The organism is Embleya sp. NPDC059237, from assembly GCF_042754105.1.
Lineage (GTDB): Bacteria > Actinomycetota > Actinomycetes > Streptomycetales > Streptomycetaceae > Embleya.
Genome location: NZ_JBHZAE010000001.1, coordinates 405,193 through 520,535 on the forward strand (window position 1 = coordinate 405,193; position 115,343 = coordinate 520,535).

Annotated in this window: 102 protein-coding genes, 3 tRNA genes and 1 pseudogene (2 of these 106 only partly in view); 70 read left to right on the forward strand and 36 right to left on the reverse strand. The window is 70.6% G+C overall.

The features are described from left to right. On the forward strand, window positions 1–22 hold the 3' end of the coding sequence (ftsY, locus tag ACFXKZ_RS01755; protein WP_379995255.1) for a signal recognition particle-docking protein FtsY. Its footprint begins 1,163 nt before the window's first position; 22 of the gene's 1,185 nt are visible here — the last part of the coding sequence; the start codon falls outside the window, past its left edge; it ends in the stop codon at window positions 20–22. A gap of 461 nt (window positions 23–483) precedes the next feature. Here the strand turns inward: ftsY and ACFXKZ_RS01760 are convergent, their stop codons facing one another. Then, complete coding sequence (locus ACFXKZ_RS01760; protein WP_379995257.1) at window positions 484–1,176, reverse strand: bifunctional DNA primase/polymerase; 693 nt, start codon at window positions 1,174–1,176, stop codon at window positions 484–486. Window positions 1,177–1,468: 292 nt separating this feature from the next. Between ACFXKZ_RS01760 and ACFXKZ_RS01765 the strand changes: the two genes are divergently transcribed. Further along, window positions 1,469–2,974, forward strand: coding sequence for a hypothetical protein (locus ACFXKZ_RS01765; protein ID WP_379995259.1), 1,506 nt, complete (start codon window positions 1,469–1,471; stop codon window positions 2,972–2,974). 58 nt (window positions 2,975–3,032) lie between these two features. On the opposite strand, the gene ACFXKZ_RS01770 is transcribed toward ACFXKZ_RS01765, so the two are convergent. The 9 genes from ACFXKZ_RS01770 to ACFXKZ_RS01810 form a co-directional block, all read right to left on the reverse strand. Then, a complete protein-coding gene (locus tag ACFXKZ_RS01770) occupies window positions 3,033–4,574 on the reverse strand; it encodes an ABC transporter substrate-binding protein (protein WP_379995261.1) in 1,542 nt (513 codons plus the stop codon). A 362-nt stretch (window positions 4,575–4,936) separates the two neighbouring features. Next, window positions 4,937–6,523: an ABC transporter substrate-binding protein gene (locus ACFXKZ_RS01775; RefSeq protein WP_379995263.1), complete on the reverse strand. Its 1,587-nt coding sequence runs from the start codon at window positions 6,521–6,523 to the stop codon at window positions 4,937–4,939. Window positions 6,524–6,669: 146 nt separating this feature from the next. Continuing rightward, window positions 6,670–8,277 (reverse strand): ABC transporter substrate-binding protein, encoded by a 1,608-nt coding sequence (locus tag ACFXKZ_RS01780; RefSeq protein WP_379995265.1) that lies wholly within the window; start codon window positions 8,275–8,277, stop codon window positions 6,670–6,672. A 215-nt stretch (window positions 8,278–8,492) separates the two neighbouring features. Beyond that, window positions 8,493–10,109 (reverse strand): ABC transporter substrate-binding protein, encoded by a 1,617-nt coding sequence (locus tag ACFXKZ_RS01785; protein ID WP_379995267.1) that lies wholly within the window; start codon window positions 10,107–10,109, stop codon window positions 8,493–8,495. A 339-nt stretch (window positions 10,110–10,448) separates the two neighbouring features. Continuing rightward, entirely contained in the window at window positions 10,449–12,050 is a 1,602-nt protein-coding gene (locus tag ACFXKZ_RS01790) for an ABC transporter substrate-binding protein (protein WP_379995269.1), read from the reverse strand. Window positions 12,051–12,261: 211 nt separating this feature from the next. Beyond that, complete coding sequence (locus ACFXKZ_RS01795; protein WP_379995271.1) at window positions 12,262–13,404, reverse strand: ABC transporter ATP-binding protein; 1,143 nt, start codon at window positions 13,402–13,404, stop codon at window positions 12,262–12,264. Next, window positions 13,401–14,480, reverse strand: a complete 1,080-nt coding sequence (locus ACFXKZ_RS01800) for an ABC transporter ATP-binding protein (RefSeq protein WP_379997264.1) — start codon at window positions 14,478–14,480, stop codon at window positions 13,401–13,403. Before ACFXKZ_RS01800 ends, ACFXKZ_RS01795 begins: the two co-directional genes overlap by 4 nt. Before the next feature lie 127 nt (window positions 14,481–14,607). After that, on the reverse strand, window positions 14,608–15,510 hold the full coding sequence (locus tag ACFXKZ_RS01805) for an ABC transporter permease (RefSeq protein WP_379995273.1): 903 nt from the start codon (window positions 15,508–15,510) through the stop codon (window positions 14,608–14,610). After that, entirely contained in the window at window positions 15,507–16,457 is a 951-nt protein-coding gene (locus ACFXKZ_RS01810) for an ABC transporter permease (protein WP_078975246.1), read from the reverse strand. The genes ACFXKZ_RS01805 and ACFXKZ_RS01810 overlap by 4 nt, the downstream gene beginning before the upstream one ends. A 644-nt stretch (window positions 16,458–17,101) precedes the next feature. Between ACFXKZ_RS01810 and ACFXKZ_RS01815 the strand changes: the two genes are divergently transcribed. The 6 genes from ACFXKZ_RS01815 (at window position 17,102) to ACFXKZ_RS01840 (ending at window position 25,300) form a co-directional block, all read left to right on the forward strand. Next, window positions 17,102–18,415, forward strand: coding sequence for an ammonium transporter (locus ACFXKZ_RS01815; RefSeq protein WP_379995275.1), 1,314 nt, complete (start codon window positions 17,102–17,104; stop codon window positions 18,413–18,415). After that, window positions 18,412–18,750, forward strand: a complete 339-nt coding sequence (locus ACFXKZ_RS01820; protein WP_078975244.1) for a P-II family nitrogen regulator — start codon at window positions 18,412–18,414, stop codon at window positions 18,748–18,750. Before ACFXKZ_RS01815 ends, ACFXKZ_RS01820 begins: the two co-directional genes overlap by 4 nt. A gap of 113 nt (window positions 18,751–18,863) precedes the next feature. Beyond that, complete coding sequence (locus tag ACFXKZ_RS01825) at window positions 18,864–21,206, forward strand: [protein-PII] uridylyltransferase (RefSeq protein ID WP_379995277.1); 2,343 nt, start codon at window positions 18,864–18,866, stop codon at window positions 21,204–21,206. A 113-nt stretch (window positions 21,207–21,319) separates the two neighbouring features. After that, complete coding sequence (gene ffh / locus ACFXKZ_RS01830) at window positions 21,320–22,888, forward strand: signal recognition particle protein (RefSeq protein ID WP_379995279.1); 1,569 nt, start codon at window positions 21,320–21,322, stop codon at window positions 22,886–22,888. A gap of 103 nt (window positions 22,889–22,991) precedes the next feature. Next, window positions 22,992–23,555 carry a GNAT family N-acetyltransferase gene (locus tag ACFXKZ_RS01835; RefSeq protein WP_379995281.1) on the forward strand — a complete coding sequence of 188 codons (564 nt, stop codon included), beginning with the start codon at window positions 22,992–22,994 and terminating at the stop codon, window positions 23,553–23,555. Window positions 23,556–23,581: 26 nt separating this feature from the next. Then, window positions 23,582–25,300, forward strand: a complete 1,719-nt coding sequence (locus tag ACFXKZ_RS01840) for an alkyl sulfatase dimerization domain-containing protein (protein WP_379995283.1) — start codon at window positions 23,582–23,584, stop codon at window positions 25,298–25,300. 66 nt (window positions 25,301–25,366) lie between these two features. Here the strand turns inward: ACFXKZ_RS01840 and ACFXKZ_RS01845 are convergent, their stop codons facing one another. Beyond that, entirely contained in the window at window positions 25,367–27,073 is a 1,707-nt protein-coding gene (locus ACFXKZ_RS01845; RefSeq protein WP_379995285.1) for a proline--tRNA ligase, read from the reverse strand. A 267-nt stretch (window positions 27,074–27,340) separates the two neighbouring features. On the opposite strand from ACFXKZ_RS01845, the gene rpsP reads away from it, so the two are divergent. The 18 genes from rpsP (at window position 27,341) to ACFXKZ_RS01935 (ending at window position 46,254) form a co-directional block, all read left to right on the forward strand. After that, the gene (rpsP, locus tag ACFXKZ_RS01850; RefSeq protein ID WP_078975239.1) at window positions 27,341–27,808 is read left to right on the forward strand and encodes a 30S ribosomal protein S16; all 468 of its coding nucleotides are present in this window, start codon (window positions 27,341–27,343) and stop codon (window positions 27,806–27,808) included. 2 nt (window positions 27,809–27,810) lie between these two features. Further along, on the forward strand, window positions 27,811–28,050 hold the full coding sequence (locus ACFXKZ_RS01855; RefSeq protein WP_020553237.1) for an RNA-binding protein: 240 nt from the start codon (window positions 27,811–27,813) through the stop codon (window positions 28,048–28,050). Window positions 28,051–28,195: 145 nt separating this feature from the next. After that, window positions 28,196–28,765, forward strand: a complete 570-nt coding sequence (rimM, locus tag ACFXKZ_RS01860; RefSeq protein ID WP_379995288.1) for a ribosome maturation factor RimM — start codon at window positions 28,196–28,198, stop codon at window positions 28,763–28,765. After that, a complete protein-coding gene (gene trmD / locus ACFXKZ_RS01865; RefSeq protein WP_379995290.1) occupies window positions 28,762–29,580 on the forward strand; it encodes a tRNA (guanosine(37)-N1)-methyltransferase TrmD in 819 nt (272 codons plus the stop codon). Before rimM ends, trmD begins: the two co-directional genes overlap by 4 nt. Window positions 29,581–29,734: 154 nt before the next feature. After that, entirely contained in the window at window positions 29,735–30,094 is a 360-nt protein-coding gene (gene rplS / locus ACFXKZ_RS01870) for a 50S ribosomal protein L19 (protein WP_078975236.1), read from the forward strand. A 65-nt stretch (window positions 30,095–30,159) separates the two neighbouring features. Continuing rightward, on the forward strand, window positions 30,160–31,395 hold the full coding sequence (gene lepB, locus ACFXKZ_RS01875) for a signal peptidase I (RefSeq protein ID WP_379995292.1): 1,236 nt from the start codon (window positions 30,160–30,162) through the stop codon (window positions 31,393–31,395). Further along, window positions 31,388–32,518 carry a signal peptidase I gene (lepB, locus tag ACFXKZ_RS01880; protein ID WP_379995294.1) on the forward strand — a complete coding sequence of 377 codons (1,131 nt, stop codon included), beginning with the start codon at window positions 31,388–31,390 and terminating at the stop codon, window positions 32,516–32,518. Before lepB (ACFXKZ_RS01875) ends, lepB (ACFXKZ_RS01880) begins: the two co-directional genes overlap by 8 nt. A gap of 140 nt (window positions 32,519–32,658) precedes the next feature. Beyond that, entirely contained in the window at window positions 32,659–33,684 is a 1,026-nt protein-coding gene (lepB, locus tag ACFXKZ_RS01885) for a signal peptidase I (protein ID WP_379995296.1), read from the forward strand. Window positions 33,685–33,769: 85 nt separating this feature from the next. Then, window positions 33,770–34,339, forward strand: coding sequence for an NUDIX hydrolase (locus ACFXKZ_RS01890; protein ID WP_379995298.1), 570 nt, complete (start codon window positions 33,770–33,772; stop codon window positions 34,337–34,339). Window positions 34,340–34,487: 148 nt separating this feature from the next. Further along, complete coding sequence (locus ACFXKZ_RS01895) at window positions 34,488–34,814, forward strand: DUF2469 domain-containing protein (RefSeq protein WP_078979196.1); 327 nt, start codon at window positions 34,488–34,490, stop codon at window positions 34,812–34,814. A 118-nt stretch (window positions 34,815–34,932) separates the two neighbouring features. Then, a complete protein-coding gene (locus ACFXKZ_RS01900) occupies window positions 34,933–35,346 on the forward strand; it encodes a YraN family protein (protein WP_379995301.1) in 414 nt (137 codons plus the stop codon). Between the two features lie 2 nt (window positions 35,347–35,348). Beyond that, a complete protein-coding gene (locus ACFXKZ_RS01905) occupies window positions 35,349–36,956 on the forward strand; it encodes a YifB family Mg chelatase-like AAA ATPase (RefSeq protein WP_379995303.1) in 1,608 nt (535 codons plus the stop codon). Window positions 36,957–37,482: 526 nt separating this feature from the next. Next, on the forward strand, window positions 37,483–38,652 hold the full coding sequence (gene dprA, locus ACFXKZ_RS01910; protein ID WP_379995305.1) for a DNA-processing protein DprA: 1,170 nt from the start codon (window positions 37,483–37,485) through the stop codon (window positions 38,650–38,652). 646 nt (window positions 38,653–39,298) lie between these two features. After that, window positions 39,299–40,147 carry an RNA polymerase sigma factor WhiG gene (gene whiG, locus ACFXKZ_RS01915; protein WP_379995307.1) on the forward strand — a complete coding sequence of 283 codons (849 nt, stop codon included), beginning with the start codon at window positions 39,299–39,301 and terminating at the stop codon, window positions 40,145–40,147. 66 nt (window positions 40,148–40,213) lie between these two features. Continuing rightward, entirely contained in the window at window positions 40,214–41,494 is a 1,281-nt protein-coding gene (locus ACFXKZ_RS01920; protein WP_379995309.1) for a deoxyguanosinetriphosphate triphosphohydrolase, read from the forward strand. A 57-nt stretch (window positions 41,495–41,551) separates the two neighbouring features. Next, window positions 41,552–43,492: a DNA primase gene (gene dnaG / locus ACFXKZ_RS01925; RefSeq protein ID WP_379995311.1), complete on the forward strand. Its 1,941-nt coding sequence runs from the start codon at window positions 41,552–41,554 to the stop codon at window positions 43,490–43,492. Window positions 43,493–43,621: 129 nt separating this feature from the next. Next, the gene (locus tag ACFXKZ_RS01930) at window positions 43,622–44,740 is read left to right on the forward strand and encodes an RNA polymerase sigma factor (RefSeq protein ID WP_379995313.1); all 1,119 of its coding nucleotides are present in this window, start codon (window positions 43,622–43,624) and stop codon (window positions 44,738–44,740) included. A gap of 41 nt (window positions 44,741–44,781) precedes the next feature. After that, a complete protein-coding gene (locus ACFXKZ_RS01935; RefSeq protein ID WP_379995315.1) occupies window positions 44,782–46,254 on the forward strand; it encodes an FGGY-family carbohydrate kinase in 1,473 nt (490 codons plus the stop codon). A 247-nt stretch (window positions 46,255–46,501) separates the two neighbouring features. Here the strand turns inward: ACFXKZ_RS01935 and ACFXKZ_RS01940 are convergent, their stop codons facing one another. Next, window positions 46,502–46,801 (reverse strand): YtxH domain-containing protein, encoded by a 300-nt coding sequence (locus ACFXKZ_RS01940; RefSeq protein WP_379995317.1) that lies wholly within the window; start codon window positions 46,799–46,801, stop codon window positions 46,502–46,504. Between the two features lie 162 nt (window positions 46,802–46,963). On the opposite strand from ACFXKZ_RS01940, the gene ACFXKZ_RS01945 reads away from it, so the two are divergent. Beyond that, a tRNA-Asn gene (locus ACFXKZ_RS01945) sits at window positions 46,964–47,039 on the forward strand. Window positions 47,040–47,096: 57 nt separating this feature from the next. Here the strand turns inward: ACFXKZ_RS01945 and ACFXKZ_RS01950 are convergent. Further along, window positions 47,097–47,633, reverse strand: a complete 537-nt coding sequence (locus tag ACFXKZ_RS01950; RefSeq protein ID WP_379995319.1) for a nuclear transport factor 2 family protein — start codon at window positions 47,631–47,633, stop codon at window positions 47,097–47,099. 108 nt (window positions 47,634–47,741) lie between these two features. Between ACFXKZ_RS01950 and ACFXKZ_RS01955 the strand changes: the two genes are divergently transcribed. Further along, window positions 47,742–48,716: an LLM class flavin-dependent oxidoreductase gene (locus ACFXKZ_RS01955; protein ID WP_379995321.1), complete on the forward strand. Its 975-nt coding sequence runs from the start codon at window positions 47,742–47,744 to the stop codon at window positions 48,714–48,716. A 235-nt stretch (window positions 48,717–48,951) separates the two neighbouring features. Beyond that, window positions 48,952–49,025 (forward strand) — tRNA-Ile (locus ACFXKZ_RS01960). Window positions 49,026–49,220: 195 nt separating this feature from the next. Here the strand turns inward: ACFXKZ_RS01960 and ACFXKZ_RS01965 are convergent. Next, window positions 49,221–50,192 (reverse strand): SGNH/GDSL hydrolase family protein, encoded by a 972-nt coding sequence (locus ACFXKZ_RS01965; protein WP_379995323.1) that lies wholly within the window; start codon window positions 50,190–50,192, stop codon window positions 49,221–49,223. Between the two features lie 328 nt (window positions 50,193–50,520). Between ACFXKZ_RS01965 and ACFXKZ_RS01970 the strand changes: the two genes are divergently transcribed. After that, window positions 50,521–51,015 (forward strand): DUF3145 domain-containing protein, encoded by a 495-nt coding sequence (locus ACFXKZ_RS01970; protein ID WP_379995325.1) that lies wholly within the window; start codon window positions 50,521–50,523, stop codon window positions 51,013–51,015. A 347-nt stretch (window positions 51,016–51,362) separates the two neighbouring features. Here the strand turns inward: ACFXKZ_RS01970 and fabF are convergent, their stop codons facing one another. The 9 genes from fabF to ACFXKZ_RS02015 form a co-directional block, all read right to left on the reverse strand. Further along, a complete protein-coding gene (gene fabF, locus ACFXKZ_RS01975) occupies window positions 51,363–52,664 on the reverse strand; it encodes a beta-ketoacyl-ACP synthase II (RefSeq protein WP_379995327.1) in 1,302 nt (433 codons plus the stop codon). A 144-nt stretch (window positions 52,665–52,808) separates the two neighbouring features. Beyond that, entirely contained in the window at window positions 52,809–53,054 is a 246-nt protein-coding gene (locus ACFXKZ_RS01980) for an acyl carrier protein (RefSeq protein ID WP_371863166.1), read from the reverse strand. 81 nt (window positions 53,055–53,135) lie between these two features. Continuing rightward, window positions 53,136–54,146: a beta-ketoacyl-ACP synthase III gene (locus ACFXKZ_RS01985; protein ID WP_379995329.1), complete on the reverse strand. Its 1,011-nt coding sequence runs from the start codon at window positions 54,144–54,146 to the stop codon at window positions 53,136–53,138. A 73-nt stretch (window positions 54,147–54,219) separates the two neighbouring features. Continuing rightward, a complete protein-coding gene (locus tag ACFXKZ_RS01990) occupies window positions 54,220–55,173 on the reverse strand; it encodes an ACP S-malonyltransferase (RefSeq protein WP_379995332.1) in 954 nt (317 codons plus the stop codon). A gap of 97 nt (window positions 55,174–55,270) precedes the next feature. After that, window positions 55,271–56,437, reverse strand: coding sequence for a CdaR family transcriptional regulator (locus ACFXKZ_RS01995; protein ID WP_078975217.1), 1,167 nt, complete (start codon window positions 56,435–56,437; stop codon window positions 55,271–55,273). Between the two features lie 342 nt (window positions 56,438–56,779). Then, window positions 56,780–57,490: an adenosylcobinamide amidohydrolase gene (locus ACFXKZ_RS02000; RefSeq protein ID WP_379995334.1), complete on the reverse strand. Its 711-nt coding sequence runs from the start codon at window positions 57,488–57,490 to the stop codon at window positions 56,780–56,782. Then, window positions 57,487–58,299, reverse strand: a complete 813-nt coding sequence (locus tag ACFXKZ_RS02005; RefSeq protein WP_379995337.1) for an ABC transporter ATP-binding protein — start codon at window positions 58,297–58,299, stop codon at window positions 57,487–57,489. Before ACFXKZ_RS02005 ends, ACFXKZ_RS02000 begins: the two co-directional genes overlap by 4 nt. Further along, window positions 58,296–59,348 carry a FecCD family ABC transporter permease gene (locus ACFXKZ_RS02010; protein WP_379995339.1) on the reverse strand — a complete coding sequence of 351 codons (1,053 nt, stop codon included), beginning with the start codon at window positions 59,346–59,348 and terminating at the stop codon, window positions 58,296–58,298. Before ACFXKZ_RS02010 ends, ACFXKZ_RS02005 begins: the two co-directional genes overlap by 4 nt. A gap of 10 nt (window positions 59,349–59,358) precedes the next feature. Continuing rightward, on the reverse strand, window positions 59,359–60,345 hold the full coding sequence (locus ACFXKZ_RS02015) for an ABC transporter substrate-binding protein (RefSeq protein WP_379995341.1): 987 nt from the start codon (window positions 60,343–60,345) through the stop codon (window positions 59,359–59,361). A 406-nt stretch (window positions 60,346–60,751) separates the two neighbouring features. Here ACFXKZ_RS02015 and ACFXKZ_RS02020 point away from each other — a divergent pair, with 406 nt between their 5' ends. After that, window positions 60,752–61,213 (forward strand): MerR family transcriptional regulator, encoded by a 462-nt coding sequence (locus ACFXKZ_RS02020; protein WP_379995343.1) that lies wholly within the window; start codon window positions 60,752–60,754, stop codon window positions 61,211–61,213. Continuing rightward, a complete protein-coding gene (locus ACFXKZ_RS02025; RefSeq protein ID WP_379995345.1) occupies window positions 61,191–62,189 on the forward strand; it encodes an aldo/keto reductase in 999 nt (332 codons plus the stop codon). The genes ACFXKZ_RS02020 and ACFXKZ_RS02025 overlap by 23 nt, the downstream gene beginning before the upstream one ends. Before the next feature lie 33 nt (window positions 62,190–62,222). Here ACFXKZ_RS02025 and ACFXKZ_RS02030 read toward each other — a convergent pair whose 3' ends face one another. The 3 genes from ACFXKZ_RS02030 to aceE all read right to left on the reverse strand — a co-directional run bounded on the left by ACFXKZ_RS02030 (window position 62,223) and on the right by aceE (window position 67,767). Beyond that, on the reverse strand, window positions 62,223–63,380 hold the full coding sequence (locus ACFXKZ_RS02030; protein WP_379995348.1) for a hypothetical protein: 1,158 nt from the start codon (window positions 63,378–63,380) through the stop codon (window positions 62,223–62,225). Beyond that, entirely contained in the window at window positions 63,377–64,807 is a 1,431-nt protein-coding gene (locus tag ACFXKZ_RS02035; protein WP_379995351.1) for a hypothetical protein, read from the reverse strand. The genes ACFXKZ_RS02030 and ACFXKZ_RS02035 overlap by 4 nt, the downstream gene beginning before the upstream one ends. A 224-nt stretch (window positions 64,808–65,031) precedes the next feature. Continuing rightward, window positions 65,032–67,767, reverse strand: coding sequence for a pyruvate dehydrogenase (acetyl-transferring), homodimeric type (aceE, locus tag ACFXKZ_RS02040; protein ID WP_379995354.1), 2,736 nt, complete (start codon window positions 67,765–67,767; stop codon window positions 65,032–65,034). A gap of 391 nt (window positions 67,768–68,158) precedes the next feature. Between aceE and ACFXKZ_RS02045 the strand changes: the two genes are divergently transcribed. Further along, a complete protein-coding gene (locus ACFXKZ_RS02045) occupies window positions 68,159–68,383 on the forward strand; it encodes a DUF1918 domain-containing protein (protein ID WP_379995357.1) in 225 nt (74 codons plus the stop codon). A 191-nt stretch (window positions 68,384–68,574) separates the two neighbouring features. Beyond that, window positions 68,575–69,018 (forward strand): DUF3052 domain-containing protein, encoded by a 444-nt coding sequence (locus ACFXKZ_RS02050; RefSeq protein ID WP_379995360.1) that lies wholly within the window; start codon window positions 68,575–68,577, stop codon window positions 69,016–69,018. Window positions 69,019–69,119: 101 nt separating this feature from the next. Here ACFXKZ_RS02050 and ACFXKZ_RS02055 read toward each other — a convergent pair whose 3' ends face one another. Further along, the gene (locus ACFXKZ_RS02055) at window positions 69,120–70,067 is read right to left on the reverse strand and encodes a maleylpyruvate isomerase family mycothiol-dependent enzyme (protein WP_379995362.1); all 948 of its coding nucleotides are present in this window, start codon (window positions 70,065–70,067) and stop codon (window positions 69,120–69,122) included. A gap of 164 nt (window positions 70,068–70,231) precedes the next feature. Here ACFXKZ_RS02055 and ACFXKZ_RS02060 point away from each other — a divergent pair, with 164 nt between their 5' ends. The 5 genes from ACFXKZ_RS02060 (at window position 70,232) to ACFXKZ_RS02080 (ending at window position 74,349) form a co-directional block, all read left to right on the forward strand. Then, on the forward strand, window positions 70,232–70,690 hold the full coding sequence (locus ACFXKZ_RS02060) for a peroxiredoxin (protein WP_379995364.1): 459 nt from the start codon (window positions 70,232–70,234) through the stop codon (window positions 70,688–70,690). Window positions 70,691–70,856: 166 nt separating this feature from the next. After that, window positions 70,857–71,432 carry a TerD family protein gene (locus ACFXKZ_RS02065; RefSeq protein WP_126642884.1) on the forward strand — a complete coding sequence of 192 codons (576 nt, stop codon included), beginning with the start codon at window positions 70,857–70,859 and terminating at the stop codon, window positions 71,430–71,432. A gap of 197 nt (window positions 71,433–71,629) precedes the next feature. Next, on the forward strand, window positions 71,630–72,208 hold the full coding sequence (locus ACFXKZ_RS02070; protein ID WP_126642955.1) for a TerD family protein: 579 nt from the start codon (window positions 71,630–71,632) through the stop codon (window positions 72,206–72,208). Window positions 72,209–72,354: 146 nt separating this feature from the next. Further along, entirely contained in the window at window positions 72,355–73,512 is a 1,158-nt protein-coding gene (locus ACFXKZ_RS02075; protein ID WP_379995366.1) for a DUF475 domain-containing protein, read from the forward strand. Window positions 73,513–73,656: 144 nt separating this feature from the next. Continuing rightward, window positions 73,657–74,349 carry a Tellurium resistance gene (locus ACFXKZ_RS02080; protein ID WP_078975205.1) on the forward strand — a complete coding sequence of 231 codons (693 nt, stop codon included), beginning with the start codon at window positions 73,657–73,659 and terminating at the stop codon, window positions 74,347–74,349. Window positions 74,350–74,425: 76 nt separating this feature from the next. Here ACFXKZ_RS02080 and ACFXKZ_RS02085 read toward each other — a convergent pair whose 3' ends face one another. Then, the gene (locus tag ACFXKZ_RS02085) at window positions 74,426–75,709 is read right to left on the reverse strand and encodes a TerD family protein (protein WP_379995368.1); all 1,284 of its coding nucleotides are present in this window, start codon (window positions 75,707–75,709) and stop codon (window positions 74,426–74,428) included. A gap of 250 nt (window positions 75,710–75,959) precedes the next feature. Here ACFXKZ_RS02085 and ACFXKZ_RS02090 point away from each other — a divergent pair, with 250 nt between their 5' ends. From ACFXKZ_RS02090 to ACFXKZ_RS02110, 5 genes and pseudogenes are all read left to right on the forward strand, one after another. Beyond that, window positions 75,960–77,132, forward strand: coding sequence for an HpcH/HpaI aldolase/citrate lyase family protein (locus ACFXKZ_RS02090; protein WP_379995370.1), 1,173 nt, complete (start codon window positions 75,960–75,962; stop codon window positions 77,130–77,132). Window positions 77,133–77,217: 85 nt separating this feature from the next. Beyond that, window positions 77,218–79,712 (forward strand): annotated as a pseudogene (locus tag ACFXKZ_RS02095) (phosphoribosyltransferase). Further along, window positions 79,709–80,542, forward strand: coding sequence for an HAD family hydrolase (locus ACFXKZ_RS02100; RefSeq protein WP_379995373.1), 834 nt, complete (start codon window positions 79,709–79,711; stop codon window positions 80,540–80,542). The pseudogene ACFXKZ_RS02095 and the gene ACFXKZ_RS02100 overlap by 4 nt, the downstream one beginning before the upstream one ends. 300 nt (window positions 80,543–80,842) lie before the next feature. Next, on the forward strand, window positions 80,843–80,986 hold the full coding sequence (locus ACFXKZ_RS02105; RefSeq protein WP_379995375.1) for a hypothetical protein: 144 nt from the start codon (window positions 80,843–80,845) through the stop codon (window positions 80,984–80,986). Window positions 80,987–81,189: 203 nt separating this feature from the next. Then, window positions 81,190–81,405, forward strand: coding sequence for a hypothetical protein (locus ACFXKZ_RS02110; RefSeq protein WP_379995377.1), 216 nt, complete (start codon window positions 81,190–81,192; stop codon window positions 81,403–81,405). Here the strand turns inward: ACFXKZ_RS02110 and ACFXKZ_RS02115 are convergent. The 5 genes from ACFXKZ_RS02115 to ACFXKZ_RS02135 all read right to left on the reverse strand — a co-directional run bounded on the left by ACFXKZ_RS02115 (window position 81,376) and on the right by ACFXKZ_RS02135 (window position 86,832). Beyond that, window positions 81,376–81,855: a hypothetical protein gene (locus tag ACFXKZ_RS02115; protein ID WP_379995379.1), complete on the reverse strand. Its 480-nt coding sequence runs from the start codon at window positions 81,853–81,855 to the stop codon at window positions 81,376–81,378. The two genes, ACFXKZ_RS02110 and ACFXKZ_RS02115, sit on opposite strands and share 30 nt — an antisense overlap. Before the next feature lie 267 nt (window positions 81,856–82,122). Continuing rightward, window positions 82,123–83,481 (reverse strand): hypothetical protein, encoded by a 1,359-nt coding sequence (locus ACFXKZ_RS02120; protein ID WP_379995381.1) that lies wholly within the window; start codon window positions 83,479–83,481, stop codon window positions 82,123–82,125. 260 nt (window positions 83,482–83,741) lie between these two features. Further along, complete coding sequence (locus ACFXKZ_RS02125) at window positions 83,742–84,335, reverse strand: lytic polysaccharide monooxygenase (RefSeq protein WP_379995384.1); 594 nt, start codon at window positions 84,333–84,335, stop codon at window positions 83,742–83,744. Window positions 84,336–84,671: 336 nt separating this feature from the next. Continuing rightward, complete coding sequence (locus tag ACFXKZ_RS02130; protein WP_379995386.1) at window positions 84,672–85,607, reverse strand: PhzF family phenazine biosynthesis protein; 936 nt, start codon at window positions 85,605–85,607, stop codon at window positions 84,672–84,674. A 61-nt stretch (window positions 85,608–85,668) separates the two neighbouring features. Continuing rightward, window positions 85,669–86,832 carry a serine hydrolase domain-containing protein gene (locus ACFXKZ_RS02135; protein WP_379995387.1) on the reverse strand — a complete coding sequence of 388 codons (1,164 nt, stop codon included), beginning with the start codon at window positions 86,830–86,832 and terminating at the stop codon, window positions 85,669–85,671. A gap of 493 nt (window positions 86,833–87,325) precedes the next feature. Here ACFXKZ_RS02135 and ACFXKZ_RS02140 point away from each other — a divergent pair, with 493 nt between their 5' ends. Then, on the forward strand, window positions 87,326–88,336 hold the full coding sequence (locus tag ACFXKZ_RS02140) for a hypothetical protein (RefSeq protein ID WP_379995390.1): 1,011 nt from the start codon (window positions 87,326–87,328) through the stop codon (window positions 88,334–88,336). Between the two features lie 20 nt (window positions 88,337–88,356). Here ACFXKZ_RS02140 and ACFXKZ_RS02145 read toward each other — a convergent pair whose 3' ends face one another. Next, window positions 88,357–90,309 carry a glycoside hydrolase family 5 protein gene (locus tag ACFXKZ_RS02145; RefSeq protein ID WP_379995392.1) on the reverse strand — a complete coding sequence of 651 codons (1,953 nt, stop codon included), beginning with the start codon at window positions 90,307–90,309 and terminating at the stop codon, window positions 88,357–88,359. 340 nt (window positions 90,310–90,649) lie between these two features. Here ACFXKZ_RS02145 and ACFXKZ_RS02150 point away from each other — a divergent pair. Beyond that, window positions 90,650–90,723, forward strand: a tRNA-Val gene (locus tag ACFXKZ_RS02150). A gap of 108 nt (window positions 90,724–90,831) precedes the next feature. Here ACFXKZ_RS02150 and ACFXKZ_RS02155 read toward each other — a convergent pair. Then, window positions 90,832–92,424 carry a tyrosine-type recombinase/integrase gene (locus ACFXKZ_RS02155; RefSeq protein WP_379995394.1) on the reverse strand — a complete coding sequence of 531 codons (1,593 nt, stop codon included), beginning with the start codon at window positions 92,422–92,424 and terminating at the stop codon, window positions 90,832–90,834. A gap of 66 nt (window positions 92,425–92,490) precedes the next feature. On the opposite strand from ACFXKZ_RS02155, the gene ACFXKZ_RS02160 reads away from it, so the two are divergent. The 18 genes from ACFXKZ_RS02160 to ACFXKZ_RS02245 all read left to right on the forward strand — a co-directional run bounded on the left by ACFXKZ_RS02160 (window position 92,491) and on the right by ACFXKZ_RS02245 (window position 106,386). Then, on the forward strand, window positions 92,491–92,763 hold the full coding sequence (locus ACFXKZ_RS02160; RefSeq protein WP_379995396.1) for a DNA-binding protein: 273 nt from the start codon (window positions 92,491–92,493) through the stop codon (window positions 92,761–92,763). A gap of 214 nt (window positions 92,764–92,977) precedes the next feature. Beyond that, on the forward strand, window positions 92,978–93,913 hold the full coding sequence (locus ACFXKZ_RS02165) for a recombinase family protein (RefSeq protein WP_379995398.1): 936 nt from the start codon (window positions 92,978–92,980) through the stop codon (window positions 93,911–93,913). Window positions 93,914–94,199: 286 nt separating this feature from the next. Then, the gene (locus tag ACFXKZ_RS02170) at window positions 94,200–94,583 is read left to right on the forward strand and encodes a hypothetical protein (RefSeq protein WP_379995400.1); all 384 of its coding nucleotides are present in this window, start codon (window positions 94,200–94,202) and stop codon (window positions 94,581–94,583) included. Window positions 94,584–94,694: 111 nt separating this feature from the next. Continuing rightward, window positions 94,695–95,813 (forward strand): ParB/RepB/Spo0J family partition protein, encoded by a 1,119-nt coding sequence (locus ACFXKZ_RS02175; RefSeq protein WP_379995402.1) that lies wholly within the window; start codon window positions 94,695–94,697, stop codon window positions 95,811–95,813. 185 nt (window positions 95,814–95,998) lie between these two features. After that, the gene (locus ACFXKZ_RS02180) at window positions 95,999–96,457 is read left to right on the forward strand and encodes a hypothetical protein (RefSeq protein WP_379995404.1); all 459 of its coding nucleotides are present in this window, start codon (window positions 95,999–96,001) and stop codon (window positions 96,455–96,457) included. Between the two features lie 542 nt (window positions 96,458–96,999). Then, window positions 97,000–97,404, forward strand: coding sequence for a VRR-NUC domain-containing protein (locus ACFXKZ_RS02185; protein WP_379995406.1), 405 nt, complete (start codon window positions 97,000–97,002; stop codon window positions 97,402–97,404). Between the two features lie 525 nt (window positions 97,405–97,929). Continuing rightward, window positions 97,930–98,565: a hypothetical protein gene (locus ACFXKZ_RS02190; RefSeq protein ID WP_379995408.1), complete on the forward strand. Its 636-nt coding sequence runs from the start codon at window positions 97,930–97,932 to the stop codon at window positions 98,563–98,565. A 59-nt stretch (window positions 98,566–98,624) separates the two neighbouring features. Next, complete coding sequence (locus ACFXKZ_RS02195; protein WP_379995410.1) at window positions 98,625–99,398, forward strand: hypothetical protein; 774 nt, start codon at window positions 98,625–98,627, stop codon at window positions 99,396–99,398. Between the two features lie 145 nt (window positions 99,399–99,543). Continuing rightward, entirely contained in the window at window positions 99,544–100,101 is a 558-nt protein-coding gene (locus ACFXKZ_RS02200; RefSeq protein WP_379995412.1) for a hypothetical protein, read from the forward strand. Further along, window positions 100,098–100,706, forward strand: coding sequence for a hypothetical protein (locus tag ACFXKZ_RS02205; RefSeq protein WP_379995414.1), 609 nt, complete (start codon window positions 100,098–100,100; stop codon window positions 100,704–100,706). Before ACFXKZ_RS02200 ends, ACFXKZ_RS02205 begins: the two co-directional genes overlap by 4 nt. Window positions 100,707–100,784: 78 nt before the next feature. Then, the gene (locus tag ACFXKZ_RS02210; RefSeq protein ID WP_379995416.1) at window positions 100,785–101,081 is read left to right on the forward strand and encodes a hypothetical protein; all 297 of its coding nucleotides are present in this window, start codon (window positions 100,785–100,787) and stop codon (window positions 101,079–101,081) included. Continuing rightward, window positions 101,078–101,770 (forward strand): hypothetical protein, encoded by a 693-nt coding sequence (locus tag ACFXKZ_RS02215; RefSeq protein WP_379995418.1) that lies wholly within the window; start codon window positions 101,078–101,080, stop codon window positions 101,768–101,770. The genes ACFXKZ_RS02210 and ACFXKZ_RS02215 overlap by 4 nt, the downstream gene beginning before the upstream one ends. A gap of 107 nt (window positions 101,771–101,877) precedes the next feature. Continuing rightward, a complete protein-coding gene (locus ACFXKZ_RS02220) occupies window positions 101,878–102,390 on the forward strand; it encodes a hypothetical protein (protein ID WP_379995420.1) in 513 nt (170 codons plus the stop codon). A gap of 199 nt (window positions 102,391–102,589) precedes the next feature. Beyond that, window positions 102,590–102,991, forward strand: a complete 402-nt coding sequence (locus tag ACFXKZ_RS02225; protein ID WP_379995422.1) for a hypothetical protein — start codon at window positions 102,590–102,592, stop codon at window positions 102,989–102,991. A 120-nt stretch (window positions 102,992–103,111) separates the two neighbouring features. Next, entirely contained in the window at window positions 103,112–103,606 is a 495-nt protein-coding gene (locus ACFXKZ_RS02230; protein WP_379995424.1) for a hypothetical protein, read from the forward strand. Between the two features lie 103 nt (window positions 103,607–103,709). Continuing rightward, a complete protein-coding gene (locus ACFXKZ_RS02235) occupies window positions 103,710–104,414 on the forward strand; it encodes a ParB N-terminal domain-containing protein (RefSeq protein WP_379995426.1) in 705 nt (234 codons plus the stop codon). Beyond that, window positions 104,411–105,862: a ParB N-terminal domain-containing protein gene (locus ACFXKZ_RS02240; RefSeq protein ID WP_379995428.1), complete on the forward strand. Its 1,452-nt coding sequence runs from the start codon at window positions 104,411–104,413 to the stop codon at window positions 105,860–105,862. The genes ACFXKZ_RS02235 and ACFXKZ_RS02240 overlap by 4 nt, the downstream gene beginning before the upstream one ends. A 17-nt stretch (window positions 105,863–105,879) precedes the next feature. Beyond that, the gene (locus tag ACFXKZ_RS02245) at window positions 105,880–106,386 is read left to right on the forward strand and encodes a hypothetical protein (RefSeq protein ID WP_379995430.1); all 507 of its coding nucleotides are present in this window, start codon (window positions 105,880–105,882) and stop codon (window positions 106,384–106,386) included. A 67-nt stretch (window positions 106,387–106,453) separates the two neighbouring features. Here ACFXKZ_RS02245 and ACFXKZ_RS02250 read toward each other — a convergent pair whose 3' ends face one another. Then, on the reverse strand, window positions 106,454–109,303 hold the full coding sequence (locus tag ACFXKZ_RS02250) for a hypothetical protein (protein ID WP_379995432.1): 2,850 nt from the start codon (window positions 109,301–109,303) through the stop codon (window positions 106,454–106,456). A 123-nt stretch (window positions 109,304–109,426) separates the two neighbouring features. Between ACFXKZ_RS02250 and ACFXKZ_RS02255 the strand changes: the two genes are divergently transcribed. The 6 genes from ACFXKZ_RS02255 to ACFXKZ_RS02280 all read left to right on the forward strand — a co-directional run. After that, a complete protein-coding gene (locus ACFXKZ_RS02255) occupies window positions 109,427–109,630 on the forward strand; it encodes a hypothetical protein (protein WP_379995434.1) in 204 nt (67 codons plus the stop codon). Between the two features lie 205 nt (window positions 109,631–109,835). Next, window positions 109,836–110,405 carry a hypothetical protein gene (locus ACFXKZ_RS02260; protein WP_379995437.1) on the forward strand — a complete coding sequence of 190 codons (570 nt, stop codon included), beginning with the start codon at window positions 109,836–109,838 and terminating at the stop codon, window positions 110,403–110,405. 244 nt (window positions 110,406–110,649) lie between these two features. Beyond that, window positions 110,650–111,924 (forward strand): terminase large subunit domain-containing protein, encoded by a 1,275-nt coding sequence (locus ACFXKZ_RS02265; RefSeq protein WP_379997266.1) that lies wholly within the window; start codon window positions 110,650–110,652, stop codon window positions 111,922–111,924. 503 nt (window positions 111,925–112,427) lie between these two features. Then, window positions 112,428–112,793 carry a hypothetical protein gene (locus tag ACFXKZ_RS02270; RefSeq protein ID WP_379995440.1) on the forward strand — a complete coding sequence of 122 codons (366 nt, stop codon included), beginning with the start codon at window positions 112,428–112,430 and terminating at the stop codon, window positions 112,791–112,793. Window positions 112,794–112,982: 189 nt separating this feature from the next. After that, window positions 112,983–114,683 (forward strand): hypothetical protein, encoded by a 1,701-nt coding sequence (locus ACFXKZ_RS02275; RefSeq protein WP_379995442.1) that lies wholly within the window; start codon window positions 112,983–112,985, stop codon window positions 114,681–114,683. A gap of 107 nt (window positions 114,684–114,790) precedes the next feature. Next, on the forward strand, window positions 114,791–115,343 hold the 5' portion of the coding sequence (locus ACFXKZ_RS02280; protein ID WP_379995444.1) for a hypothetical protein. The gene runs 152 nt beyond the window's last position; only the first 553 of its 705 coding nucleotides appear in the window; the start codon lies at window positions 114,791–114,793; its stop codon lies off the right edge, out of view.

A 115,343-nucleotide genomic window follows, 5' to 3' on the forward strand; every position in this document is an offset into this window, starting at 1 on the left:
GGACGCGCTCATTGGGGAGTAGGCGCGGTTTGGCGCGGAGCGCGCGGGTCTTCGGGCTGCGGTTGGGCTTCGCCCGCGCCGGGGTGTCCTCGAACGCCGGACGGGCTGGATGGTTCGGGTGCCGTTTGCGCCGGAGGCGGCGGTTGGGTGGTGGCCTCCGGCCTGGTGTCCTCAAGCGCCGGACGGGCTGGGTTTGTTTGGCTGGGGCCGCGTCGCCGGCTGTTTCGGGTGTCCTCAAGCGCCGGACGGGCTGAGGGGCTGGGTGCCGTTTGCGCCGGAGGCCGTGGTTGGGTGGTGGCCTCCGGCCCGGTGTCCTCAAGCGCCGGACGGGCTGAGGGGCCGGGTGTTTTGGGTGTCGGAGGCTGCTGTTTGTGGTGGTCTCCGGCCGGGTGTTCTCAAGTGCCGCGCGGGCTGGGTTTGGTTGGGTCGGGCTGCGTCGCCGGTTGTTTCGGGCGTTCTCAGGTGCCGGGTGGGCTGGATTGGTTAGGAGGCCAGCCACAGGGATCGGCCTGTGGGGGGCGTGTCCTGGCGGTGGCAGGTGTAGGCGAGGGTGCCCAGGAGCAGGCGGGCTTCGGGGAGGACTGGGGTGCCTGGGGATGGGGGGCGGATCCATTCGACCGGGCCGAGCAGGCCCATGGGGGATGGTGGGGCGAAGACGTAGTCGCCCGTGCCGTGGCAGCGTAGGTCGAGGTCGGCGTCGTCCCAGCCCATTTGGTAGAGCAGATGCGGGAGTTCGGCGGCGGCTCCGGGGGCGACCAGGAACGCCAGCCGGCCGGTCGGGGTGGCCAGGACCGGGCCCAGCGGGGTGCCCATACGTTCCAGGCGGACCAGCGCCCTCGCGCCCGCCGCGCGCGGCACGCTGATCGCGTCGAAGGCCCGACCCGTGGGGACCACCACGGTGCTGTCCGGCCACTGCGACCACAGGTAGCGCACCGCCGCCGGTGACGCGGTGGCCCGTTCGGACCAGCGCGGGTCGGCCGGGTGCATGCCCGGCGCGGCACACGTACGGCGGCCGCACGAACAGTGGGTGCCGCGTCCGTCGCGGACCAGATGTGCCCCCTGGGCCACCGGCCAGCCGCGTTCCTCCGCGAACTCGGCCACCGCCTGCCACAGTGCGGCCCGCGTGCGCCGGCGCGATCCGAGCATGATGTCCATGTCCTCCCCAACGGCACTCATTACTTTTGGTTACGCTGTGATCGCATAAGGTCACCTCGACGATCGTGGTGTCCGCGCGATATGAACGGCGGCAACGGGCAGCCGTCGGTGACACCGCGTCGCCGATCAGTCAAACGCGGCCTCCCCCGTAGCGCGTCCCGGGCGCGCGGGGTGGCGAAGCGTGGCGTTTGCGGTATCGACCGACACCTGCGCGCGAGTCGGAATACGTTCGGCGAACGGGCCTGCGCGTACGGTTTCCCATCGGGGCCCGACGCCTGACCGGCCGGACCGCTGAGGGCATGGGGGCGATGCGGTGGCGACGACGCGAGCGCGGGACGGCGGGTGCGCCGACGAACCCGAGCCGGACGGCGGGCGGCAGCCCAACGATCGGCTCGCGGCCTGGTTCGCGCGCAGCGGCTGGTCGAAGGGCGAACTGGCGCGCCAGGTCAACCGCCACGCGAAGGCGATCTCCGCCCCGCACGTCAGCACCGACACCTCGCGGGTGCGCCGCTGGCTGGACGGCGAGCAGCCGCGCGAGCCGATACCGCAGATCCTGGCCGAGCTGTTCACCCGGCGTTTCGGGCGCGTGGTCAGCATCGACGAACTAGGGCTGCGCGAGCCGGACGAGCCGCACGGCGACTTCGGCGTGGACCTGCCGTGGACCTTCGAGACGGTGGTGGACATCCTCGGCGAGTACACGCGCGGCGATCTGCTGCTGGGCCGCCAGGAGTTCGTCGGCCCCGCGCTGCGGCTGGCCGCGGGCCGGGACCTGGTCGAGCCGCTGCAGCGCTGGTCGGCACCGCTGCCGGTATCGCTCCCCGCCGTGGTCCCGGGCCGCCCGGGGAGCGCGCGGGGCGCGAGGCCGAGGCGCTTCGCGCGGCTGCCGGCCGGTGCGACCGAGCACTTGGACGAGACGGTGCGGCTGTTTCGGCGCTGGGACATGCAGGGCGGCGGCGGACTGCGGCGCAAGGCGGTGATCGGGCAGCTCAACGGGCTCACCGACCTGCTGCGCGACGAACATCCGCCCGCCGTGCGCGCCCGGCTGCTCGGGCTGACCGCCGAACTCGCGCTGCTGGCCGGGTGGATGTCCTACGACACCGGCCTGCAGCCGGGCGCGCAGAAGTACATGGTGCTCGCGCTGCACGCCGCGAAGGAGTGCGACGACGCGCCGTTCGGGGCCAATGTGCTCGGGGTGATGTCGCGGCAGATGATCCACTACGAACTGTCCGAGGACGCACTGGAGTTGATCCATCTGGCGCAGTACGGCAGCCGGGACACCGGCGGCACCGCGCTCCAGGCGATGTTGTACGCGCTGGAGGGCCGGGCGTATGCCGCGCTCGGCGACGCGGACCGATGTCGGCGCGCGCTGGGGCTGGCCGAGCAGGCATTGGCCGATACCAGGGCGGAGTTCGAGCCGGACTGGATCCGCTACTTCGACCGGGCCGAACTGCTCGCCGAGAGCGGTCACGCGTTCCGGGATCTCGCCTACACCAGGCCGGAGTTCGTGGCCCCGGCGAAGGAGCGGCTGGGCGAGGCGGTGCGGCTGCTCATGGGCACCGACGAGTACGTGCGCAGCCTGGCGCTCGCCCGGGTGGGGTTGGCCACCGTGTTCCTGATCGAGCGCAACCCGGGGGCCGCGGTGGAACAGGCCGCGGCGGCCCTGGAGATCGCCTTCCAAGTGCGCTCGGAGCGACTGATCGTGCGGTTGCGGCGCACCGTCGAGGCATTGGTGGGCGCCTTCCCGGCGGACGCGGCGGTGCGCGCGCTGGCCGCCCGGGTGGCGCGCGAGCTGCCCGAGGCGCCGTTTCCCACCGCGTGACGCGCGTCGGCCCCCTCCCGTACCCGGGAGGGGGCCGACGCGCGCGAGGGTTCGGCGACTACTTGAACCCGATCCGGTCCATGAAGAAGACGCCGGTGTTGAACTGCACGACGCCGGTGATCTTCTTGTTGGAGATCACCGCGATCGAGGACTCCGCGTAGGTCCACGCCGGCAGGTCGGCGACCATCGCCTTGCTCAGGTCCGAGGCGGCCTTCTTGCGCACGGCCGGGTCGGTGGAGTTGCGGCCGGTCAGCAGCGCGGTGTCCACCGCGTCGCTCTTCCAGCCGACGAAGTTGGTCGGGCTCTTGGAGAACCAGTTGTTGAACGTCACCGGTTCGGGGTCGGCCAGCCACTGCTGGAAGAGCATCGCCTGGAAGTCCTTGCGGAACGCGTACTTCTCGACATACGCGCCGATCTCCAGCGGCTCCAGCTTCATCGACACGTTCTTGTAGTCGGCCAGCTGGGTCTGCATCCACTCGGCGACCTTGATCGACGACGGGTTCTGCGGCAGCAGGTAGCTGAACTCGACCTTCTTGCCCTCCCGCTCCAGCTCGTCGAAGAGCTGCTTGGCCTTGGCCTTGTCCGGTGCGGCCTGCACGGCGGCCGGGTCGTAGAACGGCGACTTCTGGGCGAAGAAGCCCTTCGCCGGCACGTAGCCGTTGGCGAGCGTCTTGGGGATGCCGGCCGGGTCCAGGGCCAGCGTGATCGCCTGGCGTGCCCGCAGGTCGTCGAACGGGGGCCGGGTCATGTTGAACTGGATCATCTGGCCGCCGTCGACCGTGCGCTGGACGACGCCGATCTCCTTCTCCGCCTGCGCGATGGTGGCGTTGTCGGAGCTGACGAACACGTCGGCGCCACCGCTGGTGACCGTGCTGTACTGCTGCTTGATGTCCGGCACGTTCTTGATCGTCAGCTTGTCCAGCTTGGGCAGACCCTTGTCCTTCTGCCAGTACTTGTCGTTCTTGACGAAGACCTGTTGGCTGCCGCGCGTCCAGCTCTCCAGCTTGAACGGCCCCGCGCCCACGGGCCGGTTGCGGTACTCGTCCGGACCCTTGGCCAGCGAGGCGGGCGAGGCGATGTAGGTCAGGTCGATCGCGATCGCCCGGTCGAGGTTGGCGTTCGGCATGCCGAGCGGGGTGATCTCGATGGTGTTCGGGTCGACCACCTTGGTGGTCAGCCCGGCGGCGATCTGGCGGTGCAGGGACTGTACGTCGGCCTTGGCGTGCATGTCCCAGTTGGTTTTGACCGCCTCGGCGTTCAGCGGCGTGCCGTCGGAGAATACGACTCCGGGACGGAGCTTGAGCAGCCACGTCTTGCCGTTGTCCGCGGTGGTCAGCGCCTCACCCAGGTGCGGCTTGACCGAGTTGTCCTTGTCTATGTAGAAAAGCGGGTCGTACAGCGCGGCCAGGCGCGGCTCGTCCGCCACCGCGACCGAGGAAGCCTTGAACGGGTCGAGCGAGGCGGAGTCCTGGACGGCCAGCATGGTCATGCCGCCGCCGGACTTGGCCTCGCCCTGGACCGCGGACTGATTGCCGCCCGAGGACTTCGAGTCGTCCGAACCGCCACACGCGGTGGCCGTGATGCCGAGAGCCAGCGTCATCGAGACCAGAGCAGTGCGACGTGCGGTCGTGCGTCGTGCAGACAACGTTCTTGCCACCTCCGCCGGGGAACAACACAAGTGGTGCCGGGAGCCTTGAGCGTGGAGCGTGGAGCGTGGAGCGGGGACTGCCGAATCGGTACTGCGTGCGGCACACCGTAGATCCACTCGGCGCAACATGCACGACCTGTACGCCGATCTGTTACATCGTTACAGGCAGTCGTTGAATCGTGTCGGAACCTTGCCCCGCACAGCCCTGCGGAACCGGCCGGGAAGCCCGTCCGCGATGTGCGAACGGGCCTCCCGGACACCGTCGGTGACGATGCGTCGGATCCGGCCGGGGTCGATCCGGCGCGCGGGATCGGCTACTTCAGCCCGACCCGGTCCATCAGCATGCCACCGTCCTGGACGCCGACCACACCCACGGCCCGGGGGCCGGAGATGATGTTGGTGACCGCCTCCTGGTAGGCGAGCATCGGCAGGTCCTTGACCAGCGCCTTCTGCAGATCCGCGTAGGCGGCCTTGCGCACCGTCTCGTCGGTGGTGGAGCGGCCCTTGATCAGCGCCGCGTCCGCCTCGGGGCTCTTGTAGCCGGTGAAGTTCAGCGGGGTCTGTGAGAACAGGCTGTTGAACAGGATCGGTTCCGGGTCGCTCGACCAGATCTGGTAGAGCGCCGCGGTGTAGTTCTTCTGCACCGTCAGTCGCAGGTAGTAACTGCCGACCTCGGCCTTGTCGAGCTTGACCTCGACGTTCTTGAAGGCGTTCAGCGCCGTCATGGTGTATTCGGAGGTCGCGTTGGAGGTCGGGTTCTCCGGGACCAGGTAGTTGAACTTGACCGGCTTGCCCTCGCCCGCCAGCTCGTCGAAGAGCTTTTGCGCCTCGACCTTGTTCGGGCTCGGCTGCACGGCGGTGGAGTCGGTGAAGTTCTTGCCGCTGTGGAAGATGCTCTTGGCCGGGGTCGCCGTGCCCGCGAACATCTTCTGGTTCAGGTCGGCCGGGTCGAGCGCGAGCGCGACCGCACGGCGGGCGCGCGGGTCGTCGAACGGCGCCTGCGAGGTGTTGAACACGATCATCTGGCCGCCGTCGAGGGTGAACGGCGTGACGCCCAGGCCCGCTTCCTGGGCGGCCTTGGTCTTTTGCGCGTCGATCGTGAAGGTGATGTCGGCGCCGCCGGCCTTGATCGTGTCGACCTGCTGCTTGACGTCGTTGACCACCTTGATGGTCAGCGTGTCCAGATACGGTTTGTCGGCGCCCTGCCAATAGTTGGGGTTCTTCTCGAACACCATCTGACTGTCCCGGTTCCAGGTCTTGAGGATGAACGGGCCCGCGCCGACCGGCCGTTCGCCCTTCGGGTCGATCCCGTACTGCTTGGGCGACTCGATGTAGGACAACTCCGTGGCCACGGTGCGGTCGAAGTTGGCGTTCGGCATCGGCAGGGTGACCTTGAGCGTCAGCGGGTCGGCCACCTCCAACCCCAGGCCGGACGCCGCCGGGCGGTGCTGGCTGAGTACCTCCGGCTTGGCGTGCATCTCCCAGTTGAACTTGACCGCCGCCGCGTCCAGCGGGGTGCCGTCGCTGAACTTGACGTTCGGCTTGACCTTCAGCTCCCAGGTCTTGCCGCCGTCGTCGCTCTTCAGGCTCTCGCCGATCTGCGGGACGACCTTGTTCTGCGTGTTGTCCACGTAGAACAGCGCGTCGTAGACCGCGAGCATGCGGTTGAGGTCGGTGACCGCCGCGTAGGACGCGTTGAACGGCGTCATGCTGCGGGCGTCGGACACGGTCAGCAGGGTGAGGTTGCCGCCCTTCTTCGCGCCCGCCGAGGCGTTCGGGTCCGCCTTTCCGCCCGGGGCGTCGTCACCACCGCCGCACGCGGCGAGGGTCAGGGCCAGGACCGAGGCGCCGGCGAGGGTCGCCGTACGCCGTCGTGCGATGGTGCCGTGGTGCTTGCTCATGTGACTCCTCCGTTGTCACAAGGCACACCGGTCCCCGTTCGGACCGGATGTGGTGGTGCGGTGGTGCACGACCGGGTGGTGCCCGCGGCGCCCGAAACGCGGCGTCGTGGCGGCCACCCGGCCGGGTTTGTGGGGTCAGCCGTCCATCAGCGCCGCCCGATGGCGTCGAAGTGGATCAGCCCGTCGTTGTACAGCTGGATCCCGACCACGTCGGAGCGGTGCACCGCTCCGATCACCGCCGACGAGTAGACCCAGAACGGCAGATCACGATTGACCTGGTTCTGCAGCCGGGTGTAGGCGTCGCGTCGCGAGGCGGCGTCGGTGGAGCGTCGGCCGTCCTCGAGGGCGGCGTCCACGACGTCGTTGGCGTAGCCGGTGATATTGCTCAACCCGGCCTTGCTGTACAGGAATTGATAGATCGTCGGTTCCACGTCGTCGGCCCACAGCTGACACACCGTGGCGTCGAAGTCGTTGCCGGCCAGTCGGGTCACCAGCGAGGCCATGTCGGTGACCTCGACGATCACGGTCACGCCCGGATAGCCCTCCAGGGTCTGCCGGATGTATTCGGCGGTGTCCCGCATCTTGCCCGCGTCGGGCACCAGATAGCGGAAGACGAACGGCTTCTTCCCGTTCGCGGTGATCTGCGCGAACAGCGCCCTGGCCTCCTCCGGCCGGTTCTCCGGCGCGGCCAGGTTGACGTTCGCCAGCGGCGAGGAGGCGTCGAAGATGCCCCGCGCCGAGTCGTCCCGGCCGCCGTAGAAGCGCCGGTTGATCTCCGTACTGCTCAGCGCGAGCGCCACCGCCCGGCGGGCGTTCGGGTCCTGGAAGGGGCCCTTGCGCACGTTGAAGGCGACCATCAGGCCGCCGTTGAGCCGGGCGTCCTCCACGACGAGCCCGTCCGCGCGGGCCTGGGCGATGCTCTGCGGATCGGTGCTCAGCGTGAGGTCGGCCCGCTTCGCGCGGATCGTCTTGTTGCCCGACTCCGCGTCCTTGTCGACCCGGAAGACCACCTCGTCCAGATAGGGGCGATCGTGTTGCCAGTACTGGGGGTTGCGCTCCAGACGCAGTTCCCTGCCCGGCTCCCAGCTCTTGAGCTTGAACGGGCCCGCGCCGACCGGCGCGTGCTTGAGCTCGAAGCGGCCCTCCGGGGTGGCGGCGAGCCGCCGGGGCGCCACGAACGACAGGTTGCGGGCGACCGTGTGGTCGAAGTTCGCGTTGGGAGAAGGGAGTTCGATCTTGAGCTGGAGCGCCGACACCTCGGTCAGCTGCACCTTCTGCAGCGGGCCGCCGACCAGCGAACGCACCGAAGGATCACGATGCGCCTCCCAGTTGGCCTTGACCGTGCCGGCGTCGAGCAGGCTGCCGTCGGTGAAGCGCACGTCCGGGCGCAGCGTCAGCGTCCAGATCCGCGAGGTCTGGTCCGACACCAGCGACTCGGCCAGTTTCGGGCGCACCCCGCCGGTGGTCGGATCGGTCCACACGAGGACGTCGTACAGCGCTGAGAGTCGGTTCGAGTCGGCGATGCTGGAGTAGGACGCGGTGAACGGATCGAGCCCGCGTTCCTCTCCCGGCATCAGGATCGTCACCGAACCGCCGTGTGGAGGCTCGCCGGACGAGCCCTTGGAGCCGGACGAGCCCAGCCCGCAGCCCGCCGTGGCCAGCACCGTCGTCGCCGCGAGCGCGAGGGCGAGCGAGAGCCGGCGGCGCGGGCCCCGGCGTCCTGGTGGTAAGGGTGTCTTCTTATCGGGTACCACTGCCGGCCTACCTACCTATCACTGTGGGGTTCGAACGTGCGTCGTGCGTCGGTGCAGTCGTGCAGTCGTTCCAAAAGTGCGGTAGCGCTGTGGTGCGAGGGCGCGGATCGGCGGAGGGATCGGGCCCGTCCGCGGTTCGGGGGAGGGGCGGACCCGGATGCGCCGGGGGCGTCCCGCCCGGGTTCACGGATTCCGGGCGGGACGAGGTGGAACGACTAGCCGGTGGTTCCGATCCGGTCCCACAGGACGATGCCGTCGTTCATCAGCTGGACGCCGGTGATCCTGGGGGCGTAGATCGCGGCGGTGACCGCTTCCTGGTACACCCAGAACGGCATGTCCTTGTTCACCTGCAGCTGTACACGCGTGTAAGCGTCACGTCGGGCCGCGGGGTCGGTCGTCCTGCGCGCGTCCTCGAGCGCGGTGTCGACCGAGGCGTTCTCGTAACCGCTGTTGTTCGTCATGCTCTTGCCGTGCAGGAGATCGTAGATGCCCGGCTCCGGGTCGTCGATCCACTGCTGTCCGAGGGCGGCCTGCCACTCGGTGCTGCCGCCGCCGCGGACGGTTTTGACGTAGGTCGCGATGTCGACGACCTTGACCTCCATCTCGACGCCGGAATACGTGCCGAGCACCTGCTTCATGTACTCCGCGACCCGGATCGAGGCCGGCGCCTGCGGCACCCAGTACGTGAACTTGATCGGCTTGGTGCCGTTCGCGGTGACGTCGTCGAAGAGTTCCTTCGCCCGCTGCTTGTCGTTCTCCGACGCGGCCAGTTGGATGTTGGCGACGGGGGAGGACGCCGCGAAGATGCCCTTGGCGGGGATGCCCTTGGCGCCGAAGAACTTCTGGTTGATCTCGGCGCCGCTGAACGCGAAGACGAACGCGCGGCGGGCGCGCAGGTCCTTGAACGGCGCGACGTTCATGTTGAACACGACCATCTGGCCGCCGTTGAGGCCGATCCGCAACACGCCGAGCTTCTTGTCCTCGCCCTGCGCGACGGCGAGGGGGTCCACCGCGACGGTGAGATCGGTCTTGCCGTCGTCGACCGCCGCCACCGAGTGGGTGACGTCGGTGTCGACGGTGATGGTCAGGTTGTCCAGGTGCGGCAGCCCCTTCTCGCGCTGCCAGTAGTCGGGGTTGCGGGTGAAGGTCTGCTTGACCCCGCGCTCCCACGTCACCAGCTTGTAGGGGCCCGCGCCGACCGGCTTGTCGGCGATTCCGGTCGGGCTGGCCCGCAGCGCGGTGGGCGAGGCGATGAACGCGAGCGAACGGGTCACCAGGTGGTCGAAGTTCGCGTTCTCGGAGATCAGTTTCACGTCGAGCGTGAGCGGGTCGCTGACGGTGAGCGAGAGGATGTTGCTCGCCGCGCCCCGCTGGAAGGAACCGACCTTGGGGTCCTTGTGCCGGTCCCAGTTGAAGCGGACCGCCTCGGCGTCCAACACCGTGCCGTCGCTGAACTTCACGTTGGGGCGGAGCTTGAGTCGCCACGTGTCGGCTTTGCTGCCGAGGACGGCCAGCGACTCGGCGAGCTGCGGGCGCACGCTGCCGGTGGTGGGATCGGTCCACACCAGCGAGTCGTACAGCGCGGACATCCGACTTCCGTCGGCGACGTTCACGTACGAGGTGGAGAAGGGGTCCAGGCTCGTGGAGTCGCCCGGGAGGCTCATCGTGAGCGAGCCACCCTGCTTGGGCGTGCCCGCGGCCGACGGTTTGGTGTCGTCGTCGTTCCCGCAGCCGGCGAGGCCGCCGGCCAGCGCGGTCGCCGCGATCAGCGCGACTATTCGGCGGCGGGTACGACACGAGGATCGAAGGGACAACAGGGAAGTACGAGTCACTGCAAGGCCAACCTTCACCTGACGGACCGTCCGGGCAACCGGGCCCGGGCGGCGGACGTGCTTGGTGCCGGGGGCGCCGGCCGACTCGGGGGGAGAGGGCGACGGTGCCCCGGGTGGAGCATGGTGGTGCGTCCGTGCGGTTGTGCTGTCGTGCGGTGGTACGGGGTGTACGGGAGTACTCGACTGTCTGCGACCTGGAGACGAGATGCGTGAAGGCCGGGAATCGAGGAATGATTCCCGGCCTCCACGAACCGACTGGTAAGGGCGCCGTCCCTTTCTACTGCCTTCCGGCGAACGGGTCCATCAAGATCGGGTCACCGTTGTACTTCTGATGACCAGTCAGCCCTTTTTGCCGAGCCGGTCGAACAGGAAGATGCCGTCGTTGCACAGCTGCACGCCGGTGACCCCGGAGTGGAACGCGCCCGCGACCACCGCCTCCTGGTAGACCCACAGCGGCATGTCGCGGTCCAACTGCAGCTGGAGCTGGGTGTAGGCGGCGCGCCGGCGGGAGGGGTCGGTGGTGTTGCGCGCCTCGTCCAGCGCCCGGTCCACCGCGTCGTCGCCGTAGAAGCAGCAGTTGCCCGGGCTGCCGCGGTGCAGGTACTGGTAGACCACCGGCTCCGGGTCGTCGGCGAGGAGTTGGCTGACCTTGACGTCGAACGCATCGGCCAGATTCGATCGTTTGACGAACTCGGAGAGGTCGGCGGTCTCCACGTCGAGGGTGACGCCGGGGAACTTCTCCAGCGTCTCCTTCATGTAGCGGCCGAGTTCGTCGATCGCGGGGCTCTTGGGCGCGATGAACTTGATCCGCATCGGCTTGGCGCCCTTGTCGGTCACCTTGGCGAACAGCTCGGCCGCCTGTTGCGGCTTGTTCTCGGGCGCCGACAACTGCGGATTGGCCAGCGCGGTGGACTGGTTGAAGATGCCGCGGGCGGGGGTGCCGGCGCCGCCGAAGACGCGCCGGTTGATCTCCTCGCTGCTCAGCGCCAGCACGATCGCGCGCCGCACCTCCGGGTTGGCGGTCGGGCCGCCGGAGGTGTCGAAGCTGAGCAACTGGCCGCCGGACAGCGCCAGTGACTCGACACCGATCCCGAGCGCGCGCGCGGCCTTGAGGGTGAACGCGTCGCTGATGTTCGCGACGTCGGCCTTGCCCTTCTTCACCCGGTTGATCGCCGTGAGGCCGTCCGACTCGTAGCGGAACGTGAGGGAGTCCAGATACGGCTTGGCCGGACCCTGCCAGTAGGTCGGGTTCTTCACCAGGGTCAGGTGGTCGCCCTTGACCCAGCCGCCCGGGGCCAGCATGAACGGTCCTGCGCCGACCGGGTGTTCGGCGAGCTTGTCGATGCCCTCGGCGATCGCCTTGGGCGAGGCGATGAAGGACAGGCTGCGCGCGACCAGGCGGTCGAAGTTGCCGTTCGGCTTGTCCAGGATGATCCGCAGCTCCAGCGCGTCCGCGCCGATCTGGCTCTTCACCCCCACGGTGGCGTCGCGCTGGCGGGAGTTGGTGGTGGGGATCGCGTGCGTGTCCCAGTTGATCTTGACCGCCGCGGCGTCGAAGACGGTGCCGTCGGTGAACTTCAGATTGGGCCGCATCCGCAGGCTCCAGATCTTGTTCCCGCCGCCCTCCACCGGGCTCAGGCTCTCCGCCAACTGCGGCTGTACGGAGCCGGTGACCGGGTTCGTCCACAGCAGGCTGTCGTACAGCGCCGCCATCCGGTTGCCGTCGGCCTGCGCGGCGTAGGAGGGCAGGAAGGGGTCCAGGCTGCGCGCGTCGGAGGTGGCCAGGATCTCCAGCGAGCCGCCGGCCCGGGGCTTGCCCGCCGCGCTGGGCGGCTCACCGGAGTCGGAGCCGCAGCCGGCCGCGGCCAGCAGGCCGATCACGGCGACGACGGCGGCGGCGCGGCGGCGGGCCCGAAGGGCGAAAGGTCGTGCGTGTGCCACAGAAAACGTCCTCAAGCATGGAGCAGGCCGGCCGGAGGCCGGTTGCCGCGCGAACAGCGCGGTCAGCGCCGTGAGGCTATAGCTCGACACGTGCCGCATCGAGGGCGGGAGGCCCGATTCGGGCCCCGATCGGCCGGCCCGGACACGGCCGTGTACGCACAGCGACGCGGTACGGCCGGTCGTGGGCCGTACCGCGTCGGACGAGGGTGCGTCAGTCCTGCTTCGGGGCCTCGGAACCGGGCTCCGCGGCCGGTTCGGCGGTTGTGGGCTCCGCGGCGGCGGGCGCGGCCTCGGCCTTCGGCGTGCCGGCGGTCGCCTCGCCGGCGAACACCGCCGCCTCGCCCACCAGCGGGAAGTGACACGCGACCCGGTGCCCCGGCGCGATCTCGCGCAGCGTGGGCACATGCGCGGCGCACTCCGCGCGCGCGATCGGGCAGCGGGTGCGGAACCGGCACCCGCTGGGCGGGTTCATCGGCGAGGGAATCTCGCCGCCGAGCGCGGGACCGGACGGGGCGGCCGCCGGGTCGGGCGCGGGCACCGCGTCCAGCAGGGCCCGGGTATACGGGTGCGCGGGCGTGTCGTAGATCGCCGCCGTGTCCCCGGTCTCGGCGATGGTGCCCAGGTACATCACCGCGACGTCGTCGCTGATGTTGCGCACCACCGCGAGGTCGTGCGCGACGAAGATCATCGACACGCCGGTGCGGTGCTTCATCTCGTCGAGCAGGTCCAGCACCTGCGCCTGTACCGACACGTCGAGCGACGCCACCGGTTCGTCGCAGATCAGCAGGTCGGGGTCGACGACCATGGCCCGGGCGATGGCGATCCGCTGGCACTGGCCGCCGGAGAACTGGTGCGGCCGGCGATCGGAGACCAGCTCCGGGTCCAGTCCCACCTGGCGCAGCACCGCCTCCACGCGCGGGCGGATCTGCTCGGCGGGCAGGCCGGAGATGACCAGGCCCTCGGCGACGATGTCGAAGATCTTCCGGCGCGGGTTCAGCGCCGAGATGGGGTCCTGGAACACCATCTGGATGCGCCGGCGCATGGTGCGCAGGCCCGCCTTGGGCAGCGTGGTCAACTCCTGCCCGTCGAACCGCACCGAGCCCTCGGACGGCTTGGTCAGCTGCAGGATCGCGCGGGCGAGGGTGGACTTGCCGCAGCCGGATTCGCCGACCAGGCCGAGGGTGCGGCCGCGGCCGAGTTCGAAGCTGACCCCGGCGACCGCGTTCATCATCCCGCCGGGCACCCGGAAACGCTGGACCAGGTCGGTGACCGTGAGCAGCGGGTCGGTGCCCGTGGCGGCCGCGGGCTTGTCGTCGAGGGCGAGCGCGCCCGGCGCGGTGTCGTCGGCCGTCATGCGGGGGTCTCCTTCATCAGGGACGGCTTCTCGTCGGCGCCGGTGCCCGAGGCGGCGCCGTCGGCCGGCGCGTCGGTGCCGACCGGGTGGTGGCAGGCGAACCGATGCGTGCCCAAGTCCTCGCCCAGCTCGGGGCGTTGCGCGCGGCACAGGTCGTCGGCCGCGCCGCAGCGGGCCGCGAACGCGCAGCCGGAGGCGAGCGTGATCAGGTCGGGCGGGCTGCCCGGGATCGCGCGCGGCCGCTGGTCCCGCGGTACGTCCAGGCGCGGCACGGCGCCGAGCAGGGCCTCGGTGTAGCGGTGCCGGCGATGCGCGAACAGGTCGGCGGTGGGCGAGTGTTCGACCATCCGACCGGCGTACATCACGGCGATCTGGTCGGTACGTCCGGCCACCACGCCCAGGTCGTGGCTGACCAGGATCATGCCCATGCCGCGTTCGGCCTGGATCTCCTGGAGCAGGTCGAGGATCTGCCGCTGCACGGTCACGTCAAGCGCGGTGGTGGCCTCGTCCGCGATCAGCACGTCGGGGTCGCAGGCGAGCGCCATCGCGATGGTCACCCGCTGGCGCATGCCGCCGGAGAGCTGGTGCGGGTATTGCCGGGAGCGCTTGAGCGGTTCGGGGATGCCGACCAGCGTGAGCAGTTCGATCGCCCGCTCGCCGGCCTCCTTCTTGCCCAGGCCCAGGTGCAGCCGCATCGACTCGGTGAGCTGGCGGTCGATCCGCAACACCGGGTTGAGCGAGGTCATCGGGTCCTGGAAGACCATCGCGATCCGGTTGCCCCAGATCTTCCGGGCCTCCTTGCGCGGCACCCCGACCAGTTCGCGTCCGTCCAGGCGCACGCTGCCCCGGATGTTGGCGATCGAGGGGCAGATGCCCATCAGCGAGCGCACCAGCATCGACTTGCCCGAGCCGGACTCGCCGACCAGACCGAGGGTTTCGCCGCGTTCGATGGCGAAGGACACACCGTCCACGGCCTTGAGCAGGCCGCGCGGGGTGTCCAGGTGCACCCGCAGGTCCTCGGCCCGCAGCAGGGGCTCGTCCGGCGTGGGCGAGCCGGTCGTGGTCGGCTCCGCCATGGTCACCACGCCACCTTCGTGCCGCGCGGCCGTTGGATCCCATTCATGAGAGCGGTCCCGTCTGTGTGATGGGGTCGAAGCAGGGCACCGGCGACGGCTGTTCGGGGGGCCGTCGCCGGTGCCGCGGCTACAGCTTGGTGTCGCGGACGTCGAACTTCGCGCGCAGCCGGTCGCCGATGACGTTGAGCGAGAAGACGGTCAGGAACAGCACGGCGCAGGGCACGAACACCTGGGACGGATACAGCGACAGATCGTCCTTCGCGGAGTTGATCATGCCGCCCCAACTGGGCATCGGCGGCGGGATGCTGAGCCCGAGGAAGGACAGCGAGCCCTCCGCGACGATCAGCACGGCCATCACGATCACCGAGTAGGACATCACCGCGGGAAAGGTGTTGGGCAACAGTTCCTTGAAGATGATCCGGCCCGGACCCGCGCCCATCGCCTTGGCCACCGTGACGTATTCGCGGTTGGACTGGGCGATCGCGCTCGCCTTGGTCAACCGGGTGAAGCCGGGAATGGTGAGCACGGCGAGGCCCGCGGTGATGCTGGTCTGCGACGGCTCGTACACCGAGGACAGCGCGAGCAGCAGGATCAGCGGCGGGAAGGCGAGCAGCGCGTCGGAGAACAGGTCGATGACCATCTCGGTGACGCCGCGGAAGTAGGCCGCGACCAGGCCGAGCAGGCCGCCGACGAGCACGCCGACCACGACCGACACCAGCGCGACGATCATCGACACGCGCGCGCCGAAGGCGAGCCGGGTCAGGTGGCTGCGGCCGAGGCCGTCGGTGCCGAGGAATTCCGGCCAGCTGGAGAACGGTGCCTGCTTGGCCTCGCCGAACGCCTTGTCGTACCCGTGCGGGAAGACGCCGGAGGCGACCAGGCTGAGCAGCGCGCCGAGCAGGACGACGGCCATCCACGCGATGGCGAACCAGAGCAGGAAGCTGGGCCGCTTGCGAGCCTTGCCGCTCTTGGCGGCGGCCACCGTCGCGGGGGTCTCGCCGACGGCGGGGGCGGTTTCGAGTGTGCTCATCGGGCCCTCACTCTCGGGTCGATGAGGGAGTAGCCGATGTCCACGAGCGTATTGAGCAGCACGTAGATCAGCGCGATGACCACGACCGTGCCCTGCACGACGGGGATGTCCTTGCCGTTGATCGCCTGGTACATGCCCTGTCCGAGGCCGGGGATGGCGAAGTAGGACTCGACGATGACGGTACCGCCGATCAACCGGCCCAGGGTCAGCCCGGAGACGGTCAGCAGCGAGAACGACGAGGGCCGCAACGCGTGCCGGAAGAGCACGTACGGTGTGGACAGGCCCTTGGAGCGCGCGGTGAGGATGAAGTCCTCCTGCAGCGTGGCCAGCATGTCGCTGCGCAACAGGCGCTGGAACTGCGGGATCTCGGCGAGCGCGAGGGCGAGCGCGGGCAGGAATGCGAACTCGATGTTCTTGGCGAAGTCGACCGAGATGTACTCCCATCCGGTCGGCTTGAACGCGAGCATCATCTTCGGGTTCGCGAAGAAGTAGACGAGGATGAACACGCTCACGAAGGTGGGGATGGACAGCAGCCCGGAGGAGACGCCGCCGATCACACGGTCCACTCGGCCGCCGGCCTTGGCGGCCGTCCACACGCCCAGCGGCACGGCCACGATCAGGGCCATGAGCAGGGCGAAGACGGCGAGTTCCAGGGTCACCGGGAAACGTTCGGCGATGCCGTCCATCACGGAGGTCCGGGTCTTCAGGGACTCCCCGAGGTCGCCGGTGAGCGCATCGCCCACCCAGGTCACGTATCGGACGGGCAGCGACTTGTCGTACCCGAACTCGTGCTCCAGGTCCTTCAGGTCCTGCGGCGTGGAACCGGGGCCGAGCATCTGGGCGACCGGTGAACCGTCCACCAGGTCGGGCAGGGCCGTGGTCGCGAAGGTGACCAGGAACAGCACCGGAATCAGGGCCAGCAACTTGCGACCGAGCAGGCGCAACACGACGGTGTCACCCCCTCTCGCTGGTCTGGTCGGTTGACGAGGTCTGTTGAACATTCCGTGCGGTGGTACACCCGCGCCGAGGCGACGAGGCCCGGGTCGGCCGGATCACCGGTGGTGACACGTGCCTTGACGGGTCGTCAGTTAAGCGCGGTGATTAATTACGGCAGTGGGCGCGATCAATGTCAATGGATTCATCGCAACCGTTAGCGGGTCGAAAACGTCCGTCGCGAGCCGGCGCGCCGCCGGCCGTCGGCACGTGTCGACCTGCGGGAACAAGGTGTGGAGAGCAGCTAACTGACGGTGCGTCAGATGTCGTCGACGGGCCGTGTGCGGGACGCGTTCCGCTCACCTCGCGGACATCCCTCGGACACTCCCTGCGACCGGCCGAGACGGTCTCGGTGACCGGCTCGGCGGGTGCGGGTCGGCGCCGTGGATGCTCCCGGTGACCACCCCGGATGCGTCCGGTGACCGGCGGGATCCGGCCGTCCGGGGGCGTGAGCGGACGTTCATCCGCCGGAAACACTCGTGCGGCAAGCGTCACGTCGGCGAAACACGGGGCGCCACGGCGTGAAACCTCACACCCCGAAGCTCCTTCCCATGAGCTCCCGGAGGTCGGCCGGGGCCACGGAGAAGAGAGGCAGAGTATGGACACGGGTAACACCGCATTCGTACTCCTGAGCGCCGCACTGGTGATGCTCATGACGCCCGGGCTGGCGTTCTTCTACGGCGGCATGGTCCGCGTGAAGAGCGTCCTGAACATGTTGATGATGAGCTTCATCTGCCTGGCTGTCGTGACGGTGCTGTGGGTGCTCTACGGGTTTTCCATGACGTTCTCCACGGACGCCTTCGGCGGAGTGGTGGGCAATCTCGACTGGTACGGCATGCGCGACATCGGAGTCGCGGAACTGTGGGACGGCTACACGATCCCGGTCACGGTGTTCGCGGCCTTCCAGTTGATGTTCGCGATCATCACCCCCGCGCTGATCAGCGGCGCCGTCGCGGACCGTACCAAGTTCACCGCCTGGGCCCTGTTCGTCGCGTTCTGGGTCACCCTGGTCTACTTCCCCGTCGCGCACTGGGTCTGGGCCGCGGACGGCTGGTTGTTCGAGAAGGGTGTGATCGACTTCGCCGGCGGCACCGCCGTACACATCAACGCGGGCATCGCGGCACTGGCCCTGGTCCTGGTGATCGGCAAGCGGGTCGGCTTCAAGCGCGACCCGATGCGCCCGCACAACCTGCCGCTGGTGATGATCGGCGCCGGGCTGCTGTGGTTCGGCTGGTTCGGCTTCAACGCCGGCTCCTGGCTGGCCGCCGACGGCGTCACCGGACGGGCCCTGATCAACACCCAGATCGCCACCGCGGCGGCGATGCTCGGCTGGCTGTTCCTGGAGAAGATCCGCGACGGACACCTGACCACCCTCGGCGCCGCGTCCGGCGCGGTGGCCGGCCTGGTCGCGATCACCCCCGCGTGCGGCGCGCTCAGCCCGCTCGGCTCGATCGCGCTCGGCGTGGTCGCGGGCGCGGTCTGCGCGTGGGCGGTGGGCCTGAAGTACCGGCTCGGCTACGACGATTCGCTCGACGTGGTCGGCGTGCACCTGGTCGGCGGCATCATCGGCTCGCTCGCCCCCGGCCTGCTGGCCACCGGCCACGTCCAGAGCGACGCGAAGGGCCTGTTCTACGGTGGGGGCTTCGACCAGCTGGGCAAGCAGCTGATCGGCGTCGGTGCCGTCCTCGGTTACTCCTTCGTGGTCACGTACATCCTGGGCACGGTCATTCACAAGACCATCGGCTTCCGGGTGTCCGAGGACGACGAGGTGGCCGGCATCGACCGGGTCGAGCACGCCGAGACCGGGTACGACTTCGCCGCTCTCGGCGGTTCCACCCGACCGACGGCGGGCATCGGCACCGCTACCGGCGCGGGTGCCGCGGCACCCGCCGACACGAAGGTGGATGCGTGAAGCTCATCACGGCGGTGATCAAGCCGCACCGGCTCGACGACGTCAAGAACGCCCTCCAGGCGTTCGGCGTGCACGGCCTCACCGTGACCGAGGCGAGCGGCTACGGCCGGCAGCGCGGCCACACCGAGGTCTACCGGGGCGCCGAGTACCAGGTCGACCTCGTGCCCAAGGTGCGCATCGAGGTGCTCGCCGACGACGAGGACGCCGAGGAACTGCTCGAAGTCCTGGTCAAGGCCGCCCGCACCGGCAAGATCGGCGACGGCAAGGCATGGATCGTCCCCGTGGACAGCGTGGTCCGGGTCCGCACCGGCGAACGCGGCCCGGAAGCCCTGTAGGACCCGATGGCCGGTCCCGCCCCGAAGCGCGTGTTCGGGGACGGGTCCGGCCATCGGCCTTTTCGGGTCGAGCGCGGCGCGCGCCGATGCCCGTGAACGAGGGAGCAGTCACCATGGAACCGACCGCCGGCTCGCGCTACACCCGAGCCCGGGACGATCTCCTGGCCGATCCGGCCGGGCCCGCCGGCGCCGCCCGCCGGCAGGCGCTCTGCGCACTGACCGACCGCTGGCTGACCGAATTGTTCACCACCGCCGGCGCCCCGTCGCAAGGCGTGGCCTTGGTCGCCGTCGGCGGCTACGGCCGCCGGGAGTTGTCCCCGGGCAGTGACCTCGACGTGGTCCTGCTGCACGACGGCCGCGCCGGCGTCGCCGAACTCGCCGAGGCGATCTGGTACCCGGTCTGGGACGCGGGCATCGCCCTCGACCACTCGGTGCGCACCCCCGACGAGGCCCGCCGGGCCGCCGCCGACGACCTGCGGGTACAGACCGGCCTGCTCGACATCCGGCACATCGCCGGCGACCCCGAACCCACCGCCGCGCTGCGCACGTCGATGTTCACCGCGTGGCGCGCCGCAGCGGTCAAGCGGCTGCCCGAACTGCAGCGGGCCGGCCGCGAGCGCGCGGAACGCCACGGCGAGGTCGCCTTCCTGCTCGAACCCGACCTCAAGGAGGCCCGCGGCGGGCTGCGCGACGCCACCGCGCTGCGCGCGATCTCCGCCTCCTGGATCGCGGACGCCCCGCACGAGGAGGTGGACGCCGCCCGCGCCACGCTGCTCGACGTGCGCGACGCGCTGCACCTGGTCACCGGGCGCGGCGCGGACCGACTGCTGCTCCAGGAACAGGACGCGGTGGCCCGCCGGCTCGGCCTGCTCGACGCGGATACCCTCCTGCGCCGGGTCTCCGAGGCGGCCCGGGCGCTGGCCTACGCCGGCGACGTGACCTGGCGCGAGGTCTCCCGAGTGCTGGCCGCGCGCGAGGCGGGCGCGGGGCTGCGCCGGTTGCGCCGGGCGCGCACCGGGGTGTCCGCCCGTACGCCGCTGGCCGAGGGCGTGGTCGAGCACGCCGGCGAGGTGGTGCTCGCCCAGGCCGCCCGGCCCGCCCGGGACCCGGTCCTGCTGCTGCGCGCCGCGGCCGCCGCGGCCCGGGCCGGGTTGCCGCTGTCCCGGCACACCGTGGACCGGCTGGCGAACGAGTGCCCGCCGCCGAGCGATCCGTGGCCGGCCGACGCGCGCGAGGCGTTCGTGGCGCTGATCGGCGCCGGGCGCGACGCGCTGCCGGTCTGGGAGGCGCTGGAGTCGCGGCGGCTGATCACCCGGTTGTTGCCGGACTGGGAGCGGGTGCGCTGCCGGCCGCAGCGCAACGCCGTCCACCGCTTCACCGTCGACCGGCACCTGATCGAGACCGCGGTCGAGGCCGCCGCGCACACCCGCCGGGTGGCCCGGCCCGACCTGCTCCTGGTGGCCGCGCTGCTGCACGACATCGGCAAGGGCTGGCCCGGCGACCACAGCGTCAGCGGCGAGGTGATCGCGCGCGAGGCGGCCACGCGGATGGGCTTCGCCAAGGACGACGTGGACGTGATCGGCACACTGGTGCGCCGACACCTGCTCCTGGTGGACACCGCGACCCGGCGTGACCTGGACGACCCGACCACCGTGGCGGCGTTCGCCGAGGCGGTGGGCAGCGTGGAAACCCTCGAACTGCTCCACGCGCTCACCGAGGCCGACGCCGCCGCCACCGGACCCGCCGCGTGGAGCGACTGGCGGGACGCCCTGGTCCGGGACCTCGTCGCCCGGACCAGGGCGGTGTTCGCCGGCCGCCCGGCACCGGAGGCGCTCGCGCTGCCGGCCGAGCGCATCGTGCTCGCCGAGGTCTCCGGCGACCTGCCGGTGGTGCGCCTGGAGCCGCTGCCGTTCGGCGCCGAGGTGACCATCGCCGCCGCCGACCGGGTCGGCCTGCTGGCGCTGGCGGCGGGCGTGCTCGCGCTGCACCGGCTCACCGTGCGTTCGGCCGCGATCGACGTGGTCGACGCGCTCGGCGTCACGGTATGGACGGTGGAGACCGAGTTCGGCCGGCTGCCCGACCCGGCGGCGCTGCGCGAGGACGTGCGCAAGGCCCTGGACGGCGGCCTCGACGTGGCCGCCCGGCTGGCCAAACGCGAGGCCGCCTACCCGCCCCGGCGCGGCGCCTCGCGCGCCCCCGCCCGGGTCGAGGTGATCCCCGACGCGTCCGCGACCGCGACGGTCCTGGAGGTACGCGCGCCCGACAGCCCCGGCCTGCTGCACCGCATCGGCCAGGCCCTGGCCGATGCGCACGTCAGCGTCCGGCAGGCCCGGGTGGGTACCCACGGCGCGGACGCGGTGGACGCCTTCTACGTGGTCGCCCCCGACGGTGCGCCGCTGGCCGCCGCCCAGGCCCGCGGCCTGGCCAGGACCCTGGAGAAGGCGCTGGCGCCGTGACCGATCGGGCCCGCCGCCGGCGGAACCGGGACGCGTGCCCCCGTCACGACCGCTCGGTGGGCGGTTAGGCTGGGCCCGACACCACCCGTATCTGACGAAGGACCTCTGCCGACGTGTTCGACACTCTCTCCGACCGCCTCGCAGCGACCTTCAAGAACCTTCGCGGCAAGGGGCGGCTCTCCGAAGCCGACATCGACGCCACCGCCCGCGAGATCCGGGTCGCCCTCCTCGAGGCCGACGTGGCGCTCCCGGTGGTCCGCGAGTTCATCGCCCGGGTCAAGGAACGCGCCCGCGGCGCCGAGGTGTCGGGCGCGCTCAACCCGGCCCAGCAGATCGTCAAGATCGTCAACGAGGAACTGGTCGGGATCCTCGGCGGCGAGACCCGCCGGCTGCGCTTCGCCAAGACCGGCCCCACGGTGATCATGCTCGCCGGCCTCCAGGGCGCGGGCAAGACCACGCTCGCGGGCAAGCTGGGCAAGTGGCTCAAGGCGCAGAAGCACCAGCCGCTCCTGGTCGCCTGCGACCTCCAGCGCCCGAACGCGGTCAACCAGCTCTCCGTGGTCGCCGAGCGCGCGGGCGTCGCGGTCTACGCGCCCGAGCCCGGCAACGGCGTGGGCGACCCGGTCAAGGTGGCCCGCGACTCGATCGAGTTCGCCAAGACCAAGCAGTACGACGTGGTCGTCGTCGACACCGCCGGCCGGCTCGGCATCGACGCCGAGATGATGCAGCAGGCCGTCGACATCCGCGACGCGGTCAAGCCGGACGAGATCCTGTTCGTCGTCGACGCGATGATCGGCCAGGACGCGGTGGTCACCGCGCAGGCGTTCCTCGACGGCGTCGGCTTCGACGGCGTGGTGCTCTCCAAGCTCGACGGCGACGCGCGCGGTGGTGCGGCCCTGTCGGTTGCCTCGGTGACCGGCCGGCAGGTCATGTTCGCCTCCAGCGGGGAAAAGCTCGAGGACTTCGACGCGTTCCACCCCGACCGGATGGCCTCGCGCATCCTGGGCATGGGCGACATGCTCAGCCTGATCGAGATCGCCGAGGCCAAGTACGACCAGGACCTCGCGCTCAAGGCCGCGGAGAAGCTGCACGGCGGCGGCAACAACTTCACCCTGGAGGACTTCCTCCAGCAGATGGAGCAGGTCAAGAAGCTCGGCTCGATCTCGAAGCTGCTCGGCATGCTGCCCGGCATGGGCGCGATGAAGGACCAGATCGACAACATCGACGACCGCGACCTGGACCGGGTCGCGGCGATCATCAAGTCGATGACGCCGGCCGAGCGGGCCGACGTGAAGATCCTCAACGGCTCGCGTCGGGCGCGCATCGCCAAGGGCGCCGGCACCGAGGTCAACGCGGTCAACAACCTGATCGAGCGGTTCGTCGAGGCCCGCAAGATGATGGGCCAGATGGCCAAGGGCGGCGGCATGCCGGGGATGCCCGGCATCCCGGGCATGGGCGGCGCCGGCAAGAAGAAGGGCAAGGCGCCCAAGCAGGCCAAGGGCAAGCGCCAGTCGGGCAACCCGATGAAGCGCAAGCAGGAGGCGGCGGCCGAGGCGGCGCGGCGCGAAGAGCGCGCCGCCAACCCGTTCGGGCTGCCGGCCGGAAACGGCGCGGGCGGCGGCGCGGCCGACTTCGAACTGCCCGACGAGTTCAAGAACTTCCTGCCGCCGGGGCAGAAGTAGCGGCGGGGCACAGGCGGGCGGGGGCCGCGACGTGGGCGAACCACGTCGCGGCACACCCCCAGGTGCGGTCCCGACCCGCTGGGACGACGAGGCGAGGATGGAGATGACGGGGGCCATGGACCTGTACACCGTGCCCGGGAGCCGGGTGGGCGTACGACCGCCGACCGGGACCGACGCGGCCGCCTCCGCCGAGGCGATCCGCCGCTCCGAGCACATCTCCCACTGGAACCCGGCCGACCCGAACGACCTGCCGGACCTGATCCGCCGCCAGGGCGACACCTTCCGCACGTTTTTGGTGATCGACCTCGCCGAGCGCGGCCTGGCCGGCCGGATCAACGTCTCGAACATCGTGCGGGCGCGCTTTTGCAACGCGACGCTCGGCTACGACGCCTACACGCCCTACGCGGGCACCGGGCGGATGACCGAGGCGCTGGCCCTGGTGATCGATCGGGTGTTCGCCGCGGACGGCCTCGCGCTGCACCGCCTGGAGATCAACGTGCAGCCCGGCAACGACGCCTCGATCGCGCTCGCGCGCCGGATGGGTTTTCGCTACGAGGGCTTCACCCCGCGCATGTTGTTCATCAACGACGCCTGGCGCGACCACGAGCGCTTCGCGCTGACCGCCGAGGAGTGGCCGGGCGCGGAGAAGACCATTCTTCCCTCGTAGGGCCGGACATGGCAGGCTGCCCGCCCATGACGTACGAGGTCGAGCCTGCCGTTCATCCAGAACTCGCCGCGCACACCGCGCACTTCGCCAAGCGCGTATACACCGTGGCCGGACACGTGCACGTCGCCGTGGGCTGGTCCTCGGCCAACGCCGCGGTGATCGAGGGCCCCGAGGGACTGGTGGTGGTCGACACCGGCAGCGGGGCGGACCTGGCCGCGGTGATCGAGGCCGAACTGCGACCGCAACTGCGCGACCCCCGGGCCCCGGTGCGGGCCGTGGTGGTCACCCACCACCACCCCGACCATGTGAACGGGCTGAGCCACTGGGCCGCGACGCCCGACGTGGACGTGTACGCGCACCGGACCTTCCTGGCCGCGCTCACCGACCAGTCCGGGCCCACGCTGCACATCATGGGCCTGCGCTCGGTGTACTCGCTCGGCAACCTCCTCGGCCCCTCGGACACCGAGGGCGTCAACGACGCGGTCGGCCCGCACGCCGGGGTGGGCACGCCGTCGTTCGTGATGCCCACTGTGCTGGTGGGCGACGCGCTGGAGACCGAGGTCGCGGGGGTGCGGCTGCGGCTGTTCCACAATCCCGGCGAGACCGACGACGCGATCAGCGTGTACCTGCCGGACAGCGACGTGCTGCTGTGTGGCGACACCATCCAGGGACCGACCCTGCCCAACATCCACACCCTGCGCGGGTGCCGCTACCGCGACCCGATGCAGTGGGTGCGCAGCATCGACGCGCTGCGCGCACACGGGGCCGCGCACCTGATCCCCAGCCACGGGCAACCGGTGTCGGGGGCGGACCGGGTCGCCGAGGTGCTGGCCGTGGAGCGGGACTGCATCCAGTACATCCACGACCAGACCGTGCGCCGGATGAACGAGGGGCTGACCCCGGACGAGTTGGCCGAGACGATCGAACTGCCCGAACACCTGGCCTCGTACGCGCCGTACGCGCGGGAGTACTACGGCACCGTCAAGCACACCGTGCGGCAGATCTTCTTCGGCTACCTCGGTTGGTTCGGCGGCGATCCGGTCGACCTGGATCCGCTGCCCCGGGCCGAACACGCGCGCCGGACGGTGGCCCTGATGGGCGGCCGGGAGCGGGTGCTCGGCGCGGCGACCGAGGCGTACGAGGCGGGCGAGTACCAGTGGGCGGCCGAGCTGGCCACCCACCTGACCCGGATCGACCGCGAGGACACGGACGCGCGCGCCGTCAAGGCCGCCGCGTTTCGCCGACTCGGCTACGCCCAGCTCAACGTCAACTGGCGCAACTGGTACCTGACCAGCGCGGACGAGCTGGAGGACCGGATCCAGCCGATCCTGCCGCTGATCAACTTCGCCGCGGTCTTCGCGCCCAGGGACCTGGTCGCCCGGATCCCGGCGGCGTGGCTGATCGAGCTGTACACCACCCGGCTGCGCGCGGAGGAGGCGCTGGAGGTGGACACCGTGCTCGGCTGGCGGGTGCTCGGCGGCGTGCACGGCGAGGAGGAGGTGGCGCTGCACATCCATCGCGGCGTGGCCCGCTTCCTGCGGGAGATCCCGGCGGACGCCGCCGTGGTGCTCGAACTGCCGCGCGAGACCGTGGAGTCGCTGCATCTGGGCCGGACCGATCTGCGCGGCGCGCTGGCCGGCGGGGACGCCCGGGCGATCCGGGGCGGCGCGGCGGAGGCGGCGGCCCTGCTCGACCTGTTCGACCCGCTCCAGCCGCGCAGGCCCACCGAGTTGACGCTGCGCTGACCCCCGCACGACGAGCGCCCCCGCCGGGTGTGTTCGGCGGGGGCGCTCGGGGTTCACGCGAGGGGGTCAGCTCGCGTCGAGGACCAGCTTGCGTACGTACTCGACCGCCTCGGCGACCGGGACCAGGGCCTTCTCGCCGCTCGCGCGCGAGACGATCTCCACGTTGCCCTCGGCCAGGCTGCGGGCGCCGACGGTCACCCGGAACGGGATGCCGACCAGTTCGATGTCCTTGAACTTCACCCCGGGGCGCTCGGCGCGGTCGTCCAGGATCGTGTCCACCCGCTGCCGCCGCAGTTCCGCGTAGATCTCCTCGGCGGTGGTGCGCGACTTCTCGTCCTCGACGTCGAGCAGCGCGACCGCGACCTCGAACGGCGCCACCGCGACCGGCCACACGATGCCGTTCTTGTCGTGGTGCGTCTCGACCATCGCGGCCATCGCGCGCTCGACGCCGATGCCGTAGCTGCCCATGACCGGGGTGATCCGCTCACCGTCCGCGCCGAGCACGTTCACCCCGAGCACATTGGTGTACTTGTCGCCGAGCTTGAAGATGTGGCCGATCTCGACCGTCTGCTCGACCTCCAGGCCGGTGCCGCACTTCGGGCACGGCTCGCCGGCCACCACCTCGCGCAGGTCCACCCAGCGACCCACCGCGATGTCGCGCTCGACGTCCACGCCGCGCACGTGCATCTTGTCCACGTTGGCGCCGGTGACCATGTCCCGGCGACCGCGCAGCGCCTCGTCGGCCAGGATCGGCAGGTCGCTCACGCCGACCCCACCCAGGCTGCCCGGGTACGCGCCGAGCGCGGCCTTGATCTCGTCCGGCGTGGCCGGGCGCACGTCGTTGGAGCCGGTGGTGTCGATCAGCTTCTGCTCGACCAGCGCGTGGTCCCCGCGCAGCAGGGCCAGCGTGAGCTGCCCGCCGACCATGTAGACCAGCGTCTTGATCTGCCGGTCGGCCGCGACGCCGTGAGCCCTGGTCAGGTTCTCGATGGTCTTGACGCCGGGGGTGTCGAACCGCTCCGGCGCGTCGAGCCCCGGACCGTCCTCGATCGCCGCGAGCGTGGATGTGGCCTTCTCGACGTTGGCCGCGTAGTCGCAGTTCGGACAGTGCACGACGAGGTCCTCGCCGGCCGCCGACGGGCACATGAACTCGGTCGAGCCGCTGCCGCCCATGGTGCCGCTGGACGCCTGCACCGCGATGGCGGGGATGTTCAGCCGCTGGAAGATGCGGACGTACGCCTGCCGGTGCGCCTCGAACGAACGGTCCAGTCCCTCGGCGTCCAGATCGAAGCTGTACGAGTCCTTCATGGTGAACTCGCGCACCCGGATCAGGCCGCTCTTGGGCCTCGGCTCGTCCCGGAACTTGGTCTGGAACTGGTACCAGGTCTGCGGCAGGTCGCGGTAGGAGCTGAGTTCGAGCGCGAGGGTCGTGAAGATCTCCTCGTGCGTCATGCCCAGGGCCAGGTCGGTGCCCTTGCGGTCCTTGAGCCGGAACATCTCGTCGCCCATGACCTCCCAGCGACCGCTCTTCTGCCAGATCTCGGCCGGATGCATGGTCGGCAGGATCATCTCCTGCGCGCCGATCCGGTCCATCTCCTCGCGGATGATCTGCACGACCTTCGCGCGCACCCGCACCGCGAGCGGCAGCAGCGAATAGTGGCCGGCCATCAGCTGCCGGATGTAGCCCGCGCGCACGAGCAGACGGTGGCTGACCGCGTCGGCGTCGGCGGGGTCCTGACGGAGAGTGGGTACGTACAGTTCGGACCAACGCATGAGACCGTGGCGACCTAACGACTAGGGGGAAGGGCGTGCGACCTGCATTCTAAAAGCCGCGCGAGGCTCGACCGCCCGGGTTTTCCCCCGGTCCTCGCCCCGGCTTTGGTCGGCGCCCGGAAGTCTGGCAGAATGGCGAGCTGAGTACCCGGGGCATTGCCGGACCCTCTCTCCGCATGCTTACCGTGTCCACGATCAGCCGAGCCTCATGTCCCCACGTGAACGCCGGCTGTTCACCCACGTCAAGATGCAGGAGACACCACTCTCGTGGCAGTCAAGATCAAGCTGAAGCGCCTGGGCAAGATCCGTTCGCCCCACTACCGCATCGTCGTCGCCGACGCCCGCACCAAGCGTGACGGTCGGGCGATCGAGGAGATCGGTATCTACCACCCGATGGAGAACCCCTCGCGTATCGAGGTCGACTCCGAGCGTGCGCTCTACTGGCTGGGCGTCGGCGCGCAGCCGACCGAGCCCGTCGCGCACATCCTCAAGCTGACCGGCGACTGGCAGAAGTACAAGGGCGAGCCGGCCCCGGCCCCGCTCCTGGTCGCCGCGGAGAAGGCCGACAAGAAGTCGCTCTTCGAGGCCGCCGCCCGCGAGGCGATGGACGAGCCCAAGGACGGCGCCACCACGCCGAAGGCCAAGAAGGAGAAGAAGGTCGAGGCCGCCGCCGAGACCGAGACTCCGGCCGCCGAGGGCGAAGCCGCCGCCGAGACCGCCGCTAACGAGGGCTGACCGTGCTCGAGGAAGCCCTCGAACACTTGGTCAAGGGCATCGTCGAGCATCCGGACGAGGTCAAGGTACGGGCGCGTAATCTTCGCCGCGGCCGCATTCTCGAGGTCCGGGTCCACCCCGAAGACCTCGGGAAGGTCATCGGGCGAGGTGGCCGCACCGCGCGTGCGCTGCGTACCGTCGTGACCGCGCTCGGCGGCCGGGGAGTCCGCGTCGACCTCGTCGACGTCGACCAGGTTCGCTGACGTACCCGGACATCACGTCCAACCGGGAGCTGCCCGGCGGAGTCACATCCGCCGGGCAGCTTCTTGGCATTTCCGGTGCTCGGCGGTCGGGCCGTCGGGTCCAGTCGGGTTTCAGGGTTTCCAGGCAGAGATTGAGGAGTCGCAGGTGCAGCTTGTGGTCGGCCGTATCGGCAAGGCACACGGCATCAAGGGCCAGGTGACCGTCGAGGTCCGTACCGACGAGCCCGAACTGCGGCTCGCACCCGGAGCGGTGCTGATGACCGACCCGCCGTCGGTGGGTCCGCTGACCATCGCCGACGGCCGGGTGCACAGCGGTCGACTGCTGCTGAGCATCGAGGGCGTGACCACCCGCAGCGGCGCCGAGGCGCTGCGCAACACGCTGCTGATCGCCGAGATCGACCCGGACGAACTCCCCGAGGACCCCGAGGAGTTCTACGACCATCAGCTGATCGGCCTGGACGTGGTCACCGCCGACGGCGAGGCGGTCGGCGAGATCACCGAGGTGGCCCACCTGCCCTCGCAGGACCTGCTCATGGTCCGCCGGGCGGACGGGCGCGAGGTGATGATCCCGTTCGTGCAGCAGATCGTCCCCGAGATCGACCTGGAGAACCAGCGCGCGGTGATCACCCCGCCGCCGGGGCTGCTCGACGCGGAGGACGCGGTGCTCGCGGTGCCGGATCCGGCGGAGGGCGACACGTCCGAGGACCCGTCGTGAGGATCGACGTCGTCACCATCTTTCCCGAATACCTGGCCCCGCTGGACGTCTCGCTGGTCGGCAAGGCGTGCGCCAAGGGCCTGCTGGACGTGCACCTGCACCAGCTCCGGGACTGGACGTACGACGTGCACAAGACCGTCGACGACACCCCGTACGGCGGCGGCCCCGGCATGGTGATGAAGCCCGAGCCGTGGGGGCTCGCGCTGGACGCCGTGCTGGAGCAGGGCGAGAGCGCGGCGGCCCCGGTGCCCCGGATGATCGTGCCCACGCCGTCGGGTCGGCCGTTCACCCAGGACCTCGCGGTCGAACTGGCCGAGGAGCCGTGGCTGCTGTTCGCGCCCGCCCGATACGAGGGCATCGACCGGCGGGTCCTGGACGAGGCGGCGACCCGGATGCGGGTGGACGAGGTGTCCATCGGCGACTACGTGCTCGCGGGCGGCGAGGTGGCCGTGCTGGTCATCGTCGAGGCGGTGGCGCGGCTGCTGCCGGGAGTGCTGGGCAACGCGGAATCACACCGGGACGACTCGTTCGCGCCGGGCGCGATGGCCAACCTCCTGGAGGGGCCGGTGTACACCAAGCCCGCCGAGTGGCGCGGGCGCGAGGTGCCGCCGATCACGGTGTCCGGGAACCACGGCGCGATCGCCCGCTGGCGACGGGACGAGGCGCTGCGCCGGACGTCGGCGCACCGGCCCGATCTGATCGGCCGGATCGACCCCGCGGCGGTGGACAAGAAGGACCGGGCGCTGCTCGCCGAGCTGGGCTGGGTCGAGCGGGACGGCCGGTTTCATCGGGCCGACCCACCTGTGGCAGACTGAGACGCTGTTGCCATGTCCCGATCCGGACCGGGTTCCCCGGGAGCCGGACGGCACCCCTGCCACAGGGGGAGCGCCACTCGGGACCGGCGACCCCCCTTTCGTAACCACGAATCCCCGTGGGTGACCTGTGGCACCCCCGAGAAAGCGACGCGAGATGAACAAGCTCGACCACATCGATGCCGCATCCCTGCGGGACGACGTCCCGGACTTCCGCCCCGGTGACACCCTCAAGGTGCACGTGCGCGTCATCGAAGGCAACAAGTCCCGCGTCCAGGTCTTCCAGGGCTTCGTGCTGCGTCGCCAGGGCGACGGCGTCCGCGAGACCTTCACGGTCCGCAAGGTCAGCTACGGCGTCGGCGTGGAGCGCACCTTCCCGGTGCACACCCCGGTGATCGAGAAGATCGAGCTGGTCACCCGCGGCGCCGTGCGTCGCGCGAAGCTCTACTACATGCGTGACCTGCGCGGCAAGGCCGCGAAGATCAAGGAGAAGCGCTCGGACCGTCCGACGCGCTGACCCGTGCGCCACACCCGGGGTGCCTCGCCCATGGCGAGCCGACCCGGACGCTAGGCTCGTTCGTGATGGACGACGCAGAGCAGAGCAGAGGCCGTGCCTCCACGGCGGAGGAATCCGCCGGTACCTCGTCCACCGAGGTCGTGGAGGCGCGGCCTTCGCGTGTCCCGGGACGGGCGTCGGGCGGGAGCGGTCACGGGGGCGGGCTCGACGGGGCGCTCGGGACGGTGCCGGCGGCGCCGAAGTCCCCTGATTTCGCAAAGGATTCGACGGCGGGCACGGGCATCGGTGCGGGCGTCGGCTCGGCGGCCGAGGCGAGTGTCGATGTGCCGTCGAAGGGTCCGGAGAAGGCCGACACCCCCGAGGACGGGGCGGGTTCGGCGGTCGAGACGGCACCCGAGCCCGGGACCGAGACGGCATCCGGGACCGTGACCGTATCCGGGACCGGGGCCGGGACCGGGACCGGGACCGCCGAGGCTGAGACCGCGTCCGAGAGCGCGACCGGGACCGTGACCGCATCCGGGACCGACGTTGTTGCCGGGACCGAGTCCGACGGCGACCCCGATGGCGCCGCCGAGGGCGATTCCGAGGCCGAGTCGAGCCCCGAGGCCGATGCTCCCGATGCGCCGCGTCGGCGGCGGATGCCCGCGTGGGTCGAACTCCCGCTCCTGGTGGCGATCGCGATGGTCGTTGTCCTGGTGGTGAACTCGTGGGTCGCCCAGCCGTTCGTGATCCCCAGCGGTTCGATGGAGAACACGCTCGAGATCGGCGACCGGGTCCTGGTGAACAAACTCGCCTACAAGTACGGGGACATCCACCGCGGCGACATGATCGTCTTCGACGGGCGCGGCTCGTTCACCCCCGAGGGCACCGGCTCGCCCGACCCGGTGAGCGGCGCGCTGCGCAAGCTCGGCGGCGTGTTCGGCTTCACCAACCCCGACGACAACGACTTCGTGAAGCGCGTCATCGGGATCGGCGGCGACGTGGTCAAGTGTTGCGACACGCAGGGTCGGGTCACCGTCAACGGGGTGCCGCTGGACGAGGGCGACTACCTGCATCCGGGCGACAAGCCCTCCGACTTTCCGTTCGAGGCCGAGGTGCCCAAGGGAAAGCTCTGGGTCATGGGCGACCATCGCAGCAATTCGGCCGACTCGCGCGACCACCTGGGCGACCCCGGCGGCGGCATGGTGCCGGAGAGCCGGGTGATCGGGCGCGCGCAGTGGATCATCTGGCCGTTCGGGCGGATCCAGGGCGCGGATCGGCCGAAGACGTTCGATCGGTCGGACTTCGACCGCCGTGGGTAAACGCGGCAAGCCCAAGGGCGCCCGGGCCGCCGATCCGGTGCCCGCGCGGCCGAGTACCCACCCCGAGGGCGGGGCCGGTCCGCTGCCGACCCCGGAGGTCGTGGGCGCGGTGGCGCTCGGCGAGGCCGAACCGGTCCGTGCGGCGCCGTCGGTCGAGGCGCCGACCCCCGCTCCCGTGCGCCGGCGTCGGGGCAGGCGTTCACGGCGCAAGGACAAGGTGGTGCCGCTGTGGCGCGAACTGCCGATGCTCGCGGTGATCGCGCTCGCCCTCGCGCTGCTGATCAAGACGTTTCTGGTGCAGGCGTTCTACATCCCGTCGGGATCGATGGAGCACACCATCGACGTCGGTGACCGGGTCCTGGTGGACAAGTTCTCGCCGTGGTTCGGGTGGACCCCCGAGCGCGGCCAGGTGGTCGTCTTCAAGGATCCGGGCGGCTGGCTGGGCAAGAAGAAGACGGACGATCCGCCGCCCGGCCTCAAGCAGTTCAAGCAGGGACTGGTGTTCGTGGGCATGTTGCCGTCGGACGACGAACAGGACCTGATCAAGCGGGTGATCGGGGTCGGCGGTGACACGGTGGCCTGCTGTGACCCGTCCGGGCGAATCACGGTCAACGGTGTTCCGCTGGACGAGCCCTACCTGTACAAGGGCAACGCGCCCTCGGAGAAGCGCTTCAGTGTGACCGTGCCCAAGGGTCGGCTGTGGGTGATGGGTGACCATCGTGGTGACTCGGCCGACTCGCGGGCACATATGGATCGGCCCTATCAGGGCACGATCCCGGTGGACGATGTGGTCGGGCGGGCCGTCCTGGTGGCCTGGCCGTTCGGTCGAGCGCATCGACTGCCGGTTCCGGACACGTTCGGGAACAAAGCCCTGTCGGTTGCGATTCTCCCGCCCACCCCGGTCGTTATGGGAATGGTGGGTGCGGTTCCGCTGGTCCTGCTACGCCGACGTGTACGCTCGCGCCGGCGCATGCCGGCCCCGTGGGGTCGACATCGACCCGGCGACGTGCGCGGCACGGGTCGGAAATCATCAAGACAGAGCTGTGGGCAGCCGGTGGACAGCCCCGACCGGGTGCCGTGTGGCCTGCACGGGTACGAGGAGGCGCCGTGGGGGAAGTCGTGATCGGAGCGCGATCCGCTGGTGGAGACGACGATCGTGGGCGGGAGCCGCACGAGCGGCATCCGACCGACGCGCCGCACGATCCCGGAGCGCCACCGACCCAACCAACGAGCGGGGACGGGCCCCGGCAGTCGCCCGATCTGGTGAAGCATCCGAAGAACGGGGCCGCCGCCGACGCGGCGCCGATCTTTCCGCCGGTGGCGCCGACCCCCGCGTCCGGTGGTCCGGGTGCGGGCGGACCACCGGACGCGGACGGCCCCGGCGGCCCCGGTGGTCCGGGCGACTCCGGCGAGCCGGAGGGTGCCGGTGAACCGGAGGGCACCGGCACCGACGAGGGCGCCTCGGCCTCGGGCGAACGGCGCAAGAAGAAGGGGTCGTTCTGGAAGGAACTGCCGCTGCTTCTGGTGATCGCGGTGGTCCTGGCGCTGCTCATCAAGACCTTCCTTGTGCAGGCCTTCTCGATTCCGTCGGAGTCGATGGAGAACACCATCAAGGTCGGCGACCGGGTCCTGGTGAACAAGTTCTCGCCGTGGTTCGGCGCGGAGCCGGAGCGCGGGCAGGTCGTGGTCTTCCACGACCCGGGCAACTGGCTCCAGGAGGCGCCGAAGCAGTCCGACAACGCGGTGGTGCGCGGGCTGCAAAAGGGCATGTCCTGGGTCGGCCTGATGCCGTCCGCCGACGAGAAGGACCTGATCAAGCGGGTGATCGGGGTCGGCGGCGACCGGGTGCAGTGTTGCGACGCGCAGGGCCGGCTCATGGTCAACGGCAAGCCGTTGGACGAGAGCTCGTACCTGAAGAAGGGCGTGGCCCCGTCGACGAAGGTGTTCGACGTGACCGTGCCCAAGGGTCGGATCTGGCTGATGGGCGACAACCGGGACAACTCGTCCGACTCGCGCTATCACATGGACCAGCCGTTCAACGGGACGGTGGACAAGGACCAGGTGATCGGGCGCGCGTTCACCGTGGTGTGGCCGCTGAACCGGATCCACGGCCTCGGCGTGCCGGGCACCTTCGACCAGCCGGGCCTCGGGCTCGACGTGATCGGCGGCACCCCGATGGCGGCCGGGCTGATCGGGGCGGTGCCGCTGGTGTGGTGGCGGCGCAGGCGGCGCGGCGGGCCCGAGGAGCGTATGGCCACGCGCCCGCCCTCGGCGGCGCCGCCGGCCTGACGGCCGCCCTCTCGCATTCGGCCGGGCGCTCGGGAACCCCCTCCCGCGCGACCCGGCCGTTCGCGGCTCGGGGCACAATCCGGGGATGACGACTCAACCCGTGTCATGGCCCGGAGACGTACCGGAGCCGGTGCCGGACTATCCCGCCGACCTGGCTCCCGACCTGGAACGACGCGCGGTGCGCGTGGTGATTCTCGACCCCGACGACCGGGTGCTGCTGTTTCGCACCCGAGTCCCCGAATCCGACCCGTCCGACTGGTACGACCTGCCGGGCGGCGGTCTGGACCCCGGGGAGACCTATGTGGACGCGGCCGTTCGGGAGATCCGGGAGGAGACCGGCCTGCGGATCGAGCCCGCCGAGGTGGGGCCGCCGACGTGGCGGCGGAGTGTGACCTGGGTGCGACCGGGGCATCGGCGGGTGCAACACGAGTTCGTGGTCCTGGTCCGGGTCGCCGAGCGGGCGCCCGCGGTCTGCGAGGACCGTTCGTTGTGGACCGCGGACGAGCTGGCCGAGTACCAGGAGGCGGTGTGGTGGCCGGTGGAGGAGATCCGGGCGGCGCCGGCGCGGTTCTACCCGGGCCGGCTGCCCGAGCTGCTGCCGAGGTTCCTGGCCGGCGAGCTGATCGACGAGCCGTTCGAGTGGTGGAACGGCTGAGCGCCGCGACGCCGGCGCGTCGGCGGCCGGTCGATCCGCCGGTCGATCCGGGCCGCCCGGGACGGTCGTGCGATGGTGCGCCGGTGGGCGCGAGGGTCGCCGGTACACAATGGGAGGCGTCAGCGAAGCGCAGGAGCGAGGGGCGCGCATGAGTGCGGAAGATCTCGAAAAGTACGAGACCGAGATGGAGCTGCAGCTCTACCGCGAGTACCGCGACGTCGTGGGTCTCTTCAAGTACGTCATCGAGACGGAAAGGCGCTTCTACCTCACCAACCAGTACGAGCTGCACGTGAGGTCGGCCGACGGGGAGGTCTTCTTCGAGTTGTCCATGGCGGACGCGTGGGTGTGGGACATGTATCGACCCGCACGGTTCGTGAAGAATGTCCGGGTTCTTACGTTCAAGGACGTCAACGTCGAGGAACTGACCAAGAGCGAATTCGAGATGCCCGCGGGCAACGAAGGGTTCGGCGGCTGAGCGGACTCCGCGCGCCCACAAGGGCGGCATCCACAACGACCGGTTTGTCCACAGGTCACGGTGGGTCGACACACGACCACCTCCGGCTCCGGCAGCGTCGAGCCCGGAGGTGGTCGTTGTGCGGACCGATGCGGGTGGCACGGAGGGTCGGGGCGGCCCGGCCCGGCAGTCCCGGAACGGCGCGGTGGGGCGCTACGGCGAGCGGGTCGCGGCGCGCTATCTGACCGAGGCGGGCATGGCCGTTCTGGCGCGCAATTGGCGCTGTCGGGACGGCGAGATCGACATCGTGGCGCGCGACGGGCCGGTCCTGGTGGTGTGCGAGGTCAAGACCCGGCGCGCGGGCGGGTTCGAGCACCCCCTTGAGGCGATCGGCCCGGTCAAGGCCGCCCGGCTGCGGGTGCTGGCCGAGCGCTGGCGGGCGGCGAACCCGCTTGCCGGGCCGCCGGGGCGCGAGGTGCGGATCGACCTGGTCGCGGTGGTCGCGGCGGTGCGTGGGGCGGCCGGGGTCGAGCACGTCCGGGGAGTGTGCTGAGCATGGGCTTCGCGCGCACCCGGTCGGTCACCCTGGTCGGGGTGGACGGCGTCGTGGTCGAGGTGCAGGCCGACCTGGAGCCGGGGGTGACCACGTTCACCCTCGTGGGCCTGCCGGACCGGACTCTGGTGGAGTCCAAGGAGCGGGTCCGGGCGGCGGTGGTCAACAGCGGCGAGGAGTGGCCGCAGCGCAGGCTGACGGTGGGGTTGTCGCCGGCGACGGTGCCCAAGACCGGATCGGGCTTCGATCTGCCGATCGCGGCCGCGATGCTGGCCGCGGCGGGCGTACTGGACCCGCGCGCGATCGAGGACCTGGTGATGATCGGCGAGCTGGGCCTGGACGGGCGGCTGCGGCCGGTGCGCGGGGTGTTGCCGGCGGTGATGGCCGCCGCGGCGGCCGGGTGCGCCCGGGTGGTGGTGCCCTCCGTGGCGGCCGGCGAGGCCGAGTTGGTGCCGGGGGTCGCCGTGTGGGGGGTGACCTCGCTGCGGCACCTGCTGGCGAGGCTGCGCGGGGAGCCGGCGCCGGCCGAGCCGGAGGCGGTGCGCGACATCGGTCTGGGCCCCGATCCACTCGCCGTGGTCGGCACCTTGACGGCGGGCCCGCCGGCCGGGTCGGTGCCGGCCGATCTGGCCGACGTGGCCGGTCAGGGCCGGGCTCGTCGAGCCCTTGAGGTGTGCGCCGCGGGCGGGCATCACCTGTTCCTGCTCGGCAGTCCGGGTGCGGGCAAGACCATGCTGGCCGAGCGGCTGCCCGGGATCCTGCCGGCGCTGGACGGACCGGCCTCGCTCGAAGTCAGCGCGGTGCACTCGATCGCGGGCACGCTGCGCCCCGACCTGCCGCTGGTGACCACGCCGCCGTTCTGCGCGCCGCACCACAGCGCGACGATGCCCGCGATCGTCGGCGGCGGCAACGGCCTCCCACGCCCGGGCGCGGTCTCGCTGGCCCATCGGGGCGTGTTGTTTTTGGACGAGAGCCCGGAATTCAGCGGGCGGGTGCTGGACGCGCTGCGCCAGCCGCTGGAGTCGGGCACGGTCACCGTGGCGCGCAGCGGGGGGATGTTGTGCTTCCCGGCCCGGTTCCTGCTCGTGATGGCGGCCAATCCCTGCCCGTGCGGGCGGTTCTCCGGACGGGGTCTGGACTGCACGTGCTCGTCGCTGATGCGGCACAAGTACCTGGCCCGGCTGTCCGGGCCGCTGATGGACCGGATCGATGTGCGGGTCACGGTGGATACGGTCTCGCGCGCCGAATTGTTCGCCCCGGAGGGGGCGGGGGAGCGGTCGGAGGTGGTGGCCGCACGGGTGCTCGCGGCCCGGGAGCGGGCTGCGCGGAGGCTGGCCGACACGGGGTGGACGGTCAACGCGGAGGTGCCGGGGCGCGAGCTGCGCACGCGGTGGACGGTCGACGCCGACGCCCTCGACCGGGCGGCGCGCGACATGGAGCGAGGCTTCCTGACCGCCCGGGGCCTCGACCGAGTCCTCCGCGTCGCCTGGACCCTGGCCGACCTGCACGCCCACCCCCGCCCCACCCGCTCCGACGTGGACACGGCCCTCGAACTGCGCACGGGAGTGATCCGAGGCGACACGGCGGACGACGACGGGTTCGAGAGATGAGGAACCGCCGATACGACAGGCCGCCTGCGGCCTCGCGCGATGGTGGAGGGTGGTGCGGGCGTCCGGATGCGGAAGGCCGGCGCGGGCCCGTGGGGTGGATGGGAGTTGCGACGGGTGTGGTCCGGGTCGATCGGATCACCGCCCGCGCCACCGCGTCACCACGTACGTCCGGCAGCGTCGGATGTGGACTCGCCCGTCATCACACGTCCGGGGCATCGCCGTCGCCTCGCCCCGGGGCTCACCCGCACCGCAGCCCCCGACCGGGTCCGCGCCCCCATGCTTGCCCCGGTGGGGCTCGCGGCCTCGTGTGCGGCGGGTGGGGGCGGTGCGGGTGTGTGGGGCGGACGGTCGGGGGCGGCCACGGTGGGGTGGGTGGGAGTTGCGCATGGGTGGCCCGGGGCAAGCGTCAACGCCCGCACCGGTTCGGCTACCGCACGCGGTCGGCGTCCGAGGGGTGGCGGTCTTTTGGCGGGTGCGGGGGATTTGTTGGGCCCGACGGGGGCGTCGGGGGATGGAAGGTGTGGCGGTGGGTCGGGTGGAGTCGTTGCCGTGGGGGGATGGGGACTTTCCCGAGCGGGATGTGGAGGGGGAGCGGGCGGCTCGGGCGGTGTTGAGTCGGCTGGTGGAGCCCGGGGACGCGGTGTTCGGGCGGGCCGTGCGGGTGTACGGGGCCGCTCGGCTGTTGCGGGATCTGCGGGGGCGTGGGGCGTTGCCGGGGGAGTTGGCGCGGCGGGATCCGGCGGGGTATCGGGTTCGGCTCGGGGCGCGTGATCCGGACGAGGACTTGGCTCGGCTCGCCGAAGTGGGTGGGAGCTTTGTGGTTCCCGGCGATCCGGGGTGGCCCACTCAACTCGACGACCTCGGGGACGCCCGGCCGCTGGGGTTGTGGACGCGCGGCGCGACCCCGCTGCGGCTCGCCGCGCTGCGGTCGGTGGCGGTGGTGGGCGCGCGGGCGTGCACCGACTACGGCGCACACGTCGCGGGGGCGTTCGCGGCCGAGCTGGCCGAGGCGGGCTGGACGGTCGTCTCGGGTGGCGCGTACGGGGTGGACGGGGCCGCGCACCGGGGGGCGCTCGCGGTGCGCGGGTCCACCGTCGCCGTGCTGGCATGTGGCATCGACGTGAACTATCCGCGTGGGCACGAGCGGCTGCTGGCCCGGATCGCCGAGGAGGGAGTGCTGGTCACCGAGCTGCCGCCGGGCGCGCATCCGACCCGCTATCGCTTCATCGAGCGCAATCGGGTCATCGCGGCACTGACCCGGGGCACCGTGGTGGTCGAGGCGGCGCTGCGCAGCGGTGCGCTGATCAGTGCCCGCCGGGCCGCGCTGCTCGGCCGCCAGGTGATGGGCGTGCCGGGGCCGATCGGCTCGCCGAGTTCGGCGGGCGTACACGTGCTGCTGCGCGAACCGGGGTCGGTCCTGGTGACCCGGGCGGCAGAGGTGATCGAGCAGGTCGGGGCGATCGGCGACGACCTCGCGCCGGTCCTGGCCGGCCCGAGCCGCCCGGGGGACGATCTGCCGCCCGAGATCCGCCGGATCCTGGACGTGGTGCCGTGGCGCGGCGCGCTGTCCACGGCCGCGATCGCGCACGAGGCGGGATCGGCGCCGGCGGCCACGCGACGCCGACTCGACGTGCTGGCGGCCCGCGAACTCGTCGATCGCACCCCGAAGGGGTGGCGTCGCCGTGGCGGTGCTTGACCTGGGGCCGCAGTGATCATCACCGTGAGGGGAGGAGGCCCGATCGAGGAGGTGTGCCATACCCGTGACCGACGAGCGCGCGCCCGAGAACGCCGACCCGGACGGAATCACCCCACCGGCGACCGCAGTCGCCCCGACGGCGACCCGTCGCCGCCCCGCAGGACTCACCCACCACACTTCGACACGGCCCACGACGAAGTCCCCGGCGTACCCCACCCCTGAGCCCACCCCCACTGCGCACCCCACATCCGAGCCCACCCCCACCACCGGCGCGCCACCCGGGGTGTCGGTTGCCTGTGCGCCGGTGCCGGAGCGTGGGGGCGTGCGGGGAGTGGGGTCTGCGCCCCCCGGGGTGCGGGTGTCGTCGGTGGGCAATGCCGTGCGCGCCGGGCCGGTCGGGCCGCCGCAGGGGGGTCGCCTCGTGCGCGGGTGTGTCGAGGGGCGTGGTCCGGGCGGCGCCGAGCGACCCCTTCGCCGCGGTCCCAGGTGGTTCGGCACACGCCGGGCGGCTTCGGGTGGGATGCCGTGATTCGGGCGATCGGGGCCGCGCCCCGTCGTTGTAGCGCTCGGGAGTCGTCAGGTCACGCTACGCTCGCGAGGACGCAGATCTACACGCACGTTTCCGTGGAACGACACAAGGCCACGTATGCCCAAGCACACCCCAGGGCGTAAGAGCGCCACCGCGGCCGCGTCCGAGAACGGACCGGCCGTCACCGTCGAGGACGGTGGCGCTTCCAACCGCGCGCTGGAGAACCTTTGGAGCGACTTCAAGCGCTCGGGGGACCCCACCCTGCGGGAACGCCTCATCCTGAATTACTCGCCGCTCGTGAAGTACGTCGCCGGGCGGGTCGGCGTCGGCCTTCCGGCCAATGTGGACCAGGCCGATTTCGTCTCGTACGGGATGTTCGGCCTGATCGACGCGATCGAGAAGTTCGATCTTGATCGCGCGATCAAATTCGAAACCTATGCGATCAGTCGCATCCGCGGCGCGATCATCGACGAACTGCGCGCGCTGGACTGGATCCCCCGATCCGTCCGGCAGAAGGCCCGCGCGGTCGAACTGGCGTACGCGGGACTGGAAGCCAAGCTCAACCGCACCCCCTCGGAGGTCGAGGTGGCCCGCGAGATGGGCATCGCGCTGGAGGACCTGCACGCGATCTTCAGCCAGCTCTCGCTGATCAACGTGATGGCCCTCGACGAACTCCTGCACACCGGCCAAGACGGCGGCGACCGGCTCAGCCTGGTCGACACGCTGGAGGACACCACCGCCGACGACCCGGTCGAGGTGGCCGAGAGCCGCGAGATGCGCCACCTGCTCGCCCGCGCGGTCAACGCGCTGCCGGAACGGGAGAAGACCGTGGTCACGCTCTACTACTTCGAGGGACTGACCCTGTCCCAGATCGGCCAGGTGCTCGGGGTGACCGAGAGCCGCACCTGCCAGATCCACACCAAGGCCGTGCTCCAACTGCGCGGCAAGTTGTCCGACGCGCGGTGAAGGCTTCGCGCAGTGTTCGCGGCCCGGCCTCCGTCGAATGTCGGAGCAATTCCTTAATGTGGACAAGTGGACAGCACATCGGCAGACCCGGCGACACCCCGCTCCGTACCGCGGCGATACGGCCCCGACGACCTCGCCCGCTGGGTCCCCGAGCCCAACAAGCGACGCGGGCGCACCGCGTTCCAGCGGGACCGGGCCCGGGTGCTGCACTCGGCCGCGCTGCGCCGACTCGCCGGCAAGACCCAGGTGGTGACCCCCGGCGAGAGCACCCCGGCCGGCCAGGACAGCCCGCGCACCCGGCTCACCCACTCGCTCGAATGCGCCCAGATCGGCCGTGAGCTGGGCCAGGCGCTCGGCTGCGACCCGGACCTCGTGGAGACCGCCTGCCTGGCGCACGACCTGGGCCACCCGCCGTTCGGCCACAACGGCGAACGTGCCCTCGACGAGGCGGCCAAGAGTTGCGGCGGCTTCGAGGGCAACGCGCAGAGCCTGCGCCTGCTCACCCGGCTCGAACCCAAGACGTTCGCCCCCGACGGCCGCAGCGTCGGCCTGAACCTGACCCGCGCCGGCCTCGACGCGGTGCTCAAATACCCGTGGCCGCGCCGCCAGGACAAGCACGCCTACGGCGCGTACGACGACGACCGGGCCGTGTTCGACTGGGTGCGCGAGGGCGCCGACCCCGGCCGCCGCTGCCTGGAGGCCCAGGTGATGGACTGGTCCGACGACGTCGCCTACTCCGTGCACGACCTGGAGGACGCGGTCCAGTCGCACCGCCTCGACCTGGTCCGCCTCCGCGACGCGGGCGAGCGCCGCGAACTGCTCGACCTCACCGTGCGCCGCTACCGCCCCGACTGCGTGGCCGACGAACTCGGCGAAGCGCTGGACCGGTTGCTCGCGCTCGACTTCTGGCCGGCGGACTACGACGGCTCGCGCCGCGCCCAGGCCCGGCTCAAGAACGCCACCAGCGGCCTGATCGGCCGCTTCTGCCTGGCCGCCGAGCACGCCACCCGGGAGCTGTACGGCACCGCGCCGGTCCTTCGCTACGCCGCCGACCTGATCGTCCCGCGCGAGATCCGCCTCGAATGCGCGGTGCTCAAGGCGATCACCGCGCGCTACGTGATGGCCCGCGAGGGCGCCGAACAACTGCGCGAGCACCAGCGCACCGTCCTCACCGAACTGGTCGAACTGCTCGCCGCCGGGGCCCCCGAGCGGCTGGACGCGTCCCTGCGCGAGGACTGGATCGAAGCCGACACCGACGCGGCCCGGCTGCGCGTGGTGATCGACCAGGTCGCCTCCCTGACCGACCGCGCCGCCCTCACCCTGCACGCCACGCTGACCACCCGATGAACCGGGCCGACCGGTCACCGCCCCCGGGTGTCGGACGGACCCGTAGACTCGACGATCGTGGCCGGCCGTATCCGTGAAGAAGACGTCAGGCGGGTCCGCGAGACGGCACGCATCGCGGAGATCGCGGAACAACACCTGCAACTGCGCAACGCGGGCGGAGGAAACTTCAAGGGGCTCTGCCCCTTCCACGACGAGAAGTCCCCCTCCTTCCAGGTCAGCCCGGCCAAGAACCTCTGGTACTGCTTCGGCTGCGGCGAAGGCGGCGACGTTCTCGACTTCGTCATGCGCCTGGACCACACCACGTTCTCCGAGACGGTGGAGCGGCTGGCCCAGCAGTACGGCATCGAGCTGCACTACGAGGAGGGCGGCTACACCCCCGGGCGCCAGCAGGGCCGGCGCACCCGCCTGGTCGAGGCGCACCGGATCGCCGCCGCGTGGTTCGCCGACCAGCTCGGCACCCCCGAGGCGGAGACCGCCCGCCGATTCCTCGCCGACCGGGGCTTCCCGCAGGACGCCGCGGAGCGGTTCTCCCTCGGCTACGCGCCCAAGGGCTGGGAGAACCTGGTGCGATTCCTGCGCGGCAAGGGCTTCACCCCGCAGGAGATGCTGGAGGGCGGGCTGGCCAGCGAGGGCCGCAACGGCCCGATGGACCGCTTCCGCGGCCGGCTGGTCTGGCCGATCCGCGACATCACCGGCGACGTGATCGGCTTCGGCGCGCGCAAGCTCTACGACGACGACAACGGCCCCAAGTACCTGAACACCCCCGAGACACCCATCTACAAGAAGTCCCAGGTGCTCTACGGCCTCGACCTGGCCAAGAAGGAGATCGCCAAGTCCGGCCGGGCGGTCATCGTCGAGGGCTACACCGACGTGATGGCCTGCCACCTCGCCGGTGCCGGCACCGCGATCGCCACCTGCGGTACCTCCTTCGGCGACGAGCACATCAAGGTGCTGCGCCGACTGCTGATGGACTCCGGCGAGTTCCGCGGCGAGGTGATCTTCACCTTCGACGGCGACGCCGCCGGCCGCAAGGCCGCGCTGCGCGCGTTCGAGGAGGACCAGAAGTTCGTCACCCGCACGTTCGTCGCGGTCGAGCCGGGCGGCCTGGACCCGTGCGACCTGCGCCTGGAACAGGGCGACGAGGCCGTACTCGCCCTGATCGACGCGCGCGTCCCGCTCTTCGAGTTCGCCATCCGCAGTCGGATCGAGGGCCACGACCTGTCCACTGCCGAGGGCCGGGTCGCCGCCCTCGACGCCGCCGCGCCGGTCATCGCCGGCATCAAGGACCAGGCACTGCGCCACACCTACGCGGTTCGGCTCGACTCGATGCTGGGCTTCCTGGACGAGAAGTTCGTGGTCGGCCGAGTCGCCCAGGTCAACCGCTGGCAGCGCGAGCGGGCCGCGCGCGGCGAGCGCGGCGGCGGCCCCACCCAGGGGCCCGCCACCCCGGCCAACGGCCGACAGCCGGCGGCCCCGCAGCGGCCCGTGGGCTTTCGACCCGACCCGCGCGACATGTGCCAGGCGGTCCAGCGCGAGGTGCTCAAGCTCGCGCTCCAGGCGCCCGCGCTGGTCGCGCCCGCGTTCGATCACTACGAGGTGGACGAGTTCACCGCCGCGCCGTACGCGGCGGTGCGCACGGCGATCGCGACCGCCGGCGGCGTGTGCTGCGACCTCGCGCAGACCCCGAACTGGGTCGGCGAGGTGCGCGTCGCGGCGCCCGACGACGCCGTGCGGCACATGGTCACCGAACTGGCCGTGGAAAACATGCGGTTGAGCAGCGACCCGGATCGGGCGTACGCCGACGGCAACCTGGTCCGGCTGCGGGTCTTCTCCGCCGAACGCCGGATCGCCGACGCCAAATCCCGCCTGTTGCGCCTGGACCCGGGCCGCGACGCGGAGGAGTACGGGTGGGTCTGGCAGGAGCTGACCACCCTGGAGACGTACAAGCGGGCCCTGCTCGACCGCGGCGCCGAAGCCCTCTACGCCCCCGGCGGCTGACCACGGCCCGGCCGGGCACCCGAAAGCCCCCTCCCGGCCGGGCCGAATCGGGCGAACCGCCCACGCCGGGCGAGATTTCCGTGCCCGGACTCTCGGCTACAGGCCCCCTCGTGCAGCAGACTGGGGAAGGTGCATCGGCACACCAGAGGGGGGAAAACGCCCGGCGGCGACCCCGCCCACACGGAACGGACGGATGAGCCTGAACCGGGCCCGGCCACCGTCCTCACGAAGCACGTCACCCCAGGAACCGCGCCACCCGCCCCGACCGCGGTCGAGGCGACCGCCGCGCCGGCCGGCGCCGGCCAACCCGACGAATTCGCCCGCCCCGCCGAATCCGCCGGCTCCTCCGCCGACCTGCTGCGCCAGTACCTGCGCGAGATCGGCCGGGTTGCGCTGCTGAGCGCCGCCGACGAGGTCGACCTGGCCCGCCGGGTCGAAGCAGGACTGTTCGCCGGGGCCCGCCTGCTCGACGACCCGCCCGCCGATCCCGCCGCCCGGGACGCGCTCGCCACCCTGGTCCGCGACGGCGAACGCGCCAAACGCCGGCTGATCGAGGCCAACCTGCGCCTGGTGGTCTCGATCGCAAAACGCTACGTCGGCCGCGGCCTGGGCCTGCTCGACCTGGTCCAGGAGGGCAACCTGGGTCTGATCCGCGCGGTGGAGAAGTTCGACTACACCAAGGGCTACAAGTTCTCCACCTACGCCACGTGGTGGATCCGCCAGGCGATGAGCCGGGCGCTGGCCGACCAGGCCCGGACCATCCGGGTCCCGGTACACGTGGTCGAACTGATCAACCGGGTCATCCGGGTCCAGCGCCGCCTGTTGCAGGAGCGCGGCGAGGAACCCACCGCCGAGGACGTCGCCGCCGTGCTCGACCTCACCGCCGAGCGGGTCACCGAGATCCTGCGGCTGGCCCAGGAGCCGGTGTCGCTGCACACCCCCGTCGGCGAGGACGAGGTGCTGCTCGGCGACATCGTCGAGGACACCGACGCGACCGCCCCGGCCGAGGCCGCCGCCTACCTGATGCTGCGCGAACACCTGGAGGCGCTGCTGTCCACGCTCGGCGACCGCGAGCGGCAGGTGGTACAGCTCCGCTACGGGCTCGCCGACGGCGAACCACACACGCTCGAGGAGATCGGCCGGGTCTTCGGGGTGACCCGGGAGCGCATACGCCAGATCGAGTCACGCACGCTGTCCCGGCTTCGCGAGCGGTCGTACTCGGAGCAACTGCGGGGCTATCTCGACTGATCCCTGGCGTTTCGGCTTACGTCTGCTGTCAGAATTCGCCCATGCCGACAAGCCCGACACCCACCCTCGTCGCCGGGGTGCACTGCTCAGCGCACCAGTTGCGCATTCTCGTCTGCGACGCCGCGACCGGTACCCCGCTGCGCCAGGGGCGCGCCGCGTACGCGGAGGGCGCCTCGACCACGCCGGGCGCGTGGTTGCGGGCCTTCGGCGAGGCCGCGGCGGGCGGTCTCCTCGACGGCGTGGCGGCGATCTCGGTGGCCGCGCAGAACCACGGCGCGGTGCCGCTGGACGCCCAGGGGGTGATCCTGGGGCATCCGCTGCCCGACGAGGACCCCTCGGCCTCCGGTGCCGCCGCGGACTTGGTCGACGCGCTCGGCGGCCCGGCCGCGTGGACGGCCGCCACCGGCGCGGTGCCGGGCTCCTCGTCCGCGATCGCGCAGCTGCGCCGGTTCGCCCGGTTCGAACCCGAGGCGGTGACCCGGATCGCCACCGTGCTGCTGCCGCACGACTGGGTGACCTGGCAACTGCTCGGCTGCCCTCCGGACCCGGTCACCGACCGGGCGGACGCCTCCACCACGGGCTACTACGCGACCACGGGGGAGTGGCGCGAGGACCTCATGCACCTGGCCATCGGCCGGGTGCCGCGCACGCCGATCGTGCTGCCGCCGGGCGCCGCCGCCGGGCGCACGCCGGAGGGGATCCTGGTCGCGCCCGGCACCGGCGCCGAGGCGGCCCTGGCCCTCGGCGCGGACCCGGCCGACGGCGACGTGGTGGTGGCGCTCGGCACCACGGGCGTCGCGTTCGCGGTCCACCCCGTGCCGCTTGCCGACCCCGCGGGCGTGGTCGGCTCGTACGCCGACGCCACCGGGCGCTACCTGCCGCTGGTGCGCACCCTCAACGCGGCCCGGGTGCTGCGCGGCACCGCCTCGATGCTGGGCGTGGACGCCGAGGAGTTCGATCGCATCGCGCTGGAGTGCACGCCGGGCGCGAGCGGGCTGGTCCTGCTCCCCTACCTGGAGGGCGAACACATCCCCGACCTGCCGCACGCGGCGGGCACGCTCACCGGGCTGCGCCGGGAGAGCATGACCCCGCCTGCGCTCGCGCGTGCCGGGGTGGAGGGGATGTTGTGCGGCATCTCGGACGCGTTGGACGCGCTGCGCGATCGGGACGTGGCGGTGGAGCGGCTGATCCTGATCGGCCCGGGGGCACGCTCGGCGGCGGTGGCGGGGATCGCGCCCGCGCTGTTCGGCGTGCCGACCGCGGTGCCGCCGGCGGCGCTCGCGGGCCGGTTCGTGGCCCGGGGCGCGGCCCGGCAGGCGGCCTGGGCGCTGTTCGGGGTGCTGCCGGAGTGGCCCGCGGACATCGAGACGTTCATTCGGGCCGACGAGGACGAACTCGCCCTCGGCGACGCGGTCCGGGCCCAGTACCGCGAGGTACGCAACCGCCTGCACCCCGGCGCCGTGACCGCACCACGAGAAAACGCCGAAACAAGCGGTCGCCACCGAAGAGACTGACCACCCGCTCCGCCCACGACCACCGGGCACACACCGACCGCAAACGCCCGAGACCTCGCCGCCCGCGCACGCCGTCGGGGTCCATGCCCGGTCGCCGGCGTGCGGGAATCGACAGATGTGGGTGGAGACGCCGGCTCGCCCGTCCGGGCGTGCCATGGGTGCCCGCGCCCGTGGCCCCGGCGGGCCCACGGGTGTCCCCGTCGGTCCGCCCGGGACCACCGGCGCGTTGTGGGCGTCGTCCGAGGTGTTACAGCCCCTGGCCGTGGCGCGACGACGTCACCGACGTGCCGTTCGTGCCGTGTCCGCCGAAGCGGTCCGGCAGGTGCCGACCCACCCGCTCGGGCAGGTGCTCGCCGATCGCGCGGCCGGCCTTGACGCCCGCCTCGCGGCCGAGCCCGGCCGCCGCGTGCCCGGCCTTCTGCGCCGGCGGGCTGCTCGCCACCGTGCCGGAAAGCTTGCGGATCTGCTCGTACCGCTCCCGCCCGGCCTTCGCCCCCAGGACGTAGCCGATGGCGAGGCCGGTGACGAAGGTGAGCTTGTTGATCATGATGTCCTCCGCGGTCGTTTGTCCCGCCCGTGCACGTCAGCGCCTACCCGGGCGACGTGCGTAGGCAACCTGTGAGGTCCTACCGGAAAAACCCTGGTGCGGGCCACCCCTCGGAATGCGCTAATGTATTCCACGCAGCGACCGCCAGACGGTCCGACGCAATCCCGCATAGCTCAATTGGCAGAGCAGCCGGCTGTTAACCGGCAGGTTATTGGTTCGAGTCCAATTGCGGGAGCCATCGACAGCGCCCGCCGGTCCACCGGCGGGCGCTGTCGCGTATCCGGGCCGCCCCGGCTCACTCGCTCCCGGTCCGGGCCCAGAACTCCTGCCAGGACGGCCACTTCTCGGGCAACTGCGCATCGGTGATCATCGGGTTGTCGGGGAAGTGGAAGCGCCCCGGCACGGCCAGCGGATGCTCCAGCACATCGGCGGCGTAGAAGGCCTCGGGCTTGCGGCTGCGGAAGTACCAGCGCCCGTCCCGCCGTTCGTAGCGATCCCGATACTGCATCGGCATCACCACCCACAGGTCGCCCACCTCGTGCTCGGGACGGCAGTACACGACACCCGTCGCGTGGTCCTCGTCGACCAGGTCGATCACGTGGTTCCCGATCAGGTGGAAGGTGATCCCGTACGGCCGCAACACCGGATCGAACCACTCGGCGAGCGCGGCCCGACCCACACCGCCCGCCCCCGTGCGCACGTCCGGCACGAACAGGTCGGCCAGCGCCGGCACGTCCCGGCTGTCCAGCGCCAGCGCGTAGCGGGCGGCCAGTTGGCGAATCTGCTCGTACGCCTCCAGGCGATCGAGCCGGGTGGTGATCGAATCCGACATGCTGCCTCCGTAAGCTGACGGCCAGTCAGATATCACGGTGTCAGACGACCGCCCCGGACCACGCCCCGGGTCGGCCCGTCGGGACGCCCACCCGTGGGGAGCGCGCGCATGGTCGACGTCGGCATCTATCTGGACCTGCGCAATCCGGTCGAGTGGCGGCAGGACTGGTCCCGGCTGTACGCCTTCACGCTGGAGCTGTGCGAGGAGGCGGACCGGCTCGGCGTGCACTCGATCTGGACCACCGAGCACCACGGCTTCGACGACGGCTACCTCAGCCAGCCGCTCACCCTGGCCGCCGCGATCGCCGCGCGCACGAGGCGGGCCCGGATCGGCACGGGCGTGACCATCGCGCCGCTGCGCCACCCCGCGCACCTGGCCGAGGAGGCCGCGATCGTGGACCTGGTCAGCGGCGGGCGGCTGGAACTGGGCATCGGCACCGGCTACCGCAGGCCCGAATACGACCTCTTCGACCGAGGCGACCTGCTCGCGACCCGATTCGGCGCCACCGACGCGAGCGCGCGCGAGATCCGCAGGTTGTGGGAGACCGGCACGATCAGCCCGCCGCCCGTGCAGCGCCGGCCGCGGATCTGGCTGGGCTACCAGGGGCCGCAGGGCGCGCGGCGGGCCGGACTGCTCGGCGAGTCGCTGCTCACCGCGAACCCGGCGATGGCCGCGCCGTATCTGGACGGCCTGCGTGCCGGCGGCCACGATCCGGCGACCGCGCGGATGGCCGGGCTGCTCAACGGCTGGATCACCGAGGACCCCGAGCGGGACTGGCCGGTGGTCTCCCGCCACCTCGCGCACCAGTGGGACGACTACCACCGGTACGCGGCGGAGGGCACCGGGGCCGCGCCGCCGCGCCCGATCGACCCGAACCGTTGGCGGGCACGCGGGTTGTCCGCGGCGCCCGGCCACTTCCTGCACGCCACCCCGGAGGACGCGGCGCGGGAGATCCGGGCGTACGTGGCCGATACGCCGATCGAGACGGTGTGGTTCTTCGCCTCGCTGAGCGGGATGACCGAGGACATGGTCCGCGCCCACGTGAGCACGCTGTGCTCCCGCCTGGCGCCGCTGGTGGCATAGCGCGGCGCCTTGCCTCGGCGCCCCACCCCCCGCGCCTCGCCCCCCGCCCCCGGCGCCGGGGGCGAGGAAGCGGCGAGCGGATCGCGCGTGTGGCACGGACGATCGACTGTCTGCGATCGACGGCGGGATGCGAACGGTTTCGGGCAGGACGAGACCACGCCCGCGAGGATCCCCCCGGGCGTTGGTCGGGCCTGACCGGTTATGCTGCGTCAGGCTGTCCGGCAGCGGACGGCAAGGGGCGGTAGCTCAGCTGGTTAGAGCAGGGGACTCATAATCCTCTGGCCGTGGGTTCGAGTCCCACCCGCCCCACCCGTTCTTCTCGGCGCCGTCGAGCGCCGACCGCATTCGTGCTCTCATGCCGTGCCCTCGTACCGTGTGCTTGCGTGTCGGCTCGTCCCACCCGATGTGTTGGTTGCTGTGTGTCGTCGGGCGACTCTTTTCCGTAGTCGAGTCAGAGCTTAGCGGGCTCTTGCTGGATTCCGGGAGTGAAATCACTCGAACGGGCTATCCCCACGTGTATCCCTGGCGGGACGTCACCTCGGCGAGCGTGCGCTGGCCGGACGCGCTCGGGTGGAACCAGTCCCAGTGGCTCACGTCGTTCTTGCCGAACCGCTGGGTGTTGACCACACCGCCGTCGTAGCGGCAGTTGGTCCAGGTCGAACACACCTCGCGCAGCTTGGCGTTGTACGCGGTCACCCGGTCGCGGACCCGCTGTCGGCGGTCCAGCGCGTCGGGCTTGGTCGACTGCGGGTCGTCCAGCATCGACTGGCACACGTTGCCCACCGACCACACGGTGCGGGCCAGGAACTCGTCGTGCCCGGTCTCCCACATGCGACCCAGGTCCGGGATGCTGACCACGAGCACACGCGTGTTCGGCAGGCCCGTGCGCAGGATGCCCAGCGCGTCGCGGAACTGGCTCTCGTAGGTGCCCGGCGAGGTCATCTCGTCCACGGTGTGCCGACAGGCATCGTTGGCGCCGATCAGGATCGTGACGTAGTCGACCCGCTGGCCGACCGCCTGTCGGGCCTGGCTCGCCAGATCGGTCATCTTCGCGCCGGTCTTCGCGTTGTTGAACACGGCGTCGGCCGGCAGGCCGAGCCGCTTCGCGTGGCTGTTCACATCGGCCGAGGTGCCCGTGGCCCACGACTTCTCCGGGCAGTCCTGGAGTGGTGAACAGGTATCGAACCCTCGGGTGATCGAGTCGCCCAGGGCCGCCATCGAATGGGGTCGGGGTGGCACGGTCGCGGTGGGTGGTTTCTCGGGTGCCGGCGACAGCACCTTGCCGTTGGGCTGTTCGGCCGCGGTCGGGTTGCCGGGTGTCGGGGTTTGCCCACCACTCGGCCCGGTAATAAGTCGATCCCCGGCAGCAGCCGGATCGGCCTTGTCGCCGTCACCCGAATCCATGCAGGAGGACAACGTCAACAACGCCGCGACCATCATCGCGGTTGCCGCCCCTACTCGTCGTTTCCGACCCACGCCGCCCCCTCCGCCCCCTAGCATCGACACGACGATGTCCATCGACGGTATGTCACTCCTTCGTGTGAAGGCCGACAATGCCGGGAGTGGCGTCGTCGACGGCCGGGCACGTTGAGTGCAGTGGCTCACCATTCCGAGACGGTGAGTAACGAATTGTTCGCTCACATCGGACAATTGCCCACATGTGATTACGGACAGCAACTGGTGCCTGTGGTACATCCGTGGTCTGTGGGGCACAATGGAAGACCGGGATTCGAACAGGCAGTCCGAGACAAGGCTTGAGGCCGCTGGGGAAGGCGAACCTCGTCCTTGAAGCCTGGAGGTCCCGGTGACGACACGTGGAGTTCTGTACGTGCACTCCGCGCCGCGTGCGCTGTGCCCGCACGTCGAGTGGGCCGCAGCGGGCGTTCTTGGCGTGCGCGTGAGTCTGGACTGGGTCCGCCAACCGGTGGCGCCCGGGATGTTGCGGGCCGAGCTGTGCTGGCAGGGCGCGCCCGGTACCGCGTCGCGCCTCGCCTCGGCGTTGCGCGGCTGGCACCTGCTGCGCTTCGAGGCCACCGAGGAGCCCTCGGCCAACACCGAGGGGGAGCGCTACAGCAACACCCCCGAGCTCGGCATCTTCCACGCCGTCACGGGGGCGCACGGCGACATCCTGATCCCGGAGGACCGGCTGCGCGCGGTGCTCGGTCGGGCGGCGCGGGGCGAGGTCGATCTGCGCTCCGAGGTGGAGAAGTTGCTCGGCAAGCCGTGGGACGACGAGTTGGAGCCCTTCCGCTACGCGGGCGAGGGCACCCCGGTGCGTTGGTTGCACCAGGTGGTCTGAGCACGTGGGGGATCCCCGAGACGAAGACATGCGTATAGACATACCGATACGAGCGGCCCTCCCGAATCATCCGGAAGGGTCGCTCGCGTCTCCGCCTTGGGATCGAGAGCGGCCGGCGGAGCGGGTTGCCGGCGGATGCGCCCCGGGGGCACCGCGGGACGAACGGTCGCCCCGGCGTGGGTGATTCGTCCCTCTTGTGGGTTGACTCGGGTCGGTTGCCGCCGGTACGCGAGTACTCCCGGGCACGTCGACCACCCGGTCGGCGGCGCCGGGTTCGGCCGCGAACATTCGTGCCCCCGCCGCGAGATCCGCGACGGGGGCACGAACGGGTGTGCGACGGTGGGGCCTTACTCGAAGCTGCGGAAGGCGACCACGACGTTGTGCCCGCCGAAGCCGAACGAGTTGTTCAGCGCCGCGATCGTGCCGTCGGGCAGCGTGCGCGGCTCGCCCCGCACGATGTCCAGGTCGACCTCGTCGTCGAGGTCGTCGACGTTGATCGTGGGCGGCGCGAGGCGGTGGTGCAGGGCGAGCACGGTGGCCACCGACTCGACCGCGCCGGTGCCGCCGAGCAGGTGGCCGGTCATCGACTTGGTGCTGGTGACGGTGACCTTGTCGGCCGCCGCGTCGCCCAGCGTCGCGCGGATCGCCTTGAGCTCGGTGACGTCGCCCGCCGGGGTCGAGGTGCCGTGCGCGTTGACGTGCACGATCTCCTCCGGCTCCAGGCCGCCGTCCGCCAGGGCGAGCGCCATCGCGCGGGCGATGTCGCGGCCGGTGGGCTCGGGCTGGGCGATGTGGTGGCCGTCGGAGCTGAGCCCGGCGCCCGCGACCTCGGCGTACACGCGGGCCCCGCGGGCCGCCGCGTGCTCGGCGCTCTCCAGGATCAGGACACCGGCGCCCTCGCCCATCACGAAGCCGTCGCGGCCCTTGTCGTAGGGGCGGGACGCGCGCTGCGGCTCGTCGTTGCGCTTGGACATCGCCATCATGTTCGCGAACGCGGCCATCGGCAGCGGGTGGATCGCGGCCTCGGTGCCGCCGCAGACCACCACGTCGGCGCGGCCCGAGCGGATCATCTCCAGGCCGTAGGCGACCGCCTCGGCGCCGGACGCGCACGCGCTCACGGGGGTGTGCACACCGGCCCGCGCGCCCAGCTCGATGCCGACGTTGGCGGCCGGGCTGTTGGGCATGAGCATCGGCACGGTCAGGGGGCCGACCCGGCGCGGGCCCTTCTCGTGGAAGGTGTCCCACGCGTCGAGCAGGGTGGTGACGCCGCCGATGCCGGAGGCGATGACCACACCCAGGCGGGTCGGGTCCACCACGAGGGCGTCCGGGGCGTCCTCGGGCGCGGTGTTCTTCGCGGCGTAGCCGGCGTCGAGCCAGGCCTCGCGCGCGGCGATCATGGCGAACTGGCCGGAGCGGTCCAGGCGCCGCGCCTCGACCTTCGGCATGACCTCGAGGGGCTCGACCGCGATCCGCGCGGCGAAGGTGACCGGCAGTTGCTCGGCCCATTCCTCGGTCAGCGCCCGCGCGCCGGACGTGCCCGCGAGCAGCGCGGACCACGTGGTCGCGACATCGCCGCCGACCGGCGTGGTCGCACCCAGACCGGTGACCACCACGGCCCGCGTGGCGTCGTTGCGCTCGGTCGACTTCACTGTCTTCTCACTCTCACGCTGTGGGTTCGGGCGGCCGGCGGGCCGAGGGTGCGGCGATGCCGGGGCCCGTGATGTGACTGCGACGGACCGGGCCGGACGCGCGAACGCGGTCCGGCCCGGAGAACGACCGGCGCTACATCCGACCTAGGCGGCGGCCTTGACGATGTAGTCCACCGCGTCGCGGACGGTCTTGAGGCCCTTGACGTCGTCGTCCGGGATCTTGACCTCGAACTTCTCCTCGGCCGCCACGACGACCTCGACCATCGACAGCGAGTCCACGTCCAGGTCGTCGATGAAGGACTTGTCCAGCTCGACCTCGTCCTGGGGGACGCCGGCGATCTCGTTGACGATGTCGGCGAGGCCCTCGAGGACCTGCTCCTGGCTAGCCATGATGCTCCTTGATTGGAATCTTGCGGTGACGTAAAGCTGTGCTGCTCGTCCGATCGGCGCCTCGCGGCGACCGACGGGGGACTACGGAAGCGTAATGACCTGCCCCGCGTACACGAGGCCGGCCCCGAATCCCATGATCAACGCGGTCCCGCCGCTGACCGCTTCGCCGCTTTCGAGCATGCGCTCCATGGCGAGCGGGATGGACGCGGCGGAGGTGTTTCCGTTCTCGGCGATGTCGCGGGCGACCGGTACCTCGGGGGGCAGCTTGAGCGCCTTGATCATCGCGTCGGTGATCCGCATGTTGGCCTGGTGCGGGATGAACGCGTCCAGATCCTCGGCCTTGACGCCGGCGGCGTCCAGGGCCTGCTCGCAGACCTTGGCCATCTCCCACACGGCCCAGCGGAAGACCTTCTGGCCCTCCATCTTGAGCGTGGGGAACTCCTGCTCGCGGTCGTCGCGCAGGTCGTTCCAGTCGACGGTCTGGGTGATCGCCTCGGCCTGGGAACCGTCCGAACCCCACACCACGGGGCCGATGCCCGGGGTGGTCGAGGGGCCGATCACCACGGCGCCCGCGCCGTCGCCGAAGATGAACGCGGTGCCCCGGTCGGACAGGTTGGTCAGGTCGCTCAGCCGCTCGACGCCGATCACCAGGACGTACTCGGCGCTGCCGCCGCGGACCATGTCACTGGCGAGCGAGACGCCGTAGCAAAAGCCCGCGCAGGCCGCGGAGACGTCGAACGCCGCCGCTCGGCCGCCGCCCGCGCCCAGGCGGTGTGCGATCTCGGTGGCGATCGCCGGGGTCTGCTTGAGGTGGGTGACCGTGGAGACGATCACGCAGCCGACCTGCGAGGCGTCCAGACCCGCGTGCGCCAGAGCCTTGCCGGCCGCCGCGATGGACATCTCGGCGACGGTCTCCTCGGGGGAGGCCCAGCGCCGGGTCCGGATCCCGGAACGGGACTGGATCCACTCGTCGGAGGAGTCGATCCGGTCCACCAGCTCGGAGTTGGGCACGATCCGGGCCGGGCGGTAACCGCCGACGCCGAGGATGCGCGCGTGCGCGGCTCCGGCGCGGGGGGTGATGGTTGCGGTCACGCGTGGTCCTCCCGTACGGGTTCGAGGCCGGGTGGGTTCGCGGCCGGGTGCAGAGCGGGTGTCGCGACGGGGGTCACGACGGGCTCTGGGAGCCGGTCGGGCCGCCGTGCGCCTCGACCAGTTTCCGGGCGGCCTCGAGGTCGTCCGGAGTCTTCAGCGCGACCGTCTCCACGCCCGGCATGGCGCGCTTGGCCAGAGCGGTCAGGGTGCCGGCCGGGGTGACCTCGATCAGGCCGGTCACGCCCAGGTCCTTCATGGTCTCCATGCACAGGTCCCAGCGGACCGGGTTGGAGACCTGGCTGACCAGGCGCGCGACCACGTCGTGGCCGTCGTTCAGCACGGTGCCGTCGGCGTTGGACAGGAACGGGACGCTCGGGTTGCGCACGCTCACGCCCGGGACCAGTTCGGCCAGGCGGTTCACCGCCGGTGCCATGTGCTCGGTGTGGAACGCGCCGGCCACGGCCAACGGTCGCAGGCGCGCCTTCTCCGGCGGATCGGCGGCGAACGCGGCCAACTGCTCCAGGGTGCCGGCGGCGACGATCTGGCCCGCGCCGTTCATGTTGGCCGGGGTCAGGCCGTGCTCGGCGATCTTGGCGAGCACCGTCTCGGGGTCGCCGCCCAGGACCGCGCTCATCCCGGTCTGCGTGACCGCGGCGGCGGCGGCCATCGCCCGGCCTCGCTCGCGCACCAGGGTCAGCGCCGTCTCGGCGGAGATCACGCCGGTGGCGGCGGCAGCGGTCAGCTCGCCGACGCTGTGGCCGGCGGCGGCGCGTACCGCACCGGGGACGTCGTCGGGCTGCGGGAACAGTGTGAACGCGGCCACCAGACCCGAGGCGACGAGCAGCGGCTGGGCCACCGCCGTGTCCCGAATCTCGTCGGCGTCGGCCTTGGTGCCGTAGTGGATCAGGTCGAGACCGGTGACGGCCGACCACCAGCGGAGCCGGTCGGCCACGCCGTCGAGGTCGAGCCAGGGGGCGAGGAATCCGGGCGTCTGAGCGCCCTGTCCGGGGGCGACGAGTACGAGCACGAGGTCAAGCCTCTCTCCTGCGAGGGGTGGCATCCCCTTATCGGCAGGGACGAAGATCCGATGGTGACTTTGTTGGGTTCGTACAAATAGATGGGGACTAGCTCTCGATCGCGGCCAGTCGGCCGAGGATCAGCGAGACCTGGAGGGTGAATGCGGAACGGGTCTCGGTCGGTACCAGGCCGGTGACGTCCACGACGCGTCGCAGCCGGTAGCGCACGGTATTGGGGTGGACGAAGAGCATCCGGGCGGCTCCTTCGAGACTCGCCGCCTGCTCCAGGTAGACGGAGAGCGTCTCCAGGAGCGCGGAGCCGGCCGCGTGCAGGGGTATGTAGATCTCCTCCACCAACTGCTCCCGGGCCTCGTCGTCTCCCGCGAGCGCGCGCTCGGGCAGGAGATCGTCCGCGGAAACCGGGCGCGGCGCGTCGGGCCAGGCCACGCACGCGCGGTGTCCCGACATCGCGGCCTGGGCGGAGCGTACGGCGGCCAACAGGTCGGGCACCTGGGGGCCGACCACCACCGGACCGGGGGCGAACTGGCCGATCAGCGACCGGGTCGCGCGGATCGGGTCGTCGGTGCCGCCGAGGATCACCACGAGCCGTTCGCCCTGTACTCCGGTGAGCACGTTCAGCCGGGCGTGTCGGCCCGCCCGGTGGATGCCGTCGACGACCTCCTGGGCGTCCGCGTCCGGGGCGTTGCCCACCACCACCATGACCGAGTCCGGCGAGCCCCAGCCGAGCGCCGAGGCCCGGGACAGGATGCCCTCGTCGGCCTCGCCGCGCAGCAGCGAGTGCACCACCAGGGCCTCCAGGCGGGCGTCCCACGCGCCGCGCGTCTCGGCGGCGTGCGCGTACACCTGCGCGGTGGCGAAGGCGATCTCCCGGGAGTACAGCAGCAGCGACTCGCGCAACTCCTGTTCGTAGCCGGGCGCGGCCAGGGTGGCGATCTCCGCCTCGACCACCTCGATGGTGGTGCGGATCAACTCGACCGTGTGCGGCAGTGTGATGGTGCGGGTCAATTCGCGCGGCGCGGTACCGAATACGTCGGCGCTGACCTTTTGCGGGGTCTCCGGATGCCGGAACCACTCGGTGAACGCGGAGATGCCGGCCTGGGCCACCAGGCCGATCCAGGACCGGTTGTCGGCGGGCATGTTCCGGTACCAGGGAAGCGCCTCGTCCATCCTCGCGAGCGCCGCGCCGGCCAAGGCACCGGCGGATTTCTCGAGCCGGCGGACGGTCGCGGCACGAAGATCGGGTTGGGGGCTCACGGGGCCATTGTCCTCTGCCTGATGGGCGGCTTTGCCGCCGGCTCGCGAGGGCTGCTTGTTTGGGCGCTTCGCGCCGGCTCGCGAGGGACCACTTTTTCTTTCCCCCGCTTCGCTCCTCCAAGAAAAAGCGGCCCCTCGCTCGGGGCCGGGTGTCCCTCCGCTTCGCTCCGGGCCACCCGGCCCAAGTTCTGCGGCTCCGCCGCTCTCCGCGCTTCGCGCGTCGATCTCCAGGGTCGGCCCGAGTCGTGGGCGCTGACGCGCCTTGGGGGGAGCGGCGGTGGGTGGGCCGGGGCGTGGGGGTGGTGGGCCGAAGGCCCGGATGCTTCGGGGAGCGGGGCGCGATCATGTGGGGGCGTGGATGGTGGTGCGGCGGGCTTGGTCGTTGTGGGCGCCGGTGAGGACCGCGGTGTGGACGGCTCGGGCCAGGCGGGCGCCCCAGGTGGAGCGGGGGCCGGCGAAGGGCTCGACCGGGGTGTTCGGGTGGGGGATCGCGGCGGCTATGCAGATCGCGTCGGATGGGGTGCCGGTGCATTGGTGGCCCGCTTCGAGGAGGGCTTGGACCTTGGCCTCGGTGGCCGTGGCGATCGCGTTGACCAGGGCCGCGTCGGACAGGGGGACCGGGATCGCGGCGATGATGTTGATCGTGCCGGGGGGCGGGGTGCCCGGTCGGCCAGGGCCGGGGGCGGCGGCCCACGTGGGGATGCCGATTCCGGTGGTGGCCAGGGCCTCGACGCCCTCGTCCGCGCCGCGGGTCCACGCGGTGACGTCGGCGGCGGTCATCAGGCCGACGCCGGGGCCGGTCAGGCCGAGCGAGGCGGCCACCGCGGCCAGGTGGGCGGCCGGGTCCATGCGGTCGTAGCCCGGGCGGACCTGGAGGTTGAGCACCCACGCGCGTTCGCCGATCCCGCCGCCGAGCAGGGCGGAGGAGATCATCCGGTGCGGACCGGCGCGCCAGAGCAGGGCCGGGCGACGGGTGCCGTCCTCGTCGCGGACGGGCTGCTCCGGGGTGAGCAGGGCGGACGGGGTCGGGCGCGGGCGCGGCGGTGTGGTCACGGGGCCTCCTCGGCGGTGTCTCGGGCCGGCCGGCGGGGGCGGACCGGGTGGACCCGGGGGCGGCCGTCCGGGCCCCGGTCGACGGTGACGGTCGCCTGGTAGTGCTCGGCGATCGTGTCGGGGGTGAGTACGTCGGCGGCCGGGCCGGAGGAGACCGCCCGACCGCCGACCAGCATCAACAGGCGGTCCGCGTACTGGGCGGCCACACCCAGGTCGTGCAGGGTGGTCAGGACGGTCAGGCCGTCGGTGATCCGCAGCGTGTCGACCAGTTCCAGGACCTGCTGCTGGTGGCCCAGGTCGAGGGCGGTGGTCGGCTCGTCCAGGAGCAGCACCGGCGCCTGCTGGGCCAGCGCGCGGGCCAGCACCACCCGCTGCCGTTCGCCGCCGGAGAGCCGGCCCACGTCGCGGTCGGCGAATCGGCCCAGGTCGAGGCGGTCGATCACCTCGCTCGCGATGGCGCGGTCACGGCGGCCCGGGCGGGCAAGGTAGCCCAGGTGGGGGGTGCGGCCGAGGAGGACGTACTCGTGGACGGGCATCTGGTCGGGCACGACCGGGTTCTGGGCCGTGTAGGCGATGGTTCGGGCCAGCTCGCGGGCGGAGAGGCCGCGGACCGGGCGGCCCGCCACGGTGATCTCGCCCATGTGGGGGAGCAGGCCGGCGACCGCCTTCAGGAGGGTGGACTTGCCGGCGCCGTTGGGGCCGATCACCGCCACCCATTCGCCGGGCTCGACGTCGGCGCGCACGTCGCGCAACACCGGGACCCCGTCCCGGTCGACCCCGGCCTCGCGCAGCGACAGGCGCGCGCTCACACGTCCACCTTCCGGGTGCCGCGCAGCACGAGGACGAAGAACGGCGCGCCGACGAACGCGGTGACCACGCCGATCGGCAGTTCGCCGGGCGCGGTCAGGGTGCGGGCGAGCACGTCGGTCAGGACCAGGAACGTGGCCCCGCACAGCAGCGACATCGGCAACACCCGCCGGTAGCTGCCACCGACGAAGCGGCGCACGAGGTGCGGCACGACGATGCCGACGAAGCCGATCAGGCCGCTGATCGCGACGGCCGACGCGGTGGCCAGCGACGCGGCGAGCAGCACCACGAGCCGGACCCGGCCGGCCCGCACGCCCAGGCCCGCGGCCTCCTCGTCGCCCACCGACATCACGTCCAAAAGGCGGCCGTGCAGGATCAGCACCACCGTGCTGAGCAGCGCGTACGGCAGGACCATACGCAGATCGGCCCAGCCGATCCCGGACAACCGGCCGAAGATCCACGAGTAGATCCGGCGCAGCTCGTCGGTGTTGGCGGACTGCACGTAGGTCTGCGCGGCGGCCAGGAACTGGGCGACCGCCACCCCCGCCAGGACGAGGTTCGCGGTGCCGCCGGAGCGGTTCGCAGTGGCGCCGATGGCATACGCGAGCAGCACCCCGCCCATCGCCCCGACGAAGGAGGCCAGCGGCACCACCGGCACGCCGCCCACGCTGTCCCCGTGCGCGTACACGATCACCAGCGTCGCGCCCAGCCCCGCGCCGGAGGCGGCGCCGAGCAGGTACGGGTCGGCCAGCGGATTGCGGAAGACGCCCTGATACCCGGCCCCGGCCAGGGCGAGCAGCCCGCCCACGGTCACCGCGGCCAGCACGCGTGGCAGGCGCAGGTCCATCAGCACGGCGTGCTGCACCGGGGACAGCCCGTGGTCGACGTGCACGAGCGGCAACTCGTCGAGCAGCGCGAGCACCACCCCGCGCGCGGGCAGGTCGGCCGCGCCCACGATCAGACCGAGGACGACCGCGCCGACCAGCGCGGCGCCCGCGCAGAGCAGGGGCAGCAGTGCCGGCCGGCGTCGGGTCGCCGCAAGGTCCCGCATGGGCGGGCCGTCAGCCCTTCGCCGCACCGGCCTTGGTGACCGCGTCCGCCACGGCCCGGACCAGGTCCACCACACGCGGACCCCAGCGCGAGGCGATGTCGTCGTCGAGCGCGACCACACCGCCGTTGCGCACGGCCCCCAGCCGGTCCCAGCCCGGGCGCTTGGCCACCGTCTCGGCGCTTTGGCCGCCGCCCTTGCTGTCGGCGAGGAAGATCAGGTCGGGGTCCGACTGCACCAGGGCCTCGGCGGACAGCTGCGGGTAGCCCGAACCGCTCTTGTCCGCCTCGTCGGCGATGTTCTTCAGACCGAACTGCGCGTACACCTGACCGATGAAGGTCTTGGAGGTCGAGGTGAACAGCGTGTTGTCCAGCTCGTGGAAGTAGGTCAGCGGCTTCGCCGGCTTGGGCGTCGCGGCGACGACGGCCGCGATGTCGGCCTTCATCTTCGTCGCCACCTCGCCCGCCTCGCGGCTGTGGCCGGTGGCCACGCCCAGCGTGTTCAGCTGCGCGTAGGAGTCCTCGAAGGTCTTCGCGGCGGGCGTCAGCACCACCGGGATCTTCAACTTGTTCAGTGCCGCGACCACGCCGTCGGTGTCGTCGGTGGTCACCACCAGGTCGGGCGTGTAGTTGCTGATCGCCTCGACGTTCGGCTTGAAGCCGGACAGCTTGGTCTTGGGCGCGTTCGCCGGGAAGTTCGACTGGTCGTCGACCGCGGTGACCTGGCCGCCCGCGCCGATCGCGTACAACATCTCGGTCGCGGTGGGCGCGAGCGAGACGATCTTCTTCGGCGCGGCGGGGATGGTGACCTTGGCGCCCCCCGAGTCCACCGTCGCGGGGAACGCCTTGGCGTCGGGGCCCGACCCGGTGCCGGCGCCGGACGCCGCGGGCGTGCCCTTGGACTTGTCGTCCTTCGAGTCGTCCGAGTCACCGCACCCGGTGAGGACGAGCGTGCCGAACAACAGCACGGCGGCGGAACGCAGCAGGGGTACGGATCTCAACGGAAACTCCAGGTCCACGGGACGCGGCAGGCGTCGGGACCCGTGGGGACGGATCGCCCCTCCTGCGAGGCCGATGTCGTCGGCGCGGACGAGGCGACCCGGCTCGGCCGCCACCCCGGGAGCGGGATGGGCCATCACGGTTGCGGGACAGCGCCGGGATCACACCGGACTTCGCTGCGTTCGACGCCGTCGGCGACAAACCGGTCGCCGACGCGCGAACGATATCAACGCCCTCGTTCACCCTCGGTGATTGGGGGTGGTTTGCCGCCCTCGCCCACGCGGTCCGGCGCCGCTTCCGACTTGACCGACCCGTGAGACCGGGTGCTTGCTTGGAGTGCGCTCGAACTCCGTAGCGTTCCCGTCATGCCCGTCCCACCGGGGCGGGCCTCCCACCGGAGGCTTCTCGATGTCGGTACAGCAGACCCGGCCGTCCGCGGACTACGAGGTCGGCAAGTACTCGATCGGCGAGGTGGCCGAACGCACCGGTCTGACCGCGCACACGCTGCGCTGGTACGAGCGGATCGGCCTGATGCGGCATGTCAGCCGCCAGCGCCCCCGGACGGGAGGGGACGGTAACGGGCAGGGGAGTCGTCGTCGCTACAGCGACCACGATCTCGACTGGCTGGAGTTCGTCGGCAAGATGCGCCTGACCGGGATGCCGGTGGCGGACATGCTCCGGTACGCGGAGCTGGTCCGCCAGGGCGATCACACCCGGCGCGCGCGCCGAGAGCTGTTGGCGGAGCACCGCGAGGAGGTCCGCAACCGCATCAGCGATCTCCAGAGTTGCCTGCTCGTCATCGACCACAAGATCGAGATGTACGCGGACGCGGAGGCGAGCAACGACGATGAGCACTCTCAAGCTGGGTGAGCACGGACCGGAGATCTTCCCTCAGGGCCTTGGCTGCATGGGCATGAGCGCCTTCTACGCGGGCGCCGAGCACGACGAGTCGGTGGCCACCCTGGAGCGGGCCCTCGACCTGGGGGTCGACCTGTTCGACACCTCCGACGTCTACGGCCCGCACACCAACGAGGAACTGCTCGGGGCCTTCCTGGCGGAGGGCGACCGGCGTGCCCGGGTCACCCTGGCCACCAAGTTCGCGATCAGCTACACCGCCGACGGCGCGCGGGAGATCCGCGGCGACGCGGCCTACGTCAAGCAGGCCGCCGAGGCCAGCCTGCGCCGGCTGCGCACCGATGTGATCGACCTGTACTACATGCACCGCCGCGACGTCCGGGTGCCGATCGAGGAGACGGTCGGCGCGATGGCGGAACTGGTGCGCGAGGGCAAGGTCCGGCACCTGGGCCTGTCCGAGGTGACCGCGAAGGAACTGCACGCGGCGGCGGCCGTGCACCCGATCGCCGCCGTGCAGTCGGAGTGGAGCCTGTTCACCCGCGACATCGAGGAGAGCGTGGTGCCCGCCGTGCGTGAGGTCGGCGCCGCCCTGGTGGCCTACTCGCCGCTCGGCCGGGGCTTCCTCACCGGCGCCTGGGCCAGCGCCGAGACGCTGCCCGAGGGCGACTTCCGCCGGTTCCAGCCGCGCTTCACCGGCGACAACGCCGCGGCGAACGCGGCGATCCTGGCGCCGCTGCGGACCATCGCCGAGGCACACGGCGTCACCCCCGCGCAGGTCGCGCTCGCCTGGGTGCAGTCGCGCACCCGGGCCTGGGGTCTGTCGGTGGTGCCGATCCCCGGGACCACCAAGCGGCACCGCCTGGAGGAGAACGTGGCGGCGGTCGACCTGGTTTTGACCGACGCCGAACTGGCCGCGCTCGAACCGATCGCCGGACAGGTCACCGGTGGGCGCTACCCGGACATGACGGGCACCTTCAACGACCGCGACTGAGCCGTCCCCGAGGCCGCCCCGCACGGGGCGGCCTCAGCGGCGGCCCTCACGCTCCAGGCGCTCCACCACGTGCTGCCGCAGCAGGCCCTCGAATCCGGACTCGCGGATTCGCCGGGCCAGCGCCGACGGCGTGGTGTGCAGGGCGGTCGCCGCCGCGTCCAGGGCCCAGTCGTGCGCGTGCAGCGTGGAGAGCAGGTGGCCCCGACGGACCTGCGCCGCGGACAGCCGAAACGTCTTGCAGTAGGCGAGCCGCCCGTCCCGGTGCACGATCCGCTCGCCGATGTGGTTCTCCTCGTCGAGCCGAAACGAGGGCAGGAAGCGGGACAGCTCGAACGGCCCCAGCCGGTACACCGACTCGCTCGTGTAGGCGCCCTCGCCGGTGAGGCCGGACAACATCAGCTGGTGGAACCGCTCCCAGGCCCCGGCCTGCCCCGCCGCCGCCCGGCGCAGGTCGGCGAGCGAGGACACCCGCGCGGCCTCGATCTCCACCAGGAAGTCCGGCACCGCTTCGACGTAGTTCGCGTAGTGGAACAGCACCTCGCCGTACAGGTCTTCGAGCAGCGTCGCGTGCAGGGCCCGGTAGTCGGACGGATGCGGCACCACGAACACGCTCGCGAGCGTGTCCGCGACGTAGAGCGCGACCCCGCACTGGTCCCGATGGATCTCGAACACCTTGAGCGCGTCGGCCAGACCGCGCACCGCGTATCCGCAATACGCCTCCTCCATCCGCGGCGACAAACCCTCGCGGACGGCCCGATCGGTCCACTCCTCCCACACGATCGAGGGCCCGCCGAAGTGCAGCGCGAGATACCCCTCCATGGCCAGGTGCATCGGCAGGAAACGCAGCCGATCGTTGTTCACGCCGCGGGCCATCCGGCGCAGCGCGCGCCGGCCCGGCATCTTCATCCGCGCGTTGCGCGGCGTGACCGGGCGCTCCTGGAGCTGAGTACCGAACGCCGCCGTTCGATCCCCGTCGGGATCCCACGACGCGACGAAGGCGTGCGGAATGAAGGAGTGGTAGTAGGTGCCGTCGCCGACCTCCACGATCGAGGGATCACCGACCTTGTAGACCCGCCGGTCCAGCCGCAGGCCGACCAGCGGCTCCTCGCGCACCAGCGGCACCAGTCGCACCGCGCCCCACACCTGCGCGGGCCGGGCGATCAGCCCGGTGGCCGCGAAGCCGCCGTTCACGCCGCCGCCTTCCGGGACCGGAACCGGTCCTGACGATCCGCCAGGTAGCGGCGCAGCTCGGTGAACCCGGCCCGCCCCTCGGCGAACCGGGCCAACTCCACCAGCGCCGGCACGTCCTCGGCGTCGCGCACCCCCACCGTCGGCACGCTCGCCGACAACCGCTTCACGTCGAAGCCCTCCGCGTCGTACACCGGGTTCAGATGCACCACCGCGGTCGCCCCCGTCGGATCCAACCGCTCGCGCCACACCCGCAACACCTCGGCGGCCAGCCCCGGCGGGCTGTTGTCCCAGCCGTCCGAGACCACGATCAGCCGGTCCGGGGCCAGTTCCAGCGCGTCGATCACGCGCTCGCCCAGCGGCGTCGGCCCGCTCGGCCGTACCAGCAGCGGATCGTGCGTGCCCGAGGTCCACAACCCGGTGAACTCCCCGGCCAGCGCCTTGAGCAGGAACCGACACGCGAGCGCCACGGCCAGCGGACGCTGCCGCTTCGCGGTCGAACCGAACGACGAGAAACTGTCGTCGAGCACCGCGACCACCCGCCCCCAGGTGCCCGCCGCGGGGCCTGCCACGCGGCGTGCGGAGACGGTCATCGCGTGCCGCAACTCGTCGTGCCGGGCCGCCCGTTCGGCCTGCGACAAGGACAGTACGTACGACGCGAGCCGGGTCAGCGGCATCGTGGTGAGATCGGCCCGGACCGCCGCCACCCCGGTCCGCTCGGCCGCGTCCTGCAGGCGCAGGCGCTCCAGGCGGGTCAACTGCGGGGCGATCTTCTCCAGGAAGGTGGCCCGCTTGATGCCGTGCATCGAGGCCAGCCCCTCGGCCACGCTGTACGGCAGGTCGTAGAGCGCGCGCTGCGCGTAGTGCGCCTGTCGCCACGTCTCGAACAGCGGCGTGCCGAACACCGACACCTTCCGGGGCGAGCTGAACAGGAACGTCCCGGTCTCGGCGGGCACTTCCAGATGCGCGTGCCGCATCGTCGCCTTCACCCCGGTGCGGTACTTCACCGCGTCGAAGACCGGATCGCGGCGCTGCGCGGTCCAGTCGCGCATGATCGCCCGGGTGCGCCGGTTGTTGACGCCGCGTCGGGCCAGCTCGCGAAACAGCCGCCAGACCCGCTGAGGGGCCATCAGTTCCAGCCGGCGGGCGATCAGTTCGCCCTCGCGGCGGCGCACCTCGGGGGTCAGGTCGCGGCTGCTCACCAGCAGGTTGCGGACGATCAGCGCGGCGTTGAAGTCGTTGATGTCCAGGGCCAGGGACGCGGCGTAGAGCTCGCGGTAGTTGCCCAGGATGTATTCGTGCAGGAACTCCACCGACAACCGCTGTGCGGTCGCGTCGTCACGGAACTCGCGCTGCCCGGTGGAGGTCACCGCCGCGTTGACGAACATCACCACGTCCTCGCACGCGACCAGGTCCCGGCGGTCCACCACGCATCCCCTCGGCCCGACGAAAAGTGGATGCCGGCCGGGGAATGGAGGAGCGAACAGCGAAGTGACGCTTAAGAGGCGATTCCGAAAGTCGCAAACCGAAGTCCCGCGGCCGGCCCGGAAAGTCTAGACCGGGGTGATCCCGAAGGAGCGGGAAATAACGGCCGAGGCCCCGATCCGCGCACGGATCGGGGCCTCGGCCGGACTATCGGCAGGTCACCGGCGGGTCAGGCGTCGCCGCCGACCGTGCCCACTCCGGCCGCCTTGACGTCCAGGAGCTGGTACTGCGCGATGGCCTTGGCCACCACGCCCGGGTCGATCTCGCCCCGGCGGGACAGCTCCGACAGCACGCCCACCACGACGGACTCGGTGTCCACGTGGAAGAAGCGCCGGGCCGCGCCGCGGGTGTCGGCGAAGCCGAAACCGTCGGTGCCCAGCGACGCGAAGTCGGCCGGGACCCAGCGCGAGATCTGGTCCGGGACGGCCCGCATCCAGTCGCTGACCGCCACCACCGGGCCGGGCCGGCCGTCGAGTACGCGGGTCACGTACGGGATGTGCGGCTCGGCCTCGGGGTGGAGCAGGTTGTGCTCCTCCGCCGCGACCGCGTCGCGCCGCAGCTCGTTCCAGGACGTGACCGACCAGACGTCGGCGACCACGTTCCAGTCCTGGGCGAGCAGCTTCTGCGCCTCCAGCGCCCACGGCATGCCGACACCGGAGGCGAGGATCTGGGCACGCAGCGCGCCCTCCTTGGCGGGGCCGTCCTGGTAGAGGTACAGGCCCTTGAGGATGCCGTCCACGTCGACGTTCGCGGGCTCCGCCGGCTGCGCGATGGGCTCGTTGTAGACCGTCATGTAGTAGAAGACGTCCTCGGCGTTCTCGCCGTACATCCGCCGCAGACCGTCCTTGACGATGTGCGCGATCTCGTACGAGAAGGCCGGGTCGTACGCCACACAGGCCGGGTTGGTCGAGGCCAGCAGCTGCGAGTGCCCGTCCGCGTGCTGGGTGCCCTCGCCGGTCAGCGTGGTGCGACCGGCGGTGGCGCCGAGCACGAAGCCGCGGCTGAGCTGGTCGGCCATCTGCCAGAACTGGTCGCCGGTGCGCTGGAACCCGAACATCGAGTAGAAGACGTACACGGGGATCATCTGCTCGCCGTGCGTCGAGTACGTCGAGCCCGCGGCGATCAGCGACGCCACACAACCGGCCTCGGAGATGCCGTCGTGCAACATCTGGCCCTGCGCCGACTCCTTGTACGACAGCAGCAGTTCCCGGTCGACCGAGTCGTAGGTCTGCCCGTGCGGGTTGTAGACCTTCGCGGTCGGGAACATCGCGTCCATGCCGAAGGTGCGGTACTCGTCCGGCGCGATCGGCACGAAGCGCTTGCCGATCTCCGGGTCGCGCATCAGGTCCTTGAGCAGGCGTACGAACGCCTGCGTCGTGGCGACCGGCTGCTTCGAGCCCTTCTTCAGCACGCTGTAGACCGGGTCGCCGGGCAGCTTGAGCGCCTTGGACCGGTCGAGCCGCTGCGGCAGCGAGCCACCGAGCGCGGCGCGCCGCTCGCGCATGTACTCCATCTCCTCGGACTTCTCACCGGGGTGGAAGTACGGGGGGAGGTCGGCTTCGAGCTGCTCGTCCGAGATCGGCAGGTAGAGCCGGTCGCGGAACGCCTTCAGGTCCGACTTGGTGAGCTTCTTCATCTGGTGCGTGGCGTTGCGCGACTCGAAGTTCGGGCCGAGCGTCCACCCCTTCACCGTCTGCGCCAGGATCACGGTCGGCTGGCCGACGTGCTCACGTGCCGACTTGAAGGCCGCGTAGACCTTGCGGTAGTCGTGCCCGCCGCGACCGAGCTTTTGGATGTCCTCGTCGCTCAGGTCCTGCACCATGCGGCGCAGCCGCGCGTCGTCGCCGAAGAAGTGCTCGCGCACGTAGGCGCCGGACTCCACCGCGTAGGTCTGGAACTGGCCGTCGGGCGTCGTGTTCATCTTGTTCACGAGCGCGCCGTCGGTGTCCTGGGCCAGCAGCGGATCCCAGTCGCGGCCCCAGACGACCTTGATCACGTTCCAGCCGGCGCCGCGGAAGTACGACTCCAGCTCCTGGATGATCTTGCCGTTGCCGCGTACCGGACCGTCGAGTCGCTGCAGGTTGCAGTTGATCACGAAGGTGAGGTTGTCCAGCTCCTCGCGCGCGGCCAGGCCGATGTTGCCGAGCGACTCCGGCTCGTCCATCTCGCCGTCGCCGAGGAAGGCCCAGACGTGGCTGCGCGAGGTGTCCTTGATGTTGCGGTTGTGCAGGTAGCGGTTGAACCGGGCCTGGTAGATCGCCCCGAGCGGGCCGAGGCCCATCGAGACGGTCGGGAACTCCCAGAACTCCGGCATCATCCGCGGGTGCGGGTAGCTGGGCAGCCCGTTCGGCGCGGCCGACTTCTCCTGCCGGAAGCCGTCGAGCTGGGCCTCGCTCAGACGTCCTTCCAGGAAGGCACGTGCGTAGATGCCCGGCGACGCGTGTCCCTGGAAGTAGATCTGGTCGCCCGACTCCCCGTGGTCCTTGCCGCGGAAGAAGTGGTTGAAGCCCACCTCGTACAGGCTCGCCGAGGACGCGTAGGTGGCGATGTGACCACCGACGCCCAGGCCGGGGCGGTTGGCCCGCGACACCATGATCGCGGCGTTCCACCGGACGAACGCACGGATGCGCCGTTCGATGTTCTCGTCGCCGGGGAACCAGGGCTCGCTCTCCGGGGCAATCGTGTTGATGTAGTCCGTGCTCCGCAGGCCCGGCACGCCGACCTGACGTTCACGGGCCCGTTCGAGCAGCTTGAGCATGATGTATCGGGCTCGCTGGCGGCCCTGCTCGTTGATGACTGCGTCCAGCGACTCCAGCCATTCCCCGGTCTCGTTCGGATCGATGTCGGGGAGCTGGCTCGGGAGGCCGTCGCTGATGATCGAGAAGCGCTCTCGTCCGGAAGCCACGCTGTTCCTTCGCCTTATCGGTAGATGGGGACCCTCCCCGCGAGAGCGGGGTCGACCACCCTGAGCGGTGTCGCGCCGTCCCCATCGTGGTACCCGGACGTCGGATCCGTCATCTCTACCGACCGGTAATGGACCGGCGGGGTGCCCGCCTGCGTCTCATCCACCGATCATGTACCGAGCCCGATCCGTGTTCGGTTACCGCGACAGGAGCGGAGCTGCCCTGATCGTCCGGCTGTCACCGGACGCTCCACGCGGCGGTTCGCGATTGCGGGGTGATGCAACCGTGAACCTCCAAGACCTTACGCCGACTGTCTTACGCACAGCGCACTGGCGTAGTTCCCTGGGAGGGTGTGAGTGGTTTCGCACCCGTTCGACAGGGAGGTCAGGGCTGATGCAGGCACGAATTGGCGACCGGCTCCACGTGCACGGGAAGACGGTCGGCCGCGGCGATCGGTTCGGGGAGATCATCGAGGTCAGGGGCCCGGACGGCGGGCCGCCGTACGTGGTGCGGTTCGAGGACGGGCACACCGGTCTGGTGATCCCCGGCGCCGACGCGGTGATCGAGCGGGTCGGGGGCGCGGATCCGGCCGCGGGACGGCCCCGGCGCACCTGGTGAGCTTTCGTCTGTCAGGCTGGACCCTCGAATACGTTGCGTGATCCATGCCCGGCGGGGGTAGCTTCCGCACTACATGGGTGTGGCGTTTGCGCGAGTACGTGACCTGGGTACTTGCGCGAACAGCCTGGCGCGTGTGGACTTACGCGCGTGAGCCCCGAAGCGTTGTGGGGCCGGACAAGGGAGGTTGATTCGTGAGCGCGACCGCGGACCACGCGGAAGAGCGGGCCAACTCGGCCGTTCGACTTGGGTTCCAGCCCGGACAGGTGGTCCAGGAGCTCGGTTACGACGACGACGTGGACGAGGAGCTGCGCGAGGAGATCGCGGAACTCACCGGAAACGAACTCGTCGATGAGGACTACGAGGATGACGTTGCCGACGTCGTCCTGCTGTGGTTCCGGGAGGACGACGGCGATCTCGTCGACACCCTCGTGGATGCCCTCGCCACGCTCACGGATGGCGGCCATATCTGGCTGCTGACCCCGAAGACCGGCCGGGACGGATATGTAGAACCCTCGGACATCGGTGAAGCCGCGCCGACGGCGGGATTGGCCCGCACGACGAGCTTCGGCGCCGTCAAGGACTGGTCGGCGACCCGTCTGGTGTCGCCCAAGGCGGTGCGCAGCGGCAAGAAGTGACTCGACGCCACTGCGGTAAGCAGACGAAGAGACCCCGGTGCGGTGACAAAGGTCACCGCACCGGGGTCTCGGCTGTTCGGGGTCGTCCCGGCGCTTTCGGGTCAGGGGCGGGTTCGGGTGAGGGTGGGGAGCAGGGCCGTCATGCGGCCGACGCCGCCGAGCGCGGCGGCGGTCAGGCGCAGGGCCGGGCCGCCGGGCAGGCCCGGGACGTGGTCGAGCAGGGGGGCCAGGGACAGCAGGCCCGGGAGGTTGTGTGGTTTCAGGTCCCGGCGGGCCAGGAGGGTGGGGACCGCGCGGCGGCCGGCGGAGGCGTCCAGGAGCAGGGCGGCGGCGCTGGCCTCGACGGCGGGCAGGTTCGGCCGGCCGGGCGGGAGCGGGAAGACCTCCCATCCGGTGCCGGCTGCGCCGGGGGCGGCGAAGCCCCAGCCGCCTCCGGGCACGGCCAGGCCGGCGCGGGCCCGGACGCCGTGCCGGGCGGCGAGCGCGCCGGTGATGTCGGCCAGGGCCAGCACGCCGGCGTCCAGCAGTTCCGGGGGCGGTTCGCCCGCGCCGCAGGGGGCCAGGTCGAGCGCGTGTACGGCCAGCTCGTAGGCGATCGCGCCGAGCTGGGTGAGCAGCGGGACCGGGCCTACCTGCGAGCCGGTGCGGGCCAGGGCCAGGGACGGGTCCTCGGTGGTGGCGTCGAACGCGGCGACCAGTCGGGCCCGGCCGTCGTCGAGCGCGGCGAGCAGTTCCTCCCGATCGGCGTCGCGGTGGGCCGGGACCAGCCGCGCGTTGACCTCGTCCTGGTGCATCGGCGCCGCGTCCGGGGCCCGTCGGCCGCTCGCCTCGGCCAGCAGGCGGGCGAGCAGCGGGGCCTCGGGCCAGGACGCGAGGTGGGTGATCACGGCGCGCCCGTCCCAGCCCGGCAGGCGGGACGGCGCGTCGAGGTCGACCCGGCCGGCCAGGTCGCGGAAGGCGTCCCAGGCGGCCAGGGCCCGCGTGCGCTGCGCCTCGGCGGGCATGGAGGCGGTGCCCCACGGGCCGCTGACGATCTCGATCGAGGACATGCCCGCATACTGCCCGCTCCCCCGACCGCCGAACGCCGACCCCCCACCCGCGCATGCCGGCTCCCGTGCGCCGACCCCCACCCGCGCATGCCGGCTCGCGTGCGCCATCCGGCTAGGCTCGCCGGCGCGAAGCGGACGTTGCCCGGGACGAGGAGATGCGCACGATGGCCGTGGAGATCGGTAGCGAGGCCCCCGACTTCGAGCTGCGGAACCAGCACGGTGAGGGCGTGCGGCTCGCGGACTTCCGGGGGGAGAAGAGCGTGCTCCTCGTTTTTTATCCGTTCGCGTTCACCGGCGTGTGCACGGCCGAGCTGGGTGCGCTGCGCGACGAGCTGTCCGCCTTCCAGAACGACGATGTGCAGGTGCTCGCGCTCTCCTGTGACGCGCCGTTCTCGCTGCGGGTGTTCGCCGAGGCGGAGGGCTACGGGTTTCCGCTGCTCTCGGACTTCTGGCCGCATGGCGCCGCGGCTCGGGCGTACGGGGTCTTCGCCGAGGACAAGGGGTGCGCGTTGCGGGCGAGCTTCGTGATCGACCGGGGCGGCGTGATCCGCTGGAGCGTGGTCAACGCGATGCCCGACGCGCGGGACCGGACGGAGTACCACAGGGCGCTCGCGGCGCTGTGAGGAGAGGTTCGCCGGCCGGTTCGCGCGTAGCTCGGGCCGGGGCGGGTACCCATGCCGCGGCGAGACCTCCCGCCGGTCAGGAACTCATGACTAGGATCGGCGCGTTGTCACGTCGTAGGCGAAAACCCCGGGGCACCCGTTGCTCCATGAACTTTTTGGAGGACTCGTGGGCGTCAGCCTGAGCAAGGGCGGCAACGTCTCGCTCTCGAAGGAGGCTCCCGGCCTGACCGCCGTTCTCGTCGGCCTGGGTTGGGACGTGCGTACGACCACCGGCACGGACTTCGACCTCGACGCGAGCGCGATCCTGCTCAACGGAAGCGGCCAGGCGCCGTCGGACGGGCACTTCGTCTTCTTCAACAACCTGAAGAGCCCGGACGGCTCCGTCGAGCACACCGGCGACAACCTCACCGGTGAGGGCGAGGGCGACGACGAGGCGATCAAGGTCAACCTCGCGGGTGTCCCCGCCGATGTCGAGCGGATCGTCTTCCCGGTCTCGATCTACGACGCCGAGACGCGGCAGCAGAGCTTCGGCCAGGTCCGCAACGCGTTCATTCGCATCGTGAACCAGGCCGACAACAAGGAACTCGCCCGGTACGACCTCACCGAGGACGCGTCGACCGAGACCGCGATGGTGTTCGGCGAGCTGTACCGCAACGGCGCGGAGTGGAAGTTCCGCGCGGTGGGCCAGGGCTACGCCTCGGGCCTGCGCGGCATCGCCAAGGACTTCGGGGTCAACGTCTGACCCGGGCACACATGATGGACGCCCGCCGACCGCTCACCGCGGTCGGCGGGCGTTCGTCGTCCCGGACCGGTCGGGCCCGCGCCGAGGGTTGTCGAAATGTGCCCCTGTGCACGTCCAGAGCTGTGCAAAAAGGGGGCCCCGGGGGGTCGGGGGCATGGCAAGGTTGAACGCGAATGTACGACGATCAGGAGGATTCGATGGGGGTCACCCTCGCCAAGGGCGGAAACGTCTCGCTGAGCAAGGCCGCACCCAATCTCACCAATGTGCTGGTGGGTCTGGGCTGGGACGCGCGCGCCACCACGGGCGCCTCGTTCGACCTGGACGCGAGTGCGCTGCTGTGCGGTGGGGCGGGCAAGGTGCTCGGCGACGACTATTTCGTTTTCTACAACAACCTGAAGAGCCCCGAGGGGTCGATCGAGCACACCGGTGACAACCTCACCGGCGACGGCGACGGTGACGACGAGGTGATCCTGGTCGACCTGACGGCCGTTCCGGAGCAGGTCGAGAAGGTGGTTTTCCCGGTCTCCATCTACGACGCGGAGATGCGCGGACAGACCTTCGGCCAGGTCCGCAACGCCTACATTCGGATCGTGAATCAGGCGGACAACAACGAGCTGGCGCGTTACGACCTGACCGAGGATGCGTCAAGTGAGACTGCCATGATCTTTGGAGAACTTTACCGTTACCAGGGGGAGTGGAAGTTCCGCGCGGTAGGGCAGGGGTACGCTTCGGGCCTGCGGGGGATCGCACTCGACTTCGGCGTCAGCGTGCAATGAGTACGCGCTGACGGTGTGTCAGGGTCGGTCACCCGGTGGGGCCGGCCCTGACGCCTTTTCCGAGGACTCTCGGATGGGGGACGAGGACCGGTCTTCCTGATGACCCACCCGGAGATTGCAATCCCAGGTAGATAAGGACCTCATCCGTGGTAATCCGTACGTTCGGCTGGTCGTTCGCGGTGACGGCGGTCGGTCTCGCCGTCGCCGCCTATTTCTGGGGAGCGACCGGATTCGGCATCGTGCTGATCCTGTCGATCCTCGAGATCTCGTTGTCTTTCGACAACGCTGTAGTAAATGCCACGATCCTCAAGAAGATGAATGCCTTCTGGCAGAAGATGTTCCTGACGGTCGGCATTCTCATCGCCGTCTTCGGCATGCGTCTCGTCTTCCCGCTGCTCATCGTGAGTCTCACCGCGGGGATGAGCCCGACGGATGTGGTCGACCTCGCGTTCCACGAGAACAAGATGATCGACGGCATGACCTACGCCGATCACCTGGACGAGGCGCACCCGGCGATCGCCGCCTTCGGTGGGCTGTTCCTGCTGATGATCTTCCTCGACTTCATGTTCGACGAGGAGCGCGAGCACCACTGGGTCGGCCCGCTGGAACGGTTCACCGGCAAGCTCGGCAACTTCGACGTGCTGTCCACCCTGATCGCGCTGGTCACCCTGGTGGTCGTGGCGCAGTCGCTCGCACCCGCGCACAAGGAGGGCACGGTCATGGTGGCGGGCGTGCTCGGCCTGATCGCGTACCTGGCCGTCGGCGGGCTCTCCGACTACTTCGAATCGCACGGCACGCTCGGCGAGATCAACGCCGAGGAGGACGAGGACGAGGACGCGGAAGAGGGCGCCGGGGCGGTCCAGGCCGCGCGCAGCGGCCCGAACACCGCGCAGCTGGCCGCCGGCAAGGCCGCGTTCTTCATGTTCCTCTACCTCGAGGTGTTGGACGCGTCGTTCTCCTTCGACGGTGTGGTCGGCGCGTTCGCCATCACCCAGGACCTGCTGATGATCACGCTGGGTCTGGGCATCGGCGCGATGTACATCCGGTCGCTCACCGTCTACCTGGTGCGCCAGGGCACGCTGGACGACTACGTGTACCTGGAGCACGGCGCGATGTACGCGATCGGCGCGCTCGCCGGCATCCTCCTGGCGTCGATCAAGTGGGAGATCCACGAAGTGATCACCGGTGTGGTCGGGGTGGGCTTCATCGGCGTCGCGCTGATCTCCTCGATCGTCCGCAACAAGCGCATCGGGCACGTCCCCGGGCAGAACGGCGAGGCCAAGACCAAGGCCGGGGTCGTCTAACCACCCGGCGGCACGTCCCGCGAGCACGACCGGTACCGCGTCCGAGCATCCGTCGGGCGCGGTACCGGTTTTTTCCGGCCCGGTTATGTTGTGTACTGAAGCCGCCACCACGCGTACGCGGGCTCGGGATCAGGGGAGGGCTTGATGCCGCTTTTCGACTGGCGTCGGGGATTGATCGAACGCGAGCCGGACCACGGCGGGCACAAGGTCGCGCTGACCCGCTCGACGCCCGAGGTCTCGCTGACCCAGGCGGGCTCGGCGACCGGCACGCTGCGGGTCAACCTGCACTGGAACCCCCAGGTCGAGCAGGCGCCGCCGCGGCAGCGCAGCGGCGGGCTGTTCCGGCCGCTGGCCGTGCAGTCGCCGCCGCTGCCGCAGAAGATCGACCTCGACCTGGGCTGCATGTGGGAGATGTCCGACGGCTCCAAGGGCGTGGTCCAGGCGCTCGGCAACCTGTACGGGCAGTTCAGCCAGCCGCCGTACGTGCGCCTGGACACCGACGACCGCTCCGGGTCGGCGTCGGGCGAGACGCTGTTCATCAACATCGACCAGGCGCGCAACGTGCGCCGACTGCTCATCTTCGTCTACATCTACGAGGGCATTCCGGCGTTCGACCAGGTCAACGGCGTGGTCACGCTGTTCCCGAACGCGGGTCTGCCGATCGAGGTGCGATTGGACGAGCACGCGCGCGAGGCGCACACCTGCGCGGTGGCGGTGGTGGAGAACCACGGCGACGACATCGTGGTCCGCCGCGAGGTCCGCTACGTGCACGGCTATCAGGCCGAGTTGGACCGCGAGTACGGGTGGGGTCTGCTGTGGGCGCGCGGCTACAAGTGAGCCGCGGGCACCGGTGATCCGGTGCGGCGGGTGACCCGGTCCGCCGAAGGACCGGGTCACCCGTGCGTGGGGCGGGTCAGCCCTGGAATTGCGGGCCCTGCGGCGGCGAGTCCAGGCGGCGCAGCTGCGGCGGGCCGCCGTGGCCCTGGGGCGGGGTGCCCTGGTGCGGCTGCGGGGGCATGCCCATGCCCTGCGGCGGGGTCATGCCCGGTTGGTACTGCCCGGGCGGCTGCGGAGCGCCGTGGGAGGGCGTGTACGGGCCCGGGGGCTGCGGGGCGCCGTGTGCGGGCGTGTAATGACCGGGAGCCGGGAGCTGCGGGCCGCCCGGGGGCATGTGCATCACGCCCGGCGGGGTCTGGAACGCGACGCCGTGCGAGGGGGTGCCGGGAGGCTGCGCGAAGCCCTGCGGCGGGGTGCCGCCCGGGCCGGGCGGGGGCGGTACGGGCGCGCCGGCGGAGGGCGTCTGCGGGTAGCCCGGAGGCGGGCCGCCGAACGTGTGCGGGGCCGGCGGCGGCGGGATCGTCGGGCCGTCGTGGCGCGGCGGGGGCGGCACCAAGGGGCCGCCGTACGGCGCGTTGCCCGACACGGGCAGCACGCCCTGGGGCGGCGCCGGCTGCTGTCGCGCGGGCGGGGCGGGCACGGGGCCGCGGTCGTACTGCGGCAGCACGGCGGTGGGCGCAGCGTCCTGGTAGGTCGGCTGCGGCTGCGGCGCCGGGGGGTTGCCGAAGACCGGCGCCGGCGGCGGCGCCGGTGCGGTGGGCGGCGACTGGTGCACCGGCGGCAGCGGCGCGGGAGCCGGGGCGGGCGGGGCGCTCGCGGGGGCCGGTTCGTCGTCGACGCTGATCCCGTAGTCGGTGGCCAGACCGGCGAGACCGCTCGCGTAGCCCTGGCCGACCGCGCGGAACTTCCACTGGTCGCCGCGCCGGTAGATCTCGCCGAACACGAACGCGGTCTCGGTGGTCGCGCCGGTGATCGGGAAGTTGAGCAGCTCGCCTCCGCCGTCGACGTCGTACAGTCGAAGGACCAGACCGGGCACCGCGCCGATCGTGCCGCCGTCGGCGGACGCGGCCACGATCACGTGTCGGACATCCGGGGTGAGCGCGGCGACGTCCACGCGGACGCCGTCGGTGCAGCGGTCGGGGGCGGTGTGCTTGCCCTCGTGGACGACCGTGCCGGAAGGGTGTCTGGGCTGGTTGTAGAAGACGAAATCGTGGTCGCCGCGCACCTTGTCGTCCGCGCCGAGCAGCAGGGCCGAGGCGTCCATGTCCGGGACACCGGCTCCCGGCCGCCATTCGAGGACCACGCGCACGGACCGGGCGGGGAGGGCCGTATTCGCTCCCTTGGACATCACCTGGGTCATGTCCCCATCCTGCCGTCCCGATGGAGTCGGGCTCAACGTGGGTCGGGGCCGTGACGATTGTGTGAACACATGGTCCTATAACCGGATCGTACGTCTTCGATTTTGCTTTTCGGTTACCGTAGGCAGCACCTGCCGGCGGCTCACCGGCTCGGCGCGTAATGCGCCTTTCGATACATCCGGGGCGGGTACGGGTTCCCTTCCCGACGCGCCTGTTTCACCACCACCGACGGTCGAGGGGGATCAGATCACGATGCGGCATTTCGGCTACCTGGACGATGCGGTCCGCGACCACCTGTTCCACCGCGAGCCGCAGACGTTCGACCGGGACAGCGATGCCGGCGTGCTCGCCTCGGCTCTCGGCGCGACCCTGTACAGTCCCGCCACGCGCGCGACGCTCGCGACGGACATCGCCAAGCAGGCCGCCCGCGGGGTGACCTCGATGGTGTTGTGCCTGGAGGACTCGATCGACGACCGCGAGGTGGTCGGCGCCGAGCAGAACCTGGTCGAGCAGTTGGCCGCGTTCGCCGGCTCCGGGGCCGAGGGGCCGCTGCTGTTCATCCGGGTCCGCCACCCCGAGCAGATCACCGACCTCGCCGAGCGGCTCGGCGACACGCTCGGCGTGCTGACCGGATTCGTACTGCCCAAGTTCGAGCCGGACAGCGGCGCGCGCTATCTCAAGGCGCTGGACGAGGCGATCACGATGAGTGGTCGCCGACTGTTCGCGATGCCCGTCCTGGAATCGCCGTCGATCGCCTACATCGAGCACCGGCGGGCCGTGCTCGCCGAACTCGCCGAGCTGATCGCCGTGCACCGCGAGCGCATCCTGGCGGTACGGATCGGGGCCACCGACTTCCAGTCGGCCTACGCGCTGCGCCGCTCGCGCGATCTGACCGCCTACGACGTGCACCTGGTGGCCCAGCTGATCGGCGACATCGTCAACGTCTTCGGTCGGGCCGACGGCACCGGACACGTGATCAGTGGGCCGGTGTGGGAGTACTTCCCGCAGGGCGAGCGGCTGTTCAAGCCGCAACTGCGGCGCACGCCGTTCGCCGAGGCGGAGGATCCGGAGGCGGTCGAGCTGCGCACCCGACTGATCTCCGCCGACCTGGACGGGCTGATCCGCGAACTCGAACTGGACAAGGCCAACGGCCTGCTCGGCAAGACCGCGATCCACCCCAGCCACGTGGCGGTGATCCACGCGATGTCGGTGGTCACGCACGAGGAGTACTGCGACGCAGGCGACATCCTCGCGGAGAGCGCGGCCGGCGGCGGGGTGTTGCGGTCGGCCTACACCAACAAGATGAACGAGGTGAAGCCGCACCGCGCGTGGGCGCAGGCGGTGATGCGTCGGGCGCACGCGTTCGGCGTGGCCCGCGAGGACGTCACGTTCGTGGACCTGCTCGCGGCGGGGGTCATGGAGTGAGCCGGCGGCCGGGGCGGGACGTCCCGGCGGGATCGGTCGATACGGGGCAACGAGGGAAGCGGGTTCGTGCGTGACGCAACATCGGATGGAAACCTGGCCGGGAGGGCCGGCGGAGTCGGGCGGGTCGACGGATACGGCTACCTGGTCGGGGAGTTGGGTCGCCGAGCGGCTCGACGTGGCGCTCGCCGGGGACGGGCTCGACGCGCTGGTCGGGCTCGCGCTGCGGCGCAACCCGCGCCGGGCCCACCTGCTGGTGTCCACCGTGTTGGGCAAGCACGTCCCGCAACTGCCCGAGGTGGTGCACGACGCGGGCCGCGACCTGGGCCTGCGGGTGGCGCGCGTGCTGGCCGACGAGCCGACGCCGGTGGTGCTCGGCTACGCGGAGACCGCCACGGGCCTGGGGCACTGCGTGGCCGAGGCGCTGCCGGGGGCGGCCTACCTGCACTCCACCCGACGTCCGGTGGCCGGGGTGGACCGGTTCGGCACCTTCGAGGAGGAGCACTCGCACGCCACCTCGCACCTGATCCTGCCGCGTGATCGCGAACTGCTCTCCGGGAGTGGGCCGTTGGTTCTGGTGGACGACGAACTGTCCACCGGGCGCACGGTGTCCAACACGATCCGGGCACTGCACGCGGTCGCGCCTCGGGCGCACTACGTGATCGCCGCGCTGATCGACGTGCGCGGTCCCGCCGACCGGGCCGAGTTCGAGGTCTTCGCGGCCGAACTCGGCGCCCGGGTGGACGTGGTGGCGCTCGCGGCCGGCACCGTCGACCTGCCCGAGGACGTGCTCGCGCGCGGCACCGCGCTGGTCGCCGCGCACGAGGCCGGCGGGCCGGCGGACGAGCCGCCCGGCACGGTGCGCACCCTCGACCTGGACTGGCCGGCCGACCTGCCCGACGGCGGCCGGCACGGGTTCACCCAGGCCGACCAGGACACCCTGGAGCGGGTCCTGCCCGCCCTCGGCGCGGCGCTGGCCGGGCAGGTGGTGGGCCGGCGGATCCTGGTCCTCGGCTTCGAGGAACTGATGTACACACCGCTGCGGTTGGCCCGCGCGCTGGCCGAGCACGTGCCGGCCGGAGTCGAGGTGCGCTACTCGACCACGACCCGCTCGCCGGTGCTGGCCGTGGACGATCCGGGCTATGCGATCCGTACCCGGCTGCAATTCCCCGCCCACGACGATCCGGCGGACGGGCCCGGCGAGCGCTACGCGTACAACGTCGCGGCCGGCGCCGATCCCGAGCGGCGCTTCGACGAGGTGCTGATCGTCGTCGACTCGGTCGCCGACACCCCCGAACTGCGCGCGCCCGGTGGGCTGTTGGACGCGCTGTCCCGGGTCACCGACCACGTCGGTCTGCTCGTCGTCCCCTCCTTCACCCCCGAGGTGCGCAGGTCATGAACCACCAGTCCGTGAACGATCGGCCCGGTGCGGCCGGACCCGACACCGGGAAGCTGCCGGAGCCGCTGTACGGTCCCGCGTTCTCCTCCTACGCCGCCGACGAGGTCGCCTGGCTGCTCAAGGACCTGTCCGCGGTCGAGTTGGAAGCGCCGCTGGAGGAGCGCGAGGAGGCGATCCAGCACGCGGGCGCGCACTATGCCGAGTCGTTGCCCATCGAGTACCAGCCCTCGCCCGAGTACCAGGCACTGTTCCACGCCGCGCTGGACGCCTCGGCGGAGCGGATCGCGCACGCGGTCGGCGTGGTCACCGAGACCATCCTCGCCGAGCGCGGCCGGGACGCGGTGCTGGTCTCGCTGGCCCGCGCCGGCACCCCGGTGGGCGTGCTGATGCGCCGCTGGGCCCGGCGCGCGCACGGCCTGACGCTGCCGCACTTCGCCGTGTCGATCGTGCGCGGACGCGGCATCGACACCACCGCGCTGCGTTGGCTGGGCCGCGAGTTCGACCCGTCGCGGATCGTCTTCGTGGACGGCTGGACCGGCAAGGGCGCGATCACCCGCGAGTTGTCCGACGCGCTGGACGTGACCGCAGCGACCACCGGCATGCGGTTCGACCCGGAGTTGGCCGTGCTCGCCGACCCGGGCTCGTGCGTGCGAACCTACGGCACCCGGGACGACTTCCTGATCCCGTCCGCGTGCCTGAACTCGACGGTGTCCGGACTGGTCTCGCGCACCGTGCTGCGCGACGACCTGATCGGGCCGGACGAGTTCCACGGCGCGAAGTTCTACGCCGAGTTGGCCGGCGCGGACGTGTCCGGGCTGTTCCTGGACGCCGTCGCCGAACGGTTCGACGCGGTGGCCGAGGACGTGGCGCGCGACCAACGCGTGCTCGCCGCGAGCGACCGCACGCCGACCTGGGCCGGATGGCGCGCGGTCGAGCGGATCGGCGCCGAGTACGGGATCGACAACATCAACCTGATCAAGCCCGGGGTCGGCGAGACCACGCGGGTGCTGCTGCGCCGGGTGCCGTGGCAGATCCTGGCCCGCGAGGGGGTCGGCGCGGAGCTGGACCACGTGCGGATGCTCGCCGCCCAGCGCGGGGTGCCGGTGATCGACGTGGACGACCTGCCGTACTCGTGCGTGGGTCTGGTCAAACCGGGCTTTCGCCGGGACGGGAGCGCCGCGTGAACGTGCTGGTGGCCAGTGACCTGGACCGGACCCTGATCTACTCGAAGGCCGCCGCGCGGCTGGGGTTGGCCCCCGAGGAGCCGACGCCCGAGCTGGTGTGCGTGGAGGAGTACGAGGGCGCGCCGATGTCCTTCGTCACCCGCCGGGCCGGCGCACTGTTGGCCGAGCTCGCCGAGCACAGCACGTTCGTGCCCACCACCACGCGCACCCGGGAGCAGTACGGGCGGATCGTACTGCCCGGCCGGGCGCCGGAGTTCGCGATCTGCGCCAATGGCGGCCACCTGCTCGTGCACGGCGAGAGCGACCCGGACTGGCATGCGGGGGTGCGCAAGACGCTCGCCGCGAAGGCCGCGCCGCTGCCGGAGGTGATCGCCCACCTCGAAGTGGTCGCCCGACCCGAGTGGACGCTCAAACTCCGGGTGGCCGAGGACCTGTTCGGCTACCTGGTGGTGGAACGCGCGGCGCTGCCGCCGGAGTTCGTGCCGGAGCTGACCGAGTGGGCGAACGCGCGCGGCTACGGCGTCTCGCTCCAGGGACGCAAGCTCTACCTCGTCCCGGACGCGCTGACCAAGGGCGACGCGGTGCGCGAAGTGGCTCGACGGGCCTCCGCCGATGCGGTGTTCGCGGCCGGTGACTCGCTCTTGGACATCGAACTGTTGCGGGCCGCGGTCGCCGGGGTGCGGCCGGGGCATGGCGAACTGGCCGACAGCAACTGGTCGGCGCCGCATGTGGAGGCGTTGGCCGCGATGGGACTGTCCGCGGGGGAGCGGATCGCGGAGTGGCTGTTGGAGCACAGTCGGGGTCGGGCTCGGCCGGTGGTCGGGGCGTAGGGGGGCCGGGCCGGCGCTCTGGCGCCGAGTGTGTCGTGTGGTGGGCCGGGCCGGATCCGGACGCGGCCGTGCGGGCCTGGTTCGACGCGGGCGAGCGGGCCAGGTACGAGCGATATCGCCGCCCGGCCGACCGGGCCAGGTTCGCCACCGCGCGGGCGCCGGCCCGGCTCGACGTGGCCCCGGGCGAGGTGCGCTTCGACACGACCTGTCGGCTGTGCGGGTGCGACCGGGGCAAGCCGAGGGTGGTGCACGGCCCGGCCGGGGCTCGACTTCGCCATCTCGCACGCCGGGGAGTGGGTTGTGCTCGCGGTGGTCGAGGGCGCCGAGGTGGGCGTGGACGTGGAGCGGATCGCCACCGTCGAGGGCACGCTGTCCAGTGCCGAGCCGGCCGCGCGGGACCGGCTCCCGGCGCGCCTGCGGGCGGCCGACGCGATCACCCGGTGAACCCGCAAGGAGGCGCTGCTCAAGGTGTACGGGCTCGGTCTGACCGTCGGTCCGCTGCCGGTTGACGGTGTCGGGCGTGGGCGAGCCGCCCCGATTGTTGGACTGGCCGGATCCGCCGGAGGCGGCGGGGGTGCCCGGCGACCTTGCGGCGATCGACCCACCCGGACGGCGGACATCCGCACCGTGGGCAGGATGCGGTGCGGATGTACGACCTGACGCCGGGCGTCGGCTACGCGGCGACGGTGGCGCTGCGCGGACCCGGGCCGGACACGGTGCGCGAGTGCTGGGTGGACGCGGTTTCGGCGCCGGACGGGGCGGAGCCGGGTGGGGTGGCGCCGGGCGGGGCGATGCCGGGCCGGGTGGCGTCCGGTGAGGTGGCGCCGGATCGGTCAGACGCAGGCGCCGCGGACGGTCAGTAGTTCGGCGCGGGCGTGCAGCTGTCGGCCGCACTCCATGTCGAAGGTCAGCTCGAAGCCGTCGCGCGCGGCGCGCACCCGGGTCAGCGCGACCTCGGTGAACCGGTCGAGCGCGCCGCACAACTCGTGCATGACCACCCCGGTCGAGGACAGGCCGAGCACCGTACCGTCGCCGAGCGTGACCAGGTCGCAGCCGCGGTTGCCGGCCGCCGCCTGGGCGTCGGTCACCCGCAGCGGACCGCGTCCGAGCGAGTGCAGCCAGCTGACCGCCCGGCGATGCAGCACCGCGCGCTCCTCCTCGTAGGCGACGGCCATCATGCGGTGCATGTCGGTCATGTCGTCGGTGTGCAGGGGCAACACCGGGGCCGTCCGCGGAGCCCGGCGCAGCGCGCGCAGGCAGGGCGGTGCCAGGACGAGGAGAAACACGAACAGGAGCATCAAGAGCACGGGCATGTGCGACTTCCCGGTGTCAGCATCGTGGTCGCCGGCGCGGCGCGCGGGATCCGTCCCCGTGAATCGGGACCAAGGTCCCGAAGTCGGCCGGTCCGTCGACTTTAAACCTTGAATTTCGGGAAAGTGGCCACCGGTGCCGATTCTTTACCCGACCGGTCGAACGTGGCGACGAAGTCGCTACGTGGAGTTGCCGATTGTGCGCCGACTGCGGAAAATGTCGGATTTCGGGTGGCGGATGATCGCTGTGCGTAGTGTCCGGGTTTGGCCTCAGTGCGGGCCGGGGCCGGCCCGGTCCTCGCGGATCACCTGCACGGTGGCCGCGACCTCGGCGCGGATGTCCCGGGTCTCGCTGAGAAAGCGCCACCAGTCGGGGCGGGGCTGCTCCGGCTCCGCGGCGATCGCCTCCAGGCGGTACACCAGCGCGTCCAGTCGGCGGGCGTAGCGCTCCTCGGCGTTGGCCCGGCCGCCGAGGGCGAGCCGCTGGGCGTCGCGCAGCGCGAATCGGGTCCGCTCCAGCTCGGCCTCCGGGTCGCGGGCCACCTCCTCCAGCGCGTGCAGCCGGTCGTTGACCGAGGCCATCGCCTCGTCGGCGTCCTTGAGGGTGGCCCGGGCGGTGGCCAGCCGGCTGACCGCGTCGGCGTACTCGCCGCGCCCGGCCGCGGCACCGGCCTCCTCCAGGCGGCTGCGGGCCACGCCCAGGGACTGTCGAGTGCGCGCCGGGACCTGCTCCAAGTCGACCCAGCAGGACTGTACGTAGTCGCGGCGCAGGCGGTGCAGGGCCGGCTCGATCGTGGCCAGGCGGGATTCCAGCGCCTGGGCGCGGGTGCGCAGCGAGGACAGCCGGTTGGTGACCTCCTCGCGCTGCCTGGGCAGCCGCTCGGCCTCCGCGCGCAGTTCACCGGCCGCGGTCTCGATCCGCCGGGCCACCTCCAGCGTGCCCGGGATGCCGAGCGCGGCCGGGCCCCGGTCCAGCTCGGTCAGATCGGCGCGTACGGCGGCCAGTCGGGTGGTGAGTGTGGTCGAGCCGAGGCCGGCCCGCTCGGTCGCGGCGACCGCCTGTTCGGCCTCGGCGGCGGCGCGGCGGGCCCGGTCCACGGCGGGGGGCAGTTGGCCGAGCGCCTGTTCGGCGTCGGCGAGCAGCGGGCCGAGCGAGGTGCCGAAGCGGTCCAACTCCTGGCGCACGGCGTCGAGCCGGCTCGCCACCTCCGCCAACTCTCGCCGGGCGGACTCGTATTCGTCGGTCTCCAGCTCCACGTCGAGCGGATGCCGGTCCATCAGCGCGATGTAGGCCGCGCTCGCCTCGTCGATCCGCAGGCTCACCGCGGCGAAGCCGCGCAGCGCGTCCTCGGAGCCGCGCGCGCCGCGTACGGCTCGGACCGTCTCCAGCGAGAGCATCATGTCCCGCTGTGCGGTGTCCAGCTGGAGGAATGCCTCGCCCGCCGCCTCGCGCGCGGCCAGCGCGGCCGAGCGGGCGGCGTCCTTGCGCCGGCGCCACGGGCGGGTCTCGCCGCCGGCGAACGCGCCCGGGAGCAGCGCCAGGAGCAGCGGCGCGAGCGTGATCGACAGGGGAAGGCCACCCCCGAGGGACCGTCGTGCGGATCCGACCACCACGCCTGCTCCCGTCACCGTGTGAACTGTGCGCACTCCATCCTGCCCATCCTTCCAGGTGCTGTCCGATGGAGGTCCACCAACCGTCCCTTCGGCGCGTGTCCGGGGCCGGACGAGGCGCGCGGGGGGCGGTGTGGGGGTGGGCCGTCGGGCCTGGTGGGTGGGCGGGTGCGTGGGGGTGTGGGTGCGTTGGGGTGTGGGGCGTGGCGCGCCCGGCGGTCGTTGTGGGTGACCGCCGGGCGGGGTGTGACGGGGTGGTACCGGTGGGTGTGCTTCGGTCAGAAGGTCACGTCGGAGCAGGAGTAGAACGCGTTGTCGGTGTCGTCGATGTCCCAGACGGCGAAGATCAGCGCGCGGCCGGTGCGGCCGGCCGGGAGGGTGCCGGTGTGCACCTGGTGCGCGGCGGGCTGGGCACCGTGGTACGGGACGGTCAGGAACGGGGTGCTCTCGATCTGGGCGCGGCTGATCGGCGTCGCGGGATTCCAGGTCGGCTTGGTGATGTAGTAGCGGAACGACGTGGTCGAGTGTCGGGCCTCGATCTCCCAGGTGAAGCTGAACGAGGCGCCGGAGGTGAGCGGGGTGGCCGGCCAGGTGCCGTTGCGGGGGTTGTCGAGCGGGGCCCAGCGGCCGTCCGCGCCGGCGCACAGCTGCCCGTCGGGCGGTCCGCCCGCGGGGTAGCCCTTGGGGCCCTCGACGCTCTGCGGCTCCCACTGGATGTCGCCGCAACGCTTGACCTTGCCCTCGCCGCACAACGCGGAGCGGCTGGCCGGGCTGGAGATGTACCCGTGGGCGGAGGCGGAGGACGCCGGCAGTAGGAACGGCAGGGCGAGCACCGAAGCGCTCAGCGTGGCCAGGAGGGTGCTCTTGCGCATCGAACTTCTCCTCGTGAACGAAGTCGTGCCGGGACGGGCAGACTCGTTCGGACGCGGCCTCGAAACGGTCCGCGCGCGTGCGCACGTGCGCCGGAGCGCGGATGTCGCGAGTCGATGGGACGTCGACATCCGCATCCGAACGTGGAACCACACGATCCGGGTGCGGATCGTGTCGGGTGCGACCTGCGCGAGTCGCGTGCCTTCGTTACCGGGGGCGCTCTTTCACGCTAGAAGCGGTGATTCCGGTCGGTCAATGGTCTGGACCACGTGCGGCACAAATTGGCTAACCCGGATCGGGGTCGTCGACGGCGCGGGTGGGCGGCGTCGGGCACGGGTTCAGCCGGCCGGGTCGGGGATCGGGACGGCCGGCCCGGAGACGCGGATGCGGGGGTCGTGTTCGTCGAGGTCGACGGTGAGTACGCCGGGGCGGCCGAGGTCGTCGCCTTGGTGCAGGGTGAGGGTGGCCCGCGCGGGGACCAGGGACAGGGCGCGCAGGTAGTGGCCGAGGGCCGCCGCGGCGGCGCCGGTGGCCGGGTCCTCGATCACGCCGCCGACCGGGAACGGGTCGCGGACGTGGAAGGTGTCCGCCGAGGTGCGTCGGACCAGTTGCAGCGTGGTCAGGTCGCGGGCCCGCATGAAGGCGGCGAGGCCGTCGAAGTCGTAGTCCAGGTCGGCCAGGCGGGACCGGGTCGCGGCGGCCAGGATCAGGTGGTGGGCGCCGGCGTAGGCGTAGCCGGGCGGCAGCTCGGGGTCGAGGTCGTCGGCGCTCCAGCCGAGCAGGGCCAGCGCCTCGGCGACGTCGGCGGCCGGGGCGGGGGTGTGGTGCGGCTCGACGCTGGTGAGCGTGGCGCGGAGCCGGCCGTCGGGGCCGGGGGCGACGTCGACCGGGACGAGGCCGGCCGGGGTGGTGAAGGCGAGCGGGCCGGGGCCGATGCGTTCGGCGAGGGCGATCGCGGCGGCGATGGTGGCGTGGCCGCAGAAGGAGACCTCGGCGAGGGGGCTGAAGTAGCGGACGGTGTAGGTGCGGGGGGTGGGGGCTGTGGCTGTCGCTGTGGGTGTGGCCGTGGGTGTGGCTGTGGGTGCGGCTTCGGTTCGGGTGAGGAAGGCTGTTTCGGAGTAGCCGAGTTCGGCGGCGATCGTGAGCATGTCCCCGTCGGTCAGGGCGCCGGCGTCCAGGACCACGCCGGCGGGGTTGCCGCCGTTCGGGTCGGTGGAGAAGGCGGTGTAGCGAAGCGGGGCGGCGGCGGTGGGTGCCGGGTCCGATGTCGTCATGTCGCAGGGCAACGTTGCCGGGTGGCGGGACGATTCCCGGGACCGCGGGCGGGTTGTGGGGTCAGGCGTGGGCGGCGAGTTGCCAGAACGCGCGCATCACGGCGGGCGGAGTGGGGCCCGCGAGTTGCACCTGGGTGAAGAGGATGGCGGTGCTGCCGGTCGCCGGGACGATGTGGGCCGTGGTGCCGGTGCCGCCGACCCATCCGTAGCGGCCGGGGACGTTCCACGCGTTGACGGCCTCGATGTCGACGGAGCCGCCGAAGCCCCACCCCTGCCCCTCCAGGAACAGGCCGGTGGTCTTGCGCTGCGCCGGGGTCAGGTGGTTGGTGGTCATCCGACGGATCGACTCCGGGGAGAGCAGACGCCGCCCGGCGACGGTGCCCTCGGCGAGGAGCAGGCGGGCGAAGGCGTGGTAGTCGTCCACGGTGGAGACCAGGCCGCCTCCGCCGGACGGGAAGGCGGGTGGGGTGCTCCACTGGCCGGTGGGACCGTCGACGGTGCGGAGGGTGCCGTCCGGATCGGCGAGGTGGCAGGTGGTGAACCGCTCCAGGTCGGCGGGCGGTACCGCGAAGCCGGTGTCGACCATGGCGAGCGGTTCGAATAGTCGTTCGCTGAGGAATTCGGGCAGCGGACGACCGGCCGCCCGGGCGATCAGTACGCCGAGGATGTCCGAACAGGTGTTGTAGAGCCAGGCCTCGCCCGGCTGGTGGAGCAGCGGGATGTCGGACAGCCGCGCCATCCACTCGTCGGGTGCGGGGACCTGTTGCGGCTGCGGCGGACCCTGGCCCAGCTTTTCCATCAGCGGGGCGAGCGCGGGCAGCGAGAAGTCGCTCGGGAAGCCGTAGCCGGCTCGGAAGGTGAGCAGGTCGAACACGGTGATCGGGCGATCGGCGGGGACCACGTCGTCGATCGCGGCGGTGGGCGTGCGGACCACGCTTCGGTCGGCCAGTTCCGGGAGGAGGTCGTCGACCGGGTCGTCCGGGGAGATCCGGCCGTCCTCGATCAGCATCATGGCCGCGGCGGCGACGACGGGCTTGGTGAGGGACGCGATGCGGAAAATCGAGTCTCGGGCCATCGGGGCGGTACCGGCGGCGTCGAGGGAGCCGGCGGCCCGTACCTCGACGCGGTCGCCGCGGGCGATCAGGGCGACGGCGCCCGGGAGTGTTCCCTCGGCGATGTGGGTTTCGAGCAGCGTTCGCAGGTCGTCGGGGGTGTTCGGGTTCATCGGGTCGGCTCCTCGGGGGCGACGTGCGGGTCGGCTGCGCGTGCGCGGCGGTCTCCGTACCGCCGAAAGGCAGACTCCGCGGGGGGTGCGGAATCATCGCTCCGGTACGGGCGAATCATGGGCGGATGGCCGGCGGCGGGTCGGGGGACACGGTGGGCGGATCGGTACGGACCGTGTGCCTCGGGAGGACGTGGGGTGCGGTTCAATACCGTGGCTTCGGAATTCAACTGCCTTGGCGTGGAACGTACTTCATGTTCCGGGCGAATTTCCGTGACGCGCCGGGGGGTCCACTGCGTTCTATCTAGTGGGTGAGCGGGCGGCATGCGGCGCGGTCCGGCGGGTTGCCGGTCGCGCTCCGTGGTCGCGCCCGTATCCGGTACGGAACGGAACGGAACGGCCGCCCGATCCGAGCGGGGAGCGGGCGACCTGCCGACACCGCCTCGGGGCGGGGCACGACACGTGGTGGAACGGATGTCTAGGAGACAGCAGGCCGATGGGATCCCCGGGTTCTGAGGAGCAGCAGTTGGCCGCCGCGATGCGCGGGGCGGCGACCGAATTGATTCCGCCCGCGGGGTTGGTCGCGGGCGGGATCACCCGGGGGCGACGGATGCGCCGGGCGCGTCGGATGCGGATCGGCGCGTCGGCGCTGGCGGTGGTGGCGCTGGGCGGGGCCGCCGCGGTGGTGCTCCCGGGAATGGACGACGGTCGGTCGGCGGTCCGGGCGACGTCGGGGCCGGCGGGCGTACAGAGCGGTGCGCCCGGGCCGAGTACGAGCCCTCCTCCCGACCCGGCGGCCGTTCCGCCGCCGGGCAAGGAAGCCGTCTCCCCGCAGGAGATCGCGCGGATCCTTCGGCAGACGCCGCTGGGCGGCAGCATGCGGGACCCCACCGGGGGCGAGATCGTGCCGAAGACGGGGGACCCGAGTTCGGTGGGTGCGTTCGCCGTGACGCTGGTGGTGACCAACAAGGGAGCGGCGACGCTCACGGTGACGGTGCAGGCGAGCGGTCAGGATCCCGCGGGTGACGACTGCGCGGCGGTACGGAAGCTGTACCGCCTCTGCGATGTCTTCGTGGAATCCGATGGTACGCACGGCTACCTCGCGCAGACTCGGCCCGAGGGGCAGACCGTGGACCCCGGCGGCAAGGAACCCTCGGCATGGGCCGCGCAGGTGATTCGCCGCGACGGTGTGCGGGTTTCGGCGACGTCGACGTCGAGGGTCGACGCCGGAAGCGTGGGGATAGGGATGCCGGGGTACGCGATCGTGCCGATCAAGCAGCTTCGGGACATCGTGATGTCGCCGAGTTGGGCGCTCTGGGTCGATCCGGAGGTCAATCTGGCCGCGCGGGCGAAGATGCTCGATTTCCGGGCGCAGGCCCCGACCGGCACTCCTCAGACACCGCGGAATCGGGACCTGCCGGGCAGCACCGCGCCCCCGGCGGTGCCGACGGGTGAGCCCTCGCAGTTGCCGGACGCGGCTGGCGGGAGCGGGGGCGCGGGGCGGTAGGTGCCTGGTGCCTGGGGCGTTCAGCTCAGGCGGGTGCAGAGGAGGGCGTCCGGGGTGCCGGACGAGCCGACTCGGCGGGTGAAGGCGACGCCGGCCGCGTACTCGTCGGCGTTGCACTGGCCCTTGTACGCACCGGGGGCGAACTCGCCGCCTGTGCCGTTGGTGCCGTTCGCCGGGCGGTTGTCGCCTCGGTCGAACCACAGGGTGCGGGCCCGGGTGCCGAGCGGGGCGCCGGCGGGTCGGGTGCACAGGGCCGCGGAGACGGTCGCGCCGCGCACGCTGTACCCGGTGATCGCCATGCCGGTGGGGCACTGGAGCTTGGTGTAGCCCGTCGCCCAGTCGTCGCGCACGTACGATTCGTCGCGCACCACCGTGGTGTCGGCACCCGGCGCGCCGAGGTCGGGGTCGCCGATCGTGGTGCACAGGCCCCGGTTGCCGGTGTGGGCCAGGCCGATGATCCGCTCGCCGTCGGGGCATACGCCCTTGCGGGCGCCGGAGTCCCAGTCCGGTCGGGCGCGCATGCGCAGGGACGGTTGGGCGTCGGTGCTGCCCAGGTCGAGCATGTTCCATCGGGCGGACGGGGCGATCGGGCCGGTGCGGCCGGCGGCGCCGATCAGCCTGGTCCAGGCGGCGGCGCGCCAGTCGTTCGGGTCGTCGAGGATGCCGCTGCGTACGCCGTTGGGGTCGTAGCGCAGGAGGGCCCAGGAGTCTCCCCGGCCGTTGCCCTTCCAGCCGAGCAACGGCCAGTAGGCGAAGTCGAGATCGCGCGCGACGAGGTAGTCGGTGAAGTTGGTGAACCAGGCCCGCGCGGCCGGGTCGGTTTCCTCCGCGCCGGTGCCGAACTCGCTGATCCAGACGGGGGCGGTGTGGTGTTGCCCGTCGGTGGTCACGTATTGCGCCGATCGGTCTATCTCCGCGAACAGTTGATCACGCGTCAGGTCCTGGTAGCGGGCGTCGTGGGTCTCGCCGGTGCCGTACGCGCCGCTGTGGTTGGGGCCGGTGTACCCGTAGAAGTGCGCCGAGTAGACCAGCTTGTTCGGGTCGACGAGGGTGTGCGACAGGGTGCGGACCGGGGTCAGGGTCGGGCGGCCGTGCGGCAGGCCGTCGAGCGGGATGCCGGTCCAGTTGATGCCCTCGACGATGATCAGCAGATCCGGGTTGGCCTCGGTGAGGATGCGGTTGCCCGCCAGGAGGGAGGCGGCCTGCCAGTCCTTGTCGTTGCCCCAGCCCCAGTTCGGGTCGTCGGTGATGTTGCGGCGGACCTCGTTGTACAGATCGGCGCCGACCACCCGCTTGTTGGTTCGGTAGCGGTTTGCCATGGTGACCCAGTCGTTCGCCCAGTCGGTGGTGCTGCGCGAGGTGTTCCAGCGTTCGTTGCCGTCCAGGCCGCAGCACCAACGGGTGGTGCCGGTGTGGTTGTTCAGCACGACCGCGAAGCCGTCGGCGGTCAGTGCGGCGACCACGGCGTCGAAGACCTGGAGCGGGGTCTTGCCGCGCAGTTCCGGGTTGGCGGCGACCGCGGCGTCGGGCACGGGGGTGCTCGCGTGCACCATTTCGTTGGAGAAGGGCAGCCGGATGCTGTTGACGCCGACCGCGTGGAAGCCGGCCAGGATCGATGGCAGGCTCGCCCGGTCGAGCCCGAGCGGCATGCCGTTCGCGTTCTCGCCGCTGTGGTGGTTGGCGGGGTCGGCGATGTCGCCGGAGCCGTTCCAGGTGCCCTGGGCGCCCGCCCAGTTGGCGGAACGTAGCTTGAACCGTTGTCCGTTGGCGTCGACGATCCAGCGACCACTGGCCGAGAGGGGCGCGGCCCATGAGGCGGCGGCGGGCGCGGCGGGGGCGGCTGGGGTGGCGGCGCGGGCTTCGGTGGTGGCGTCGGCTTGGGTGGTGCTCAGGAGGCTGCCGGTGAGCGCGGCGACGGCGGCGCACGCGGCGAGGCCGACGCGGATGAGCGGTCGATGCCGGTTGCGATGCATGAGTACCTGCCTCAATCAGGGGTTTCGGGACCGGCCCGTGCAATCGCCCTACAACGAAAGCACCGGCAGCCCCGCCTCAACACCCGCATGCACGCGGCCCCGGCCGACCAGCCCGGCCCGCGAGACAGCGGACGAGCCGCGCCCATACCCGCGCACGGCCACAGCCGCTAGACCCTCCCACCCCAACCCAACGAACTCCAGCCCCACCCAGCCACCCCGAGCCCCCACCCCAGCCGGCGCCCCGCCCCCCTTGCCCCCCACCACCCCACGACGTGACCACCCCCACCCCAACCCGGCACGACGCACCCCCACAGATTCGGTAGGCTGTCCTCTCACATCCGGGCGCATAGCTCAGTTGGTTAGAGCACTGCTCTTACAAAGCAGGGGTCGACAGTTCGAGTCTGTCTGTGCCCACCCTGGTTGACCTGCGGTTTTGCTCAATGCGGACGCCCATCAAAACGTATGGGTGTCCGTTTTGTTTCCTACTGGGGCCGTATTGGGGCCGGGACACTGCTGGCGCGCCTACGCTGCCTCAATCGCGCCTCCTGAGAGCGGCACTATCTCCGTGTCCTCGACAGCGCGACGGGGGACCACGCCGAGCGACATCTCCACGGCTTCGTGCTGGTGCTCGGGGTAGACGTGCGCGTAGAACTTCTCGGTGACCTTCGAGTTCTTCGTGTGGCCGAGGATCGCCTTGATCACCGACATGTGCACGCCGGCTCGGACCGCGAACGTCGCGGCGCAGTGCCGGAGGTCCTGGAGCCGGATGGGTGGAAGCCCGAGCCGTTCGAGAATGCGCTTGAACAACTTGGACAGGTACTCGGGATGGAAGGCCGAGCCGTTTTCCCGGGTGACCATGAGACCCGACTCGACCCATGCGCCGGCAGCCTGCCACCTCTCTCGTTCTGCGTCCTGCATGAGCCTCCAGTGTTTGAGGAGTTCGATGCTGACGGAGTCCACAGGGACGGTGCGGTCGCCTTCCTCGCTCTTGGGCGTGTCCTCCCACACGTCGTAGCTGAGGGCCACCAGCGTCTCGGAGATGTTCAGCGTGCCCCGTTCCAAACTGACCTCGGCCCAGGGCAGTCCACAGACCTCGGCGCGGCGCAGGCCCACGAACATCAGGAGGTGCCACACCGGGTACATCCTGGTTCCGACGACAGCGTCCAGGAACTCACCGGCCTGCTCCGGGGTCCAGACCATGACGCGGCTGGGTTTGACGCCGGTTTTTCGCCAAGCCTCGACACGTTCGGGAGTCCAGATCATGGGTTTGGCTGGGACGTATGTCGGAATGCGCACGCCGACGGTCAGGACATCGGCCGTGAGCTTTTCCACGGCTGCCTGGGTCATTGCGGTGGAGAGCATGTTGAGCAGCCGCAGTTGACTGCCGGGGCCCGTGATGTTGCGAGGGAGGGCTTTGGCCGCACGAGTGGCCTCGCGTGCTTGTAGCCACGCCTGGCGCAACGGTGGGCGTCTGTAGCGGTTGGCCTGCTGCCACTTGGTCTTGGCCTCCTGCTGGGCCTGTTGCGCGGCTTGTAGGTCCGCCTTGTGCTTGGCGTGCTCGTCGTTCGTGCGCCAGATGGTTCCGAAGACTTTTTCCTGAAGGTCGCGGGTGGTCAGATCGACCATGCGGATGTGTCCGATGGTCGGCGTGATGAACCGATCGATGTAGTCGCGATAGCCGATGGTGGTGGACCGCTTGAGGTCGACACGCGAATCGATCCACCGCAGCATGAACTCGGTTACGGTCTCGGGATTTTCGGTGTCGAGGTCGCTGTGGTGCTTGTCCCACTCCTGCTGGGCTGCCTGTTCGGCGAGTGTCTTGGTGACGAAACCGCCGCCGCCGGGGCGGTTGCGTTCGCCGTTGGGCAGGTTCGGTAGCGTCAAGCGCCAGTACCAGCGGCCGTGGTCGGACCGCTTGAGCCGCGGGCACTTGGCCCCGAGCTGTTTTTGTACGGGCTGGTTGTCCTTGTCGAGAACCGGTGTGCCGTCCTCGGTGAGCTTGGGCCCGGTGCATGCGCACCGGCGGAACGTTCGTCCTTTGAAGGCCACTTGCCTGTTTCTCCCCGATGCCTCGGAACCCTGCACCGTCCGGCGCAGGGTGACCCGATCTTGCATCCTCGAACGTTTGTTCGTCTATTCTGTTGGGACCATAGGTTGGCGCGGGGAGAAAGCGATGACCTCATGGCTGCGCAGACCGATGCAGTGTTCGCCGGCTCCGGCATGACCTTCGCCGAGCTGGCCCAGTTGCCCGTCACCCTCAATGTCTCGACAGCCGCGCGGGCCCTGGGGATCGGGGCGGACAAGGCTTATGCCCTGATTCGATCGGGCACGTTCCCGGTGAAGGTGCTGGAGCTGGGGGCGACAACTCGGGTTCCCACGATGGCCGTACTCCGTGCGCTCGGGGCGGAAGCGATCGCCGCTCCCGCCCTCGGGGAGGCCCAGTCGCTCTCCTAGGCCCGTTCGGGCGAACCCGCCGACGGTAGCTGTGAGGAGTCGAGCGCAGGGGGAGATGACGCACTTCGCGCCTTTTGTACCTCACCAGTCACACGCGTAGCTATGGGAATCATCATGCACATCGGCTCCGGCTGGGGCCGGACAGGGCATGGTGCGATGTCCTATGCTCACGCCGTATGCACTTGGGGTGAGTAGGTGAATGGGGTGGGGTGGCATGTCCAGTCGCCTTTATGGCTTTGATACTCGGCACAATCATGTCGCTGAGGAGACGCCATGGGTGGAAAGAGCGGCTGATGACGCGCTGCTGCTGGTTCCCTTGGCGCAGGTTTGCCGAACTCTGAACGCCGGCGGCTCGCGGACCACCAGCGGAGGTCTGTGGCATGCGACAACCCTGCGTCGCGTTCTGATACACCCCGCGATCGCGGGCTTGGAACGCAAAGGCGATAATCTCGTCAAGGCCGAGTGGGACGCCATTATCGCGCCGGATAAGCACCACGCCCTCGTCCGTCTCTTCACAGACCCCGCACGAACGCCCGGCGCCTCGTACGACTACATGTTGACCAGTGGTGGCTCAGAGTGTTCGGAATGCCGAAGCTGGATGGGGGCGAGGCCGTCCAATTCGGGCAGAGCCAGCTACTCCTGTCGGGCCGAGGGCTGCAAGAAGGTCCGGATCTCGGCGTCGCTCCTGGAGCAGTACATGGGCGAGCATGTGCTCGCGGAACTGGTGAAGCCGGAAACGGCGGGAAGACTCGCCGCCGCGAGGCGCACCCTTGAGGCCGAGGCCCAGGCGTTGAGGGCCACGCTGGTGCTGATCGAGACACAGGAAGCCGAGGCGGGTACGGAGTACGCGGCGCGCAGGCTCTCGATGGTCACGATGAAGGAGATCGCCCGGGGTCTCCAGGCGCAGCGCAAGCCGGTCAAGGCGCGCTTGCGTTTCCTCGACAGCATTCTGAACACAGAGCCCAACATCGGTAGCGATCCTGTGAAATGGTGGAACAAGAATGCCTCGGTGGCGGCACGGCGCACCGTGACCCTATTGCTGGTCGAGAGGGTTATCGTACATCCCGCGTCCGCACAGGGGGTGCATTCCGTGGAGCCCGGTAGGGTGTCCATCCTGTGGCGATCACTCGGCTCGCGGCAAGGCAATTGAAAAAGGACGCACGCCCCACTATGTCGGTTGTTCGCTGGGGCTAGTGATCCTTGTCCCTTTTCGAGTTCGTTACGCTGCGCTACGCTCCCCTATGCAGCAGGTGGGGGGTCCACCCGTATGGTGTCTGCTTCTATGCCGTGGGGGCGATTGAGTGTCCGGCCGGATCTCGGTGGATGCGTTGGCGCTGGTCAGGTGCGACAACGCGTTGGTGTCCGGTCATGCCCGCGCGCGTACCGATCGGGGCGGACGACGGAGACCCACCTCCTTGAAGCTCGGGAGGGGAACCATGGTTAAGCAGGTACGACGGACGTTTGTCCGGCGGTACGCCGCGACGCCGCCGCGAGTCACGCTGGGGGGCGAGACTTGCGTCAGCCTGTGGGAGGCCAGTGCAACGGAAGCGTCGGACGACGAGGATGCGCTCCTGCAGGGCGCGTGCCGTGAACTGCCCGTGGCTACCGCGTGGCGCACGGCGGGATGCCTGCGCCTGAACGCCGAGGCGTGGTCCGCGACCATGAAAAGCCCCGAAGCGCGGGGGTTCGCAGGCGCCTGGGCGGGGCGCGTGTGTCAGAACTGCCCGGTGATGGATCCATGCCATGACGGTGTCGACGGCCGCCCGGATGCCGTGGTGCAGTGGCGGGCGCTGGTGATCGAGTTGGGCGAGCCCGGATAAGGATGTCGGGTTCCCCCCGATTATTGATGTGTTTCTAGAGTCAATTGATGATAGAATCTCATCACGAGATCGGGGGGAAAGAAACCCGACGAGAGCCCTTCCGGAGACGAAGTGGCCACCATCAAGCTCGCCAAGATCACGCCCAACCCGAAACAACCGCGCGATGAGTTCGAAACCCCCGAGATGATCCGGTGGATCGACGACCTGGCCGAGAGCATCTCCAAATACGGCCAACTCGAACCGATCGTCGTGCGCCCCTACGGCACCCCCGTCCGGTACGAGATCGTCGCCGGTGAGTGCCGTTACCGCGCCAGTCTCAAACTCGGCCGCACCGCCATCGAAGCCCACGTCCTGCGCAATCCCGGCCTCGACGAACTCGATCTGTTCGAGCTCTCGATGATCGAGAACATGCACCGCAAGGACATGACGCCGATGCAGGACGCCAGGGCCTTCGGCCGCCTGGTCGAAGGCGGGCGCACAGTCGAGGAACTTGCCGAACGCTTCCGCATCAGCACTCAAGTCATCAACCTGAGGCTGGCACTCCTGGACCTGCGTCCGGAGGTGGCCCAACAGGTCGACAAGGGCCTCATCGGCCCCATGGTCGGCGCCATGGTCGCCAAGCTCACAAAGGCCAACCAGGGCGCCATCCTCACCCGAATCATGCGCGGCGACTTCAACCGCGACAACGAGGCCATCCACTTCGCCGACGCCATGTTCAAGGCCCAGGGCCAGGAACACCTCATGCTCGTCGAGGAGATGACCCCCGAACAAGCCACCAAGCACAGGGCCACCCGGGACAGACTGGACTCCGCCTTTCGTCGCGTGTCCGGCCTCGAAGCCGCGCTGACCTTCGCGGCCGGCATCAAACCGGAAGAACTCGCCGTCCTCCTCGAGGACGCGGTCCTCGCGGGTCAGCTCCGCACTATCGAAACCGCAGGCGAGTCAATCAACAAGATCCGGTTCGCGCTGAGGCAGGCCATTCACGTTCGGGCCGCCCACCAGGCCCTCGCCGACGGCAAAACCGACGAGACCGATGCCGACGCGCCCACGCCCTCCGTCGGAAGCGAGGCGTCGGCGGGGCAGGGCCCGGGAACGCACCCCCATCCCCCGGCGGACGCCGGGCTCCCGCCGGGGATCGATGCGGGGCGACAAGCAGAGGCGGACCCGCAGGCCGGTAACGCCGTCCCGGAGGATCGCTGCGCCGCGGCGGAGGAGCCGGTGGCCGCCTGACGCGGACCCAGGCGATCCACGCAGCGGTTCGCCCCGTCACCGCGTCCAGGACACGCCGACCACCGTCCCGAGCGCACGGGCCGGGAGTCGGACCCGACGCGCCCGTCCCGCATGCGAAGCGTTCGAACAGGTCGGCCCCCGCTCCACCGGGCGACGAAGGGGTCCTGTTCCACGAGGAGAACCACGTGTCCGCAGAACCGTACGACATGGCCGACTGGGCCAGCCCCAAAGTCCGACGAGCCCTCGCCGAAGTCCTGCGCGCGGGCCAGTACACCCGCACGGGGTCGGGAGTCGGAAGATTCGGGCCCTATGAGGGGCACCTGTACCTGGCGTTGACCTTGACCGATGCGGAAGGCGTGCTCTGGGAGTTCCGACAGTGGGCCGGCGAGGAGGAATGGTTCCTCGGCGTCGTCCGGCCCGGCGATCCCTCCCTGCCCAACGCCTACGAAGACGAGTACGAACCCCACACCGTGTCGCTCCCGGACGAGTTGGCCGACCGCGTGACGGCCTACCTGTGGCTGGAGATCCGACGGCCGCCCGATCGCGTCGACCGGCCTGCCGGGCGGAACGGCTCGGAATCCGGCCACATCGAGGGCGCCGCGCGGAACGGCGCCGACAACACCGAACGAGGAGAGGCCATTTGAGTCCGCACCCCATTCACGATTCGAGCGAAGCTGCCCTCGGTCGGGTCGAGTTGCGAACGGTCATTGCGGCGCGTGACGCGGCTCTCGCGCGCCTGGGGACCATCGCTCGCCAGCACCGGCCACACCCCAAGTCCCCTGGCGAGGCCGCGAGATGCCCGGAGTGCCGTCAGCCGTGGCCGTGCGCCTCGTACACGTGGGCGGCGGTCGATGTCGAAGCGACCCGCGCGAGTTCGCCGCAGACACTGTTCGGTCTGCCCGACCCGGGTGGCACCCCCGATCTCTTCGATTCCACAAACCAGGATGAAAAGACCAACATCACGAGAGGCATAGGTACACACACTGAATAGTGCTAGCGTCCATGTTGTGCCGGGGGGAACGCTCACCCCGTTCCCCTCGGCACTCGCGGCTTCCAAGGAGTCGCGATCCTTCGGAGCCTGGCGGGCGGTCGAATCCCCCGCGCCCCGCCCGCCAGGTGCCCCAGTCCAACGAAGACCGACCCGCCCTGCCGCAGGGCGGGTCTCGTGCATCCCGGAGCAACCGTGATGACCCGACCCCGTCGCAGACTCGCGGCGCCCGATCCGAACGGCCCGCAAGCCGCGGGGGCTTCGATCACGGAGGAGGCGTTCAGGCGCCAGGTCCGCGAAGTCGCCACCCACTACGGCAGGACCCTGAAGTACCACACGCACGACGCGCGCAGATCCGATCCCGGCTGGCCCGACGAGGTCTTCGGGCACCCGGATCAGCGGCGCACCGTCTTCGTCGAACTCAAGACCCAGGACGGCCTGTTGCGTCCGGCGCAGGTCACATGGCTGCGACACCTGCACGCGAGCGGATGCGAAGCCGCCCTGTGGCGACCCGTCGACATGCCGCACATCGTTCGCGTCCTCGGCCCGGTCCGAGAGCGAGCTGTCCCGCCCGCCCACATCCTTGCCCAGGAGCGCCCGTGAACTACGACCCGACCGACCCCACTTCCATCGGCTCCGATCCGAAGCCTCTTCCCGACGGACGGCCCGCCACCGGACGGCGGCCACCGGAACCCGGCGCCGAATGGTGCAACGGCTGCGATGGGTGGTGCTCGCCCGCCGGTCACTGCCGATGCAATCGAAACTGAGGGGGGGAGCGATGCCGCTCACGGACTACCTCGCCCGCGCGACGTCGCCAGCGCCGGAGGGCCCCGGTGTGTGTCCGACGCCCGGCCTGTACCCCTATGCGAGTCCCGGGGATGCGGAGTACGGGGCGCGGCGCGCCGGACGGTACGGCTATCCGTTGACCGTCGCGGTCTGCGCGTGTCGCGCATGGCATCTTCGACCGGCCGCCGTCGCCGACCTGTGACCGGGTCCTCGACCCGATGAGAAGCCTCGGTGCACTGAGGACCGGGCCGACCCGAATGAGATGGATTCTAGCGTCATATGACGCTAGAATATATGCATCTCGGAGGGGAAAAGCCCCACCTTTCAAACGAGAAGGAAACCGTGAGCACCAATACGTTCGTCGGCCTCCCGGTCACCGGAGTCGTGTGCTTCAGCGATGGGCTCGAAACCACGGCACCCGACGCGATCACTCGAGCGATGCGCGCGCTGGCCGAAGAGACCACCATCACCTCCTACGGATGGAGCCTGGGCGGCGGTCGGCCGAACGGGAACACCGGCGGCGTTGTCCACGACGTGTGGTTCCGCGTCGACGGCGTGGACCACCCGAGCACTCCATACCACCAACTCGTCCTCGACGACGACGGGTTCCACCCCTCCCTCGGCTTCCGCCCCCTCCACCGCGGCCCCGACGCCCCGTATCGGGGCCCCGACCGACGGCGATACGACCGCGCCCGAGACCTCGTGAACGCTCTGCACCAGGGGATCGAACCCCTCCGCCGGTTCGGCGACCACATTGCCCTCACCGTGCACGAGCACGCCCGCATCACGGCCGCCTTGCTCATGCCGCACACCTATGCCGAGTACATGCGCATGCGCGCCCGTCGAGACCGCCCCAACTGCGACCTCTGCGCCGACTTCGGCTACCCGGTGCCGCATTGGCCTTCGCTTCATTGCCGCAGCGGAAACGCCCCCGGCCGGCCCATCAGGCCCCACTGCACATGCGATGTGTGCTTCTGACGACGCCACGCCCACACGCGGAAGCCGCCCACGACCCACCCCATCCCGCAAGGACCCACGTGAACACCCCACAACCCCACCACGCCTACGTCGAGGACGTGGTCCGCGCCCTCGAAGGCCACCGGATCACGCCGCAGAACGCCTGGGCCCAAGCCAACCGTGGCAACCCCCAAGCGTTCATCCACATCCGCCCCGGCACCCTGGGTCAAGCGGCCCGCAACCGCTGGCCCTTCGGAGTCATCCTCAAATGGGACGCCACCCTGGGGTGGCGCTACCGCAGCTACTTCGACCTGGACGACCGCCCCGCCGAGGACCACCCGCTCGTCACCATCGTTGCGGCACCACCCGTCCTGGTCGCCGACGCCGCGCGCGTCGCCCTCTCGGGCAACGTCAACCTCCTGCCCTTCACCGAGATCGACAACACCGCCCCCGACTGGACCGGACGGACCACCCTCGAAGCCGCGGTCACCTCGGCATCGACGCAGGCCCGAACCCGCAAACACATCGCCACCCGGGCGTACTCGAACGGCACCAGCAGCCTGTCGTGCAAGTGCGGCCAGTGGAAGTCCGACCGAACCCGACCGGCCCGCGAACAACGACTCGCCCACCAGGCCCACCGCGCGGCCATGGGCGAATATGTACAACCGCCCGCCGCGACCACCGCGGAGCGCCTTGCCGCCGCGCGAACGGCCATCACCGCCGCGGCGGCCCTGCTGACGGACGACACCCCAGGCGCCGTGGTTCCGGCAGCCGCACTGCGTGCCGCCCTCGCCCTCGCCACCCCACGTGATCAGGCCCCGCCCCACGGCTCGATCCACGGGGTGTCGCCGTGAAGAACCGACACCTCTGCTCCCACCGTACGTGGCCTCGCATCCCCATCGCCGGTTGGCGCGTGTGCGGCGGATGCGGCGCGCCGCTCGAACCCCCAGCCCGGCCCTGTAACCGCCCGGCTCCACTCGACGCACAGGACAGGACACCATGAACACCTCTGAGGAGATGCGGGCAGTGGCCGGGTCACTCGGCCATCAACGGCCCCGATCCTACGAAGGCGTAGCCCCGAACGACGCGACACACGACGACACACGACCATCGGGGATCAAAGAGCCGTCCCCGCAGGAACGCCTCCGCGGCGACCCGGATTTCCCGTGTCACGACGGCCGTTGCATCGCGCCGTCGTCCGACGTCCCCACCGAGGCCGGCACCTCAACCCTGCAACGCATCATTCGCATCGTCGACCTGGTCGAGCAGCGCGTGTTCGGTGCTGCGGTCGCCCTCGACATCATCCGCGCGATCCTCGACCAGGGGCCGGCGGACGGTGAGGTGCCGGCCTTGCGACCGATCGCGCCGAAGCGAACCGGCGCCGCGCTGTGGGTTGCGATTCCCCGGCTGAATGCCAGCACGATCGACGACTTCACGCTCGACGGGCTGTATTCACTGCTCAGGCTCCTGGGGGGTGTACCCGCAGGCGAACCGCCGACTCGTCCGACGGAGGGGCATCCTGCGGCGACGGCGACGGCGGCGGGGGGTCGGGGATGAGAGCCCAGGAACTCGTATGGCGACGCCTTACCGACGAGACCTGCGAAACCACGGCCAAGGGGGAACTCTGGCACCTGCGGGTGTTCGGCAGCCGCGAGGCCGCGTGGCACCTGGTTCGTTGCTCCGGGGGTCTCCCAGGGCAGGCTTCGCGCCCCCTGGGTGCCCGGTTGACCGATGCCCAGCGCATCGCGGAATGGATGATCGCGTTCCCGGCACGGGCAGCCCGGCTGACTGTCCCCGAGATCGGTCTGGCCGGCGGCTTGAGTATCGCCGACGACACACCGGAGTTCGTGGAGGTCACGGACCCGGCGGGCAAGGCCGTCGTGATCGCACACCGTTCCCTGGCCCCGGGCCTGATCATTCATCCGACGCCGGGTGTGGATCCCCGCCTGCCGTGGACGATCAGTCATGAGGGGGAGATGCGAGGCATCGCCAGGGCGATCAAGGTCGGCGCCGTCCGGAAGGCCGCGGGTGCCCTCGCGTCCGCTGCCGACTGGACCAGGCCGCTGTTCGAGATCGAGCAGGTTCCGGGGCTGCGAGGGCGGATGCTCGGGACGTTGGTCGCCCATGGATGCTTCGGCTTCCCGGCGGAGGGCCACGCATAAATGATTGATTCTAACGTCAAGTGACGCTAGAATCTATCCATCGGTTCGGGTGAACGCCCCTTACCCCAAGGAACGCACGTGGATCTGAGCGAAGAAGACCGCACGGCCCTCGACAACGCCATGGAACGCGCCCTGGCAGACCACTACCACGAAGACCTCTGCTACTGCCGCGACTGGCCGGACTCCTGCAAGCACTACAACCTCAACACGTGGGCCACCAGCGCATTCTGGATCGCGCTGCCCAAGGTCTGGCCACGCATCGTCGAACTCGTCCACCGCGCCTATCCCGCGCCCGGGAAACCCGACAACGACCCCGCGACGCCCCCGAGCCACGACGGCGCCGGCCCCCACCCGAGCGAGACGGACCCTCAGTGACGCCCAACGCGCCGACCCATGCAACCGAGGCCCCTGTCCGGAAACACATCCTCGACATCCTCGGCGACTCCCACCCCAACGCCGAAGCACAGGCGGACGCGATCCTGGACGTGATCCAGAACGCCCGTGCCCAGGACCTCGCCGACGCAACACTCCTCCGCGGCATGACGATCAGCGACGGCACACCGCGCTTCGTACTCCAGCCCGCCACGGAGATCATCACGCGCATGGCGGCAGCCGCCGCAGGAGTCCTGCACGGAGAAGGCGCGACGAACTACGTCGAGTGGCCGATCCAGGGACCAACCGACACCTTCGTCGTCACGGTCCAACGCGCCATCGGCCACACACCGGCGGAACTCAAGACGATGGCCGAAGCCGAAGCCCGACGCCTGAACGTCCTCGTGGAACAACAGGCCCGCGAGATCGAAGCGTTCGAGGACCGCACCGCCTCCCTCGCGCGAGAACTCTCCGAGCACGTGACCCAAGCATGGCGACAAGCCAAGATCAGGGCCCTGCACGAACAGGAGATCAACCGACTCCGGGAAGCCCAACACACTGCGCCGAAAGCTCCATCCCCGGACACCGCAGAACTCCTGATGCGCACCCGATTCGAAATCGCGCTCGTGAACGTCTACCTCCGCGACATCCACAACGCCGTCGACGCAGCGCGCCGCACCACCGGCAACTGACCTCCTCCAGCGGCCGAACCGCAGCTCCGCCTCCCTGGCGCCCGATGCCCACAAGGCCAGGCCCGACCCCTTGCCCAGTTGTCCTTCGCCGACCTCGGAGCCTACGAATGACCACCCGACCAAGTTTCCTCGGGATCCCCGTCTCCGGAGACATCCCCGGAGACAAACCCACTCCGCAGCGCCCGCTCGAAGACCTTCGACCGATCCTCCAGGCGCTCCTCGACGACCCGGCCGTGCACTCCTTCGGATGGCACCAATTCACGCCGTTCTACAACGACGGAGAGCCCTGCCGGTTCACGATCAACCGCTTCTGGGTGCGTACCCAGACGGACCCACTGAGATCGGACGTCGACGATCTGGAGGTCTTCGGCGCCGACGGCCACCCCACCCTGGGCCAACGAATCAACGTCTACGGCAAGAACGCCGACGGCGCACACACCAGGATCGGCACGTCGTTCCGCGGCCCCGACGAGGCCGCCTACGACAGGGCCGCCGCCGCGACCGCCGTTGAATGCGGCACCTTCGATGCGGTCCTCCTCGAAGCGTTCGGCGACTCTACCGCCGTCAGCGTCCACAAGGACCACGTCGATCTCCAGCTCTACCGACCCGTCCCGTTCTGACCGATCCGCACGCCAGCGGCCCCGCAGCCCTCCGGCCGCTGCGGGGCCGCCCCATCTCCCCTTCCTCCACCCTGCGTCGCCCGCTACGCGGCAACGGGCCCGAAACCCACACCGAGTCTGTGAGGTCCCCATGTTCCTGGGCATCCCCATCGTCGGCCACGTCGACCGAAGCGAAAGAACCGTACGCCAACGTCCCGTCGTGGAGTTCGAGCCGATCTTCTTCGCGGTTCTTGATGACCCTCTCGTTGTCGAGTTCGGTTGGATGCAAGGCACCACCATCGACGAGGACGAGATCCCCGAGCGGTTCGCCGCCGAGGACTTCTGGGTTCGGACCACCAACGAGCCTCCCGAGTTGGCCTCCGAACTGCTCCTCCTCTACAGCTCTCACCCCACCTACGGTCACGCGTGGGACAGCAGCGCCGCCGAGCGACCGGCCCCGGCCCCGAACCACTCGGTTCCCGACGAAGCCGCCGTCGAGCGCGTCATCCAGCTCGAGCGGGCCGTCGAGAGACACGAGTTCGACGACGTGCTCCTCCAAGCGTTCGGACAGGACGCCGCAATCGCCGTGCGTCGTGACGGCATCCGCATCACCCGCGCATAGGACGACCCGGTGTTCGAACCCCGGCCTTCCGCGTTCGCCGCTGCCCCGGACCGCCCAAGGCAGCGGCGGGTACGGAGCGGATGGCCGGTCCCTACTGAGACCTCCACCTCCGGAGCACAGATGACCACTCAAGACGCCCGCACCTTTATCGGTTTGCCCGTGTGCGACCACCACCGGCGTCGACACGACATACCGCAGCGCCCGATCGGCGTCCTTCAGGACCTCGTCGGCGCCGTCCGTGCGGATCCGGCCGTGTACGCATTCGGATGGCGACACCGCACCTACCGCGGTTTCGCCGTACGCCCCATGTTCACCCTCGACAACCTGTGGTTCGCTCTCACCCCGCGCCCTGGCCTCCCCGACCTCGGCCGAGTGGACATGAACCACATCGAGCGCGTGGGCGCCGCGAGTTGCGCTCCCGAAGACGACCAACCCGCATCCGACGACGACAGGGACGACATCGGCGACGACCCGGCGACGTTCGAACGCCTCGCCGCCGTTCGCGACGCCCTGACCTCCGGGGCGTTCGACACTGCCCTTCTGGTCGCATTGGGCACCCACGTCGCGGTCAACATCAGCAGCCAATCCATGTCGGTCCGTCACGGCAGCCTGTGAACCTCTCCTGAGCAGGGTCTTGGGCCATCGGCGCGTTCGCCTACCCTGTTGAGCAGGCCCGAACTGCGGGCCCGGCGTGGGGAGACGCACCAGAGAGCGCGCCGTGCCCAAGACCCCCCGCATCCCCGCTTCGCTCGCCTCCCTCGCGCATCCCATCGGGGACCTCACCCCGTACCACCGCAACCCGCGCATCGGCGACGTCCCAGCCATCGCGGCAAGCCTCGAACACCACGGCCAGTACAGGCCGATCGTCGTCAACAAAGGCACGCTCACCGGCCGGCCGAACGAGATCATCGCCGGTAACCACACCGTTGCCGCCGCCCTTACGCTCGGGTGGAAGGAAGTTGCGGTCACCTGGCTGGACGTCGACAACGCGACCGCAGCCAAGATCGTCGTGGTCGACAATCGGACGAATCAGCTCGGCGGGTACGACGCCGAACTGCTGGCGGAGATCCTGGACGACCTGCCCGATCTGGAAGGCACCGGATACGACCGCGGGACCTTGGACGACCTGCTCGACGCAACGTCGCTGCCCGCCCCCATCGAACTCCCCACGATGGGGAAGGACACGGGCGCCGCCGCCGTCGTCGACTACCTCCAGTGGGGCTACCTCCAGTGGTCGAGCAAGCGCACCCGCCTCACGAGCGACGAAGTCGAAGCATTCGACCGCCTGTACAAGGAGTACGTCGACGCGAACCAGGGAGACCTCGGCTTCGGCTGGCACATCCTCCAGGTGGCCCATGAGCACCTGAAGGCCGCCAACGACACTCCCTCGGCGGGCTCCGAACCGGCGGAGGCCACGGCGTGAGCGCGACCCCCACGGCCGTCTTCCACGAGGCATATCCCCTCGCGGACCTCACGCCCGCCGACTACAACCCCCGCTTCCTCAGCGACGAGGCGTTCGAGCGGCTGCAGAGCTCCCTCAAACGCCACGGAGTCATCAAGCCGGTCATCCTCAACGCGGACGGAACCCTGGTCGCAGGCCACCAGCGCACCAAGGCCCTGCACGCCCTCGGCATCACCCACACCGCCGCGGTGATGCTCGGCACCAAGGTGCGTCTGGCCGACGAGATCTCCTTCAACCTCCTCCACAACCGCGTCGAAACCGAGGCGTCCGTCGTCCACGCCGACCCCGGAACCATGGGGGAGTGGACATGGATCCCATGGCAGAGCATCCGGGTCGTCGAGAAGAAGAACGTCGCGTTCTGCGACGCGATCGCCGACATGTGCGCCGCCCACGGCTCGTGGGGCAGCATCGTGATCGACGACCAGGGCCGCGTCGTCCTCAACGCCGAGTACGCGGTGGTCGCCGCGGCGAACCACTTCGACGTCCTGGCGTGGACCGTACCCTCGGGCGAGGCGGCCCAGATTTTCGCCGACCTCACAGGCGAGTACGGCGTGTACGACTGGACGGCCATCGAGGACCAAGCCCCGGTGTACAACCAGCACATCGTCCAACCCCTGCGATTGAGGCAGTTCACGTCGAAAGCGAAAGCCGGCAAGGGCAAGCTCGCGTACCACTCCGAGACGTGGGACCAGATGGTGCTCCCCTGGCTCAAGAAGGACACGCGCGTCGTCGACTTCGGAGCCGGATACGGCGACTACGCCAAGCACCTGCGCGCCGACGGATACACGATCTTCGACTACGAGCCCTACCGGTGCCTCACCGGGAAATACGCCGTCGACATCCACTGGGTGGTCGGAGCGATCCGCGCCATCGAGCGGGACATTCGCCAACATGGCCTGTACGAGGTCGTCGTCCTGGACTCCGTCATCAACGCGACCACCTCCCTCGACTACCAGAAGTGGGTCCTGCTCACCGTCAACGCCCTCTGCGCGGCGGACGGCGTCCTGTGCCTGGGCACCCGAAGCCTCGACCGTGAACTACGCGACGAACAACGCGCCCGGGTCACCTCGCAAGCCGGGGCGTCGCGGTTGTCCTATCTCGACTCGGACAACGTGGACATGCGCTTCCACCGCGGCAAGTGGATGAAGATGCGGTACCACACGCCCGCCTCGCTGCGGGACCTCCTTCTCGGCTATTTCGAGGAGGTCGAGGTCCGGGACTTCTCGTCGGCCACTCTGAAGGCGACCTGCCGCAAGCCCCGGCCGTTTTCGCAGGGGGAATACCGCGAGGCCCTGGAGCAGGAATTCAACATGCCCTATCCCAACGATTTTCGGCACAACCGACATGAAAAACTGGTCGAAACATTGCTAAAATGGACAGAAGAGAGGAATTCTCTTATCAGGGGTTAAAGGCGCGAGGGGTAGTAATGACCGAACCGATTCGCATCGACATAACCCAACAAACTCCACACGGCATCATGTGGCTCGCCGGCGTCCGCCACGTGGACCTCACCAAGCACTGCCTCCAGGTGTTCGGCCAGCCCGACCGCCACAACGTCTACAACACCCGCCACCAGCAGACCGTCTACCTACCCACCGACAACCCTCCGCTCGCCTTCTATCTGTGCGCGCTCCCGATCCCATGGGCCTGGAACCGAAACGCACACCTCGCATTCGAACCTGCACCAGGAAACGACTGGGAAGGCAACGCCCTGGTTCCCGGACTCACAGTGAGCCTCACCGGAGCCCGACCGATCACCGGTTGGGGAGAACACGACATCCCATCCGACGATCCCCACCGCAAGAGCTGGCTCCACCGCACCTGCCGCAACTACCAATTCGCGTGGTGGCTGCGACGGAACCGCAACGCGCCCGACGCACCACCACCCCGATACGCAACATCGGCCTTCCCAGGGCAACTGTCCATCGAATGACACCACGCTGGGGCATGGCGGAAACAGCCCTGCCCCAGCGGTGGGAAACGCGGTGAGTGCCGTGCGGTCACCAGGTCGGGGAGACAGTGCCGTCTGGTTCCAGTCCGTTTCGCAGGATCTCCTTCTGCGAATACCCAGCCGTGGCGATGGTCTGAGCGAGGCTGCTCAGCGCGTCGATGTACCCGGCGTCGACGGCCCGCCGGAGGAAGCGTTCAGCGCCTCCCCCATCCCCTGCGACCTCGCGCATCCTCGCCAGGTGGATCAGTACGTCGGTTCTCCCGGCGTCGACGGCTTGTAGCAGAAGGGCTTCGGCGCCCTCCTCGTCCCCGGCCGCCTGCCGCGTCGTCGCAAGGTCGATGAGCGCGTCGGCGTTCCCGGCATCGGCGGCAACCCGAGCCAGGCGCTCGGCGCCCTCCTCGTCCCCCGCAGCCTCGCGCATCCTCCCCAGGTGGATCAGTGCTTCGGCGTTCCCGGTGTCGGCGGCCTGGAGGAGAAGGTGTTCGGCGCCCTCCTCGTCCCCGGCCGCGTGTCGCGTCCTCGCAAGATGGATCAGTGCGTCGGCGTCCCCGCTGTCGGCGGCTTGCCGGAGGAGGCGTTCGGCGCCCTCCCCGTCTCCCGCCGCCTCGCGCATCCCCGCCAAACGGATCAGCCCGAAGATGCTCCCGGCGTCGGCAGCTTGCCGGAGAAGGTCTTCGGCGCCCTCCTCGTCCCCGGCCGCCCGCCGCGTCGTCGCAAGGTCGATCAGTGCGTCGGCGTTCCCGGCATCGGCGGCAACCCGAGCCAGGCGCTCGGCGCCCTCCCCGTTCCCGGCCGCCTCGCGCGTGCTCGCATAGCCGATCAGTACGTCGATGTTCCCGGTGTCGGCGGCTTGCCGGAGGAGGCGTTCGGCCTCCTCCCCATCCCCCGCCGCCCCGCGCATCATCGCCAGGTCGATCAGCGCGATGACGTTCCCGGTGTCGGCGGCTTGCCGGAGGAGGCGTTCGGCCTCCTCCCCGTCCCCGGCCGCCTCGCGCATCCCCGCCAAAGCGATCAGCGCGATGACGTTCCCGGTGTCGGCGGCTTGCCGGAGGAGGCGTTCGGCGCCCTCCCTGTCCCCCGCCGCCCCGCGCATCCCCGCCAAAGCGATCAGTGCGTCGACGTCCCCGGTGTCGGCGGCTTGCCGGAGGAGGCGTTCGGCCTCCTCCCCGTCCTCCGCCGACCGTTCCGTCTTCGCCAAATCGATCAGCGCGAAGACGTTCCCGGTGTCGGCGGCCTGCGCAGCGAGACGTCCGGCGGCTTCCGTGTCCCCCGTGGCCCTGCGTAGCCTCGCCAGGTGGACCAAGGCGAAAACGTGACCGGCGTCGGCGGCTTGGCGAGCCAGGCGTTCGGCGCCCTCCCTGTCGCCGGCCACCTCGCGCATCATCGTCAGGTCCATCAGCGCGTGGGTGTGCCCGGCATCGGCGGCAAGCTGGTAGAGCATGGCGGCGTGGCGATAGCGCGAGCGTGCGCTTGCCGCGTGAGCCAGGGTGATCAGCTCTGCGGCGACGGTGACGTGGCGGGCGGCGGCCTCCCAGAACGTCGCGGGAGGGCAGGTGTAGCGGCGCTCGCTGCGGCCGTGTTGTTCGAGGTAGTCGGCGAGGCGGTACACCGGTCCTCGTGTGGGCGGAGGCAGCGTCTGCGGTGAGACGCCGGTATGCGCCGCCGTCCGGGGCCAGAATCGAATACAGCGTAGCGCGGCCAGTTTGCCGTGGACGGGACGGGCGAGTTCGGCGAACGCGATTTTGGCCCAGTCCTCGTCGAGGTCGTCCCAGTCGTGGGGTCCCATGTACGCGGGGTCGAGGGCGGCGTCGGTGAGGAACGCGAACGGCAGGTGCGGTCCCATGCCGAGCCGGCGTGCGTCCATTGCCACCTTGAGCAGCGCGCGGGCGGGCGGGGTGCCGCGTTCGTAGGTGCGCAGCAGTTCGGGCGCGCCGGCGAGATCCTGAGCGAGGCGGCCGGTGTCGCGTGTCCGATTCAGTGCGTCGGCGAGCAGCGGGTCCCCCGTGGCGAGTTGTGTCGCCTGGGCAAGTGCCTGGTGGTCGAAGTGGTCCGGGACGGTGACGGTGCGCCCGGCGAGCAGTTCGCGAGTGCGGCTGTGCGCGTCGGGTTCGCCCGGGCGAGGCAGGTGAATGTACCGGGCCTCGTACTCCGGCCACAGCGTGCCCAATACCAGGACCGGTTGGCGGTCGGGGGCGGTCAAGAGGGTGTGGACGGCAGCAGCGATCTGCTCGCCGACACCTGGGTCGCCGAGGTAGTGCTGGGCCTCGTTCAACCACACCACCGTCCTCGGGGCGACCCGGTGCAGGTCGGCGAGCGCGGCGTCCGCACGGGTCGGGTCCCAGGGGTGCCACAGCCGCCACCCGTGCGCCGCGAGCGGCCGGACCGCCTCCCAACATGCCCGTGTCTTGCCCGTCGACGACGACCCGACCAGCACCACCATCCGGCTGCGCCCGGACTTCGCGTCCCGCACCGCAGCGGCCAGCACGCCGTCGTGGGCGCGCTCCACGTAGCCCGGGAGTATCCGGGCGGTCCTGCCCGACACCGTCCCGCGCGCGGTACCCGCAGGGTGCACCTCCAGGTCGTGGGGGTCGCACTGGTCGATCAGACAGCCCGGCCCCGCGTCGTGCCCGCCGAACGCGCGACGCTCGAAGACCTGTTCGGCGGCGGTGCGCCGGAGTTCCAGCAGCTTGGCGGTGTCCAGCCCGAGTGCCCGCGCGAGGAGAGTCACGGTCCCTGCCGAGGGCACCGCCCCGGGGCGGAAGGCCTCCTGGACGGTGGTGCGGCCCAGCCCCACGCGACGTGCCAGCGTGGTCTTGTCCAGCCTTGACTGCGCCAGCGCGTCGTCCAAGAGCCGGTGCAACTCGGCCGCCGCCGTAAGCCCGACCGCGTCCTCTGTCATGCGTCATGCCCCCGGGTGTGTCGTGTTCGCCGGTGTTCATCATCGCCCGGCCCGAACCCCGTCGTGCATCGCTTCGGCCAGCGTCGGACACGTCAACACGGCCCGGGAAGCTTGGAGTCCGCCATGTTCATCGCCGTCGTCACGACCGCCGTCGCGCTAGCAGTGGTCGTGGCCCTGCTCGCGTCCGCCGCCGCCGCCAAGCTCGCCCGCATCGACGGAGCCACCTACCCGCAGGCCCTCGCCCGCGCGGGCGTCACCTTCGCGACCGTCCTCACCGCGAGCGCGACCATCGCCGCCGCACTCGCCGCCGTCACCGCCGCCCGATGACCGGTCGCCAGATCTGCCCCATATCTGATCGGAAGCGTATGAGGCACGTTCAAATTTCCGAACCGGCCCGGCGTGCCGCCCACGATCCAATCGAAAGAGGCGAGGTGCCGCTACATCCGCCGGAGCCCCGGCGGTCCACTCGGATTCCTGTGGGCGCGATGCGCGATCATGGACATGGCGCCGGGGAGGACAGGAGCCACCCGCCGTGGGGCGTCCGGACGCCGAGACACGCGCCGCCATCGCGCGCCGCCGAGCCGATGCCATCGACCTGCGCCTCGCAGGCGTGGACTGGCTCACCATCGCCCGCAAGCTCGCGGCCGACCCCTTCGTCAACTCCGACGGTGTGCCGTATCCCGAGGGTTACGGCATCCAGCGATACCGGCGAGGCGCCGCGCCCCCGACCAACCGGCGCCTGGTCGAGTACGCCCACCGTGATGTCTCCACCGCGCTGGCCGAACGCCGGGTCGAGCTGGACGCGGCGACCGACGACCTGCGGCAGATGATGTACGAACGTCTGGAACGCCTGTTCTTCGTCGTGTACCGAGTCGCGGTCACACAGCAGGACTTCGCGGCAGTCGACCGAGCCGCCAAGATCATTGCCCAAACCTGCCGGCTGCTCGGCCTGGACGCACCGGCGCGCACCGAAGTTACCGGCGCCGACGGCGGACCCCTCGCCGTCACCCAGCAGGTCACGATGACGGAGCTTGAACACCTGATCGAACTTGCTGGCAACGTGACCCCTCCCGCGGCGGCGACCGATGTCGACGAAGACTGATCGTCTTCTCGCGCGCTATCGCCACCTCTCGCCCCAGCACCGCCGGGAGATCGCTCGGCAGGCGTCCCCGGAACTTCGCGAGCGGCTGGCGCACATCGAACGTGGTCTTGCCATGGACCGATCCCCGGGAGCGATGGCCTCAGTCCTCACCGGCGGACACGAACTCCAGGCGCGACACCTCAGCTTGATCGACGACGCGTTTGCGCGAGTCGCCTCCGGCGAGCCGCAACGAATCATGCTCACCATGCCGCCCAGGCACGGCAAATCACGCAGAGCCGCCCGCTGGGCACCACTGTGGTACCTGCGACGCCACCCCACACACCGCCTGATGATCGCCGCCTACAGCTCGGACTTGGCCGACGACCACGGCCGGTGGATCCGCGACGCGATCCTCGAGTACGGACCGATCCTGGGCCTGGCACTGAAACCCGGCGCACAAGCAGCAAACCGCTTCAACATCCTGGGCGGCGACGGAGGAGCGGTCACCGCAGGAGTAGGCGGCGGCCTCACCGGCCAAGGTGCCGACCTGGCGATCGTCGACGATCCCATCAAGGACCGGGTCGAAGCCGAGTCCCCGAAGGTCCGCAAACGCCTGTGGGAATGGTGGGAGGCCGTCCTGCTGACCCGGCTGGAGCCATCCGGAAGCATCATCGTGATCCAGACGCGATGGCACGAGGACGACCTCGCCGGACGCCTGCTGCAGTCGGAACGCGAGCGATGGAACGTCATCGACCTCCCTGCGGTCGCCACCAAATCCGATGACGCGCTCGGCCGCGAAATCGGGGATCCCCTCTGGCCGTTGCGCTACGACGCCAAGGCCCTGGCCGAGATCAGGCGAGCGGTCGGTGAACGCGTGTGGTGGAGCCTCTACCAGCAACGCCCTCGGCCCGAAGAGGGCGGAGTCTGGGAATGGGCGTGGATCACCGATCACCGCCTCAGCCCCCTGGCGATGCGCGGAGTCGACCTGACGCGCATCGTCGTTGCCGTTGACCCCGCAGGCGGCGAGAGCGCCGTCGGAGACGAAACGGGAATCGTTGCCGCCGGCTGCGACGCCCGCGGACACCTCTACGTCCTCGAGGACCGCTCCGGCCGCCGGGGCGCCGACGCCTGGGGCAAGGAGGCATGTCGCCTCGCTCTGCAACTACGCGCCGACTGCATCGTGGTCGAGTCCAACTACGGCGGCGACATGTCCCGGCAAATCCTCGCCCAGGCGTGGGCAAGCCTGGAACGCGCCGGCGAAACCCGCGGCGTCCTCATGCCGGCGATCCGAGGGGTCGACGCCAAGGTCGGCAAACGCCTGAGAGCCGAGCCCATTGCCCAACTCTACGAACAGGGCCGCGTCCATCACGTCGGCGAGTGGACGACCCTGGAGAACCAGATGGCTTCCTGGGTGGCCGGTATGGACAGCCCGGACCGCATGGATGCCATGGTCCACGGCCTCACCGAACTCGCGGGCAGCGGCGGCTCCCTGGCCCTCCAGACAGGCGCCGACGATCAACGCCTGGCCGGACGCCGCTGAGAATCCCCCCTGTCCGGATACGTCGTTACGTAGTAAGTGCCAACGCGTTTGCGTTCAGCGGGGTACCGTGACAACGGATCGACACCTGCAACGATTGTCACCGGCAAACGTTGCACGTGAGGATCTGAGGTCCGCCCAGCGGACACGAAGACGGCCCGCCCCGCCGTAAGGCGGAACGGGCCGGACAGGAGGGCTATCGGCCCCGTCGTCGCGCGATCCAGATGCTTACAAGGGCTGTCAGGATCAACACGAAGACGAGTGGCCGGTGGCCGCTCCCCTCGCGGTCGGACACCACAGGCTCGCGCCTATGCTTTCCGGGCATGCGAGTTCACCTCCCCTCGTGGCATCGATCAACCCACAGGGGCGGACAGCGGGCATCTCGCCCACCGGAGTCGACGGTACGCGGAATCAGCCACGTCTCTGGTCGAATCGCCGAAACACCCCACGAGCGCAGGTCCGCGAACGCTCGGGGCCGCGACGGCCGTTGCTGGTACGTTCCTTCCATGGTGATCACGGGGGAGTGGCGCCGTAAGGGCGCAGTCATCGCATGTATCTGCACAGTGCTTGTCCTCGCTGGCTGCGGAAGCAAGGACTCCAAGCCGAAGTTCGAGATGCACTCCTGGGAGAAGCTGACCCAGACCCAACGCACCGAGGCCAGCACCTGGATGGACAAGCTCCGCGACGAAGCGCGCGCCGCACACACCCGCATCGTCGGAGACACGGCAACCGGCGACATCAGCGCCGACATCGACAAATGCTGGAACGCCTGGCCCAAGCACGCCTACAAGGGACCCGCAGACCTCGAGAACCCGGTGCGGTCGTCCTGGTCCACTTTGTGCCAGACAGCGTTGGCGTACACGCGCGGATAGGCTGAACGCGCGGCGCGGGGCCGACCTCCGGGAGGACCCGCAGTGCGCAGTCCATGGCAAGTCCTGACCGACGCCTGGTCGAAAGCCGTCATCGACCCGTGGTCATATCTGAACTTCAAGCCAGCCATGGAAGCCGGATCCCACACAGGGCAGGGCGTCGCATGGCTACGCGAGGAGGACGCCAGGCGCTTGTCCGCATACAAGCTGTACGCGGCGTACGACCACAACCAGGCGGGCCAGCTCACTGCGGTCAACAACGAAACACCGACGGACCGGCGCGAGTTCGGCGACGCGGGCATGCTCATCGACACCGCGCTCGCCTACCTTCTCGGCCCCACCCAGGAGATCGTGGTCGCCGGTGCCGAGGCCGAAGGAAGCCCGGCGGCGGCAGTACAGGCGGCGTTGCGCGAGTGGGCGGGACGCGAACTCCTCTCCCAGCGCATCCAAGACGCCGAACGCAAGGCCGTCGCCTTGGGCGACGGCGTCTACCGACTCGCCTGGGATCCGGCCCGCGGCCGAGTCACGGTGCGCACCGTCGACCCCGGCTTCTACTTCCCTGTCTTCGACGACGACGCGGACCCCGCCGACTACCCCACCCGGGTGCACCTGGCCTGGGAAATCCCCGAAGACCCCCACACAGGGACGAGGGCACGCGTACGGCGGATCACCTACGAACTCGGGGCCATCCGCCCGGCAACGCACAGCACCGTCGACGGCGGTGAATCACCCCTACGGGAAATCGTCGTCGACGACCAGGGCGCGGTCGTGGCGCCCGGCGACACGGCCGACCCGGACACCGGGCTCATCACGCGCGCCTACCCGTGGGCCCCGACCATCCGCACCCATCTGACCTGCCATCTCACGGACGCGGAATGGTTCCTGGACGACCTCCGCACCCACCACGACATCGACCACCTCCCGCTGGACAAGGCCCGCTTCCGCATCCGATCGGACGGCGAAGTCCTGGCCGGCCTGGACCTGCGCTGCGATTTCATCCCGATCGTCCACATCACCAACTCCATCCCCGGCGAGGACCATTGGGGCGTCTCCACACTGGCCCGCCCGACCCAGCTCCTCGACGAGATCGCCGGAACCGACACCGACTCCTCATCCGCCTCGGCGACCACCGGCTCACCGATCCTCGCGCTCGCGGGAGCAACCACGCGAATCGACCGCGCGACCGGACGGCCCGAAACCCTCACTGTGACCCCGGGAGCCGTCTACAACCTGGGTGAGACCGGCCGCCTCGACGTTGTGGACACCTCGAATCAGCTCTCCGAACTCCGAACCCACGTCTTCGACTTGCGACAGAGGCTCGCATCGATCACCCGCATCCCGGGCGCAGCCATGGGCACCGTCGACGCCACGCGCATCCCCTCCGGTTACCTCCTGGACGTATCCCTGCGCCCGCTCGACGCACTCGTCTCCTCCATGCGCCTGGCCAGGACCCACAAGTACTCGCTGCTCTTTCGGTTCGTACAACGGCTTCACCAAGCCGGACACGCCTGGCCCGCAGGCGAAACGCTGCACGCCGAACTGCGATTCGGCCCCCACACGCCCACGGACAAGGCGGCGATCCTGGACCAGGTCTGCCTGGGTGTGCAAGCGAACGTACTGTCGCTGGAGACCGGACTGCGGATGTTGCAGGCGGCCGGCTTCCCGATCGACGACGTCGCGGAGGAGGTACGGCTGATCCAAGGACGGTCGTTCGACGCTGCGAGCCGTTTGGCCGACGCCACCGGGGATGCGGGTGCGGTGCGCACCTACTTGGGGCTTCCCGATGTCGAGCCTGAGGTTCCGGCGGGTGGAGCCCCGGAGTTCACCTCCAGGGACGCGCAAGCGGCGGCGGAGGAGACGTCCCCGGGAACGGCAGACGAGGACGATTCCTGAGCCAAATCACGATTGATACTTCGAGTGCCAGCCACTGACATCAGGTGACACCGGAGTCGGTGTCAGCGAGTGTAAGATGGTTTGCGGAAGGGAAGGGGGATGGGCGCATGCGCGAGCTGCCTGCTGATCTGCGGATCTTGATCGAGAAGGCGTTCGCCGGCGACGAGGGGGCCGGCGCGGCACTCATGCACGCCCGCAACTCAATCGCCCACTTCGCTCTTGGGGAACTGGACGCGGACCTCGCGCTGATCCTTGTCCTAGCTGCCGGTGCACACGAGGAATTCCTGCGCCTTCGTCAACAGTGGGGGGCCGTCCGAAGCCAACTCACGGCACTTGCGAACCTGGGCGTGGAGGCCCCTCTGGAGATCTTCCACGAGGGTTTCGACACCTCCGGGCAAGGGCCCGATCAAGACGCCTACAACCTCGGATACGCCACACTCAGGGGAGTGCTGGGCCCCCTCTTGATGAATCACGGCGAAGTGCTGGAGCGTGAGCGACCTCGTGATCTCTTGCTGCGCTTGATGCGGGAATGCGGCGGTGAATGGACTGCCGCACGAGCCGTAGACGCCATGTCTCAGATGGGTTGGCACACAGCGAGCGAGCGTCCCAGCAATGTCACGGGCAACCTGCTGACTTCCCTGGAACACGAAGGCGTGATCC

Coding starts and splice junctions, on each gene's coding strand:
- ACFXKZ_RS01760 (WP_379995257.1), bottom strand. CDS start 1,176: ATGAGTGCCGTTGGGGAGGACATGGACATCATGCTCGGATCGCGCCGG.
- ACFXKZ_RS01770 (WP_379995261.1), bottom strand. CDS start 4,574: ATGACGCTGGCTCTCGGCATCACGGCCACCGCGTGTGGCGGTTCGGAC.
- ACFXKZ_RS01775 (WP_379995263.1), bottom strand. CDS start 6,523: ATGAGCAAGCACCACGGCACCATCGCACGACGGCGTACGGCGACCCTC.
- ACFXKZ_RS01795 (WP_379995271.1), bottom strand. CDS start 13,404: ATGACGGCCGACGACACCGCGCCGGGCGCGCTCGCCCTCGACGACAAG.
- ACFXKZ_RS01800 (WP_379997264.1), bottom strand. CDS start 14,480: ATGGCGGAGCCGACCACGACCGGCTCGCCCACGCCGGACGAGCCCCTG.
- ACFXKZ_RS01805 (WP_379995273.1), bottom strand. CDS start 15,510: ATGAGCACACTCGAAACCGCCCCCGCCGTCGGCGAGACCCCCGCGACG.
- ACFXKZ_RS01815 (WP_379995275.1), top strand. CDS start 17,102: ATGGACACGGGTAACACCGCATTCGTACTCCTGAGCGCCGCACTGGTG.
- ACFXKZ_RS01825 (WP_379995277.1), top strand. CDS start 18,864: ATGGAACCGACCGCCGGCTCGCGCTACACCCGAGCCCGGGACGATCTC.
- ACFXKZ_RS01835 (WP_379995281.1), top strand. CDS start 22,992: ATGACGGGGGCCATGGACCTGTACACCGTGCCCGGGAGCCGGGTGGGC.
- ACFXKZ_RS01840 (WP_379995283.1), top strand. CDS start 23,582: ATGACGTACGAGGTCGAGCCTGCCGTTCATCCAGAACTCGCCGCGCAC.
- ACFXKZ_RS01845 (WP_379995285.1), bottom strand. CDS start 27,073: ATGCGTTGGTCCGAACTGTACGTACCCACTCTCCGTCAGGACCCCGCC.
- rplS (WP_078975236.1), top strand. CDS start 29,735: ATGAACAAGCTCGACCACATCGATGCCGCATCCCTGCGGGACGACGTC.
- lepB (WP_379995292.1), top strand. CDS start 30,160: ATGGACGACGCAGAGCAGAGCAGAGGCCGTGCCTCCACGGCGGAGGAA.
- ACFXKZ_RS01890 (WP_379995298.1), top strand. CDS start 33,770: ATGACGACTCAACCCGTGTCATGGCCCGGAGACGTACCGGAGCCGGTG.
- ACFXKZ_RS01895 (WP_078979196.1), top strand. CDS start 34,488: ATGAGTGCGGAAGATCTCGAAAAGTACGAGACCGAGATGGAGCTGCAG.
- ACFXKZ_RS01905 (WP_379995303.1), top strand. CDS start 35,349: ATGGGCTTCGCGCGCACCCGGTCGGTCACCCTGGTCGGGGTGGACGGC.
- whiG (WP_379995307.1), top strand. CDS start 39,299: ATGCCCAAGCACACCCCAGGGCGTAAGAGCGCCACCGCGGCCGCGTCC.
- ACFXKZ_RS01935 (WP_379995315.1), top strand. CDS start 44,782: ATGCCGACAAGCCCGACACCCACCCTCGTCGCCGGGGTGCACTGCTCA.
- ACFXKZ_RS01940 (WP_379995317.1), bottom strand. CDS start 46,801: ATGATCAACAAGCTCACCTTCGTCACCGGCCTCGCCATCGGCTACGTC.
- ACFXKZ_RS01950 (WP_379995319.1), bottom strand. CDS start 47,633: ATGTCGGATTCGATCACCACCCGGCTCGATCGCCTGGAGGCGTACGAG.
- ACFXKZ_RS01955 (WP_379995321.1), top strand. CDS start 47,742: ATGGTCGACGTCGGCATCTATCTGGACCTGCGCAATCCGGTCGAGTGG.
- ACFXKZ_RS01980 (WP_371863166.1), bottom strand. CDS start 53,054: ATGGCTAGCCAGGAGCAGGTCCTCGAGGGCCTCGCCGACATCGTCAAC.
- ACFXKZ_RS02010 (WP_379995339.1), bottom strand. CDS start 59,348: ATGCGGGACCTTGCGGCGACCCGACGCCGGCCGGCACTGCTGCCCCTG.
- ACFXKZ_RS02020 (WP_379995343.1), top strand. CDS start 60,752: ATGTCGGTACAGCAGACCCGGCCGTCCGCGGACTACGAGGTCGGCAAG.
- ACFXKZ_RS02025 (WP_379995345.1), top strand. CDS start 61,191: ATGAGCACTCTCAAGCTGGGTGAGCACGGACCGGAGATCTTCCCTCAG.
- ACFXKZ_RS02045 (WP_379995357.1), top strand. CDS start 68,159: ATGCAGGCACGAATTGGCGACCGGCTCCACGTGCACGGGAAGACGGTC.
- ACFXKZ_RS02055 (WP_379995362.1), bottom strand. CDS start 70,067: ATGTCCTCGATCGAGATCGTCAGCGGCCCGTGGGGCACCGCCTCCATG.
- ACFXKZ_RS02060 (WP_379995364.1), top strand. CDS start 70,232: ATGGCCGTGGAGATCGGTAGCGAGGCCCCCGACTTCGAGCTGCGGAAC.
- ACFXKZ_RS02070 (WP_126642955.1), top strand. CDS start 71,630: ATGGGGGTCACCCTCGCCAAGGGCGGAAACGTCTCGCTGAGCAAGGCC.
- ACFXKZ_RS02080 (WP_078975205.1), top strand. CDS start 73,657: ATGCCGCTTTTCGACTGGCGTCGGGGATTGATCGAACGCGAGCCGGAC.
- ACFXKZ_RS02085 (WP_379995368.1), bottom strand. CDS start 75,709: ATGACCCAGGTGATGTCCAAGGGAGCGAATACGGCCCTCCCCGCCCGG.
- ACFXKZ_RS02090 (WP_379995370.1), top strand. CDS start 75,960: ATGCGGCATTTCGGCTACCTGGACGATGCGGTCCGCGACCACCTGTTC.
- ACFXKZ_RS02110 (WP_379995377.1), top strand. CDS start 81,190: ATGTACGACCTGACGCCGGGCGTCGGCTACGCGGCGACGGTGGCGCTG.
- ACFXKZ_RS02115 (WP_379995379.1), bottom strand. CDS start 81,855: ATGCCCGTGCTCTTGATGCTCCTGTTCGTGTTTCTCCTCGTCCTGGCA.
- ACFXKZ_RS02125 (WP_379995384.1), bottom strand. CDS start 84,335: ATGCGCAAGAGCACCCTCCTGGCCACGCTGAGCGCTTCGGTGCTCGCC.
- ACFXKZ_RS02130 (WP_379995386.1), bottom strand. CDS start 85,607: ATGACGACATCGGACCCGGCACCCACCGCCGCCGCCCCGCTTCGCTAC.
- ACFXKZ_RS02135 (WP_379995387.1), bottom strand. CDS start 86,832: ATGAACCCGAACACCCCCGACGACCTGCGAACGCTGCTCGAAACCCAC.
- ACFXKZ_RS02140 (WP_379995390.1), top strand. CDS start 87,326: ATGGGATCCCCGGGTTCTGAGGAGCAGCAGTTGGCCGCCGCGATGCGC.
- ACFXKZ_RS02145 (WP_379995392.1), bottom strand. CDS start 90,309: ATGCATCGCAACCGGCATCGACCGCTCATCCGCGTCGGCCTCGCCGCG.
- ACFXKZ_RS02155 (WP_379995394.1), bottom strand. CDS start 92,424: ATGCAAGATCGGGTCACCCTGCGCCGGACGGTGCAGGGTTCCGAGGCA.
- ACFXKZ_RS02160 (WP_379995396.1), top strand. CDS start 92,491: ATGGCTGCGCAGACCGATGCAGTGTTCGCCGGCTCCGGCATGACCTTC.
- ACFXKZ_RS02165 (WP_379995398.1), top strand. CDS start 92,978: ATGTCCAGTCGCCTTTATGGCTTTGATACTCGGCACAATCATGTCGCT.
- ACFXKZ_RS02170 (WP_379995400.1), top strand. CDS start 94,200: ATGGTTAAGCAGGTACGACGGACGTTTGTCCGGCGGTACGCCGCGACG.
- ACFXKZ_RS02185 (WP_379995406.1), top strand. CDS start 97,000: ATGACCCGACCCCGTCGCAGACTCGCGGCGCCCGATCCGAACGGCCCG.
- ACFXKZ_RS02200 (WP_379995412.1), top strand. CDS start 99,544: ATGAACACCTCTGAGGAGATGCGGGCAGTGGCCGGGTCACTCGGCCAT.
- ACFXKZ_RS02205 (WP_379995414.1), top strand. CDS start 100,098: ATGAGAGCCCAGGAACTCGTATGGCGACGCCTTACCGACGAGACCTGC.
- ACFXKZ_RS02220 (WP_379995420.1), top strand. CDS start 101,878: ATGACCACCCGACCAAGTTTCCTCGGGATCCCCGTCTCCGGAGACATC.
- ACFXKZ_RS02230 (WP_379995424.1), top strand. CDS start 103,112: ATGACCACTCAAGACGCCCGCACCTTTATCGGTTTGCCCGTGTGCGAC.
- ACFXKZ_RS02245 (WP_379995430.1), top strand. CDS start 105,880: ATGACCGAACCGATTCGCATCGACATAACCCAACAAACTCCACACGGC.
- ACFXKZ_RS02250 (WP_379995432.1), bottom strand. CDS start 109,303: ATGACAGAGGACGCGGTCGGGCTTACGGCGGCGGCCGAGTTGCACCGG.
- ACFXKZ_RS02255 (WP_379995434.1), top strand. CDS start 109,427: ATGTTCATCGCCGTCGTCACGACCGCCGTCGCGCTAGCAGTGGTCGTG.
- ACFXKZ_RS02265 (WP_379997266.1), top strand. CDS start 110,650: ATGCCGCCCAGGCACGGCAAATCACGCAGAGCCGCCCGCTGGGCACCA.
- ACFXKZ_RS02270 (WP_379995440.1), top strand. CDS start 112,428: ATGGTGATCACGGGGGAGTGGCGCCGTAAGGGCGCAGTCATCGCATGT.